The organism is Rhizobium laguerreae (assembly GCF_019778565.1).
Classification (GTDB): domain Bacteria; phylum Pseudomonadota; class Alphaproteobacteria; order Rhizobiales; family Rhizobiaceae; genus Rhizobium; species Rhizobium laguerreae.
In genome coordinates, this window is the sequence record NZ_JAAXQT010000001.1 from 565,319 (window position 1) to 675,718 (window position 110,400).

114 protein-coding genes, 1 tRNA gene, 1 other RNA gene and 1 pseudogene (2 of these 117 only partly in view) are annotated in these 110,400 nt (G+C 62.0%); 62 read left to right on the top strand and 55 right to left on the bottom strand.

All coding sequences use genetic code 11. From position 1 onward, the window contains the following. From HFO71_RS02720 to HFO71_RS02745, 6 genes are all read left to right on the top strand, one after another. Positions 1-326 carry the 3' portion of a type II toxin-antitoxin system VapC family toxin gene (locus HFO71_RS02720; protein WP_206987749.1) on the top strand. 88 nt of this gene lie to the left of the window's left edge, so 326 of the gene's 414 nt are visible here — the last part of the coding sequence; its start codon lies beyond the left edge, outside the window; its stop codon occupies positions 324-326. 180 nt (positions 327-506) lie between these two features. Continuing rightward, on the top strand, positions 507-1,433 hold the full coding sequence (locus HFO71_RS02725) for an adenylate/guanylate cyclase domain-containing protein (protein ID WP_168287717.1): 927 nt from the start codon (positions 507-509) through the stop codon (positions 1,431-1,433). A 267-nt stretch (positions 1,434-1,700) separates the two neighbouring features. After that, positions 1,701-2,909, top strand: a complete 1,209-nt coding sequence (locus tag HFO71_RS02730) for an efflux RND transporter periplasmic adaptor subunit (RefSeq protein ID WP_221968244.1) — start codon at positions 1,701-1,703, stop codon at positions 2,907-2,909. Continuing rightward, on the top strand, positions 2,906-6,061 hold the full coding sequence (locus tag HFO71_RS02735) for an efflux RND transporter permease subunit (RefSeq protein ID WP_206987753.1): 3,156 nt from the start codon (positions 2,906-2,908) through the stop codon (positions 6,059-6,061). Before HFO71_RS02730 ends, HFO71_RS02735 begins: the two co-directional genes overlap by 4 nt. A gap of 273 nt (positions 6,062-6,334) precedes the next feature. Beyond that, positions 6,335-7,333 carry a flagellin N-terminal helical domain-containing protein gene (locus HFO71_RS02740; protein WP_026265346.1) on the top strand — a complete coding sequence of 333 codons (999 nt, stop codon included), beginning with the start codon at positions 6,335-6,337 and terminating at the stop codon, positions 7,331-7,333. A 325-nt stretch (positions 7,334-7,658) separates the two neighbouring features. After that, on the top strand, positions 7,659-8,324 hold the full coding sequence (locus HFO71_RS02745; protein WP_003541337.1) for a YiaD family glycine zipper/OmpA-like lipoprotein: 666 nt from the start codon (positions 7,659-7,661) through the stop codon (positions 8,322-8,324). A gap of 51 nt (positions 8,325-8,375) precedes the next feature. On the opposite strand, the gene HFO71_RS02750 is transcribed toward HFO71_RS02745, so the two are convergent. After that, positions 8,376-8,783, bottom strand: a complete 408-nt coding sequence (locus tag HFO71_RS02750; protein ID WP_003560946.1) for a DUF2000 family protein — start codon at positions 8,781-8,783, stop codon at positions 8,376-8,378. A gap of 45 nt (positions 8,784-8,828) precedes the next feature. Here HFO71_RS02750 and HFO71_RS02755 point away from each other — a divergent pair, with 45 nt between their 5' ends. Then, on the top strand, positions 8,829-9,740 hold the full coding sequence (locus HFO71_RS02755) for an AraC family transcriptional regulator (RefSeq protein WP_221968242.1): 912 nt from the start codon (positions 8,829-8,831) through the stop codon (positions 9,738-9,740). On the opposite strand, the gene HFO71_RS02760 is transcribed toward HFO71_RS02755, so the two are convergent. Then, on the bottom strand, positions 9,700-10,794 hold the full coding sequence (locus HFO71_RS02760; protein WP_221968237.1) for an AbrB family transcriptional regulator: 1,095 nt from the start codon (positions 10,792-10,794) through the stop codon (positions 9,700-9,702). The two genes, HFO71_RS02755 and HFO71_RS02760, sit on opposite strands and share 41 nt — an antisense overlap. A gap of 326 nt (positions 10,795-11,120) precedes the next feature. Then, on the bottom strand, positions 11,121-12,023 hold the full coding sequence (locus tag HFO71_RS02765) for a LysR family transcriptional regulator (RefSeq protein WP_221939958.1): 903 nt from the start codon (positions 12,021-12,023) through the stop codon (positions 11,121-11,123). A gap of 92 nt (positions 12,024-12,115) precedes the next feature. Between HFO71_RS02765 and HFO71_RS02770 the strand changes: the two genes are divergently transcribed. The 3 genes from HFO71_RS02770 (at position 12,116) to HFO71_RS02780 (ending at position 18,755) form a co-directional block, all read left to right on the top strand. After that, positions 12,116-13,150: an aldo/keto reductase gene (locus HFO71_RS02770; RefSeq protein ID WP_221968235.1), complete on the top strand. Its 1,035-nt coding sequence runs from the start codon at positions 12,116-12,118 to the stop codon at positions 13,148-13,150. 266 nt (positions 13,151-13,416) lie between these two features. Further along, a complete protein-coding gene (locus tag HFO71_RS02775) occupies positions 13,417-14,829 on the top strand; it encodes an FAD-binding oxidoreductase (protein ID WP_077978760.1) in 1,413 nt (470 codons plus the stop codon). A 203-nt stretch (positions 14,830-15,032) separates the two neighbouring features. Further along, a complete protein-coding gene (locus tag HFO71_RS02780; RefSeq protein ID WP_221968233.1) occupies positions 15,033-18,755 on the top strand; it encodes an AsmA family protein in 3,723 nt (1,240 codons plus the stop codon). A 92-nt stretch (positions 18,756-18,847) separates the two neighbouring features. Here the strand turns inward: HFO71_RS02780 and HFO71_RS02785 are convergent, their stop codons facing one another. The 5 genes from HFO71_RS02785 to ssrA form a co-directional block, all read right to left on the bottom strand. Then, positions 18,848-19,072 (bottom strand): ribbon-helix-helix domain-containing protein, encoded by a 225-nt coding sequence (locus tag HFO71_RS02785; RefSeq protein WP_077978758.1) that lies wholly within the window; start codon positions 19,070-19,072, stop codon positions 18,848-18,850. Further along, positions 19,069-19,242, bottom strand: a complete 174-nt coding sequence (locus HFO71_RS02790) for a hypothetical protein (RefSeq protein WP_158081421.1) — start codon at positions 19,240-19,242, stop codon at positions 19,069-19,071. Before HFO71_RS02790 ends, HFO71_RS02785 begins: the two co-directional genes overlap by 4 nt. After that, the gene (locus tag HFO71_RS02795; protein WP_072637834.1) at positions 19,226-19,420 is read right to left on the bottom strand and encodes a DUF4169 family protein; all 195 of its coding nucleotides are present in this window, start codon (positions 19,418-19,420) and stop codon (positions 19,226-19,228) included. The genes HFO71_RS02790 and HFO71_RS02795 overlap by 17 nt, the downstream gene beginning before the upstream one ends. A gap of 49 nt (positions 19,421-19,469) precedes the next feature. Further along, complete coding sequence (locus HFO71_RS02800) at positions 19,470-19,985, bottom strand: SspB family protein (RefSeq protein ID WP_003541317.1); 516 nt, start codon at positions 19,983-19,985, stop codon at positions 19,470-19,472. A 128-nt stretch (positions 19,986-20,113) separates the two neighbouring features. Beyond that, positions 20,114-20,476: a transfer-messenger RNA gene (ssrA, locus tag HFO71_RS02805) on the bottom strand. A 111-nt stretch (positions 20,477-20,587) separates the two neighbouring features. On the opposite strand from ssrA, the gene HFO71_RS02810 reads away from it, so the two are divergent. The 5 genes from HFO71_RS02810 (at position 20,588) to HFO71_RS02830 (ending at position 26,043) form a co-directional block, all read left to right on the top strand. Next, positions 20,588-21,382, top strand: a complete 795-nt coding sequence (locus HFO71_RS02810) for a thymidylate synthase (protein ID WP_026158765.1) — start codon at positions 20,588-20,590, stop codon at positions 21,380-21,382. A gap of 13 nt (positions 21,383-21,395) precedes the next feature. Continuing rightward, positions 21,396-21,914 (top strand): dihydrofolate reductase, encoded by a 519-nt coding sequence (locus HFO71_RS02815; RefSeq protein WP_221968231.1) that lies wholly within the window; start codon positions 21,396-21,398, stop codon positions 21,912-21,914. A 148-nt stretch (positions 21,915-22,062) separates the two neighbouring features. Continuing rightward, positions 22,063-23,145 carry an FtsH protease activity modulator HflK gene (hflK, locus tag HFO71_RS02820; protein WP_027668568.1) on the top strand — a complete coding sequence of 361 codons (1,083 nt, stop codon included), beginning with the start codon at positions 22,063-22,065 and terminating at the stop codon, positions 23,143-23,145. Between the two features lie 3 nt (positions 23,146-23,148). After that, a complete protein-coding gene (gene hflC, locus HFO71_RS02825) occupies positions 23,149-24,111 on the top strand; it encodes a protease modulator HflC (RefSeq protein ID WP_168287723.1) in 963 nt (320 codons plus the stop codon). Between the two features lie 201 nt (positions 24,112-24,312). Then, positions 24,313-26,043 (top strand): Do family serine endopeptidase, encoded by a 1,731-nt coding sequence (locus tag HFO71_RS02830; protein ID WP_168287724.1) that lies wholly within the window; start codon positions 24,313-24,315, stop codon positions 26,041-26,043. A gap of 12 nt (positions 26,044-26,055) precedes the next feature. On the opposite strand, the gene HFO71_RS02835 is transcribed toward HFO71_RS02830, so the two are convergent. The 3 genes from HFO71_RS02835 to serB all read right to left on the bottom strand — a co-directional run bounded on the left by HFO71_RS02835 (position 26,056) and on the right by serB (position 27,553). Continuing rightward, on the bottom strand, positions 26,056-26,343 hold the full coding sequence (locus HFO71_RS02835) for a BrnA antitoxin family protein (RefSeq protein WP_206987760.1): 288 nt from the start codon (positions 26,341-26,343) through the stop codon (positions 26,056-26,058). Next, the gene (locus HFO71_RS02840; RefSeq protein WP_245006854.1) at positions 26,321-26,563 is read right to left on the bottom strand and encodes a BrnT family toxin; all 243 of its coding nucleotides are present in this window, start codon (positions 26,561-26,563) and stop codon (positions 26,321-26,323) included. The genes HFO71_RS02835 and HFO71_RS02840 overlap by 23 nt, the downstream gene beginning before the upstream one ends. Positions 26,564-26,662: 99 nt before the next feature. Next, complete coding sequence (gene serB / locus HFO71_RS02845) at positions 26,663-27,553, bottom strand: phosphoserine phosphatase SerB (RefSeq protein ID WP_168258930.1); 891 nt, start codon at positions 27,551-27,553, stop codon at positions 26,663-26,665. Between serB and miaA the strand changes: the two genes are divergently transcribed. Further along, on the top strand, positions 27,552-28,448 hold the full coding sequence (gene miaA, locus HFO71_RS02850; protein WP_168258931.1) for a tRNA (adenosine(37)-N6)-dimethylallyltransferase MiaA: 897 nt from the start codon (positions 27,552-27,554) through the stop codon (positions 28,446-28,448). The genes serB and miaA overlap by 2 nt on opposite strands. Positions 28,449-28,456: 8 nt before the next feature. On the opposite strand, the gene pdxR is transcribed toward miaA, so the two are convergent. After that, positions 28,457-29,953 (bottom strand): MocR-like pyridoxine biosynthesis transcription factor PdxR, encoded by a 1,497-nt coding sequence (gene pdxR, locus HFO71_RS02855; RefSeq protein ID WP_168258932.1) that lies wholly within the window; start codon positions 29,951-29,953, stop codon positions 28,457-28,459. 144 nt (positions 29,954-30,097) lie between these two features. Here pdxR and HFO71_RS02860 point away from each other — a divergent pair, with 144 nt between their 5' ends. Further along, entirely contained in the window at positions 30,098-30,733 is a 636-nt protein-coding gene (locus tag HFO71_RS02860; protein ID WP_168258933.1) for a LysE family translocator, read from the top strand. Between the two features lie 13 nt (positions 30,734-30,746). Further along, positions 30,747-31,673, top strand: a complete 927-nt coding sequence (locus tag HFO71_RS02865; RefSeq protein WP_168258934.1) for a dihydrodipicolinate synthase family protein — start codon at positions 30,747-30,749, stop codon at positions 31,671-31,673. On the opposite strand, the gene HFO71_RS02870 is transcribed toward HFO71_RS02865, so the two are convergent. Continuing rightward, positions 31,658-33,682, bottom strand: a complete 2,025-nt coding sequence (locus HFO71_RS02870; protein ID WP_077978748.1) for an ATP-binding protein — start codon at positions 33,680-33,682, stop codon at positions 31,658-31,660. The two genes, HFO71_RS02865 and HFO71_RS02870, sit on opposite strands and share 16 nt — an antisense overlap. Positions 33,683-34,005: 323 nt before the next feature. On the opposite strand from HFO71_RS02870, the gene HFO71_RS02875 reads away from it, so the two are divergent. Together HFO71_RS02875 and ilvN are read left to right on the top strand one after the other, a co-directional pair. Beyond that, positions 34,006-35,796, top strand: coding sequence for an acetolactate synthase 3 large subunit (locus tag HFO71_RS02875; protein WP_012758226.1), 1,791 nt, complete (start codon positions 34,006-34,008; stop codon positions 35,794-35,796). 20 nt (positions 35,797-35,816) lie between these two features. Beyond that, complete coding sequence (gene ilvN / locus HFO71_RS02880) at positions 35,817-36,389, top strand: acetolactate synthase small subunit (RefSeq protein ID WP_003560902.1); 573 nt, start codon at positions 35,817-35,819, stop codon at positions 36,387-36,389. A 79-nt stretch (positions 36,390-36,468) separates the two neighbouring features. Here the strand turns inward: ilvN and HFO71_RS02885 are convergent, their stop codons facing one another. After that, a complete protein-coding gene (locus HFO71_RS02885) occupies positions 36,469-37,317 on the bottom strand; it encodes an aldo/keto reductase (protein WP_131666384.1) in 849 nt (282 codons plus the stop codon). A gap of 149 nt (positions 37,318-37,466) precedes the next feature. On the opposite strand from HFO71_RS02885, the gene HFO71_RS02890 reads away from it, so the two are divergent. Next, the gene (locus HFO71_RS02890; protein ID WP_077978747.1) at positions 37,467-38,060 is read left to right on the top strand and encodes a LysE family translocator; all 594 of its coding nucleotides are present in this window, start codon (positions 37,467-37,469) and stop codon (positions 38,058-38,060) included. On the opposite strand, the gene HFO71_RS02895 is transcribed toward HFO71_RS02890, so the two are convergent. Both HFO71_RS02895 and HFO71_RS02900 read right to left on the bottom strand, forming a co-directional pair. Further along, entirely contained in the window at positions 38,052-38,528 is a 477-nt protein-coding gene (locus HFO71_RS02895; protein WP_077978746.1) for a DUF2269 family protein, read from the bottom strand. The two genes, HFO71_RS02890 and HFO71_RS02895, sit on opposite strands and share 9 nt — an antisense overlap. Continuing rightward, positions 38,528-39,802: an SDR family oxidoreductase gene (locus HFO71_RS02900; protein ID WP_168258935.1), complete on the bottom strand. Its 1,275-nt coding sequence runs from the start codon at positions 39,800-39,802 to the stop codon at positions 38,528-38,530. Before HFO71_RS02900 ends, HFO71_RS02895 begins: the two co-directional genes overlap by 1 nt. A 97-nt stretch (positions 39,803-39,899) precedes the next feature. Here HFO71_RS02900 and nthA point away from each other — a divergent pair, with 97 nt between their 5' ends. The 3 genes from nthA to HFO71_RS02915 are packed head-to-tail and all read left to right on the top strand — an operon-like array spanning position 39,900 to position 41,552. After that, complete coding sequence (nthA, locus tag HFO71_RS02905) at positions 39,900-40,541, top strand: nitrile hydratase subunit alpha (protein WP_077978745.1); 642 nt, start codon at positions 39,900-39,902, stop codon at positions 40,539-40,541. Further along, positions 40,538-41,197: a nitrile hydratase subunit beta gene (nthB, locus tag HFO71_RS02910; protein ID WP_077978744.1), complete on the top strand. Its 660-nt coding sequence runs from the start codon at positions 40,538-40,540 to the stop codon at positions 41,195-41,197. The genes nthA and nthB overlap by 4 nt, the downstream gene beginning before the upstream one ends. Further along, complete coding sequence (locus tag HFO71_RS02915) at positions 41,184-41,552, top strand: nitrile hydratase accessory protein (RefSeq protein ID WP_077978743.1); 369 nt, start codon at positions 41,184-41,186, stop codon at positions 41,550-41,552. Before nthB ends, HFO71_RS02915 begins: the two co-directional genes overlap by 14 nt. 106 nt (positions 41,553-41,658) lie before the next feature. Here the strand turns inward: HFO71_RS02915 and HFO71_RS02920 are convergent, their stop codons facing one another. The 5 genes from HFO71_RS02920 to HFO71_RS02940 form a co-directional block, all read right to left on the bottom strand. Beyond that, on the bottom strand, positions 41,659-42,441 hold the full coding sequence (locus HFO71_RS02920) for an anti-sigma factor family protein (protein WP_168258936.1): 783 nt from the start codon (positions 42,439-42,441) through the stop codon (positions 41,659-41,661). Further along, on the bottom strand, positions 42,438-42,953 hold the full coding sequence (locus HFO71_RS02925) for an RNA polymerase sigma factor (RefSeq protein WP_026158763.1): 516 nt from the start codon (positions 42,951-42,953) through the stop codon (positions 42,438-42,440). The genes HFO71_RS02920 and HFO71_RS02925 overlap by 4 nt, the downstream gene beginning before the upstream one ends. Positions 42,954-42,984: 31 nt before the next feature. Next, entirely contained in the window at positions 42,985-43,365 is a 381-nt protein-coding gene (locus HFO71_RS02930) for a COG4315 family predicted lipoprotein (protein WP_077978741.1), read from the bottom strand. A 156-nt stretch (positions 43,366-43,521) separates the two neighbouring features. Beyond that, positions 43,522-43,938, bottom strand: a complete 417-nt coding sequence (locus HFO71_RS02935) for a VOC family protein (protein ID WP_077978740.1) — start codon at positions 43,936-43,938, stop codon at positions 43,522-43,524. A 58-nt stretch (positions 43,939-43,996) separates the two neighbouring features. After that, a complete protein-coding gene (locus HFO71_RS02940) occupies positions 43,997-44,332 on the bottom strand; it encodes a cupin domain-containing protein (protein WP_077978739.1) in 336 nt (111 codons plus the stop codon). Between the two features lie 141 nt (positions 44,333-44,473). Here HFO71_RS02940 and HFO71_RS02945 point away from each other — a divergent pair, with 141 nt between their 5' ends. Both HFO71_RS02945 and HFO71_RS02950 read left to right on the top strand, forming a co-directional pair. After that, positions 44,474-45,055 (top strand): MarR family winged helix-turn-helix transcriptional regulator, encoded by a 582-nt coding sequence (locus tag HFO71_RS02945; protein ID WP_132610145.1) that lies wholly within the window; start codon positions 44,474-44,476, stop codon positions 45,053-45,055. A gap of 130 nt (positions 45,056-45,185) precedes the next feature. Further along, positions 45,186-45,674, top strand: coding sequence for an RrF2 family transcriptional regulator (locus HFO71_RS02950; RefSeq protein ID WP_077978737.1), 489 nt, complete (start codon positions 45,186-45,188; stop codon positions 45,672-45,674). Positions 45,675-45,689: 15 nt separating this feature from the next. Here the strand turns inward: HFO71_RS02950 and HFO71_RS02955 are convergent, their stop codons facing one another. From HFO71_RS02955 to HFO71_RS02970, 4 genes are all read right to left on the bottom strand, one after another. Continuing rightward, on the bottom strand, positions 45,690-47,171 hold the full coding sequence (locus HFO71_RS02955) for a cyclic nucleotide-binding domain-containing protein (protein WP_077978736.1): 1,482 nt from the start codon (positions 47,169-47,171) through the stop codon (positions 45,690-45,692). A 191-nt stretch (positions 47,172-47,362) separates the two neighbouring features. Continuing rightward, positions 47,363-47,779 (bottom strand): cupin domain-containing protein, encoded by a 417-nt coding sequence (locus tag HFO71_RS02960; protein ID WP_132610143.1) that lies wholly within the window; start codon positions 47,777-47,779, stop codon positions 47,363-47,365. A gap of 71 nt (positions 47,780-47,850) precedes the next feature. Beyond that, positions 47,851-48,606, bottom strand: a complete 756-nt coding sequence (locus tag HFO71_RS02965; RefSeq protein ID WP_221987517.1) for an SDR family oxidoreductase — start codon at positions 48,604-48,606, stop codon at positions 47,851-47,853. A gap of 68 nt (positions 48,607-48,674) precedes the next feature. Then, positions 48,675-49,154: a carboxymuconolactone decarboxylase family protein gene (locus HFO71_RS02970; RefSeq protein WP_132610141.1), complete on the bottom strand. Its 480-nt coding sequence runs from the start codon at positions 49,152-49,154 to the stop codon at positions 48,675-48,677. Positions 49,155-49,285: 131 nt separating this feature from the next. Between HFO71_RS02970 and HFO71_RS02975 the strand changes: the two genes are divergently transcribed. Together HFO71_RS02975 and HFO71_RS02980 are read left to right on the top strand one after the other, a co-directional pair. Next, positions 49,286-50,209, top strand: a complete 924-nt coding sequence (locus HFO71_RS02975; protein ID WP_151518735.1) for a LysR family transcriptional regulator — start codon at positions 49,286-49,288, stop codon at positions 50,207-50,209. A gap of 73 nt (positions 50,210-50,282) precedes the next feature. After that, on the top strand, positions 50,283-51,410 hold the full coding sequence (locus HFO71_RS02980; protein WP_003560862.1) for an ATP-dependent DNA helicase: 1,128 nt from the start codon (positions 50,283-50,285) through the stop codon (positions 51,408-51,410). 83 nt (positions 51,411-51,493) lie between these two features. Here HFO71_RS02980 and HFO71_RS02985 read toward each other — a convergent pair whose 3' ends face one another. After that, entirely contained in the window at positions 51,494-52,186 is a 693-nt protein-coding gene (locus tag HFO71_RS02985; protein WP_168258937.1) for a MerR family transcriptional regulator, read from the bottom strand. Positions 52,187-52,629: 443 nt separating this feature from the next. On the opposite strand from HFO71_RS02985, the gene HFO71_RS02990 reads away from it, so the two are divergent. After that, positions 52,630-53,382 (top strand): pyridoxine 5'-phosphate synthase, encoded by a 753-nt coding sequence (locus HFO71_RS02990; protein ID WP_221987518.1) that lies wholly within the window; start codon positions 52,630-52,632, stop codon positions 53,380-53,382. 62 nt (positions 53,383-53,444) lie between these two features. On the opposite strand, the gene HFO71_RS02995 is transcribed toward HFO71_RS02990, so the two are convergent. Continuing rightward, positions 53,445-54,332, bottom strand: a complete 888-nt coding sequence (locus HFO71_RS02995; protein WP_077978729.1) for an SDR family oxidoreductase — start codon at positions 54,330-54,332, stop codon at positions 53,445-53,447. A 123-nt stretch (positions 54,333-54,455) separates the two neighbouring features. Here HFO71_RS02995 and HFO71_RS03000 point away from each other — a divergent pair, with 123 nt between their 5' ends. Further along, on the top strand, positions 54,456-54,872 hold the full coding sequence (locus HFO71_RS03000; protein WP_077978728.1) for a winged helix-turn-helix transcriptional regulator: 417 nt from the start codon (positions 54,456-54,458) through the stop codon (positions 54,870-54,872). A gap of 21 nt (positions 54,873-54,893) precedes the next feature. On the opposite strand, the gene HFO71_RS03005 is transcribed toward HFO71_RS03000, so the two are convergent. The 5 genes from HFO71_RS03005 to HFO71_RS03025 form a co-directional block, all read right to left on the bottom strand. Next, on the bottom strand, positions 54,894-55,124 hold the full coding sequence (locus tag HFO71_RS03005; RefSeq protein WP_025395233.1) for a DUF6429 family protein: 231 nt from the start codon (positions 55,122-55,124) through the stop codon (positions 54,894-54,896). Between the two features lie 132 nt (positions 55,125-55,256). Continuing rightward, the gene (locus HFO71_RS03010) at positions 55,257-56,465 is read right to left on the bottom strand and encodes an MFS transporter (protein WP_077978726.1); all 1,209 of its coding nucleotides are present in this window, start codon (positions 56,463-56,465) and stop codon (positions 55,257-55,259) included. 110 nt (positions 56,466-56,575) lie between these two features. Continuing rightward, positions 56,576-57,199, bottom strand: coding sequence for a TetR/AcrR family transcriptional regulator (locus tag HFO71_RS03015; RefSeq protein ID WP_077978725.1), 624 nt, complete (start codon positions 57,197-57,199; stop codon positions 56,576-56,578). A gap of 60 nt (positions 57,200-57,259) precedes the next feature. Next, positions 57,260-58,177, bottom strand: a complete 918-nt coding sequence (locus HFO71_RS03020) for a bifunctional helix-turn-helix transcriptional regulator/GNAT family N-acetyltransferase (RefSeq protein ID WP_077978724.1) — start codon at positions 58,175-58,177, stop codon at positions 57,260-57,262. Positions 58,178-58,407: 230 nt separating this feature from the next. After that, on the bottom strand, positions 58,408-59,127 hold the full coding sequence (locus tag HFO71_RS03025) for an aspartate/glutamate racemase family protein (RefSeq protein WP_077978723.1): 720 nt from the start codon (positions 59,125-59,127) through the stop codon (positions 58,408-58,410). Positions 59,128-59,285: 158 nt separating this feature from the next. Between HFO71_RS03025 and HFO71_RS03030 the strand changes: the two genes are divergently transcribed. The 3 genes from HFO71_RS03030 (at position 59,286) to HFO71_RS03040 (ending at position 63,290) form a co-directional block, all read left to right on the top strand. After that, positions 59,286-59,750 (top strand): Lrp/AsnC family transcriptional regulator, encoded by a 465-nt coding sequence (locus HFO71_RS03030; RefSeq protein WP_003541227.1) that lies wholly within the window; start codon positions 59,286-59,288, stop codon positions 59,748-59,750. 109 nt (positions 59,751-59,859) lie between these two features. Beyond that, a complete protein-coding gene (locus HFO71_RS03035; RefSeq protein ID WP_168258938.1) occupies positions 59,860-61,125 on the top strand; it encodes an NAD(P)/FAD-dependent oxidoreductase in 1,266 nt (421 codons plus the stop codon). Positions 61,126-61,334: 209 nt separating this feature from the next. Next, a complete protein-coding gene (locus HFO71_RS03040; RefSeq protein ID WP_168258939.1) occupies positions 61,335-63,290 on the top strand; it encodes an elongation factor G in 1,956 nt (651 codons plus the stop codon). Positions 63,291-63,466: 176 nt separating this feature from the next. Here HFO71_RS03040 and HFO71_RS03045 read toward each other — a convergent pair whose 3' ends face one another. Then, positions 63,467-64,513, bottom strand: a complete 1,047-nt coding sequence (locus HFO71_RS03045; protein ID WP_168258940.1) for an NAD(P)-dependent alcohol dehydrogenase — start codon at positions 64,511-64,513, stop codon at positions 63,467-63,469. Positions 64,514-64,716: 203 nt separating this feature from the next. Here HFO71_RS03045 and HFO71_RS03050 point away from each other — a divergent pair, with 203 nt between their 5' ends. The 3 genes from HFO71_RS03050 (at position 64,717) to HFO71_RS03060 (ending at position 68,474) form a co-directional block, all read left to right on the top strand. Continuing rightward, positions 64,717-65,625 carry an AraC family transcriptional regulator gene (locus HFO71_RS03050; protein ID WP_221987519.1) on the top strand — a complete coding sequence of 303 codons (909 nt, stop codon included), beginning with the start codon at positions 64,717-64,719 and terminating at the stop codon, positions 65,623-65,625. 108 nt (positions 65,626-65,733) lie between these two features. Next, positions 65,734-66,792: a glycosyltransferase family 2 protein gene (locus HFO71_RS03055; protein ID WP_168257054.1), complete on the top strand. Its 1,059-nt coding sequence runs from the start codon at positions 65,734-65,736 to the stop codon at positions 66,790-66,792. Next, the gene (locus HFO71_RS03060) at positions 66,792-68,474 is read left to right on the top strand and encodes a hypothetical protein (RefSeq protein ID WP_168258941.1); all 1,683 of its coding nucleotides are present in this window, start codon (positions 66,792-66,794) and stop codon (positions 68,472-68,474) included. The genes HFO71_RS03055 and HFO71_RS03060 overlap by 1 nt, the downstream gene beginning before the upstream one ends. A gap of 83 nt (positions 68,475-68,557) precedes the next feature. Here the strand turns inward: HFO71_RS03060 and HFO71_RS03065 are convergent, their stop codons facing one another. Continuing rightward, positions 68,558-68,923 carry a DUF4087 domain-containing protein gene (locus HFO71_RS03065; RefSeq protein WP_077978716.1) on the bottom strand — a complete coding sequence of 122 codons (366 nt, stop codon included), beginning with the start codon at positions 68,921-68,923 and terminating at the stop codon, positions 68,558-68,560. A gap of 22 nt (positions 68,924-68,945) precedes the next feature. Then, positions 68,946-69,404 (bottom strand): annotated as a pseudogene (locus tag HFO71_RS03070) (hypothetical protein). A gap of 171 nt (positions 69,405-69,575) precedes the next feature. Here HFO71_RS03070 and HFO71_RS03075 point away from each other — a divergent pair. Both HFO71_RS03075 and ilvC read left to right on the top strand, forming a co-directional pair. Then, on the top strand, positions 69,576-70,241 hold the full coding sequence (locus HFO71_RS03075; RefSeq protein WP_017961202.1) for a TetR/AcrR family transcriptional regulator: 666 nt from the start codon (positions 69,576-69,578) through the stop codon (positions 70,239-70,241). 49 nt (positions 70,242-70,290) lie between these two features. Next, complete coding sequence (ilvC, locus tag HFO71_RS03080; RefSeq protein WP_003560822.1) at positions 70,291-71,310, top strand: ketol-acid reductoisomerase; 1,020 nt, start codon at positions 70,291-70,293, stop codon at positions 71,308-71,310. 115 nt (positions 71,311-71,425) lie between these two features. On the opposite strand, the gene HFO71_RS03085 is transcribed toward ilvC, so the two are convergent. Continuing rightward, positions 71,426-71,710 (bottom strand): hypothetical protein, encoded by a 285-nt coding sequence (locus HFO71_RS03085; protein ID WP_168257050.1) that lies wholly within the window; start codon positions 71,708-71,710, stop codon positions 71,426-71,428. 324 nt (positions 71,711-72,034) lie between these two features. Here HFO71_RS03085 and HFO71_RS03090 point away from each other — a divergent pair, with 324 nt between their 5' ends. Beyond that, positions 72,035-74,029, top strand: a complete 1,995-nt coding sequence (locus HFO71_RS03090) for a PhoX family protein (protein ID WP_168258943.1) — start codon at positions 72,035-72,037, stop codon at positions 74,027-74,029. 354 nt (positions 74,030-74,383) lie between these two features. Here the strand turns inward: HFO71_RS03090 and HFO71_RS03095 are convergent, their stop codons facing one another. The 6 genes from HFO71_RS03095 to HFO71_RS03120 form a co-directional block, all read right to left on the bottom strand. Beyond that, positions 74,384-74,968 carry a class I SAM-dependent methyltransferase gene (locus tag HFO71_RS03095; protein ID WP_077978712.1) on the bottom strand — a complete coding sequence of 195 codons (585 nt, stop codon included), beginning with the start codon at positions 74,966-74,968 and terminating at the stop codon, positions 74,384-74,386. Continuing rightward, on the bottom strand, positions 74,958-75,293 hold the full coding sequence (locus HFO71_RS03100; protein WP_011652706.1) for a type II toxin-antitoxin system RelE/ParE family toxin: 336 nt from the start codon (positions 75,291-75,293) through the stop codon (positions 74,958-74,960). Before HFO71_RS03100 ends, HFO71_RS03095 begins: the two co-directional genes overlap by 11 nt. Next, complete coding sequence (locus tag HFO71_RS03105) at positions 75,277-75,528, bottom strand: ribbon-helix-helix domain-containing protein (RefSeq protein WP_026158760.1); 252 nt, start codon at positions 75,526-75,528, stop codon at positions 75,277-75,279. The genes HFO71_RS03100 and HFO71_RS03105 overlap by 17 nt, the downstream gene beginning before the upstream one ends. Positions 75,529-75,646: 118 nt before the next feature. After that, complete coding sequence (locus HFO71_RS03110) at positions 75,647-76,024, bottom strand: type II toxin-antitoxin system VapC family toxin (protein WP_077978711.1); 378 nt, start codon at positions 76,022-76,024, stop codon at positions 75,647-75,649. Next, the gene (locus HFO71_RS03115) at positions 76,024-76,233 is read right to left on the bottom strand and encodes an AbrB/MazE/SpoVT family DNA-binding domain-containing protein (protein WP_017961195.1); all 210 of its coding nucleotides are present in this window, start codon (positions 76,231-76,233) and stop codon (positions 76,024-76,026) included. The genes HFO71_RS03110 and HFO71_RS03115 overlap by 1 nt, the downstream gene beginning before the upstream one ends. 346 nt (positions 76,234-76,579) lie before the next feature. Continuing rightward, on the bottom strand, positions 76,580-77,680 hold the full coding sequence (locus tag HFO71_RS03120) for a branched-chain amino acid aminotransferase (RefSeq protein ID WP_077978710.1): 1,101 nt from the start codon (positions 77,678-77,680) through the stop codon (positions 76,580-76,582). 205 nt (positions 77,681-77,885) lie between these two features. On the opposite strand from HFO71_RS03120, the gene HFO71_RS03125 reads away from it, so the two are divergent. Beyond that, the gene (locus HFO71_RS03125; protein WP_168258945.1) at positions 77,886-79,106 is read left to right on the top strand and encodes an aminotransferase-like domain-containing protein; all 1,221 of its coding nucleotides are present in this window, start codon (positions 77,886-77,888) and stop codon (positions 79,104-79,106) included. 290 nt (positions 79,107-79,396) lie between these two features. Here HFO71_RS03125 and HFO71_RS03130 read toward each other — a convergent pair whose 3' ends face one another. From HFO71_RS03130 to HFO71_RS03140, 3 genes are all read right to left on the bottom strand, one after another. Continuing rightward, the gene (locus HFO71_RS03130; protein ID WP_168258946.1) at positions 79,397-80,440 is read right to left on the bottom strand and encodes a DUF2278 family protein; all 1,044 of its coding nucleotides are present in this window, start codon (positions 80,438-80,440) and stop codon (positions 79,397-79,399) included. Between the two features lie 98 nt (positions 80,441-80,538). Beyond that, positions 80,539-81,597 carry an aldo/keto reductase gene (locus HFO71_RS03135; protein ID WP_131666349.1) on the bottom strand — a complete coding sequence of 353 codons (1,059 nt, stop codon included), beginning with the start codon at positions 81,595-81,597 and terminating at the stop codon, positions 80,539-80,541. Between the two features lie 215 nt (positions 81,598-81,812). Beyond that, positions 81,813-82,283 (bottom strand): MarR family winged helix-turn-helix transcriptional regulator, encoded by a 471-nt coding sequence (locus tag HFO71_RS03140; RefSeq protein WP_131666348.1) that lies wholly within the window; start codon positions 82,281-82,283, stop codon positions 81,813-81,815. A 230-nt stretch (positions 82,284-82,513) separates the two neighbouring features. On the opposite strand from HFO71_RS03140, the gene HFO71_RS03145 reads away from it, so the two are divergent. The 10 genes from HFO71_RS03145 to HFO71_RS03190 all read left to right on the top strand — a co-directional run bounded on the left by HFO71_RS03145 (position 82,514) and on the right by HFO71_RS03190 (position 91,658). Then, complete coding sequence (locus HFO71_RS03145) at positions 82,514-83,281, top strand: alpha/beta fold hydrolase (protein WP_168258947.1); 768 nt, start codon at positions 82,514-82,516, stop codon at positions 83,279-83,281. A gap of 192 nt (positions 83,282-83,473) precedes the next feature. Beyond that, positions 83,474-84,451: an ABC transporter substrate-binding protein gene (locus tag HFO71_RS03150; RefSeq protein ID WP_020050723.1), complete on the top strand. Its 978-nt coding sequence runs from the start codon at positions 83,474-83,476 to the stop codon at positions 84,449-84,451. A 7-nt stretch (positions 84,452-84,458) separates the two neighbouring features. Beyond that, complete coding sequence (locus tag HFO71_RS03155) at positions 84,459-86,153, top strand: ABC transporter permease (RefSeq protein WP_168258948.1); 1,695 nt, start codon at positions 84,459-84,461, stop codon at positions 86,151-86,153. Then, complete coding sequence (locus HFO71_RS03160) at positions 86,141-87,160, top strand: ABC transporter ATP-binding protein (RefSeq protein WP_168258949.1); 1,020 nt, start codon at positions 86,141-86,143, stop codon at positions 87,158-87,160. The genes HFO71_RS03155 and HFO71_RS03160 overlap by 13 nt, the downstream gene beginning before the upstream one ends. A gap of 179 nt (positions 87,161-87,339) precedes the next feature. Further along, entirely contained in the window at positions 87,340-88,449 is a 1,110-nt protein-coding gene (locus HFO71_RS03165) for an endonuclease/exonuclease/phosphatase family protein (RefSeq protein ID WP_221987520.1), read from the top strand. Further along, positions 88,446-89,219: an NUDIX hydrolase gene (locus tag HFO71_RS03170; protein WP_168258951.1), complete on the top strand. Its 774-nt coding sequence runs from the start codon at positions 88,446-88,448 to the stop codon at positions 89,217-89,219. The genes HFO71_RS03165 and HFO71_RS03170 overlap by 4 nt, the downstream gene beginning before the upstream one ends. A 165-nt stretch (positions 89,220-89,384) precedes the next feature. Beyond that, positions 89,385-90,296: a PhzF family phenazine biosynthesis protein gene (locus tag HFO71_RS03175; protein WP_077978699.1), complete on the top strand. Its 912-nt coding sequence runs from the start codon at positions 89,385-89,387 to the stop codon at positions 90,294-90,296. Between the two features lie 327 nt (positions 90,297-90,623). Continuing rightward, positions 90,624-90,699 (top strand) — tRNA-Lys (locus HFO71_RS03180). Between the two features lie 155 nt (positions 90,700-90,854). Further along, entirely contained in the window at positions 90,855-91,151 is a 297-nt protein-coding gene (locus tag HFO71_RS03185) for a hypothetical protein (RefSeq protein ID WP_020050710.1), read from the top strand. A 204-nt stretch (positions 91,152-91,355) separates the two neighbouring features. Continuing rightward, positions 91,356-91,658, top strand: a complete 303-nt coding sequence (locus tag HFO71_RS03190; RefSeq protein ID WP_168258952.1) for a hypothetical protein — start codon at positions 91,356-91,358, stop codon at positions 91,656-91,658. Positions 91,659-91,899: 241 nt separating this feature from the next. Here the strand turns inward: HFO71_RS03190 and HFO71_RS03195 are convergent, their stop codons facing one another. After that, positions 91,900-92,208 carry a hypothetical protein gene (locus HFO71_RS03195; protein ID WP_003541169.1) on the bottom strand — a complete coding sequence of 103 codons (309 nt, stop codon included), beginning with the start codon at positions 92,206-92,208 and terminating at the stop codon, positions 91,900-91,902. A gap of 383 nt (positions 92,209-92,591) precedes the next feature. Here HFO71_RS03195 and HFO71_RS03200 point away from each other — a divergent pair, with 383 nt between their 5' ends. Continuing rightward, the gene (locus HFO71_RS03200; protein WP_077978698.1) at positions 92,592-93,407 is read left to right on the top strand and encodes a chromate resistance protein ChrB domain-containing protein; all 816 of its coding nucleotides are present in this window, start codon (positions 92,592-92,594) and stop codon (positions 93,405-93,407) included. A 1-nt stretch (position 93,408) separates the two neighbouring features. Further along, entirely contained in the window at positions 93,409-94,830 is a 1,422-nt protein-coding gene (gene chrA / locus HFO71_RS03205; RefSeq protein ID WP_206987774.1) for a chromate efflux transporter, read from the top strand. Positions 94,831-94,843: 13 nt separating this feature from the next. Here the strand turns inward: chrA and HFO71_RS03210 are convergent, their stop codons facing one another. Continuing rightward, positions 94,844-96,175, bottom strand: coding sequence for a hemolysin family protein (locus HFO71_RS03210; RefSeq protein ID WP_077978696.1), 1,332 nt, complete (start codon positions 96,173-96,175; stop codon positions 94,844-94,846). A gap of 242 nt (positions 96,176-96,417) precedes the next feature. Continuing rightward, entirely contained in the window at positions 96,418-96,801 is a 384-nt protein-coding gene (locus HFO71_RS03215; RefSeq protein ID WP_012758163.1) for a VOC family protein, read from the bottom strand. A 476-nt stretch (positions 96,802-97,277) separates the two neighbouring features. Here HFO71_RS03215 and HFO71_RS03220 point away from each other — a divergent pair, with 476 nt between their 5' ends. Further along, positions 97,278-97,604, top strand: a complete 327-nt coding sequence (locus tag HFO71_RS03220; protein WP_077978695.1) for an RcnB family protein — start codon at positions 97,278-97,280, stop codon at positions 97,602-97,604. Positions 97,605-97,669: 65 nt separating this feature from the next. Here the strand turns inward: HFO71_RS03220 and HFO71_RS35700 are convergent, their stop codons facing one another. The 3 genes from HFO71_RS35700 to HFO71_RS03230 all read right to left on the bottom strand — a co-directional run bounded on the left by HFO71_RS35700 (position 97,670) and on the right by HFO71_RS03230 (position 100,245). Beyond that, positions 97,670-97,855, bottom strand: coding sequence for a hypothetical protein (locus tag HFO71_RS35700; protein WP_077978694.1), 186 nt, complete (start codon positions 97,853-97,855; stop codon positions 97,670-97,672). Next, positions 97,852-99,057, bottom strand: coding sequence for a zinc metallochaperone GTPase ZigA (gene zigA, locus HFO71_RS03225; RefSeq protein WP_168258954.1), 1,206 nt, complete (start codon positions 99,055-99,057; stop codon positions 97,852-97,854). The genes HFO71_RS35700 and zigA overlap by 4 nt, the downstream gene beginning before the upstream one ends. 144 nt (positions 99,058-99,201) lie before the next feature. Beyond that, complete coding sequence (locus HFO71_RS03230; protein WP_168258955.1) at positions 99,202-100,245, bottom strand: zinc ABC transporter substrate-binding protein; 1,044 nt, start codon at positions 100,243-100,245, stop codon at positions 99,202-99,204. 102 nt (positions 100,246-100,347) lie between these two features. Here HFO71_RS03230 and znuC point away from each other — a divergent pair, with 102 nt between their 5' ends. From znuC to HFO71_RS03260, 6 genes are all read left to right on the top strand, one after another. After that, positions 100,348-101,259, top strand: a complete 912-nt coding sequence (znuC, locus tag HFO71_RS03235) for an ATP-binding cassette domain-containing protein (RefSeq protein WP_221968221.1) — start codon at positions 100,348-100,350, stop codon at positions 101,257-101,259. Continuing rightward, on the top strand, positions 101,252-102,067 hold the full coding sequence (znuB, locus tag HFO71_RS03240) for a zinc ABC transporter permease subunit ZnuB (RefSeq protein ID WP_131642994.1): 816 nt from the start codon (positions 101,252-101,254) through the stop codon (positions 102,065-102,067). Before znuC ends, znuB begins: the two co-directional genes overlap by 8 nt. Continuing rightward, positions 102,064-102,462, top strand: a complete 399-nt coding sequence (locus HFO71_RS03245) for a Fur family transcriptional regulator (RefSeq protein ID WP_011652680.1) — start codon at positions 102,064-102,066, stop codon at positions 102,460-102,462. Before znuB ends, HFO71_RS03245 begins: the two co-directional genes overlap by 4 nt. A 334-nt stretch (positions 102,463-102,796) precedes the next feature. Beyond that, on the top strand, positions 102,797-103,645 hold the full coding sequence (locus tag HFO71_RS03250; protein WP_221987521.1) for a hypothetical protein: 849 nt from the start codon (positions 102,797-102,799) through the stop codon (positions 103,643-103,645). Between the two features lie 317 nt (positions 103,646-103,962). Continuing rightward, positions 103,963-104,538, top strand: a complete 576-nt coding sequence (locus HFO71_RS03255; protein ID WP_132610085.1) for a transglutaminase-like cysteine peptidase — start codon at positions 103,963-103,965, stop codon at positions 104,536-104,538. A gap of 89 nt (positions 104,539-104,627) precedes the next feature. Beyond that, a complete protein-coding gene (locus HFO71_RS03260) occupies positions 104,628-105,026 on the top strand; it encodes an ester cyclase (protein ID WP_168258957.1) in 399 nt (132 codons plus the stop codon). 29 nt (positions 105,027-105,055) lie between these two features. On the opposite strand, the gene HFO71_RS03265 is transcribed toward HFO71_RS03260, so the two are convergent. Beyond that, entirely contained in the window at positions 105,056-105,412 is a 357-nt protein-coding gene (locus HFO71_RS03265) for a hypothetical protein (protein ID WP_168258958.1), read from the bottom strand. Between the two features lie 442 nt (positions 105,413-105,854). On the opposite strand from HFO71_RS03265, the gene HFO71_RS03270 reads away from it, so the two are divergent. Then, a complete protein-coding gene (locus HFO71_RS03270; RefSeq protein ID WP_032992435.1) occupies positions 105,855-106,256 on the top strand; it encodes a hypothetical protein in 402 nt (133 codons plus the stop codon). Positions 106,257-106,345: 89 nt separating this feature from the next. After that, on the top strand, positions 106,346-107,053 hold the full coding sequence (locus HFO71_RS03275) for a methyltransferase family protein (RefSeq protein ID WP_206118344.1): 708 nt from the start codon (positions 106,346-106,348) through the stop codon (positions 107,051-107,053). A gap of 262 nt (positions 107,054-107,315) precedes the next feature. On the opposite strand, the gene HFO71_RS03280 is transcribed toward HFO71_RS03275, so the two are convergent. Together HFO71_RS03280 and HFO71_RS03285 are read right to left on the bottom strand one after the other, a co-directional pair. Further along, positions 107,316-107,846: a gamma carbonic anhydrase family protein gene (locus tag HFO71_RS03280; RefSeq protein ID WP_168259908.1), complete on the bottom strand. Its 531-nt coding sequence runs from the start codon at positions 107,844-107,846 to the stop codon at positions 107,316-107,318. A 10-nt stretch (positions 107,847-107,856) separates the two neighbouring features. Then, positions 107,857-108,552 (bottom strand): fumarylacetoacetate hydrolase family protein, encoded by a 696-nt coding sequence (locus tag HFO71_RS03285; protein WP_168259907.1) that lies wholly within the window; start codon positions 108,550-108,552, stop codon positions 107,857-107,859. Positions 108,553-108,841: 289 nt separating this feature from the next. On the opposite strand from HFO71_RS03285, the gene HFO71_RS03290 reads away from it, so the two are divergent. Next, positions 108,842-109,594, top strand: coding sequence for a nucleotidyltransferase domain-containing protein (locus tag HFO71_RS03290; RefSeq protein WP_168259906.1), 753 nt, complete (start codon positions 108,842-108,844; stop codon positions 109,592-109,594). A 31-nt stretch (positions 109,595-109,625) separates the two neighbouring features. Here the strand turns inward: HFO71_RS03290 and HFO71_RS03295 are convergent, their stop codons facing one another. After that, positions 109,626-110,400, bottom strand: the final stretch of a protein-coding gene (locus HFO71_RS03295; protein ID WP_221987523.1) for a CHASE2 domain-containing protein. It continues 1,196 nt past the right edge of the window; the window shows 775 of its 1,971 coding nt (coding positions 1,197-1,971); the start codon falls outside the window, past its right edge — the gene reads right to left on this strand; its stop codon occupies positions 109,626-109,628.

Consider the following 110,400-nt stretch of genomic DNA (forward strand, 5'->3'; position numbering starts at 1 on the left):
CGATGGAGGACATCGTCATCTCATCGATCACCGAAGGGGAGCTGTTCTACGGTCTTGCCAAGCGAGGCTACCCGAAAGCGCTGTCGGAGCGGATCCGCCAATTCCTGCTCCGGGTCGACGTTCTGCCTTGGGATCACGATGTCACGCGAACTTATGGCGACCTGCGCGCTGCCTGCGAAGCCAAAGGCGTGATCCTGGCGCCCCTCGATATGATGATTGCCGCTCATGCCGTTGCAACTGCCGCAACCCTCGTCACGCGCGACAAGGCTTTTGCTCGCGTTTCGGAGCCTTTGAAGGTCGATGACTGGGCGAGTGAAGGAAGCTGAATCGTCCACGCCGCCTCTCATGCCTGGGAAACGCGGGTCGACGATCAGCAATTATCGGTGGTAACGAACACAAAGGCTTAGTAATTTACCGCGGCTGCAATAGCCCATGATCTCCAATCGACCAGTTTCAGCCTTTGCAGCGATCTTTCCCGGCGGCGGATAGCGCGGAGACGAGAGACCATGAGTGAAACGCGGCGCAAGCTGACGACGATCTTCTGTGCTGACGTGCAGGACTATACGCGGCTGATGGGGGCCGACGAGGAGGGGACGCTTGCGAGCCTGAAGCGCTGCCGGGAAGCGATGGGGCGCCTGATCGAAAGCCATGGCGGCCGCGTCGTCAATACCTGGGGCGACGGGCTGATCGCCGATTTCCCGAGCGTGGTCGAGGCGGTGCGTGCGGCCGTCGACACCCAGAACGAACTCGCGGGTTTCAACGCCCGCCGCCCGGCCGACGGTCGCATGCTCTTCCGCATCGGCATCAATCTCGGCGACGTGATCGTCGAGGGCGACGACATCTATGGCGACGGCGTCAATATTGCGGCGCGGCTGCAGACGTCGGCTGCGGCCGGCGGCATCGTGATATCGAGCACCGTCTACGACCAGGTCCGCAACAAGGTGGCTGTCGGTTTCGAGTTTCTCGGACCGCTTATGGTGAAGAACGTCGATGAAGGCGTGCCGAGCTACGCGGTAAAGATCGGCGATACCAGGGACGAGACGCCCCCTGCAGAACGATCCGGCTCCGCGCGGCCGCAGCCGGCGCCGGCGCCGGTTATGGCGGCCGCTAAGGCCGAGACAACCCCAGCACCGGGCGGACGCAGGCTGTATGGCGTGCTCGGCGTCATCGCCGGCGCCCTGATCGGTATCAATCTGCTGTCGTGGCAGGGCGTCTTCTGGGCGCGTTTTCCGGTGCTGGCGCTTGCCGTCGTCGCGGCGCTCGCCTGGAACCGCGACCAGACCCGGTTCAATCGCAAGATCACGTTGCTGGCGATCCTGGCGCTCGGCCTTGCCGGCATCAACCTCTTCACCTGGACGGGGCAGTTCTGGGCGATTTGGCCGATACTGGGCATTGCGGCCGTGATGGGCCTGCGGTGGTCGATGCGCCGATAGGCATCCAACCCGCATCCTCAGGGATTTTGCACGGTATCTTGCCCGACATTTGGCGGGATCAAAGACACGGGCGAGTGTTCATTCAAGCAAAAGTGAGCGGCTGGGTTATTTCCATTCTTTGTTGATATTACAAATCGGTAATGCCGGCTGCTTATGCTTGCCGGTAAGCTGTAAACGCGCGATATTGTCGCATCAGACGGGAATCTCGATCCCGCAGCGCCTCTTTCGACCGACCCTGGTCCACCTCGAGTCCCTCCGGAGACGTGAATGGCCTTCTGGAAGCAGTTTGTACTTTCGCTCATCGTCATTATTGCCGGCTTTGCCGCGGGGGTTTTCTTCGTGCCCGGCGCTGGCGATACGATGCGCGATGCAGGTATTCCAGACAGCATCGTTTCCAAGATCGCGCCGAAGGCCGAGGAGACGGCCGATGCCGACGCTCCGGCCCGGGCGCAAGGGCAGCAGCGTGGTGAGGGGCAGGGACAGGGGAACCGCCGCAATGGCGGCGGGCGCAACAACACCATTCTCGTCGCGACGCAGGCGGTCGTCCAGGGTATCGTCAACGACCGGCTGAATGCCATCGGCACGGGTGATGCGATCCGTTCGGTCGCGGTCACGCCGCAGGCATCGGGCACGATCCGCGAAATCCTCATCAAGTCGGGCGACAGGGTGAAGGCCGGCCAGGTGCTCGCCAAGCTCGACAGCGAGGAGCAGGTGATCGCCCGCGGCCAGGCTGATGTGGCGGTCAAGGCCGCCGTCGAGAAGTCCAATCTCTATCACAACATCAAGTCCAGCGTGTCGCGCATGGACGTATTCGATTCGGAGATCGCCGAGCAGGGCGCGCGGCTGCAGCTGCAGGCTGCCGAGCTCAATCTCGCCCGGCGCAACATCACCGCGCCGATCGACGGCATCGTCGGCATCGTGCCGGTCAACATCGGCGACAACGTCACGACGAGCATCCCGATCGTCACGCTCGATGATCGTTCGGAAATCCTCGTCGACTACTGGGTCCCGGAGCGCTTCGCCAATACGGTGTCGGTCGGCCAGCCGGTCGAGGCGATGTCTGTGGCAAGGCCGGGGCAGGTGTTTTCAGGCGTGGTCGAAGCCGTCGACAACCGCATCGATGCGGCAAGCCGCACGCTTCGCCTGCGCGCCCGGATCGACAACAGTTCCGATGAGCTGCGTGCCGGCATGTCCTTCAGTGTCAGCATGAAATTTCCCGGCGACAAATATCCGGCTGTCGACCCCGTCTCCGTGCAGTGGGATTCGCGGGGCTCCTTCGTCTGGCAGGTCAATGACGACAAGTCGCATAAGGTGCGGGTCAGCATCGTGCAGCGCAACCCGGATTTCGTGCTGGTCAAAGCCGATCTCAAGGATGGCGACGTGATCGTCACACAGGGACTGCAGCGCGTGCGTGAGGGTGGGGCGGTGCGCGTGAGCGCCGATGTCGCCGCGACTGCGGAGGTCGCCACGCAATGAACGTGACCGAGATTCATCAAGACAGGGCGTCGGGCAAGCAGAGCTTCACTGCACTTTTCGTTCGCCGGCCGATCCTGGCGCTGGTGTTCAACACGCTGATGGTCGTTGCGGGCCTTGCCGCCTATGTCGGCGTCGAGGTGCGCGAACTGCCCGATGTCGACCGTCCCGTCGTCACCGTGCGCACCACCTTCGACGGCGCATCGCCGCAGACGATCGACCAGGAACTGACCAATGTGATCGAGGGGGCGGTCGCGCGCGTCAGCGGCCTGAAATCGATTTCGTCGACCTCTTCCTTCGGCCAGAGCCGGGTGACGCTGGAATTCTCGGATGCGATCGATCTCTCGGTCGCCGCCAACGACGTGCGTGACGCGATCGGCCGCATCACCCAGAACCTGCCGGATGAAGCGGATGCGCCGCAGATCGTCAAGGCGGACTCGGATTCCTCGGCGATCATGCGCCTTGCCGTCACCTCCACCAATCTCAACATGGACGATCTGACCCAGCTTGTCGAAAACGAGGTGATCGATCGCCTCGCCTCTGTCGACGGCGTTGCCGACGTCGAGGAATATGGCGACCAGGAGAAGGTCTTCCGCATCGATGTCGACCAGGGGGCGCTTGCCAGCCGCGGGCTGACCATCGGCGACCTGACGAAGGCACTCGATAATGCGGCACTCGACGTGCCGGCCGGCTCGCTGAAGAGCAATACACAGGATATCGTGGTGCGCGCCACCGCCAACCTGCAGACCCCGGCGGATTTTTCCAACGTCATCCTGCAGGACCGCGTCAGGCTCGGCGATGTCGCGACGGTGATGCTTGGACCACGCGACGGCGAAACGGCGTTGCGCTCCAACGGCAAGCCGGGCATCGGCCTCGGCATCATCCGCCAGGCGCAGTCGAATACGCTGAACATATCGACGGGCATCAAGGCGGCCGTCGACCAGCTGTCGAAGACCCTGCCCGAGGGCACGACGATCGCCATCACCAGCGACGACGCCGTCTTCATCCAGGGTGCGATCCACGAAGTGGTGCTGGCGCTGGTGCTTGCCGCCGTCATCGTCACCGCCGTCATCTACCTCTTCCTGCGCGACTGGCGGGCGACGCTGATCCCGGCGGTCAGCATGCCGGTGGCGCTGATCGGCACGCTGGCGGCGATCTACATGGTCGGCTTCTCGATCAACATCCTGACGCTGCTCGCGATCGTGCTGGCGACCGGCCTCGTCGTCGACGATGCGATCGTGGTGCTCGAAAATATCGTACGCCGGCGCTCCGAAGGCATGGGGCCGCGCGCTGCCGCCGTGCTCGGAACGCGCGAGGTGTTCTTCGCCGTCATCGCCACGACGGCGACGCTGGCCGCGGTGTTCATTCCGCTCTCCTTCCTGCCGGGACAGGTCGGTGGCCTCTTCCGCGAATTCGGCTTCGTGCTCGCCTTCTCGGTCGGTCTGTCGTCGATCGTGGCGCTGACGCTGTGTCCGATGCTCGCCTCGCGCATGCTGACCAAACCGATGATCGAGGACCACGGCGCGCTCGGCCGCTTCGGCTCAGCGCTTGCCGATCTCTACAAATGGGCGCTGCACGGCTGTCTCAACGCGCCCTTCGTCGTCATCCTGTTCTCGGTGATCTTTGCCGGTGCGGCACTCGTCGCTTTCTCGACGGTGAAGAGCGAGCTGACGCCCGAAGAGGACCGGTCGATGGTGATGATGCGGCTGACGACGCCGCAGGGATCGAGCCTCGAATATACCCGCGACAAGATGCAGCTCGTCGAGGAATATCTGCAGCCGCTGGTCGACAGCGGCGACATCCGCAATATCTTCTCGATCTCCGGGCAGGGCGGTTCGCTGAACAGCGGCTTCATGGTGCTGACGCTCGCCCCCTGGGGAGAGCGTGACAGGACGCAGACGGAGATCGTCGGCGATATCAACCAGGCAGCCTCCAGGGTGCCGGCCCTGCGCGGCAATGCAATTTCCTCGAACAGCCTTCGCATCCGCGGCGCCGGCAGTGGTCTGCAGATGGCGCTGATCGGCAATGATCAGGAGGCGCTGACGGCGGCGGCCGCCAAGCTGGTTCAGTCGCTCGAGGCTACCGGCCGGTATGATACGCCGCGCCTGACCAACGAGCCCAGCCAGGCGCAGGTGTCGGTGGCGATCGACCGCGAGCGCGCCTCGGATCTCGGCATCGACATAACCGGGCTTTCGACGGCAATCCAATCGCTGCTCGAAGGGCGCTCGGTGGTCGACGTCTTCGTCGACGGCGAATCCTATCCCGTGCTTCTGACCTCGACGACGCGGCCGATCGACGATCCGACCGACCTCGAGAACGTGTTCCTGAAGACCGGCGACGGCAAGATCGTGCCGATGTCGGTCATCGCCACGATGAAGGAAGGTTCGGTCGCGCCGCAGCTCAACCGCGAGCAGCAGCTCGCCTCCGTCGCGATCACCGCCGGCCTCAGGAACGGCATGTCGCTCGGCGATGCCGTCAGCCAAGTGACTGCGCTCGCCGAGCCGCTGCTGCCGCCAGGCTCCCGCCTGCTGCCACTGGCCGAGGCAGCGACGCTCGAAGAAAATTCGAGCGGCATGGCACTGACCTTCGGCTTCGCCATCGTCATCATTTTCCTGGTGCTGGCCGCGCAGTTCGAAAGCGTGCTGTCCTCGCTGATCATCATGTCGACGGTGCCGCTTGGTCTTGCCTGCGCCGTCTTCGCACTTGTTATCACCGGCTCCAGCCTCAACATCTACAGCCAGATCGGCCTGGTGCTGCTCGTCGGCGTCATGGCGAAGAACGGTATCCTGATCGTCGAATTCGCCAATCAGCTGCGCGACCGGGGCGAGGATGTGCGGTCCTCGATCGAGAAGGCCTGCGCGCTGCGTCTTCGGCCCGTGATGATGACGATGATCGCCACCATCCTCGGCGGCGTGCCGCTGGTCTTTGCCCATGGCGCCGGTGCCGAAGCACGCGTTGCGCTCGGCTGGGTGATCGTCGGCGGCCTCGGCTTCGCGACGCTTGTGACGCTGTTCATCACGCCGGTTGCCTATCTGCTGCTTGCCCGCTTCGCCAAGCCGCACGCCCACGAGGAAGCGCGCCTGCACGAGGAGATGTCGATCGCCACACGGCCGCGCGCCGCACCCGACGACGAGCAGCTGCAGGCCGCCGAATAAGGTTTTATCCGATTACGAAACGCCGCCGGCCAACCTCGTCCGGCGGCGTTTCTTATGGTGTCTGAAACCTTGCAAAATTAGCTAAATTACTTCTGAAGTTTAGCCGTTTGTTAAGCATAAACGGCAATGATTGTGACCAGTAACCGACTGGTCTTCTTCTTTTCTTGAAGGCTGCGATGCGCTGGAGTTTCAGCGACCCCGGACATGAATGTCCGTGCGGCACGGTTCATTTTTAGTTCAGTTTGCGTCTGTTGTGTTTTGGAGTTTAGTCCCGTGAGTATTTATCAGCGCGTCTCCGTGGATGCGGCGCTTTATGTGCTGCGCGATATCAATCGGAATATGACGGTCACGCAAAACCACATCACGACGGGTATGCGTGTCGCAAAAGCCAGCGACAACGCCGTCTACTGGTCGATCGCCACCACCGCGCGGACCGACAATAAAGCCGTTTCGGCCATCCAGGATGCGCTCGGCATGGCCGCAGCGACGATGGGAACGGCCTATACCGGCGTTCAGAGCGTCATCGACGTCGTCTCCGAAATCAAGGCGAAGCTGGTTGCCGCGACCGAAGACGGCATCGACAAGAACAAGATCAACGAAGAGATCAAGCAGCTGCAGGAGCAATTGCGCAGCGTTTCGGAATCGGCGACCTTCAACAGCGACAACTGGGTGGTCCTCACCAACGATGCGACGCCGACGCAGCCGCGCCAGATCCCGGCCTCGTTCATCCGCAACGCCGACGGCACGATCTCGATCGGCATGCTGAGCTACCATATCGACAACACGCCCGTCGGGGCGACGACCTCCAAGGACGCGCGCTACCTGATCGACGACCGCGCCACCGGTTCCGGCGAATACGGGGTGCTGACATCGGCCTATTTCGCCACCGAACTCGGTGCTGCGCAAAATTACGTGCTGATGACGAGCAAGAACGGCACCACCACCGGGCAGGTGGTGATTTCGGTGACATCAAGCACGACGCAGGGCCAGATCGGCCAGATGATCAGCGTCGTCGATGCCGCGCTGACGCAGCTGACGACGGTCGGTTCGGCCTTCGGCGCGCTGGAAAAGCGCATCAACCTGCAGAACGACTTCGCCACGAAACTGCACGACAACATCACCGCCGGCATCGGCCGGCTTGTCGATGCCGACATGGAGGAGGAGTCGAGCAGGCTGCGGGCTTTACAAACGCAGCAGCAGCTCGGCCTGCAGTCGCTGAACATCGCCAACGCGACTTATGACACGATGCGGCAGTTGTTCCAGAATTTCTAAGAGGGCGACTCCACTCTCCTCATTCCTGGACGAGCACAGGAATAAGGGAGGAGAAGTGGGCGCTCCAACACGCGCTATGGAGACGTCAGCCGATGACGGCAATCGTAATGAACGCCACCATCGGGCTGAAGGCCGCAATGGCAGGCACGCCTTATGCCTATGGAGGCGCAGGAGCGGTCATCCGCTAAAACTGGTGATATCAGCGCATTCCCGCAACATGGCTGTGTTTCGACGTCCGAATTTGCCCTATCAGGAGAACATCTTCATTTTCTTGCCGCAATCCTTGCCATTTGCTCGCATCAGTCGAACGGAGACCGTCCTGTCCATGATCAAAAAATTCATACTTCTCGCTATTGCCGCTAGCTATCTCAGCGCCTGCACGACGACCGATCCCTATACCGGTGAACAGAAGGTTTCCAATACGGCCGGCGGCGCGGCGCTTGGCGCGCTGGGCGGTGCTCTCGTCGGCGTGGCTGTCGGCGGCGGCGGCCACGGCAAGCGCAATGCGGCGTTGATCGGCGCGGGCGTCGGCGCTCTCGCCGGCGGCGCGATCGGCAATTACATGGACCAGCAGGAATCCGAGCTTCGCGCCCAGCTCGAAGGCACCGGCATTTCGGTGACCCGCAACGGCGACAACATCATCCTCAACATGCCGTCGAACATCACCTTCGACGTCGATCAGGACGCGGTGAAGCCGGGCTTCTATCCGACGCTGAATTCGGTGGCGATCGTGTTGCGCAAGTTCAACCGCACGCTGATCGACGTCAACGGCCATACGGATTCGACCGGCAGCCTGCAGCACAATCAGGACCTGTCGCAGCGCCGCGCACTTTCGGTTGCCGATTATCTCGGCGGCCAGGGCATCGACCAGCGCCGCGTCTCCGCCGTCGGCTTCGGCCCGTCGCAGCCCGTTGCCTCCAACGCGAGCGAGGCCGGCCGCGCGCAGAACCGCCGCGTCGAGATCCAGATCGCGCCGATCACGCAGGGCTGATTCTGGCTCATACCGTTTGCGGAAAGGCCGGGTCACGCCCGGCCTTTTTCGTCAATGCTGCATCGTCGCGCCCTTGGTGATCTTGTCGACGATCTTCTTTTCGGCGCGCAGGGCGATGCCGACCACCTTGGCGTCTTCGGGCGCAAATTCTGCGAAGACGGCGCGGTTGGCCGCGTCGTGGCCGGTCGCAAACATCTCCTCGATAAACAGCGAGCTGGTGATATCGCGCTCCAGCGCGCGGCGGTGAACGGCTGATATGGTAGCCTCGTCGGCGGAGAGCACGATGATCGGCTGGATCGATAAGGGATTGTAGAGATTGCCGGCGCGGTCCCTGTAGGCTTCACCGATGATCTCGGGATGCCGGCCGGCGATGCCCGTCATCAGGAAGGCGGTGACGTTCAGCTTCTGCCAGCCGGCAAGATTGTTTCGCAGGACGACGGCAATTTTGGTATCAAACATCGGACGGTCTTTCACCTATCTACGGGTTATGGAGTATCGGGCGCGTTGAACCAGGACTTACATCCGAAGGTCTTCGAAGGTCTTGAACGTTTGTGCGCGGGACCATCCGGCAACGCCATCCTCGCTGCGCCGGCCTTTCCCGGCATCGAGCGCATCGAGGCGCAGTTCTCAGGCAATGCTTTCGAGCCGCACCGGCACGACACTTATGCACTCGGCGTGACTCTGAAGGGGGTTCAGACCTTCCGCTATCGCGGCGAGCGGCGCTTCAGCCTGCCGGGACAGGTGATCGTGCTGCACCCCGATGAGGAGCACGATGGCGGGGCGGGGACGGAGGATGGGTTGCAGTACCGCATGCTCTATCTGGAACCGTCGCTGCTTCTCGAATGCCTGAAGGCGGATGGCGTCGGCCTGCCTTTTGTCGATGAACCCGTTATCGGCGATCCGGCGCTAGCAGGCGTGCTGCTGGCAGCACTCGGCGAACTCGACCGCGAACTGGATGAGCTTTTCGTCGACGATTTCGTATCGCGGGTGACGGGCGGGCTGTCACGGCATGCGCGCATGCCGCGCCGGCCGCTCGGCCTCGTCGCCTGGCGGCAGGCGCGGACGGCACGGGACTATCTCGAGGCACATGCGACCCGGGCAGTGAATTCCGGCGAGCTTGAGGCGGTGACGGGTCTCGATCGTTTCGCGCTGGCGCGGCATTTCCGGGCAGCCTTCGCCACCAGCCCGCATCGTTACCTCCTGATGCGGCGGCTGCAGCGGGCCCGGGCGATGATCGGCGTCGGCGAGGGAATTTCCGATGTGGCGGCGGCGACCGGCTTTGCCGACCAGAGCCATCTCAACCGCCATTTCAAGAAGGCCTATGGCATGACGCCCGGCCAATGGGCAGCACTCGCGCACAACCCCAAGCAGGGCACTAGACGGGGTTTTCCGCAAGGCCGGAACGGCGTGCGATGAAGCGGGCGAGCATCGGGCCGATCATCAGGATCACCAGGAAACGGCCAGTCTGCATCGCCATCACGAAGGGCACGTCGACATCGCTGGAGGCGGCGATGATGGCGACGGAATCGGCGCCGCCGGGGCTGGTAGCGAGATAGGCGGTCAGCGGATCGATGCCGGCCAAGACGTGAAGCGCCACCGCCATGCAGCCGCAGAGCGCCATCAGCAGCACGATGCAGGCCGATACCCTCGGCAGGGCGCGCGCCACGTGCTTGAGGATCGAGCGGGTGAAACGCAGGCCGATGCTCCAGCCGACCAGTGCATAGGCGATGGCGAGCAGCCACATCGGTAACTCAATTTTCAGGAGGCCCATGCCCTGCAGCAAGGCGCCGAGAAAGAGCGGCACGATGATCGTGCCCCCCTGGAGGCGCAGGCGCCGGACGCCATAGGCACAAAAGGCAGCAAAAGCCATCGTCGCTGCAAAGGCCGGCCAGTCGATCTCGGGAAAGAGGACGGGCGGCGGCGGCTCGGCGCCGTCGGCTGCCACCCACAGGCGCGAGACCACAGAGGCGCCGACGGCGACGAAGACGACGCGCAGATACTGCATGAAGGCGACGAGACGGGCATCGGCGCCATAGGCTTCCGACATGATGACCATGGCGGAGGCGCCGCCCGGCGAGGAACCCCAGACCGCAGTCGTCCCCGGCAGCACCTGCCAGCGCGTCAAAAGCCAGCCGAGGCCGGTGGCGATGGCGATGACCGAGAAGATGAACAGCAGAAAGAGCGGTGCGTCCTTCGCCATGGTGCCGAGAATGTCAGGGGTGATGGTGCGCGCCATCATCAGGCCGACCAGGACCTGGCCGAACTGCAGCGGCCAGAAGGGCACGCGAAGCTTTCCCTTGCCGACGGTCAGCGCCAGTGCGATTGCCGCGACCATCGGTCCGATCAGCAGCGAGGCCGGCAGCGCGAAGAGTTCGAGGAAGGCGACGAGAGTGGTCGAAAGTGCCAGCAGCAGCGCCCATTTCGGCAGGCCGGCATCCCGCAGCAGGCGGCTCGCGTCGCTGAATGACATGATCTCCGTATCTTTCCTAGAACAGGATGATTTTAGGCCGGGGCGGCCAAAATCTGAATCCTGCTCTAATTAAATAGTTAGAGCATGACCGGCGCGAACCCTTAAGGGCTGAAGATGGGAAGAGGCTCCGGCATGACGAAGAGAGGCCGGCTGCAAGGACCGGCTGACGCGGGTTCGGTATAGGCGGGCGCGAGGCGGGCGGTCAATTGCGAAATCTGGCTTCTCGGCGCGCTGGAATGCGAAACTGACTCATGCGACCGCTTCAAGTCGTTGTTTTTATGCATGTCATCATTCCAAAAGCGCTGAACTGTTTCGGGCTGGGTGCCTCAGAAGCGCACATGGCTGACGAGAAAATCGAGCAGCGCGCGTACACGCGCCGGCAGCGGGCCGCCCTGGCCCATGTAGACGGCGTAGAACTCCTCGAGATCGCCGGGATTGGCCTCTTCGAGTACCGGCACCAGGCGGCCGGCATCGATATCGGCGCGCAAGGTGAAGGCGGCGAGCCGGGCAAGGCCGGCGCCTGACAAAGCGAGGTGGCGCATGGCTTCGCCGTCTTCCACCTGCAGGCCCGGGGTGATCGGGATCATCACCGTTTCGCCGTCCTCGCGCAGAGGCCAGCCCTCGATGGCGCGGGCGTAAGAAAAGCCGATGCGGCAATGGCGGCGGAGATCGGCGATCGTGCGTGGTTTGCCATGACGCGAGAGATAATCCGGCGATGCGACGATGATCTTGCCGGTGGCGCCGACCTTGCGGGCGATCAGGCTGGAATTCTTCAAGGGGCCGGCGCGGATTGCGACATCGGCGCGCTCCTCCATCAGGTCGACTATCCTGTCGGTATGAGAAATATCCAGCGTCACGGCCGGATGAAGCGCCATGAAGGCCGGTACGAGCGGCGCCAGCACATGGTTGCCGAAAGAGCCGCTGGTGTTGATGCGGATGCGGCCTGAGGCCTGTTCACCTGTCGAGGCCTGACGTTCAGCCTCGGCGATATCGGCAAGGATGGCGACGCAGCGCTCATAGAAGGCACAGCCTTCCGGCGTCAGCTGCAGCCTGCGGGTCGAACGGTTGACGAGGCGGGCGCGGAGGCGCGTCTCCAGCCGGGCGAGGAGCTTGCTGACAGCCGACGGCGTCATGCGCCGTGCCGTGGCTGCCGCGGAAAAGCCGCCGCGCTCGACGACGCTGACGAAGACTTCCATTTCGCCGGAGCGGTTGATGTCCTGACGGCTCATGATGAATTCAAGTCACAGATGATTTGCTGATAGGCAATCTATATCATCGAATGCCCGAGGTCTATCTCATAGGAAATACAGGAGACAGATCCATGGACTATAGAAATCTTGGTGCCTCCGGCCTCAGAGTGCCGGTCTTGAGCTTCGGCGCGGGCACATTCGGCGGCAGCGGGCCGCTGTTCGGCGCCTGGGGCAATACCGATGCCGAGGAAGCGCGGCGGCTCGTCGACATCTGCCTGGAAGCCGGCGCCAATCTCTTCGACACGGCCGACGTCTATTCGGCCGGCGCGTCCGAGGAGGTGCTCGGCCAGGCCATCCGCGGCCGGCGCGACGCTGTGCTGATCTCAACGAAGACGGCGCTGCCGATGGGCGAGGGGCCGCAGGACTGGGGAACGTCGCGGGCGCGGTTGATCCGCGCGACCGAGGATGCGCTGCGCCGGCTCGGGACCGACTATATCGATCTGCTGCAGCTTCATGCTTTCGATGCCTCGACGCCGGTCGAGGAGGTGCTGTCGACGCTCGACGGGCTCGTTGCAGCAGGCAAGATCCGCTATGTCGGCGTTTCCAATTTTGCCGGCTGGGAACTGATGAAGTCGCTCGCCGCCGCCGAGCGCCACGGTTATCCGCGTTATGTCGCCCATCAGGTCTATTATTCGCTGGCAGGGCGCGATTACGAATGGGAGCTGATGCCGCTCGGCGCCGAACAGGGTGTGGGAGCTCTCGTCTGGAGCCCGCTTGCCTGGGGACGGCTGACCGGCAAGATCCGCCGCGGTCAGCCGCTGCCCAAGGCAAGCCGGCTGCACGAGACGGCGCAATACGGCCCGCCCGTCGACGACGAGAAGCTGTTCGACATCGTCGAGGTCCTGGACGCCATCGCAGGTGAGACCGGTCGGACGGTGCCGCAGATCGCCATCAACTGGCTGCTTAACCGGCCGACGGTATCGAGCGTCATCATCGGAGCCCGCAACGAGGAGCAGCTCAGGCAGAACCTCGGCGCGGTCGGCTGGAGCCTGTCGAGGGAGCAGATTGAAAGACTCGACGCGGTCAGCACCGTGACGGCGCCCTATCCCTATTTTCCCTATCGGCGGCAGGAGGGTTTTGCACGGCTCAATCCGCCGATTGTCTGAGGTGCGAGGGCGGCGGACTTGGCTATAGCAACCGCCCTATAACAAAAGGGGAATGAAATCTTCTGCCAATCTTAACTGGACAGCCGCTTTGACTTGCCGCATACCCAGCCTGCTGCATAATTCCTTAAATCGGAATCGATTTAAGGATGAAATTATGCAGCAATTCTAGAGTCCTACAGCGTCCTTTGCGCGGCTGAAAAGACGCGCGGCGCTGTAGCCTGCGGGACACGATATGGTTTCTGCGGAATGGCAGGGAGATCAAAGGGATGGCGCTGAAGGACGCGAAGGCGGGCACACGCAACGAGGCGGGGATTGCCGCGGTGCTCGGCATTCTCAAGCAGAGCTTTGGCGAGCGTTTCCAGACCGGCCAGTCCTTCCGCGAACAGCATGCCCATACGACCACCTATATTCCGCCGCAACTGCCCGACGGGGTGCTTTTCGCCGAGAGCGCTGAGGATGTGAAGGCGGCGGTCAATGCCTGTGCGACCCACAAGGTGCCGGTAATCGGTTTCGGCGTCGGCACCTCGCTGGAGGGGCAGGTCAATGCCGCCAATGGCGGTATTTCGATCGATTTCAGCCGCATGAACCGGGTGATCGAGGTCAATCCCGAAGATCTCGACTGCACCGTAGAACCGGGTGTGACACGCGAGGCGCTGAACATCCACCTGCGCGATACCGGCCTGTTCTTCCCGATCGATCCCGGCGCCAACGCCTCGATCGGCGGCATGGCCTCGACGCGGGCCTCCGGCACCAATGCCGTGCGCTATGGAACGATGAAGGACAATGTGCTTGCCGTCACCGCCGTCACTGCCAATGGCGAGGAGATCCGCACGGCCCGGCGCGCCCGCAAGTCCTCGGCGGGCTACGATCTGACGCGGCTCTTCGTCGGCGCCGAGGGCACGCTTGGCATTCTGACCTCGGTGACGCTGCGCCTGCAGGCGATCCCCCAGAAGATTGCCGGAGGGGCCTGTGCCTTTCCGAGCATCAAGGCCGCCTGCGATGCCGTCATCATGACGATCCAGATGGGCATTCCGGTGGCGCGTATCGAGTTGCTCGACACGGTACAGATGCGGGCCTGCAACGCCTATTCCAAGCTTTCCTATGCCGAAAGCCCGACGCTGTTCCTCGAATTCCACGGCACCGACGAGACGGTGCCGCTGCAATCGGCAGCCTTTGCCGAGATCGCGGCGGAATGCGGCGGCGGCGAATTCCTATGGACCGCCAATGCCGAGGAGCGGACGAAGCTCTGGAAAGCGCGCCACGACGCCTATTGGGCTGCAAGGGCGCTGGCGCCCGGGCTTGCCGCACTTTCGACCGATGTTTGTGTTCCGATATCGAAGCTTGCCGATTGTGTTTCCGAAACGCAGGCGGATATCGAGGAGCATGGGCTGCTGGGGCCGATCGTCGGCCATGCCGGCGACGGGAACTTCCATGTGCTGCTGTTGTTTGATGACAAGAGCACCGAAGGCGTCGCCGTGGCCGAGAGCTTCGTGCAGCGACTCAACCAGCGGGCGCTCGAAATGGACGGGACTTGCACCGGTGAACACGGGATCGGGCAAGGCAAGATGGCGTTTCTGGAACAGGAGCTCGGCGGCGCGGTGGATCTGATGCGACAGGTGAAACAGGCGCTCGATCCGGACGATATCTTCAATCCCGGCAAGATTTTCCACCATGGCTGAAAACGGAACATTCTCATGAAGTTGGGCCTTGCCCCCTGCATGAATAGCGCTAGAACAAGATGATGTTGGGGCCGGCTCGCCCTGAAATCTGAATCCTGTTCTCAAATAAAGAGTTAGAGCATGATGTCGTCCGAAAACCGCTCACACTTTGCGGCATCATGCTCTGGTGTCGGCAACAGAATCCCGAATGGAGACGCTTTGCATTGGTAGGCCGGTTCCTCGTCTTTCTGGGGGGAGTGATCGTCGTAGTGCTGTTTGTGGCGCTGCTTGCGCCGCTGTTCATCGACTGGACGGATTTCCGCAAGAATTTCGAGGATCAGGCAAGCCGCATCATCGGCAAGAAGGTCACCGTCTACGGCACGGTGGATGCACGCCTGCTGCCGTTCCCGTCGGTGACGCTGCATGACGTGCGCGTCGGCCAGGAAGCGGACGGCACGCCGATCGTCAAGGTCGAGCAGTTCTCCATGGATGCGGAGCTTGCACCTTTCCTGTCGGGTGAAGCGCTGATCTTCGACATGCGCGTCGTCAATCCGAAGGTGCGCTTGAGATTGCTCAAGGACGGCACGCTCGACTGGATGCGCGGCAGCCGCGCGGAAATACCGGCAAGGACGGTCGTTCTCGAAAACGTGCATGTCAGCGGCGGCGAGGTCGAGTTCATCGACGATCAGTCGGGTCGCTCGCGTCGCATCACCGGCCTCAACGCGGAAATGTCGGCAAAGTCGCTGGCTGGTCCGTGGCGCATCGAGGGCGACGCAGCGCTGGACGGCGAGCACGGCGGCTTCTCGATCTCGAGCAGTCAGCCGGACGAGAAGGGCGTGCTGCGCATGCGCACGAGGCTTTCGCCGGACAAACACCCTGTCAGCGTCGATCTCGATGGCGAACTGAAGCTCGTCGACAGCAAGCCGAACTATCAGGGCCAGCTTTCGGCTGCGATCGAGATCCGCAACAGCGCCAAGCCCGCCAACAAGAAAGAGCAGCCGCCGCGCGTCAAGGGCCGCTTCGAGCTCACCAATGAACGCATCCGCATTCCCGAATACCGGATGGAGATCGGCCCTACGGACGATCCCTATGTCATAACCGGCGAGGCGACGCTCGATACTGGCAATGCGCCGGAATTCCTGCTGACCGCCGTCGGGCAGCAGATCGACGTCAACCGCATCGGCAATCAGGGGTCAGCCGGCAAGACGACGCGGGATCCAGCTGTTTCGGCGCGCCAGCGGCTGAATTCGCTGATCGATATCGTCGCGCAGGTGCCGATCCCGCAGGTGCCGGGCAAGGCGAGCGTCAAGCTGCCGGCGATCGTCGCCGGCGATACGACGCTGCGCGACGTGCAGCTGGAGCTCGAACCGGCCGGCACCGGCTGGATGATCGACAGCGCCACCGGCACGCTGCCGGGGCGCACGCAGGTGGAGGGCAAGGGTAAGCTCCTGCTTCAGGGCGAACCTTCGTTCAACGGCCAGATCGTGGTGGCCTCCAGCCAGCCGACGGGGCTTGCCTCCTGGCTTGCCGGCTCGGTCGATCCGGCCCTCCGGCAATTGCGGCAGGCGGGCTTTTCCGCCAATGTCAGCCTGACGCATGAACTGCAGCGTTTTGAAAATCTCGAGATTGCCATGGGACCGGCGACGCTGAAGGGTCGGCTGGAGCGCCAGGCGATCTCCGGCCAGACGCCGACGCTGTCGGTGGCGCTGAACGGCGATACGCTCGATCTCGACGCGCTGCAGGCGCTGAGCGGGCTGATGACCGGCCAGGATGCCGGCGACAACGTGCTCGACCACAAGATCGCCGCCCAGCTCAAGGCCGACAAGTTTACCGCCTTTGGCGTCAGTGCCGAGAATGTCGAGACCACCTTTACGATCGCCGATGGCGCGCTTGCCGTCGACCGGCTGTCGATCAAGAATATCGCCGGCGCCGAACTGACGGCAACGGGCGGGGCGGAAGGCTCGCTGCTCGATTACAAGGGTGCGGGCGAAATCACCTTCAAATCGGCCGATCCCGGCGGCTTCTTCACCATGTTGCGCGAGCACCTGCCGCATCACCCGGTGCTCGACCGTCTGGTGCGCAACGCCGGCTGGTACGGCAATACGGCATTGCGCGGCGCGCTGACGCTCGGCGGCGACGAGGGCGACGCGTTAACGGTGACGCTTGCCGGTGTGGCGAACGGCAGCCGCGTCAATCTCGATTACCGCATGTCGGACCTCTTGGCGCTGACCGGCAACGGCACGACGAGCCTTGAGGCGACGCTCGAAAATGCCGTGCCATCAGTCCTGTTCGGCCAGGCCGGGCTGGACCCGCTGCCGGTCGATGTCGGGCCCAACGGCCGCCTGACGTTGAAGGTGAAGGCATCGGGCAGCGATCCCGCCGACGCGGCGCTGACCTTTGCGACCGACCGGACCTCGTTCATGGCCAACGGCAAGGTCGACGTCCGGCCGGAGACCTTCATGAACGGCCAGATCGCGCTTTCGCTCGACAGCGCCGATATCGACCCCTATCTCATCATGAACGGCATCGCCCTGCCGCAGACCGGAACCGGGCTGCCGTTCGGCCTGCAGGTCAATGCCGCCGTCGACGGCGACAAGATCGTCTTTTCGGATCTCAAGGGGCATGCGGCCGACAACGAATTTTCGGGTGCACTGACCTTCGACCGGAAGGCTGCGAAGACGACCGCGAGCGGCGGGCTGACACTCTCCAAGGCCGATGCCGGCTGGCTCGGCGAGGCGGTGTTCGGCCAGATCGTCGATCCCGCCAACGGTCAGCTGACCACGGCGCCGCTGGGGCTGCCCATCTTCAAGGATCTCGACGTCAACGTGAAGCTGGCGGCCAAGCAGTTCTGGCCCGGCCTGCCGGAAACGGCGGTGTCGGACTTCACCAGCAATGTCACCTACAAGGGCGACGAGCTGCAGCTCAACGACATGGCCGGGAACTGGGATGGCGGAAAGCTCTCCGGCAATCTGCTGTTCACCAATGCCAGCGGCACAGGTTTCCTGCAGACGAAGCTTGCGCTTGCCGATTCCGATCTTTCCGGCGTCGTCTGGCTGCGCGACGGCGCGCCGATCGCCAACGGGAAGTTCGGATTGTCGCTGTCGATGGAGGCCTCGGGCAAGACGATCGGCGAGATCGCCAGCTCGCTCAATGGTTCGGGCGAACTGAGGCTCGGCGATACCAGCATACGCGGGTTGAACCTTGCCATCTTGCCGCCGTTGCTTGCCGCGACCGATACGATGCAGGAGCAGATCAATGCCGGCAAGGTGCATCCGATCATCGAGACGCTGCTCAGCAACGGTGAGGCGAAGCTGCCACCACTCGGCATCCCCTTCAATATCGCCGACGGGACGCTGAGGGTGCAGAATGTCACCGTCGCCAACGATCTCGCCCGCATCACTGCCGATGCGCAGATCGCGCTGCCGGAAGAGCGGATCAGCGCGACACTAGGTGTCGGGTTCAATCCTGGCACGGAAGCGCTTTCCGGCGCCGAGCCGGCGCTTCGGCTGAATTTTTCCGGCATGCTGCCGTCGCCCGGCAAGACGATGGATGTGACTGATATCACCAGCTATCTGTCGCTGCGCGCCTTCGAACGCGAGCGCCGGCGTGTCGAGCGGCTGCAGGCAGTCGTGCTCGAAAAACAGCGGCTGCGCCGCGAGGTGGCGCTTTACCGGTTCAACGACGCCGAGCGCATCAAGGCGGCCGAGATCGAGCGGCAACGGCAGGCAGAGGAAGAGCGGCTGCGCGCGCTGGCGCGGAAAGCCGCCGCTGAGAAGGCTGCTGCCGAGGCGGAGGCCGCACGCGCGGCGGAAGCCAAAGCGAAGGCGGATGCGGATGCGGATGCGCAGGCGAGGGCGGCGGCCGAGGCGGAAGCAGCACGGCGCAGCGGGCAAGTGCAGCCCGGTCCGCTCAATTTCGACCAGTTGCCGGGCGTTCAGGCGCAGTGAAAGCGCATAGAATTTGATTCATGCAAGACGCTTCAGGCTTTTGTTTTCATTGATGTCATCCCAAATCGCTACGCGATTTTGAGCGGCGTACATCAAGCCTTGTGGCTGGCGGCGGCCTTCAGCCAGGAAAGCACATGCAAGCGCAGCGCCGAGGACAGGTTGCTGTCCGGCGGGCGGTGGTCGTCGATTTCGGAGATCAGGGCGGCGAGCGGTATCGAACGGGCTCCGGCAATCGTCTTCAGCTCGGCCCAGAACTCGTCCTCCAGCGAGAAACTGGTGCGATGGCCGTGCAATGTCGCCGAATGCTTGCGAATCATGGAGCCTTCACATCCCGGATAGAGCACAGCGCGTCCGAGACGACGCGCTCAAGACTCTCCATCAAATTAAGGGTGGGTTGGCAGATCGCTTCAAGGAAAGTGCGCAAGTGGCTGATCGCATCCATTCCGGCTTTCACGCGTTGCGTGAAACCGTCACGCGCCGTCGTCATCCGTCTCGATCCGGCCGTCGCGATGGGCTTTGTCGGCCTTGTCGTTCAGGCTGCGGGTCAGCTGTTTCTCGGCCTTGGTGCGGCCGAAGGTGACGCGGTTCTGTTCGGCCTGCTTCTCCTTTTCGGAGCGAGCCTGCTTCTTGCGGAACTGGCGCAGATTGACGATTTCGGCGCTCATGCGGTTGCCTGGACCCTCACGAAAAAGGGAGGCTTGGCCTCCCTTCAAATCACTGCTTCTTGCGGAAGGAGTCGAGCGAGACGACGGAGCCCGGTTTCTTCTCCTCGCCGTCGGCGGGTTTTGCGCCTGCGGCGTCATCGGGCTTTCCGGCCGCATCCACCGGATAGGCGGTGATTTCGCCGGACGGCAATTCCTCGCCATCGGCGAGCGGCACGTCGAATTCGAGCTCGAAGTTGACGGAGGGATCATAGAAGCCGCGGATCGCATTGAATGGAATGACCAGCTTTTCCGGAACGTCCGAGAAGGAAAGACCGATCTCGAAATGCGTCTCGGTGATCTTCATGTCCCAGAACTGGTGCTGGATGACGATGGTCATCTGCTCGGGGTATTTCGACTTCAGGTGCTGGGAGATGCGCACGCCGGTGGCGCCCGTGAGGAAGGTGATGAAGAAGTGATGATCACCGGGCAGACGGCCCGTCGCTGCGACTTCCGCCAAAACCTTGCGGATGACGCCGCGAAGTGCATCCTGTGCCAGAATGTCGTAGCGGATATGATCCTGCCCCATGCTTTTCCTGTCTTTCGTCGGTTCGGAAGTCTTTTCACAAGGTTATATGCCACGTCCGGGCGCCTTGGGAAAGACCGGAGCCGAGTCACGTTTTTAAGCAGCATACATGATTTCGGCGGCAGGGAGAAGGTGAAGGCTTCTGTTGCCAGGTGCCTTCGGACCCCGCCTAGAGGTGCGAACCACTAGGACTTTGATTGAAGTGTCACACCGCGATTAAGCAGCGAGACGAGCTTCCGCATAGTTGTCGTTTGCAACTACAATTTTAGCCCGATAACGGCGGTACAATGCCGAGCAAAAAGACGATCTTTACACCCTTGTCGATCCTGTTTCGCCCCCATCAAAAGCCGGCCTCTAAGGCCGCCGGTTTTTGGTGGAGGCGCCGGGTACCGCCCCCGGGTCCAATAGGTTTATTACACCGCTCATTTATCGCCATAGCCGACCCGAAAGCCGGCAAGGCTGATATAGTGGTTTCCTCAGCCCAAGGAAAGGGCAAACGTCATAAAAGCGTTATGCGACCCATCAGAAACATTGGGAAAATGCCCGCCGGTGATTGGTTTCCCGGTTCCGAAGGCTTAAATTGGCCGAAACGGAATCAGCGCGACATGAAGCAATATCTCGATCTCTTGAATCATGTGATGGAAAAGGGCTCCGACCGGGGCGACCGCACCGGCACCGGCACGCGCTCGGTCTTCGGCTACCAAATGCGCTTCGACCTCGAAGAAGGCTTTCCCGTCCTTACCACGAAGAAGCTGCATCTGCGCTCGATCATCCACGAGCTTCTCTGGTTCCTGAAGGGCGAGACGAACATCCGCTATCTCAAGGAGAATGGCGTTTCGATCTGGGACGAATGGGCCGATGAAAACGGCGATCTCGGGCCGGTCTACGGCGCCCAATGGCGCTCCTGGCCAGCGCCCGACGGCGGCCATATCGACCAGATCGCCAATCTGGTCAAAGGCATCGTCAACAACCCGAATTCGCGCCGCCACATCGTCTCGGCCTGGAATCCGGCCGAAGTGGACGAAATGGCGCTGCCGCCCTGCCATTGCCTGTTCCAGTTCTATGTGGCTGATGGCAAGCTTTCCTGCCAGCTCTACCAGCGCTCGGCCGATATCTTCCTCGGCGTGCCGTTCAACATCGCCTCCTATGCGCTGCTGACGATGATGGTGGCTCAGGTGACCGGGCTGAAGCCCGGCGATTTCGTCCACACACTCGGCGACGCCCATCTCTATCACAACCATTTCGACCAGGCGAAGCTGCAGCTGGCGCGCCGGCCGAAGCCGCTGCCCTTCATGCGCATCAATCCTGATGTGAAGGACATTTTCGGCTTCACCTTCGACGATTTCGAGCTGATCGGCTACGAGGCCGATGCCAGCATCAAGGCGCCGATCGCCGTCTGATCCGGGATATTTCATGGCCGACATTCGCAGGACCATTATCGCCGCGGTTGCCCGCAACGGCATTATCGGCCGCGACGGCGATATGCCGTGGCGGCTTTCGAGCGATCTGAAGCGCTTCAAGGCGCTGACACTGGGAAAGCCTGTCGTGATGGGCCGCAAGACTTACGATTCGATCGGCAAGCCACTGCCGGGACGGCCGAACGTCGTCATTTCGCGGCAAGCGGCGATCGACCATCCCGATGTCTCCATGGCGCATTCTCTGCCCGAGGCGATGACGGCGGCTGAAAGGCTGGCGCTCGAAACCGGCGTCGACGAGATCTGCATTCTCGGCGGCGGGCAGGTCTACGCGCAGGCGATCGGTCTTGCCGACCGGATGTGCATCACGCATGTCGAGGCCGATCTCGACGGAGACGCGTCGTTTCCCGCGATCGATCCCGACATCTGGCAGGCGGGGGAGGTGATCGCGGTGCCGGCTGGCGAAAAGGACAGTTATTCCACACGTTTCATCGTCTACGAACGCCGCCACGCCTGAAAATGAACTATTTTCCAATTAAATTGACCAAGTTTCTCACGCTGCGTTGAAAGCCGATGCGCTGATACCTATAACGGTCACCAACGCGTCCGCCGGCCAGCCCCCACGGTTTCGGATGCGTGGAGACTTAACGAACAACGAGGTTTTGATGCCCTGGAGCAATCAGAATGGCGGCGGCGGCCCTTGGGGCGGCGGCGGCGGTAATAATCAGGGACCATGGGGACAGGGGCCGAACCGGCCGCGCGGTGGCGGCGGCAAGGGCGGACCGCCTGATCTAGAAGATATTATCCGGCGCGGCCAGGACCAGCTGCGCAACATCATACCCGGCGGCTTCAACGGCGGCGTGGCAGTGATCGTCGCGGCGATCGTCGCGGTCTTCTGGCTGATCCAGTGCATTTATGTCGTGCAGCCGGACGAACGCGGCGTCGAGCTGCGGTTCGGCACGCCGAAGGACGAGATTTCCATGCCGGGCCTGCATTTCCACTTTTGGCCGATGGAAACAGTGGAGACGGTCAAGGTGACCGTACAGCAGCTGAACATCGGGGCGACTTCGGCATCGTCTTCGAACGGCCTGATGCTGTCTAGCGACAAAAGCGTCATCAACGTGCAGTTCGCGGTCTTCTATACCGTCAGCGATCCCAAGGCCTATCTCTTCAACGTCGAAAATCCGGCGGAGACGCTGCAGCAGGTATCCGACAGTGCCATGCGTGAGATCGTCGGCCGACGTCCGGCGCAGGACGCTTTCCGCAGCAATCGTCAGCCGATCGAAGTGGACGTGCTCAATATCCTGCAGGACACGATGAACCGCTATGGCGCGGGCGTGACCGTGACCGGCGTGACGATCCAAAACGTGGCGCCGCCGCGGGAAGTCGCCGATGCTTTCGAAGAAGTGCAGCGTGCCGGCCGTGACCGCGACAGCACGATCGAAGAGGCCAATCGCTACACGAACCAGAAGCTCGGCCAGGCGCGAGGCGATGCGGCCAGAATCCGTGAAGATGCAGCCGCTTACAAAGACCGCGTCGTGAAGGAGGCGGAAGGTGAAGCGCAGCGATTCACGGCGATCAACGACGAATATTCGAAGGCGCCCGACGTGACCCGCAAGCGGTTGTATCTCGAAACGATGGAGCAGGTGCTGAAGAATTCCCGGAAGGTCATTATCGACGAGAAGCAGGGCGTCCTGCCCTATCTGCCGCTCAATGAGCTCGGCAAGCCCGCGCAGCAGGGAGGTTGAGTCATGACATCGAACAGACTTCCCATCATTCTCATCATCCTCGCCATCGTGCTGGTCGGGCTTTATTCGTCCATCTTCGTGGTGAATGCACGCGAGCAGGCCATCGTCGTCCGTTTCGGCCAGATCCAGTCGGTCAAGACCGAGCCTGGCATTTATTTCAAGCTGCCCTTCGGCTTCATGGATGCCGACCGCGTTCAGCTGGTCGAAAAGCAGGCGCTGAGGCTCGATCTCGACAATATTCGCGTTCAGGTCCAGGATGGTCAGACCTTCGACGTCGATGCCTTCGTGATCTATAACATCTCGGATGTTCGCCGCTTCCGCGAAACGGTCTCGGGCGATCGCGAAGCCGCGGAAGCGCGGTTGAGAGCGCAGCTCGATTCATCGCTTCGTCGTGTCTACGGTCTGCGTGACTACAATGCCGCTCTCTCGGAAGAGCGTGTCGCGATGATGCTGGAGATTCGCGACGACCTGCGCACGGATGCCGAAAATCTCGGCCTGCATATAGACGACGTTCGCATCCGCCGCACCGACCTTTCGCCGGAGGTTGCGCCCAACACCTATAACGCCATGCGTTCGGAACGCCTTGCCGAGGCCGAGCGCATCCGTGCCGAGGGCAATGAGGAAGGCCAGCGGCGGCGCGCCATCGCCGACCGTCAGGTTGTCGAGTTCACCGCGGGCGCCCAGCGCGATGCGGAAATCCTTCGAGGCCAGGGCGATGCGGAACGAAACCGCGTCTTTGCCGAAGTCTTCAGCAAGGATCCAGCCTTCTTCGAGTTCTATCGCTCGATGGCGGCCTATTCCTCCGCTCTCTCGTCGCAGGACACGACGCTGGTGCTGTCGCCGAATTCGGAATTCTTCCGCTATTTCGACAATGCCGCCGGCACCTTGCAGCCGACAAATCCGGCCGCGCCAGTTCCGGCAGTTCCGGGCGCAGCTGCTCCCGCAGCACCGGTCCCGGCGAACTGACAGCCAGCGAAACGACCACCGACAATTTCGGAAGGGCCGGCCCGAGCGCCGGCCCTTTTTTCGTGGAATGATTGAGACGATCAGGCTTTTGCGAGGCCACGTCACATTGCACGGGGATTTCGCGAAAAGGTGATTTCACCCTCCATCATTCCGCCTTATGCTGATGCTCAATGTGCGCTTGCACCCTTATGAGGAAGCTTGATGGCCCCCACGATTCGCTCGCCCTTCAGACGAACGCTAGCGCTTATGGCCAGCGCCGCAATCCTGGCGCAAGCCGGCGTGAGCGGGATGGCCTATGCGCAAACCGCGCCTGAGACGACCGCACCCGGGGTTGTTGCACCCGCTCCAGCTAATCCGGAAACGGCTGCGCCCGCTCCTACGCCTCCCGCAGCCGTCGCACCGCAGCAGACCGCTCCGATCCAGGCCGCCGTGCCCAACACCGGTCCGGCTTCCGTCGCCGATCTTGCCGAAGGCCTGCTCGACGCCGTGGTCAACATCTCGACCTCGCAGAAGGTGAAGGACGATGAGGGCGCGGGTCCGGCGCCGCGCGCCCCCGACGGCTCGCCTTTCCAGGAGTTCTTCAACGACTTCTTCAACAAGCAGCAGGGCAACAAGGGCGGCAACCATAATGTCAGCTCGCTTGGCTCCGGCTTCGTCATCGATCCGACCGGTTATATCGTCACCAACAACCACGTGATCGAGGGCGCTGACGATATCGAGATCAATTTCGCCAATGGTTCGAAGCTCAAGGCGAAGCTGATCGGCACCGATACGAAGACCGATCTTTCGGTGCTGAAGGTCGAGCCGAAGACGCCGCTGAAATCCGTGAAATTCGGCGATTCCAGCACGATGCGCATCGGCGACTGGGTGATGGCGATCGGCAATCCGTTCGGCTTCGGCGGTTCGGTGACGGTGGGCATCATTTCCGGGCGTGGCCGCAACATCAATGCCGGTCCTTACGACAACTTCATCCAGACGGATGCGGCAATCAACAAGGGCAATTCCGGCGGCCCGCTCTTCAATATGAAGGGCGAAGTGATCGGCATCAACACGGCGATCATTTCGCCGAGCGGCGGCTCGATCGGTATCGGCTTCTCGGTGCCGTCGGAGCTTGCTTCCGGCGTCGTCGACCAGTTGCGCGAATATGGCGAGACGCGGCGCGGCTGGCTCGGCGTGCGCATCCAGCCGGTGACCGACGATATCGCCGACAGCCTCGGGCTCGACACTGCAAAGGGCGCGCTGGTCGCCGGCGTCATCAAGGGCGGCCCCGTCGACGACGGCTCGATCAAGGCGGGCGACGTCATTTTGAAATTTGACGGCAAGACCGTCAGCGAAATGCGCGACCTGCCGCGCGTCGTGGCGGAAAGCACTGTCGGCAAGGAAGTCGACGTGGTGGTGCTGCGCGACGGCAAGGAGCAGACCGTCAAGGTGAAGCTCGGCCGGCTCGAAGACAGCGACCAGGCGGCTGCATCCGACGATGCAGCACCCGATGGCTCGCAGGACGACGGCGTGATCATTCCGGATCCCGGCGAGAACAATGACATGGACCAACCGGATTCCGACGATCAGGCCAAGCCTGTACCTAATACACCCGACCAGCATAAGGGCCAGGTGTCGCCGGATGCGGCCACGCCGAAGAACGTGCTCGGGCTGTCGCTGTCGCTGTTGAGCGCTGAGACGCGCAAGGCTTTCGGCATCGCCGAGAGCGTCGATGGTGTCGTCGTGACGGAAGTGACGCCCGGCTCCGCCTCGGCTGAAAAGGGGCTGAAGCCCGGCGACGTCATCGTCGAGGTGGCGCAGGAGTTCATGAAGTCGCCGGATGCGGTCGCCGCCAAGGTGCAGGCGCTGAAACAGGAAGGCCGCCGCAATGCCCAGCTGATGATCGCAGGGGCGAATGGCGATCTGCGGTTCGTGGCGGTGCCGATGGAGTAAACGAAGGAGCGGTCAGCCGCTCCTCTTTTGATACCTAGCGACGTGGGTGCGCAACGCGGCATTGATGTCCGTCTGGTAGCCGCGGCCGCCCGCATGGCTCTTGAACCAGTCTAGGATATCGGCATCCAGGCGGATAGTCACTGATTGCTTCAGCGGCCGGTACAAATTGGCCTTGCGAGCTAGGCGCCACTGTTCATCGGTGATCTCAGGAATGTCGCCAGTGTCGATATCCTCTTCGGGAAGCTTCTCCAGTGCCCGAAGTTCGGCGAGCTGCGCGTCAGTTAAGGGTCGATTGCTCATATCGTCTTCTCTCGTGAGATGTCGCCTTTCGAGCGCTGATCACTCGGACGGTCTCTTCATCCTCGGCACCGAGGATGATATGGACGGCGACCAGTACAGTCACCAAACCCACGACGCCGATCGCCAGCCATCTTTGTTCGCCGTCATAGACCGCGTCCGGAATGAGAAGATACTGCGGATCATTCCAGATCAGACACGCTGTCTCGAAGGATAACGCCATGCTTGGCCTTGTTGGTCCGGTTCTTCTCGTCGTTCCATTGAAACCGCGGCAGTCTTATCCGACAAAATTGTACGTACAAATTTGTAAAATTTCAAGAGGCTATCGTGAAGCGAAATCCGTCTTGCGGTAACCCTGGATATAAAGCAGGGCGGTCAGGTCGCCGTGGTTGATTTGAATCTGCGCTTGAGCAGCGACGGTGGGCTTGGCGTGGAGGGCAACGCCGGAGCCGGCTAGCTGCAGCATGCCGAGATCGTTGGCGCCGTCGCCGACGGCGATCGCTTCTTCCGGCGAAATGCCGAGGCTTGCCGCAATTTCGTTCAGCGCATCGACCTTCGCCTGTTTTCCGAGGATCGGTTCGGCGACGAAGCCGGAGAGAATGCCGCCGTCTTCGAGCAGCGTGTTGGCACGGTTCTCGTCGAAGCCGAGGGTGGCGGCGATGCGGCTGGTGAAGACGGTGAAGCCGCCGGAGACAAGCGCGGTGTAATGGCCTTTCGACTTCATGGTGGCGATCAGTTCCAGGCCGCCCGGGGTGAGCGTGATGCGCTTGGCGATGACCTCGTCGACGACCGATATCGGCAGCCCCTTCAGCAGGGCGACACGCTCACGCAGGGCAGGCTCGAAAGCGATCTCGCCATTCATGGCGCGGGCGGTAATGGTCGCGACCTTCTCCTTCAGGCCGACTTCGGCGGCGAGTTCATCGATGCATTCCTGGCCGATCATCGTCGAATCCATGTCGGCGATCAGCAGCTTCTTGCGGCGGGTCTCCTGCTTCTGGATAACGAGGTCGATGGGCGCGCTTGATATGACGGCAAGGATATTGGCCTCTGCCGCTTGCGCATCGGTGCCGTCGCGTAGCGCGATGTCGCAGGCAACGCCATCGGCAAGCCAATAGAGACCGGAAGCGTTCACGGCCTCGGCCGCCCGTTCGGCGGTTTCCGGGGTCAGCACGGGATTTGACGGATTGGCAACAAGCGTGGCAACGAGGGCCATGATGGAAAACCTTCTGAGCACAGTGAACGCGATCCTGATAACCGGGCCGACCGCCAGCGGCAAGTCCGCGCTCGCCGTCGAATTGGCCAGGCGCCATGACGGCGCGGTCGTCAACGCCGACAGCATGCAGGTCTACGACACGCTGCGGGTGCTGACCGCGCGGCCGTCGGAAGAGGAAATGCAGGGCGTGCCGCATCATCTCTACGGTCATGTGCCGGCGGCTGCGGCCTATTCGACCGGCGCCTGGCTGCGGGATGTCTCGGCACTATTACCGGGGCTCAGGGACGCAGGACGGCTGCCGGTCTTCGTCGGCGGCACGGGACTTTATTTCAAGGCGCTGACCGGTGGTCTCTCCGATATGCCCGAGATACCGGAGGTGTTGCGGGAGAAACTCAGGACGCGGCTGCTGGAGGAGGGGCCGGACGGGCTCTATATCGAACTCGCCGAGGCCGACCCCGCCATGGCGGCAAGCCTGAACCGCCAGGACGGGCAGCGCATCGTCCGGGCGCTGGAGGTAGTAAAGGCGACGGGGCGGTCGATCGCCGATTTCCAAGGCCGGTCGGGACCGATGGTCATCGACGCGGCTGAGGCCCGCAAGATCGTCGTGCTGCCGGACAGAGCAGTGCTGCACCAGCGCATCAACGGGCGTTTCGAAAAGATGCTGCAGCAAGGCGCAGAAGACGAGGTACGGGCTCTGCTTGCGCTCGATCTGCCGGCCGAGACGCCGGTGATGAAGGCAATCGGCGTGTCGCAAATTGCGGCGATGCTGAGGGGTGAGATAACGCGCGGCGAGGTACTGGAGAAGGGTGCTGCGGCGACGCGGCAATATGCCAAGCGGCAAATGACATGGTTCCGCAACCAGATGGACGACAGCTGGGAGCGGCTGACGGTTTAGGCTTCAGCTTATTGCGGGCCTCCTGCTTGAGACATCTGCTGGCTCAGCAGTTTGACGAGTTCGCTAACCGCCGCCTGCAGCTGTTCCGGCAGAAATCCGCCGAAGCCCAGCATCAGGCCGGGGCGCGCCGGCCGCGTGGCATACATCGGGGAGATCGCCCGCACGGCGAGGCCGGCCGAGAGGGCGCGGGCTGCGAGTTGCACGTCGTCGACCTCCTCGGGCAGCCATAGAAGAATATGCATGCCCTGGTCGCTCTGCTGGACGCGGCAGCCCTCAGGCAAGGCCCGATCGAGCGCCGAAAGCAGAACAGCGCGGCGCTCGGCATAGAGGCCGCGGATGCGTCGGATGTGCGCTTCGAAATAGCCTTCCCGCATATAGGCCGCCAGAACGTGCTGTTCGGCGGTCGGCGAATGCCGGTCGAGAATGGCACGGGCGCCGGCAAAGGCTTCCGCGAGTGGCGAAGGGGCGATGACGTAGCCGAGGCGCAGGGAGGGAAAGAGCACCTTGCTGAAGGTGCCGAGATAGATGACGCGTGAGGGACGCAATCCCTGCATTGAGGGAAACGGGTGTCCGGCATAACGCAGCTCGCTGTCGTAGTCGTCTTCGACGATCCAGGCGCGATTTTGGTCGGCCCAGGTGATCAAGGAATTGCGCCGAGCCATGCTGAGCGGCATTCCGATCGGATATTGGTGCGACGGGGTCACGAATGCGGCGCGCGCCTGCGGGCATAGCTCGAGGCCGCGTTCCACGTTCATTCCCTGTGCATCGACCGGCAGGCGGTGCGTCTGGACGCCGAGATCATCGAGCACCGCCGTCAGGCCGGGGTAGGCCGGATCCTCGGCCCATACCGGATCGTCGCGCGAGAGAAGCACCCGGCCTGCCATATAGAGGCCTTGCTGGGTGCCTGACGTGACGATGACCTGTTCGGGCTCACAATGAACGGCCCGCGCGCGGCGGACGTGGTCGGCAATGGCAAACCTGAGTTCGAGCAAACCCATAGGATCGTGGTAACCCGAGGGGGCGGCCTGTCGCGACGCGCGCACGCGATTGCCGAGACGGCGCCAGTTGTCGTCCGGCGCAATACCGCAGGCCGGGACGGCGATGGCGAAGGGAACGGGCGGGTGAGGGGTGAGCGCACGGGCGATGGAAATCAGCCGGGCCGCCTGGGACGGCAGATCGACAGCATCCGCAGTAGACGGCACTGCCGGAGTGGGCGGGCGGGCCGGCGTCGCGTCCATCAGATCAGCGGCAACGCGGGTTCCGGCTCCGACCCGCGCTTCGAGATAGCCTTCTGCGGTCAACTGATCGAACACCTCGACGACAGTGCCGCGCGCGATTTTCAGCGAAGCCGCAAGGCTACGCGTCGAAGGAAGGCGTTCTCCCGACCTCAGCTCACTGCGGGCGATTGCGTTCCGCAGGGCCTGCGCAAGCTGGCGACCGACATTGGCCGTTCGATCGATCGCCTCGAGCGATGGTATTTCGATGGTGCTGCGCCGTTTGGACATCGCAAAATGGTCTATACAAATTCTTCAAAATGGCGCTTCATGATGAACCAATTTTGGAAGAAAAGGAAGCTTATTGGCGGTTCCCGACGGGGCATTCTTCGTCTTCGTGGGGCGTGCGGGCGCAAACTTCGGAAAAAAACGTAAATGCAGGATCTTCTCGTCGTCTACCAGGATCTTCTCGTCGTCTACATTGCCTACGCAATCGCTGCAGGCAGTCCCGGACCAAGCAATATGGCCATCATGAATGTGGCGATGCGGCAAGGGCGTCGACCGGCGCTCGCCCTTGCCGCTGGTGTTATAACGATGTCGACATGCTGGGGGCTGATCGCGGTCACCGGCATCTCGACACTCCTCGTCCGCTATGCCCATGCCCTGCTGTTCCTTAAGATCGCAGGCGGATTGTACCTTCTCTGGCTCGCCTGGAGAGCGGCCCGCTCGGCCGCCGCCCCGGATAGGCCGGCAAGCGAGGCCGTGCGGCCTGCCGCGCAACGCGGCGCGCTCTATCGTCGCGGCGTTCTGATGCATCTCGGCAATCCGAAGGCGGTTCTGGCCTGGGTGGCGATCATGTCGCTCGGCCTCAAGCCGGGCGCTTCGCCGGAGATGGCCGTCACCGCCTTCGGCGGCTGCGTGCTCTTGGGGATCTCGATTTTTGCCGGCTATGCCGTGCTCTTCTCCACGGCACCGATGGTGCGCGGCTACGCCCGTGCGCGGCGGTGGATCGAGGGCAGTCTTGCCGTCTTCTTCGCGGGCGCCGGATCGCGCCTTCTGTTCTCACATTGACCGGATTTTCATCATGTCTATCGCTTCTCCGTTTCATGGTCTTTCGGCCTTTCCGCCCACGCCCGCCGATAGAGATGGCCGGGTCGACACCGAAGCCCTCGGCCGCCTGCTGGAACGCCTGTGTGATGCAGGCGTCACGTCGATAGGCCTTCTCGGCAGCACCGGGATCTATGCCTTTCTCACACGCGAGGAACGACGGCGAGCCGTCGAGGCTGCGGTCGAGTGCGTTCGCGGTCGTATTCCCCTCGTCGTCGGCGTCGGTGCTCTGAGGACAGACCATGCTCGGAGCCTGGCAAGGGATGCCGAGGTCGCCGGTGCAGACGCCCTTCTGCTTGCGCCGGTGTCCTACACGCCGCTGACCCAGGACGAAGCGTACGAGCATTTCCTGGCGGTTACCGAGGCGGCGAAACTGCCGCTTTGTATCTACAACAATCCCGGCACGACCCACTTCACCTTCAGCCGGGATCTTCTGCAGCGCCTATCCGATATCGAGACGGTCAGCGCCGTGAAGATGCCTCTGCCTGCTGACGGCGATTTCGCAGGCGAGTTGGCGGCATTGCGAGAGAAGACCAGGCTTGCGATCGGCTACAGCGGCGACTGGGGCGCGGCCGAAGCGCTGCTTTCAGGTGCCGACGCCTGGTACAGCGTCATCGGCGGCGTGCTTCCGCGCGTCGCCCTTGCCCTGAGCAAGGCCGCGATTGCAGGCGAGGGCGGCGAGGCGCATCGGCTCGATGGTCTCCTCCAGCCGCTCTGGAAAACGTTCAAAGAGTTCGGAAGCCTTCGCGTGGTCTATACGCTGCTCGACCTTCTCTCACTCGCCAGGGCAGAGCTCCCACGCCCTCTGTTGCCGCTCGGGTCGATGGACCGGCAACGGGTGCTCGAGGCCGTCGAGCCTCTGATCGCATTGGAGAGCGAGCTGAAGCCTCAATCCTTGTTGTAGAGGCCGCTCAGCGGTTTTTTCAGGATGCTTTCGCGCAGCGACGTGCCTGGCTCCCGGCGGGAGACGGCGGGCTGATCCGCCGGCGGTATCGGCCGGGGAAAGACCGGCTCGTCGCGGCGCATCTCGCGGCGGAGCGCATCCAACCGGGGATCGATCGCGGGTGACGTGGCCGGGTCCAGCCGCGGTGTATGCGGCAGCAGTTCGCGGCGGTAGGATTCGAGTGGCGCGACGGAAGAGGTGGGCGGCGGGTAGGGCTTCGCGTCGATATCCTCGTCGGCTGCATCAGCCTCGTCGAAACCTGCCACCGACGCGGCATAGTTCTGCTGGAAATTCGAAATGTCGGGTCCGACGGTCACCGCCCGCATGCGGGTGACGATCTTGCGCAGATCGACCGTATCCGGATCTTCCTCGCTTTGCTTGCTGTTGGCGCTGCTCGCCTTTGGCAGGAGCTTTTCGTCGACGCGGGAAAAGCGCATGCGCATCGGCACACTGATCGCCTCGCCAAAGGCGATCGCTTCGCCATTGCCGATCGAGGAGATGAAGCTCGTCGTCGAGATCGACGAGTTCGGGATGGCCGAGCGGATGATTTCCTGGTCGCGGTCGTTGGCGAGGCGCATGGCAAAGAGTGTCGAACACTGCGACAGGATCGTTTGGTCGAGCTCGCCCGGCCGCTGGGTGATGATGCCGAGCGAGACGCCGTATTTGCGGCCTTCCTTGGCGATGCGGGCGATCGCCTGGCGCGTCGGCACGAAGCCGAGGCTCGGATCGGAGGGGATATAACGGTGAGCTTCCTCGCAGACGACGAGCATGTGGATGGCGCCGTCGCTCCACAGCGCCACCTCGAAGGCCATGCGGCAGAGTACGGAGGCGACCGAATTGACGACCTCCGAGGGGATGCCGGCAAGCTGGAAGGTGCAGATCGGCCGGTTCTCGCCGGGGATGCGGAAGATCTGCGCGATGGTTTCGGTGATCGTGTCGCTGATCGTGTTGTTGGAGAACATGAAGTGATAGCGCGGATCGTTGATCGCAGCGATGAGGCGCATCTTCAACGACCGCAGGAAGGGCTTTTCCGAGCGGCCTTCCAGGCGGCCGATGCGCTCGTCGATCAGCGCCAGCAGATCGGCCATGCGGTAGGGAACCGGCGTATCGGCGGTGATCGAACTCTTTTCCGTCGTGCGGCGGACCAGCGAATTGTCGCTGCCGCGGAAGGCGCGCTTGGCTTCCGGCAGGATATCGCGCAGCATGTCGAGCTCTTCGGGCACCGGCGGGCGGCCGCGAAAGACGACTTCGGCGAATTCCTCCAGCCGCATCAGCCAGAAGGGCAGATCAAGCGTATCGGTATCGATGGTGACGGCGTGCTGAGGAAATGCGGCGGCGAATTCGTTATGCGGATCGAGGATCAGGACGCGCAGCTTCGGGTCCGCCGCGATCGCCTTGTGCAGGAGCAGCGACACGGCCGTCGACTTGCCGACACCGGTGGAGCCGACGACGGCGAAATGCTTGGAGAGCATCGAGGGGATGTGGATCGCCGCATCGATGCTTTCGTCCTGCGTCAGCTTGCCGATGACGGCGGTCGTACCTTCGCCGGCATCGTAGATGCGCATCAGGTCGGCGGATCGGATGCGGTGGGCGATGGCGCCGAGATAGGGATAACGCGAGATGCCGGTCGAGAATTCCTCGCGTCCGTCCTCGTCGACACGGACTTCGCCGAGCAGCTCGGTCTCGATCTTGAAAATATTGTCTTCGCCTTCGCCCCAGGCATGGCTGCCGGTGTTCATCTGATAGACGAGCGCGACGACGCGGTTGCGGCCGACGCTGATCGAAATCAGCCGCCCCACGGACCAGAGTTCGGTCAGATCGGTGCCGCCCTGTTCGGCGACGGCGGCAATCGTCGCCCGCGACCCGCTGCATGCAACGACGCGGCCGAGAAAGCGATTTCCCGGCGCATGGCCATCGCGGCGATCATGCTCGCCTGCCTTGCCAGAGGTGCGCAAGTCGTTGTTGAGCAAAGGGGCTACTCCATGCGGTAGCGTAGAAGAATAAAGTCGATCCTTTAACAAATCCTTCATCCTATCGATTTTCGGGGATGCAGGCGTGGGGCAGTTTTTATTGCGGCATGCGTTGACGCTGCGAAATTTTCTGTCTATCACTTCCGACCATGAAAATCGCAACGGCTCTTATCGTGGTGGGAAAGCGCATGGGCAGGATGGTGTAACCATCCGGCGATAGCCACCCATGCGCTAGATGACAGGCTCCTCAGGGGCCTTTTTTTATGCCCGAAATTCGGGCTTCCGGCCACAAACGCAATCCCAGCATCAAACGGAACAGACAGATGAGCACGGACAATCAGGCGGCAGGCAATCGGATGACGGGAGCGGAGATCGTTCTCAAGGCGCTGAAGGACAACGGCGTCGAACATATTTTCGGCTATCCCGGCGGCGCCGTCCTGCCGATCTACGACGAGATCTTCCAGCAGGAGGATGTCAAGCACATCCTCGTCCGCCACGAGCAGGGGGCAGGCCATGCGGCCGAAGGTTACGCCCGCTCCACCGGCAAGGTCGGCGTCATGCTCGTGACCTCTGGCCCGGGCGCCACCAATGCCGTCACGCCGCTGCAGGATGCGCTGATGGATTCGATCCCGCTCGTCTGCCTGACCGGACAGGTTCCGACCCCACTGATCGGCTCCGACGCCTTCCAGGAATGCGATACGGTCGGCATCACCCGGCCCTGCACCAAGCACAACTGGCTGGTCAAGGATGTCAACCAGCTTGCCGCCGTCATTCACGAGGCCTTCCGCATCGCCCAGTCCGGTCGTCCAGGCCCTGTCGTCGTCGATATTCCGAAGGACGTGCAGTTTGCGACCGGCACCTACACGCCGCCGGCGGATTATGCGATCCAGAAGAGCTACCAGCCGAAGATCCAGGGCGACCTCAACCAGATCCATGCCGCGATCGAGCTGATGGCGAATGCGCGCCGTCCGATCATCTATTCCGGCGGCGGCGTCATCAATTCCGGCCCCGAGGCTTCCAAGCTGCTGCGCGAGCTGGTCGAGCTCACCGATTTCCCGATCACCTCAACGCTGATGGGCCTCGGCGCCTATCCTGCTTCAGGCAAGAACTGGCTGAAGATGCTCGGCATGCACGGCTCGTACGAAGCCAACATGGCGATGCACGATTGCGATGTCATGGTCTGCATCGGCGCCCGCTTCGACGATCGCATTACTGGCCGTCTCAATGCCTTTTCGCCGAACTCGAAGAAGATCCATATCGATATCGATCCATCCTCGATCAACAAGAACGTCCGGGTCGATATCGGCATCCGCGGCGATGTCGGCCATGTCCTCGAAGACATGGTCCGCCTGTGGAGGGCGCTGCCGAAGAAGCCGGAAAAGGGTCGGCTGGACGACTGGTGGACCGATATCGCCCGCTGGCGGGCACGCAACTCCTTCGCCTACACGAAGAGCAATGACGTTATCATGCCGCAATATGCGCTGGAGCGGCTCTTCGCCCACACCAAGGACCGCGATACCTACATCACCACCGAGGTCGGCCAGCACCAGATGTGGGCGGCACAGTTCTTCGGTTTCGAGCAGCCGAACCGCTGGATGACCTCGGGCGGTCTCGGCACGATGGGCTACGGCCTGCCTGCCGCGCTCGGCGTGCAGATCGCCCATCCCGACAGCCTCGTCATCGACATTGCCGGCGACGCCTCGATCCAGATGTGTATCCAGGAAATGTCGGCGGCGATCCAGCACGATGCGCCAATCAAGATCTTCATCATGAACAACCAGTATATGGGCATGGTGCGCCAGTGGCAGCAGCTGCTGCACGGCAACCGCCTTTCGAATTCCTATACGGAGGCGATGCCCGATTTCGTCAAGCTGGCGGAAGCCTATGGCGCCGTTGGCCTGCGCTGCGAAAAGCCGGATGCGCTTGATGACACCATTCTGGAGATGATCGAGGTCAGAAAGCCTGTCATCTTCGATTGCCGCGTCGCCAATCTCGCCAATTGCTTCCCGATGATCCCCTCGGGCAAGGCCCATAACGAAATGCTGTTGCCGGACGAAGCCACCGACGAAGCGGTCGCCAATGCGATCGACGCCAAGGGCCGCGCGCTCGTCTGATCAGGGAAGGAACTAAGAACATGAACGCACACCTACAGCCCACGGGCTCCGCCTATTTCATCTCGCCGGAAACGGCGGCGGTCGAAAGCCACACGCTTTCGGTTCTCGTCGACAACGAACCGGGCGTTCTTGCCCGGGTCATCGGCCTGTTTTCCGGCCGCGGCTACAATATTGAGAGCCTGACGGTCTCCGAGACCGAGCATCAGGCGCATCTTTCCCGCATCACCGTCGTCACACGCGGGACGCCGCAGGTGCTGGAGCAGATCAAGGCGCAGCTCGAGCGCATCGTGCCGGTGCACCGCGTCGTCGATCTGACGGTGCGCGCCCGCGAGCTTGGCCAGGATCGGCCGATCGAGCGCGAAGTGGCGCTGGTCAAGGTGATCGGCGAGGGCGAGATGCGCGCCGAGACCCTGCGCCTTGCCGATGCCTTCCATGCCAAGGTGGTGGATGCGACGGTCGGCCACTTCATTCTGGAGATCACCGGCAAATCATCGAAGATCGATCAGTTCGTGGCGATTATGAAGCCGCTCGGCCTCATCGAGGTGTGCCGTACCGGCATTGCGGCGATGAACCGCGGCGTGCAGGGCATGTAAAAATTACAGCCCGGGCATGTAAGGATTACAGCCCGGGAATCAAAGCCCGATGCTGCAATAATTGAGAAAACCGCTGAGATCAAAGCATCTCCAGCGGCTTTTTCTTTGTGGGCGGTGGAAAGGCGGCGTCGAGGGCATCCCAGTCGTCGTCGGTGATGTCGAGCGAGACGCAGTCGCGGTTTTCGGCTGCGCGCTCGGCATTCGAGGTCTTCGGAATGACGATGACGCCGCCGCGTTCCAGCAGGAAAGCGAGCGCCAGCTGGGCGGGCGTTGCCTGATAGGCCTTGGCGATGCGGATCAACTCGGGATGGTGCAGGATATTTCCCTGCTCGATCGGCGAATAGGCCATGATAGGAATGCCGCGGCTCTGGCACCAGGGCAGCAGATCGAACTCAATGCCGCGGCGGGAAAGGTTATAGAGCACCTGGTTGGCGGCGACCTTGGTGCCGTCGGGCACTCCGAGCAGTTCCTCCATGTCGTCGGTGTCGAAGTTGGAGACCCCCCAGGCGCCGATCTTGCCGGATGCCTTGAGTGTTTCAAAGGCGGCGACGGTCTCTGCGAGCGGATGGTCTCCGCGCCAGTGCAGCAGATAGAGATCGATGCGATCGGTGCCCAGCCGTTCGAGACTGCGCTCGCACGCCTCGATCGTGCCTGTCAGGCTGGCATTCCAGGGATAGACCTTGCTGACGATGAAAACCTCGTCGCGCCGGCCCCTGATCGCCTGGCCGACGATCTCTTCTGCGCCACCGTCGCCGTACATTTCGGCGGTGTCGATCAGCGTCATGCCGAGATCGATGCCGGCCCTCAGGCTTTCGATCTCCGCTTTGGCATGGCCGGCATCCTCGCCCATCGCCCAGGTTCCCTGGCCGAGCGCCGGCACTTCTACGCCGTTCGGGAAGGTGATTGTCGGAATCCGGCTGTCTTGCATGATCTTTTCCATTTTGCAGGAGATTGCGGCGATTTCTTATCTTTCAAGTAATCCTGTCACCATGACAATGATGTAATGGTATCGGCCACTTAGGACAGTTATGCTGACCTAAATAAACAGGCCGCAGAAAGCTGGCTTCGGGAGGTCGCATGCCGCTGGATACATTTCTCGCCCTCGTTCTCTTCGCCTTCACGACCTCGATCACGCCGGGGCCGAACAATATGATGCTCTTCGCATCGGGCGTGAATTTCGGCTTCCGCAGGACGATCCCGCATATGTTCGGCATCGGTGTCGGTTTCTTCTCGCTGCTGATCGGCGTCGGCCTTGGGCTCGGCGCGCTGCTGCACACGGTGCCTATGGTCTATACGGCGCTGAAATTTGCGGGCGGAGCCTATCTCCTCTGGATCGCCTGGAAGATCGCCTCGTCGCGCTCGCTCAGCGAAGGCGGGAGCGGCGTCGAGCCGATGTCCTTCTTCGCGGCGGCCGCCTTCCAGTGGGTCAACCCGAAAGCCTGGGTGATGGCGGTCACCGCGATGGCGACCTACACCAATCCGCAACTCTACCTGGTGAGCGTGCTGATCGTGGGTCTCGCTTTTGCGGCGGTCAATGTGCCCAGCGTCTCGACATGGGCCGGCTTCGGCTCGGCGCTGAGGGAATGGCTTTCCGATCCGGTGCGGCTGAAATGGTTCAATATCAGCATGGCGGTGCTGTTGGTGCTAAGCCTCTGGCCGATGCTAAAATAGAGTGAGTGCCGGCTTCATGAGCATCAGCCAGAGAATGCCGATGACGGCGAAGAAGGCCGGAAAACCGCAGGCAAACCAGATGCGGTAAAGGCTGAAATAGGCCGGCGGCAGGGCCTTTCGCGCTGTGGCTGCGGCACGGGCGAGATCGCGCAGCCGGATCTGGATCCAGACGACCGGCAGCCAAAACAGGCCGGTCACGACATAAAGCAGCAGCGACAGCGCAATCCATCCCTCCGACAGGTCCCAGCCGATCGACCGGGCCAGCAGATAGCCGGTCACCGGCTGGAAAATAGCTGCGGTGGCCGTGAAGAGGGTGTCGGCGATGACAACCGTGCTGGCGACATGGGCGATCAGACGGGGATCGCGTGTCCGGTGCGCCATCACCATGAAGAAGGCGATGCCGGCGCCGGTGCCTAAGAGCACGGTCGCGCCGATGACATGGGCAAGCAGCAGCCATTCCTCAAGCATCAGCGTTCATCCAGCGTGGAAAGTGCGGTGAGCGTCAGCAGGATCGATGGCAGCACCTTGACGAGGGGACCGAGCGGATCGAGCCAGAGGGCGGGTTCGAGCAGGCTGGCGCCGGCAAGATAGGCGAACGACACGGCCAGCATGCCGAGAAGGGCACGTTTCGCCAGCGGGCGAAGGAGGACGGCGGCGCCGAGAGCGATGTCGATCAGGCAGGTTGCAAGCGTCAGCGCCGTGGCTGCGGCCTGAGGCATGAACGGCAGGAAGTGAGCGGATGTCTTCTCCAGCGTCAGCAGCGGGATCAAACCTGAGAGCAGCCAGAAAGCGGATAGGCCCGATATGACGAGCGGCTTCAGAAGATAGAGCCTGGCAAACCAGAGATCCTGTACGCCGGACGGATTGGCCGAGAGCGTCGCTGCCGCGGGTGTTGTGGCAAGGCTGCTCCCTGTTTTCGAGCTCCGCACGCCTTCGGACATGACAGTCATCGCCGTCGAGCGCAGCGGCGAACGCCAGCCGAGGAGGCCTGCGATATCGGCCAGCCACGTCACCGGCCTGGCAAGCCAGGGGGCAAGGGAAAACACACGGGCTGGCTGCAGGCCGAGCCACTGGCGGTGAAGGCGGACGAGATCGGTGAGCGTCAGAACTTCGTCGGCGGCGAGATCGATATCGCCGGAGATGCCGCCGGAGACCGCCTGCGACACGGCTTTCGCCACATCGTCCACCGAAAGCGTTTCGACCAGACTTTCGGCATGGACCAGCGGCAGCACCAGGGGAAAGGCGCCAAGCGCCCGCAGCAGCGCCGAGCCGCCATGGGCATTGCGGCCGAGAACGAGGGCAGGGCGCAGGATGAGGTGAGGCAGACCGCTTGTCGCCAGCGCCTCGTCGGCCCGCCGCTTGGTAGCGAGGAAGGGCAGATCACCAGCGGCTCCCGTCGTCCTTGCCGATATCTGCACGATCAGCGGGCGCGACGAGCGTTTTGCGGCGGAATAGAGCGCCAGCATCGCCTCTGCCTGGGTGGCCGACAGATCATCCGAGAGGCCGTCCTGCAGAGCGCCGGCGCAATTGACGACAACATGCCGGTTCTTGAGGATCTCGTCCCAATCCGCCGGTTTCGTCATGCATGAAAGATCTGCGCGCCGCCAGTCGATCGCCGGCTGTTTCAGGCGCGCACGCGCGGGATTGCGGCCGAGGCCGGTCACGACGTGGCCGTCGGCGACGAGCCGGGCCGCGACGACGGATCCTATAAAACCGGTTGCGCCGAGAATCAGAATGTTCATGGCAGGAGATTAGCGGAAAAGCGCATGAGACATAGAAGGGCTTGGCGGGCCTGCGGCATCTGTTAGAAATAGCGGGCAGTTTCGGGAGGGCTTCGCCTTGCACGACCATGACGACGACCATGAGCACGCCCACGGGCATGATCACGACAACCATTATTCCGACATGCAGGCGCGCGTGAAGGCGCTGGAAACGCTGCTGACGGAGAAGGGGCTCATCGATCCGGCAGCGATCGACGCGATCGTCGAGACCTACGAGACGAAGGTGGGGCCGAGGAACGGCGCGCATGTCGTCGCCAAGGCCTGGAGCGATCCTGATTTCGCCGACTGGCTGAAGCGTGATGCGACGGCGGCCATTGCCAGCCTCGGCTATACCGGCCGACAGGGCGAGCATATGCGCGCCGTCTTCAATACGGCCGAGACCCATAATCTCGTCGTCTGCACGCTCTGCTCCTGTTATCCCTGGTCGGTGCTCGGCCTGCCGCCGGTCTGGTACAAGGCGCCGGCCTATCGTTCGCGCGCCGTCATCGATCCGCGCGGCGTGCTGGCCGAATTCGGGCTGACGCTGCCTGAGGATAAGAAGGTCCGCGTCTGGGATTCGACGGCGGAGCTGCGTTACCTCGTCATTCCCGAGCGGCCCGAAGGGACCGACGGAATGGACGAGCAGGCGCTCGCTGGCCTCGTCAGCCGCGATGCGATGATCGGTACGGCCGTTGCCGGCAAGCCGGAGAGCTTGACATGAACGGACCGCACGATCTCGGCGGGCAGATGGGGTTCGGACCTGTCGCGCCCGAAAAGGACGAGCCTTATTTCCATGCCGAATGGGAAAAGCGGGCGCTCGGCATCACGCTTTCCTGCGGCGCTTTCGGCGCCTGGACCATCGACGAAAGCCGGCACGCGCGCGAGAATATTCCGCCGGCCGCTTATCTCGCCGCCAGCTATTACGAGATCTGGATCCGCGGCATCGACAAGCTGCTCGAACGGCATGGCTTTGCGACTCGCGCGGAATTGCTGTCCGGTCATGCGCAGCAGCCAGGAGCCGTTCCGAAGCGGGTGCTGAAGGCGGACATGGTGCCCGGCGTTCTTGCGAAGGGCGGGCCTTGCGATCGTCCTGTTAAGACCGCGCCGCGCTTCGTGGCCGGCGAAGGGGTGAAGACAAAGAATTTCAATCCAGTAACACATACGCGCCTGCCGCGTTATGCCCGAGCCAAAACAGGCGTGGTCGAGGCAGTGCAGGGTGCTTTCGTCTTCCCTGACGACAATGCGCATGGCGAGGGCGAAAACCCGCAATGGCTCTATACGGTCGTTTTCGACGGCGCGGAGCTTTGGGGTGGAGATGCCGATCCCACGCTGACCGTGTCGATCGATGCTTGGGAGAGCTATCTTGAGCCGGCATGAAATGTCGCCGCTGACGCAATCGTCCGGGCTGCCGACGTCGCCGGAGGGCGAGCCGGTTTTTCCCGAGCCATGGGCGGCCGAAGCTTTCGCCATGACCGTGCACCTGCACGCAAAAGGCCTGTTCAGCTGGAGCGAATGGGCTGAAACGCTTTCCGCGCAATTGCACAAGCCTGGCCGGGCCGAAGATGGCAGCGACTATTTCGACTGCTGGGTGGGGGCACTCTGCGACCTTATCGTCGACAACGGCATTGCCGATGCGGAAACGATCCTGGCACTGCAACAGAGCTGGCAGCGGGCGGCGGAGGCGACGCCGCATGGACGGCCGATCGAGCTCGGCAACGATCCCTCACGCTGATCCTTAGAGCGGTTCAGCTGTTCACGGAAGCGCAGAACCGCTCTAAGTCTTTGTTTTCTACGTAATTCCGGACGGAAAACCGCTTCGCACTTTTCCTGGAATTACTCTACGACGGGAATTGCCGGTAGCACTCCTCGGCTACCTGACGCAGCGTCTCGCGGGAGATTTCGCCGGTCACGGCATAACCGAGTTCGCCGTCGATCCAATAGAAGGTTTCAAGATTGCCCGATGAGGCGAAGCGGAAGCTCGTCGTGCGGTTCTCCGTGTTGCGGCCGACCATGACGGTCAGGCGCTCGCCGGCCTGGTTTTCATACATGAACATCGCGCCCGGCCTGCCGTCGACCGGCAGCAGGCGGCCGCCGACTAGCTTGAAGCCGAGCGGCTGTAGGTTCGGAATCTTGAGGTTCTGGATTGCCAGGCGCTTGCCGAGCCAGCTGGCGAGGTGGACCTCCTCGTTTGCGAAGACCTCGACAGGGTGGCGAACCTCGGCGGCATAGACCGTAAACGCGGTCTGGGCCTGTTTTGGCAGGGTTTCGGAGCCGGCAAGCTGCAGTTCCGGCTTTTCCAGAAGTGCGGGGCCATAATGGCCGCTGACGGCGCCGAGCGTGAAGACGAGGAGGGCTGATGCGGTGATCGCCCAGCGTTTCGCTCCCGATGAAACGGCGCGCGGGGGGACGACGAGCAGAGGATCGGTGTCCTTCGCCTTCTCATAACGGGCAAACAGCGATCGGATGCCTGAATTCTGCGCCTGCCATTCGGCGACCATCGCCGCCTCGTCGGGATTGTCGGTCAGGAAGGCCTCGATGCGGGCGCGCACCGTTTCCGGCAGCTGGCCGTCGGCATAGGCGTGAAGGTCGGCTTCGGTGACGCTCGGATTGGTCTCGTTCATTTCGGTCTCCGAAGCGTAATGATGTTGTCGGCCTTCAATCGCTCGGCGACGCGCCGGCGGGCGCGCGACAGGCGGGACATGACGGTGCCGATCGGGATATCGAGCGCGGCTGCGACCTCGCCATAGGTGTATCCCTCGATGACCACGAGCATCAGCACAGCGCGGTGTTCCTCCGAAAGGCTGTTCAGCGCATCGTCCAGCCGAGCACGTTCCAGCGGATCGGCCGGCGGTTCGGGCACGGCCAGATTTTCTGCGGCATCGAGCTCGACAAGGCCATCGCGAGTCTTGCCGCGCCGGCCGTTGCGGTAGAGATTGGTCATGATGGTCAGGACCCAGCCGCGCAGGTTGAGGCCGCGCCATTGGCCGCGGCGCGTGAGAACCTTTTCGACGCAATCCTGGAGCAGATCCTCGCCATCGGCATCCGAACGAGTCAGGCTGCGCGAATAGCGCCTGAGCGAGGGCAGGAGGGCCAGGATCTGGCCCTCGAAGGTTTCGGGTGCGGGTATCTTCATGCCGGCTCTCTTGGCATCAGGGCCCCTGCAATCAAGGTTTGGCGAGATCCCAGTTGCCGCCGACGCCGTCGCCGGTGATGTCGCCCATCTTCGTGTCCTTGACCCAATAATAGAGCGGCATGCCGTCCTTGGCCCATTGTTTCGTGCCATCTTTGCGATCGATGATCGAATATGCACCATCGGCCTTGGCATCGGAAGCCGCCATCAGCGGCGGCCAGTTCTTGGCGCAATCGTCGTAGCAGTTGGACACGCCCTTGACGTCCTTCTTGAAGGTGTAGAGCGTCATGCCGTTTTCGCCGGCAAGCACCTTGCCCTTGGCGGAGTCGACTTCCTTGACGGGAGCAGCGGCGAAAGCAGCGGTCGCGGCAAGGGCGGCGGCGGCCACGACGGATAGGAATTTCACGGATTTCATGGTGTCTCTCCTCAGATTGGGCACGCAATCTTGCGCTACCTGAGATGAGACACGAGGCGCGGTGGTTTTATTCCAGGCGCAGCAAAAGTTTTCGCGGCGGGCGAGGTGGGCCGAAGCCCGTTTTCGCCCGCACATGTCGCGTCGAGCGGCTTGCCACTATTCTCCTGACGCGGAGGCTGCCGCCATGTCGACCCACACCGCTTCGAATACATGGCCATCGGGATCTTCGAAGGCACGGTTGTAGAGCCAACCCATGTCCGTCGGCGCGCGTGGATCGGCTTTGCCCCCGGCGGCTGCGGCTGCCTCGACGATAGCGTCCACCTCTTCGCGGCTGTCCATCGTCAGCGCGATCAGCACTTCGCTCGCCTTTTGCGCTTCGGCGACAGGCTTTGGCGTGAAGGTCGCGAAAAAATCGCGCGTCAGCAGATGGAAGAAAATGGCGTCGGTCCAAACCATGTTCGACGCCTGGTGATCGCTGAACTGTTCGTTCTTGCTGCAGCCGATGGCTTCATAGAAGCGGGTCGCAGCAGCAAGGTCTTTCACCGGCAGGTTCACGAAAATCATCTTCGACATTGCAGTTCTCTCCTCTTCCTTTGTCTCCAGGCTTTGTCTTCCAGGCGAGGGCTTTGCCTCACACAAATTCCTGCACGATGGTGTCGCTGGCATGAATGCAGACGATTTCGAGCCTTCCGGTGCCGACATTCTCAAAGCGGTGTGGAATGTTGGCGGCCACGACGACGATATCGCCGGGAAAGCCGCGGGTCTTGGCGTCGCCTACGGTGAATTCGGCTTCGCCTTTCCTGACTGCCCATGTCTCGGAATAGGGGTGGACATGCAGAGCGGGCCCTTGGCCGGGCTCGTTGTCGACCAGGAAAAGCGATATCTCGCCGCCATGGTCGCGGCCCTCGAAGCGGACAGTGCGGCTCTGATCGGGTCGCACTTCCTGGTGGCGAAGAATCCTGTACATCACGTGCCTCCCCTTGGTGCCGTCTAGAACGCAAAACTATCTTCGCGAGAAGATATATTTGCAAACTATCTTCCTGTCAAGATATCTTCCGAGACTCGGTTGGAAGGTGTATGTCTCTCTTGTGGTGATGTGAGGCAGAGAATGATGAATGGAACGAAAGGGGACGGTGGCCGCCCCGGGGACGAGGACTGCCCCAGGGAGGACCATGTCGACCGGCTGCGCCGGCAATGGGCGCTGGAACTGCCCGACCTCGACACCGAGCCGATGGCGATCCTGGGGCGGGCCTTTCGTCTATCCAACCTGGTGCGCCCCAGCATCGAAGCGACATTTGCCGATTTTGGCCTCGACCGCGGCGAATTCGATGTGATCGCAACGCTTCGCCGTTCCGGACCGCCTTACCTGATGACGCCGACGGAGATGTATTCGGCGCTGATGATCTCGTCCGGAGGCCTGACCCACAGGCTTGACCGGCTGGAGAAGGCGGGACTGATCCGCCGCGAGAAATCGCCGCGTGACGGGCGCAGCGTGCTGGTGGCTTTGACCGAGGCGGGTGCGGCACTCGCCGAACAGGCCTTCCGTACCGACATGGCGAGCGAATCCTCATTTCTGCAGGCTCTTGATGGAAAGGAGCGTGAGGCGCTTGCGGCGCTGCTGCGCAAGCTGATCGCAGGAATTGAAAGTGAGCAGGCGCGAAGTGGGGCAGAGGGCGAGAACGCCGGCTGAATGGTGATCGACGCCGTCACCGTTCAGGCAGCAACACGCTGCTTTTGCAGGTCATTTACATCACTGCTGCTTTCGGATATGATATATCCTTAATTCCATTGGCGGAACCAGCTATCACACGAGTTGCTGAATGATCCTGAAAAGCCAGGTCGAGTGGGCGCTGCACTGCTGCGCCATTCTCGCGGGCCTGCCAGAGGGCAGGTATCTTTCCACCAAGGCGCTCGCCGAGCTTCATGGTCTGCCGAAGGAATATCTCTCCAAAGCACTGCAGAGCCTTTCGCAGGCATCGCTGGTCGAGACCACGCTCGGTCCGAGTGGCGGCTACAGGCTTGCCAAGACCCCCTCGGATATCAACTTTCTCGAGATCGTCGAGGCGGTCGAGGGGAAGGCGCGCAGCTTCACCTGTACGAACATCCGGGAGAACAATCCCTGCCGGCCGGCCGGTTATTGCGACAGCAAGCCCTGCGCGGTTGCCCGCATCATGTGGGAAGCCGACGAGGCCTGGCGCGATACGCTGAGGCGCGTCCGGCTTTCCGATCTGGTCGGCACCTTGTCCGAGGAAGTGCCGGCCGACATTTGGCGAAGCACGTTCGAATGGGTGCTCAAGCGCGCCGGCTGAGCGGCGTGCCGGTCTCTATGCCTTGAAGATGGTCCTGATGGTCTTCAGGATGGCATGGGCGCTGCGGGCATGTTCCGGGGGCAAGGAGGCGCCATTGCGGAAACGCTCGGCGCGGCTGGCGAGGTGGTCGGCGATTTCTTCCGCCAGCGCCGGGCGTTCGCTTAGCAGCGGCGCGAAGGCCTCCTGGTCGATTTCATAGGCGGTCACGGGGGTCAGAGCCTCCAGGGTGCACACTTCCTGCATGCCGGCGAGCAGTCCGGTCTCGCCAAAAAAGTCGCCCGGCGCGAGCCGTCCGCGTTCCTCGCCTGCGTTCCTCGCCGCGATGATGCCGGCGCGCACCATCATCAGTGAGGGGAGCATTTCGTCCTCCCGCACGATCACATCGCCCTTGCGGAACTCCCGGACAGTCGCGGTTTCGGCGAGCCTGCGCTTTTCATCGGACGTTAGTGTCGTAAAGACCGGAATGGCCTCGATCAGGGCAAGCGGCGTTACGCTCGGCGGCTTTGCGCTTTCTTCCGTCGGCAGATCGGCGGTCAGCACCGTCGCCGAGGGCGGGATGGCCAGCAGCAGGCCGGCGGATTTGCAATGGCGATAGACGAGATCGAGCACCTCGTTCCGCGCCGGCACCCGCTGGCTCGGGCTCGTCACCCGAAACTGCAGCTCGACCTCAAGTGCGGTGGCATCCAGTCCCTTCAGCGCGACGACCGGCGGCGGTTCGCGCACGATCGAATTACAACTCGCAAGTGCCGTTGCCATGACGTGCCGGACCGATGCCGGCATCCGCGTCGGGGCGATGCGGATGGTGAGGATCAGGAGATGGCTCTCGTCAGGCCGGCTGACATTCGTCAGGCCGAGCTTTGCCAGAAAACTGTTCGGCAGTACGACGACATTGTTGGCGCTGGTCAGGATGTGTGTCGCGCGCCAATTGCTTTCGACGACGCGTCCCTCGGTGCCGTCGCTGAGAAGGATCCAGTCGCCGATGATGTATGGCCGGCCGAGTGTCAGGGCGATGCCGGAGAAGAGGTCCGCGAGTGTGTTCTGCAGCGCCAGGCCGAGAATGATGGCGACCACGCCCGAGGTCGCGACGAGGGTTCCGATCGGTACGCCGAAGACGAAGGCCAGAACCGACAGGGCCATGCCGATATAGACGACGCCGATGACCAGATCCTGTAGCAGGCGAGCCTCTCGCGGACTGCCCTCCAGCACCAGATAGAGCCTGATGAAACCGATGACGGCCCATGCCAGATGGATCCACCAGAGCGTTTTTGCGACGATGACGAGCAGGGCCCGCGGATCCTCGGACTCATATCCTTGAAACCGGTGGGGTTCGATGCCGCTGCCGACGAGGATCAGCGTCATCACTGCAAAGAAGAGGATCTGCACCACCAGCCGCGTCGTCGGCCGATGACGGGAGAGCAGATGCCAGACGACGATACCGGCAAATCCTACTGTTATCAGGGATATCAGAGGTTTGCCGAAGAGGGCGTCGTCAATCATCTCTCTGTCTCCGGGGTGCAGGCCGCACATGATTCAGCATCTCGGCCGCCTGCGCAAGCATCAGGCCTGCGCAGGCGGTATTGTATCGGCCCGAAAATCGGAACCGACTTTCGGAAAGCACGATGCGTAGATGCAAAGTGTTGCAGCGTCCTTTGCGCGTCTGAAAGACGCGCGGCGCTGTAATGCGATCGTCACTTCTTGAGCGGATAGGTCAGCTCTTTCTGGTTGGTGTCGACGACGAAGACGGCGAGCAGGCGGGCGGGCTTAGTCTCGCTGCCGTTGGCGCTGACGCCATGACGGTCGCCCGGCATTTCGGAGAAGCTCTCTCCGGCCTGATAGACCTTGACCGGGCCGTCATTGACCTGGCTGCGGATCGACCCTTCGAGCACGGTGGCGTAGATGAAGGCGGTGTCGGGATGAGTGTGGCCTTCGGAGAAGCCGCCCGGGCCGTATTCGACCAGCACGCCCTTGATGCTCTTACCCGGCACGTTCGGAAGCTCGTGCTCATAGACGAGTGTCACCTTCGCAGACTCGCTGCTGTCATGGGCGCTGACGCCGGTGGCAGCCGGAAAGGCGAGGGTGGCGGCGAGGAAAAATGTTCTGATCATCGGAATCTCCGTGGTTGCTGGGTGGTCGGGGGAAGACGCGCCCGAGCGGTCGCGTCTTGAGGGCACGTCAATCATGTCGGCTGGGTGGAGTTTGCGAACCACTGCTCGAAGGTGATCGAACCAAGCCGCGGATTGTCGTCGGAAACGAGCGACTGGTCGTTCAGTCTGGCGCCGAAATATCTCGCCTCGACGTCAGCCTCGGTGGTGCGCGGGTCTTTCATGGCCTTCAGATAGCGGGCGACGAGCTCGCTGAGGCGCACCCGTTCCGGACCAGCGATCTCGAGCGTCGCGTTGGCCGGAGCAGAGAGGGCCACGTCCGCCATGGCGTCCGCCACGTCGTCGGAAGCAATCGGCTGCACATAGGCCGGAGACAGGTGGACCGTCTGGCCGACCGTTCCCGATTGGGCGATGCCGCCGAGGAATTCCATGAACTGCGTCGAATGGACGATGGTGTAGGGAATTCCCGATGCCTTGATCAGTTTTTCCTGGGCAAGCTTGCCGCGGAAATAGCCGCTTTCCTGCAGACGTTCAGTGCCGACGACGGAGAGGGCGATATGGTGCTTGACGCCGGCAGCTTTTTCGGCGGCGAGAAGATTGCGGCCCGAGGTCTCGAAAAATTCGAGCACGGCCTTATCCTCGAAGGACGGCGAGTTAGCGAGGTCGAGCACGACTTCGGCGCCCGAGAGCGCCTCTGCCAGTCCTTCTCCCGTGATCGTGTTGACGCCGGAGTTCGGCGAGGCGGCGATCACGTCATGGCCGCGTTTGCGCAGGCGTTCGACAGTCTTTGAACCGATGAGGCCGGTTCCGCCGATGACAACGATTTTCATAATGGATCTCCGTTCGCTGTCGTGGTGCGGCAGCGTCAAAGGTGAATCTTCTCAATGAATTGCGCGGTTTAGTTCAGGCCAGCCTTATCGAGGCCGTAGGCCTTGTCGGCCGTGCCGGGCACGGTCTTGAAGCCGACATTGACGCGGTTCCAGGCGTTGATCGCCATGACGACGAAAGTCAGATCCGAGATTTCCTTCTCGGAAAGCTGGCCGCGCACCCGTTCGTAAATCTCGTCGGGAACGCCGCCTTCGGAAAGCTCGGTCAGTGCTTCGGTCCAGGCAAGGGCTGCGCGCTCGCGGGGGATGAACAGGTTCGATTCCCGCCAGATGGCGACGTGGTAGAGCCGCAGTTCCGTCTCGCCGTAGATCTTGGCCTGCTTCACATGCATGTCGAGGCAAAAGCCGCATCCATTGATCTGTGAGGCGCGGATCTCGACGAGGGCCTGCAGCTTCTCGTCGATCACGCTGCTCTTCAGCGCCATGCTGAATTCCATGAATTTCTTGAAAAGCTCGGGGGACTGTTGGGCGTAGTTCAGTCGCTGAGTCATGTGTCTCTCCTTTAATTAAGGATATTGAATATCCTTATGGATAGAAGATATCCTTAATTGCTGGACTGTAAAGCCATTCTCGTTTAGTCTGGCTGCATAAAGCCTATGCGCAAAAGTATGAGGGTACGGGGATGGATATCGTTTCGGCATTGCGGACCTTTCAGCGCGTCGTGGAGACGGGTTCGTTTTCGGCGGCGGCGCACGATCTCGACGTGACGCAGCCCGCCGTCTCGCGACAGGTCGCAGCCCTCGAGGGCCATTTCAACACCCGCCTCCTGCATCGCACGACGAGTGGCCTGTCGCTGACGGCAGAGGGGGAGCGGATGCTGCCGATGGCGCTGCGGATTCTCGAAGCGGTTGAGGAGCTTGGCGATGCGGCCGGATCGGACGGAACCATGGCCTCGGGAAAGGTCAGGCTCAGCGTTCCAGCACCACTCGGCCTCTATCTCAGCGAGCGGCTCGGCGATCTTCTTGCCGCCCATCCGAAGCTCTCGGTCGAACTCATCTTCAGGGAGCAGGGCTCTGATATGATCGAGGAGCGCCTGGATCTCGAAGTGCGCTTGGGCCAGGTCGCCGACAGCAGCCTCGTCTGCCGGCGGATCGGCTGGACGACGGCCTTCCTCGTCGCCTCGCCCGCCTATCTCGCGCGCAGGGCTGCCCCCCGCACACCGAAGGAGATCAAGGACCATGAATGCCTGTGTTACAACAGGGCGGGCGAGGCCAATACTTGGTCCTTCTCGAACGGTTCGGAAGACATATCGGTCCGGATCTCGCCGCGACTGACCGCCTGCAATGCGGTCGCCATCCACCGGGCAGCCCTTGCTGGAGCGGGTCTTGCGGTGCTTTCGCATATCATCGCGATGCCCGATATCGCCGCCGGCCGGCTGGTCCCCGTGATGAGGGATTTCCAGCCGAGCCGGCTGCCGGTTACCGTCGTCTATCCCTCGCGGCGCAACATGCCGTTGCGCGTCAAGACGGTTCTCGATTTTCTCACCGACGCTATGGGGCAGGACCCGTCGATGTGTGCCAGTGGCGCGGACCGGCAGTGGAACTGATGATTGTCCGGCCGGGCGATTTGCCGTTTTCCGCCTTGCCTAAAGCCCGCGAATCCTGCCAAGTCCTGCGATCATGCAATTTGCGCCGCAACAAGACGAAGCCCTGAAGGCTGTTTCGAAATGGCTGAAGGAAGGGCGCTCGCCGCTCTTTCGCCTGTTCGGCTATGCCGGAACGGGGAAGACGACGCTTGCCAAGCATTTCGCCGAGAATGTCGATGGCGACGTGCTGTTTGCCGCCTTTACCGGCAAGGCGGCGCAGGTGCTGCGCTCGCGCGGCGCCTCCAACGCCCGGACGATCCATTCGCTGATCTACCGGCCGCGCGGCGAGGAGGCGGTGGAAGACGAGGAAACAGGCAAGACCTCGATCGCGCCGATGTTTTCGATCAACCGGCAAAGCCCGGTCGCCAAGGCGGCGCTGATCATCGTCGACGAATGCTCGATGGTGGACGAGGCGCTCGGCAAGGATCTGATGAGCTTCGGCACGCCGATCCTGGTGCTCGGCGATCCCGGCCAGCTGCCGCCGGTGACCGGTGGCGGCTACTTCACCAATCAGGATCCGGACTACCTGCTCACCGATATCCACCGGCAGGCGCGCGACAATCCGATCATCAAGCTCGCCATGCAGGTGCGCGAAGGCAATGAGGTGATGTACGGCGATTACGGCACGGCCAAGGTGATCTCGAAGAACGAGGTGACGCAGCAGCTGGTGCTCGATGCCGACCAGGTGCTCGTCGGCACCAACCGTACGCGGCGGCGCTACAATCAGCGCCTGCGTGAGCTGAAAGGCTTCAATGCCGATTATCCGCAGACCGGCGACAAGCTCGTCTGCCTCAGGAACGATCCGGCCAAGGGCCTGCTCAACGGTTCGCTCTGGCAGGTAATGACCTCATCTAAGGAAACGACGAAGCCGGGCATCAATCTGCTCGTTCGCCCCGAAGACGACGACATGGACCGCGGGGCTGCCAAGATCAAACTGCTGAAGCAGGCCTTCGAGGATGTCGAGGGCGAGATTCCCTGGAACACCCGCAAACGCTACGACGAGTTCGACTTTGGCTATGCGCTGACGGTGCATAAGGCGCAGGGTTCGCAATGGAACGATGTCGTGCTCTTCGACGAGAGCTGGGCGTTTCGCGATACCCGGGAACGCTGGCTCTATACCGCGATCACGCGCGCGGCGGAGACGCTGACGATCGTCCGCTAATCCCAGTCGCACTCGCGAGCAGCTCGCTTCTGCTGATCGGACAAAAGAAAGAGGAGACGGTGGCGGCCGTCAGGGGGCGTGATTCAGGCCTGCACGATTCCGAGCAGAACTGCCTTGGCGATGGCCTGGAAACGGTTGTTGGCGCGGAATTTCAGGATAATTCCGGCCTCCAGGTCACGGGTCTCGTCATGTTTCAGGTCGAGCGCCCGGGCGATTCGCTGGGTCGAATAACCCTCGGCCATCAGTTCCAGGCAACGCCGCTCCTGTGCGGTCAGGCTTGCACTGTCCTGATTGTCGTTTAGCGGCGGCGACTCGACGCTGCCGTCGAAATCCAGGAGATCGCCGACCTGCTGGAGCTGTCGGTGCAGCGTCGACATCTCGGCCGTCAGTTCGCGCTTGCGCACCTGCAGGGCCTCGCGGAACATCGCCTCGGCCGTTTCCTGCGAATCGGCGTTGCGGAGTTCGTCCATCAGTTCCTGGATGACGGCGATCGGCATGCCGGTTTCGCGGCAGACTGTAATGACGGCCATGCGCATCACGTCGTCCTGGCCGTAGACCCGCATCAGGCCGATGCGGTTGGCTGAAATCAACCCTTTCTCTTCATAGAAATGCAGTGTCCTGTGCGTGACGCCGAATGCGTTTGCCATGTCGGCAATAGGCACCGGACCAACCGGTAGATCCGGCGGTAGCGCGGCCGAAGGCAGGAACCGGTATTTCGACCGGGCCTCCGAAGCGATACCGGCGGTGGCAAACAGGCGTTTGGAACCGTCTGGCATGAACCCTCCTGGGGCATGTTGTTGCACCTCATGCGGTTTTGCCAGTTGCTTCCCATGCGCGGCGAGTGGGGTTTCCTCTAGGCGTTCTTCTCATTGGGAAAGAAGCAGTACGCGGCGTACACTACGCGATACGATCTCCACGTTATGCGTGAACGATCTTTTTTATAAGTGCTAAAAATAATCTCTTTTAAATGGGATAGCAACGTGACGGCATGATTTCGGGTGTGCTGCAGCAAGTCATCTGTTGCACCGCCGCATCGGTCGGTCGTCTTCAACGGCGACGGGAAATACTGTTTGCGGTGCGCACCCGGTCAATGCCGAGCCGAAATACCGGGGTTTCATCAGCGATCCGCATCGCATCCATCTGCGAATCTCGTTGGCCATCGCATGGCCCTTGGCTTAAAAGCAGGGCCTCCCGTTTCCGTGACCGATGGATATCAGCCATGCCCGCCAAGCTCTCCGTGAACCTCAATGCCATCGCCATGCTGCGCAACCGGCGCGACCTGCCCTGGCCGAGCGTCGAAGCGCTCGGGCGGATCGCGCTTGCCTCCGGCGCCAGCGGCCTGACGGTGCATCCGCGCCCCGATCAGCGGCACATTCGTTTCTCCGACCTGCCGGTCATCCGCAATCTGATCGACGATGAATTCCCGAAGGCCGAGTTCAATATCGAGGGTTATCCCACAGAGGAATTTTTCGAAGTCTGCGCCGGGGCAGCACCCGAGCAGGTGACGCTGGTGCCTGACGATCCCGCGCAGGCGACCTCCGATCACGGCTGGGATTTCCGCAAGCACCAGGCGTTCCTGACCGAAGCCGTCGCGCGGCTGAAGACGATGGGATGCCGGGTGTCGCTGTTTGCCGACGGCGATGGGGATGCAGAAGCGGTTGAGATCGCCAAGGCGGTCGGCGCCGATCGAATCGAACTCTATACCGGCCCCTATGGCGGCTGCTTCGAAGCGCCGGAGCGGGCGGCCCCGATCCTCGAAGCGCTCGGACGGACGGCGGATGCGGCCCTTGCGATCGGGCTCGCCGTTAATGCCGGCCACGATCTGACGGTCGAAAACCTGCCGGATCTGGTGAAGCGCATTCCCCAGCTTGCCGAGGTCTCGATCGGCCACGGCCTGACCGCCGATGCACTGGAATACGGCATGGCGGAAACGGTCCGGCGTTTTTGCAGGGCGTGTGGGCAGGCGGTTTGATCATTGAAGAAAGCCCGCCTCGTGATGTGCGAGGCGAGCTTTCCAGACGACCTTATGCTGCGTTAGGCGGTCAGGGCAGCCTTGTGCTCCACGAAGAAATCCTTCAACGGCTGCGGCTGTTTGCCGGTCAGCTTGGAGAAGTCTTCGGTGACGATGTCGAACTTGCCGGCGCGGGTGTTGGCGTCGGCAGAAACCAGCATGTCGGCGACGAAACCGGGAAGACCGGCGCCGCGCATGCCCTGGCCGAGCTGTTCGTCGGTGACGTCGATCACTTCGAGCGGCTTGCCGGCGACGTCGGAAACGATGGCGGCAATCTGCCGGCTGTTCAGCGACTGGGTGCCGGTTACGGTATAGGTGGCGCTCTCGGATGTGCCGGAGGCAAGGGCTGCGGCGATCGCCAGGGCGCAGTCGTCACGCGAGATGGTCGAGATCTTGCCGCCGCCCGTGGCGCTGTACCATTTGCCGCCCTGCAGATTGTGCGGCATGCCGTGCAGATAGTTGTCGTGATACCAGGCGTCGCGGATGATCGTATGGGCGATGCCGCTTGCCTTGATGGCGTTTTCGCTGCCGAGATGATCGGGCGCGAAGGTGACGACCGAATTATCAGGCGCCGGCATCGAGGTGTAGGCGATGTGCTTTACGCCTGATTTGACTGCCGCCGCAACGGCGCCCTGGTGCTGGGCGAGGCGCTTGCCGGGAGTATCCAGTGCGTCAGTGCTGATGATCAGCAACCGGTCGACGCCGGCGAAAGCCTTTTCCAGGCCAGCCGCGTCATCGAAATCGGCCTTGCGGGTGACCACACCCTTCTTTTCGAGTTCGGAGAGCTTTTCGGGGCTGCGCGTTGCCGCGACAATGTTGCCGGGGGCGACCTTGTAGGTCTCGATGAGGTGATGGATGACTCGCTGGCCGAGCTGCCCGGCAGCGCCGGTGACCAGGATGGTTTCGCTCATAAGTCGTTTCCTTCTATGTTTCAGCGGTGGTCTCAAAAAGAGAGTAACACTAGAATAGGAATTGACTTGGCGGTGTAAAGGAGGCAGTTTTTCGGCTGTACGTTACCAAAAGGGAACCAGCAGATGAGCGGTGCAGTCCTCAGTTTGAAGAACAGGATGCCGGGGACGCGGCGCGAGATCGATCTTGCCGGCCTCGATTTCGGCAATTGCCCGGTCAGGGACATGATGCAGCAGATCGGCGGCAAATGGTCGACGCTGCTCCTCGATGTGCTGGCGGATCGGCCCTATCGGTTCGGCGAGCTGCGGCGGATGATCCCCGATATTTCGCAGCGCATGCTGACGCAGACGCTGCGCGACCTGCAGAGGGACGGTTATATCCACCGCGAGGTGTTCCCAACCAAGCCGCCGAGTGTGGAATATTCGATGACCGAACTCGGCCGCTCGCTCTATCAGACGCTGGCGCAACTGTTGAACTGGGCGGAAGCGAACCATGATGCGGTTCGCGCCGCCCGTTCGCAATTCGATTCCGCCAACGGCTAGTGCCACTGATAAATCGGACTATCAGGTCGATCGCATAAACAGAGCGCGGAACAATTCCTCCGATCGTCGCAAACCTTCGTCACTCAGAACCACAGACTTGGCCTTGCCCGCGGGATTTGCAATCAGATCTTTCTGATGCAAACGGTCCATCACGCCCCAGTCAAAACCCTTCCAGGCACGGTCTCCGTCATGCAGGGTCAGCCATAACAATGCGAGAACGGCATCGTCGATTTTCTCTTCGTCTATCTCCATGCCGGAATCCCATGCAAAAAGGCGAAAATTCTGCAGATCTCAAACGGATGAATACGCTGCCTCCTGGAGGTGGGCATCCAAAAGTTGGCTCTGTCAAGGTTTAGGTGTTCGATCCTGGATTCTAATGGCGCCTTACTTGCCGCGTCCTTCCGTCAGGAACAGCAGGAAAGCCAGCGCCGGGAAGCAGAAGCCGATCCAGGCCGTCATCGTCCAGCCGCCGGTCGCATAGGCCCAGCCGCCGAGTGCTGAGCCCAGTGCGCCGCCGGCAAAGAAGGTCGCCATGAACAGGCCGTTGAGCCGGCTGCGGTGTTCCGGGTTGAGCGCATAGATGGCGCGCTGGCCGCAGACGAGATTGGTTGTCACGCCGAAATCGAGAAGGATCGCCGCTGCCGTCAAGAGCAGCAAAGCGCCAAGCGAGCCGTCGCCGGCGAAATGGCCAATCAGGAAGGCAGCCATGCCGAGCAGCATGGCAAGCGTCGAGGCGATCTTCGTCATACCGCGATCGGCAAGCCGGCCGGCAATCGGCGAGGCGATCGCGCCGGCAGCACCTGCGAGGGCGAAGAGGGCGATGCCGTTCTGTGTCAGGCCGAAGGCGGGACTTGCGAGCAGCAGCGGCGTCGTCGTCCAGAACAGGCTGAAGGCGCCGAACATGCCGGCCTGATAGAGCGCCCGGCGCTGCAACACCCGCGACGTCAGCGCCAGATGGCCCATGGAGGCGAGCAATTCGCCGTAGCGTAGCCTGGTCGTCGGCCGGCGAACCGGCAGGTTGGCGCGGAGCACGACGGCGAGCACGAGCATGAGCGCTGCAGTGACGTAGTAGACCACATGCCAGGAAGAGGCCTCGGCGACGAAGCTTGCGAAGGGGCGGGCGAGCATAATGCCGCAGAGCAGGCCGCTCATGACGTTGCCGACGACCTGGCCGCGCGTTGCATCAGGCGCCATGTTGGCGGCAAAGGGAACCAGGACCTGAACTGCGACCGATGAAAGACCGATAGAGAGCGAGGCGACGAGGAAGGTTGTGGGCGTCGAAGACAGCGCCGCGCCGATGAGCGCAACGGCAGAGACGGCGATCAGCATCAATACCAGACGGCGGTTTTCAGTGAGGTCGCCGAGCGGCACGATCAGCAGCAGACCGAGACCATAGCCGATCTGCGTCAGCGTGACGATCAGGCCAGTGGCGGCAGGCGTGAAGCCGAGATCGGCGCTGATCGGACCGGCGAGCGGCTGGCCGTAATAGAGATTGGCGGCCACCAGCCCGCAGGCGGCGGCGAAAAGGAAGGTGAGCCAGGGGGATAACTCTCGGGGAATGGCCTCATCCGGCGTGGTGGCTGAAACGCTCATCAGAAACTCCGGTATTCAAAGATTGTAGGGATTGAATGCAAAAATGCTGGCTGCGGCCACCCGATCCTTGACCGAATGCCGGTATTTCTCTCGTCCACGGTGCGGACTGTTCAGGTCACGAGCTTCATCGCGGCCTCGGCCGCAGACATCATCTCTTCCCTGCTGCGTCCTGTTTTGCCGATGACGCGCAGGCCCTTGGTAAAGCAGAGGAAGGCGAGGGCGGCGGCATCCGGGTCCACCGTCTTCGGAATGCTGCCGTCTGCCTGGCCGATGCGGATGAGATCGGCCATCAGCTTTTCGTCTGCGGCAAAGGCAGTCACGACGTGGGCAGCCGCTTCCTCGTCTAGCAGGGCGAAGTCGTTGGCGCCGCCAACGACGAGACAGCCTTTACGGCCGGCCTCGCCATAGGAGAGCTCGGTATAATACATCACCATCTGGAAGACTTTGTCGCGGCCTGTTTCCGCCGACGCAATCATCGCTTCGAGACGCCACCGGCCGAGTTGGCGATAACGACCAAAAGCGGCGAGGAAGACGCCGCGCTTGTCCTTGAACGCCTTGTAGATACTGCCAGAGGCGAGGTCCATTGCCTCGGTCAGATCGCTGATCGAGGTGGCGTGGTAGCCGCGTTCGGAAAAGACCCGTAAGGCCGAATCCAATGCGGCGTCCATATCGAACTCGCGCGGACGGCCACGGCTGCGGGTCTTTGCTTCTGATGTGAGAGTGGCAACGGTCATGGCGCCTAATTAGGGAATGAACGTTTCCAAATCAAGTGAAATTTCTGCGACGCAGCAAATTCAAAGGTCGAGCACCCAGGTCTGCCCGTTGGCCTCAGGGCCGAACATGCGATGTCTCTCCTCGGAGACAAGGCGGAAGCCCGCCTTGACGTAGATGGCGCGGGCGGTCTCCAGCATGTCGTTGGTCCAGAGCGAGAGTTCGCGGTAGCCTTTCTGCCTGGAGAAGCGGATGCATTCGTCGACCAGCAGTTTGCCGAGCCCGAGGCCGCGGGCTGATTTGTCGACATAGAGCAGGCGGAGCTTGGCGATGCCGTCGCCGCTATTGGTGACGAGGACGGAGCCGATATTGACGCCGCCGCGTTCGGCGATCCAGCAATATTCCTTGGCCGGATCGAAATTGGCGAGGAATTTTCCGGCGACGTCGGCCACCAGCGCCTCGAAGCGCAGGTCCCAGCCATATTCCTCGGCATAGAAACGGCCCTGGCTCTGAACGATCCAGCCGATATCGCCGGCGCGGTGGGCGCGGATGATGGCCGGTGCGGGCTTTGCCGCCGGGTCGAGCAGCGTGCGGATCGTGTGCATGGCGGAGACCGCGGCCTCCGGCTCGCCGCTGGCGAGATTGTCGAAACGGGCGGCGATCTGCGCATTGGCGCGCCGGCCGAGTTCTTTAAACTGCTCTCGTCCCCGGTCGGTGACAATGATGACCTGGCTGCGCAGGTCGGCCGGATCGGGGCTGGTCTCGATCAACCCCTCGGCGCGGAAACGCTTGAGGATGCGGCTGAGATAAGCGGCGTCGAGATGCAAGTCGCGGACAAGTGCGGCGGCGCTGACGCCGTCATGCGAGCCGACCTCGAAGAGGATGCGGGCATCCGTCAGCGTGAAGGGCGTGTCGAGATAGGCCTTGTTCAGCAGGCCGAGGAAGTTCGTATAGAAGCGGTTGAAATCGCGAGCGGTTTCGATGAGGGCAATATCGGACATGGCAAAAATCTCCAGATGGAGATCGTTGCCAGTTTGTTGACAAACCTCGCTCTTTGCTCGGCGTCATCCTCGGCCTTGTGCCGAGGATCTGCTGCACCGGTTGCAGATGCTCGGTACAAGCCCGAGCATGACGAAAGAGGAGTTGGCCGACTTTGTCAGCAGTCCGACAAGATCTCCAGTTGGAGATCTTGTCCTGTATTTAGTGGACTGAGTCAACTAACATGGCAATATCAAGCTGCTTCCTCTTCTGCCGCTTCGTCTGCGCCGAGCGCAAAATCGACCGCCGCCCTCGCATGGATCGCGGTGGTGTCAAAGCCCGGCAGCGGCAAATGGTCGGGATCGAGGATCATGCAGATCTCGGTGCAGCCGAGGATGATGCTGTCGGCGCCGTTGTCGATGGCGCGTGCAATCACTGCCATGAGCTTGTCGCGAGAGCTGTCGAGCACCTTGCCGGCGCAGAGTTCGTTGAAGATGATGTCGTGCACGGTCGTGCGGTCGCTAGCATCTGGCACCATGATATCAACATCAAGGCTCTTCATGCGGTCGCTATAGAAGCCGTGCTCCATCGTATAGCGGGTAGCAAGCAGCAGCGGGCGCTTGCGGCCGGCCGCATGCAGCGATCTCGCGGTCTCGTCGATGATGTGGATCAGCGGTACGGAGATCTTCTCTGCGACCTTGTCGGCGATCAGATGCATGGTGTTGGTGCAGATGAGGATGCAGCCGGCGCCGGCGATCTGCAGGCGCAGCGCCACGTCGGCGAGGCGACGGGCGGCCATATCCCAGTCGCCCGCCTTCTGAAGCGCGACGATCTCCTCGAAATTGACAGAATGCAGGATGAGTTCGGCCGAGGCGAGGCCACCCTTGCGGTCACGCACCATCTCGTTGACGACACGGTAATAGACCGCCGAACTTTCGAAACTCATGCCGCCGATAAGGCCGATCGTTTCCATCTCTTCATGCTCTCCATGCTTCTGAACTTTCGAAAATGATGCCGCAATCCCGGCGCGATGTGTTTGCTTTGTTTGTCTGTCGCGTCATATATGTGACAGGATTTTGCGTCATTTTATGAAATCCTGCAAAAAAGACGCGAGAGGTATATGTTCGACACATGCTTGATGATCGCGACAGACGCATTCTGGACATGCTGCAAAAGGATGCGGGCATATCCGTGACCGATCTTGCCGAGCGCGTGGCACTTTCGATATCGGCCTGCTCGCGGCGCATCCAACGGCTGGAGGAGAGCGGCCATATCGCCCGGCGCATCGTCGTGCTCGACCGGGAAAAGATGGGCGTGCCGACGACGGTCTTCGCGCTGGTCAAGACGGCGCACCATTCCGACGAATGGACGGAGACCTTCCGCCGGATCATCAGCGACATTCCCGAGATCGTCGAAGCGCACCGGCTGACTGGCAATCACGACTACATCCTGAAGATCGTGCTGCCGCGCGTCGAGCACTACGATGTGATCTACAAGCAGATCGTGCGCAAGATCGAGCTCTTCGACGTCTCGGCCTCAATCTCAATGGAGCTTCTGAAGGGCGGCACGGCGATCCCCGTGGGGTATGCCGATTGAGCCGGCTCCACCGGCCGGGATGCAGGGGAGCTATGCCGAAACGGCAGTTGCAACCAGCGCGGCGAAGGCCACATTGGCTTTGAGCGAAATGGCGCAAAAGGGGTAGGTCATGAGCGATCATCATGTCGTCGTCGTTGGCGGCGGTTTCGGCGGGCTGCAGCTCGTCAACGGCTTGAAGGGGGTGGGTGTGAAGATCACCCTCGTCGACCGGCGCAACCATCATCTCTTCCAGCCGCTGCTCTATCAGGTGGCGACCACTATTCTCTCCACCTCGGAGATCGCCTGGCCGATCCGCCGCCTTTATGCCGACCGGCCTGACGTGACGGTGCTTCTCGCCGAGGTCACGGGCGTCGACAGTGGCGCGAAGACTGTTTCCTTACGCAACGGCATGACTCTTGGTTACGATACGCTGGTGCTGGCGACCGGGGCGACACATGCCTATTTCGGCCACGACGAGTGGGAGCCGGTGGCGCCCGGCTTGAAGACCCTTGAGGATGCGACGACGATCCGCCGGCGCGTGCTGCTTGCCTTCGAGAAGGCGGAGATGGAGGCCGATCCGGCCGTGCGCGATGCGCTTTTGACCTTCACCATCGTCGGGGCCGGACCAACCGGCGTCGAGCTGGCCGGCATCATTGCCGAGCTTGCGCATTTCACGCTGCCCAAGGAATTCCGCAACATCGACACGCGCAAGACCCGCGTCGTTCTGGTCGAAGCCGGCCCGCGGGTGCTGCCGACCTTCGCCGAGGAGCTTTCGGCCTATGCTCAGAAGGCGCTGGAGAAACTCGGGGTCGAGATCCATCTCGGCAAGCCGGTGACCGAATGCAACGCCGACGGCGTGAAGATCGGCGAGACCTTCGTTGCCAGCCGGACGATCGTCTGGGCCGCCGGGGTCACCGCGTCGCCGGCAGCGCAATGGCTCGGCGTGCCGGCCGACCGGGCAGGGCGCGTCATCGTCGAAAAGGATCTGAGCGCGCCCGGCCTGCCCGACGTTTTCGTCGTCGGCGATACCGCCTCCGTCATGCGCGAGGATGGCAGGCCGGTGCCGGGCATTGCGCCTGCCGCCAAGCAGCAGGGCGGGTACGTCGCCAAGGTCATTCGCGCGCGCCTGTCGGGCAGGCCGGCGCCGGCGCCCTTCCGCTATTGGCATCAGGGCAGCCTGGCGACGATCGGCAAGAGTGCGGCGATCATCGATTTCGGCCGGATCAAGCTGAAAGGCTGGCTCGCCTGGTGGATCTGGGGCCTTGCCCATATCTACTTCCTGATCGGCACCCGCTCGCGCTTCTCCGTCGCCTGGAGTTGGCTGTGGATCTATCTGAGCGGCCAGCACAGCGCCCGGCTGATCACCCAGCGGGAGACGATGCGGGAGGAGGAGTAACTCTTCTCCCGTCCTCCAGAGGCCAAGCCTTGAAGCAGCGATGTAGCCAAGCTTGACATATCTTCGGATCCGCCCTTAGGTTTGCGCCGTGTCTTCCGGATACCACCGGGGGTTACGCATCCAGCCGTAGCTACAGCGAGTAGAGGTTCCAATGCGCAGACTCACTTCTCACGAAAATCACATCCGAATTTCTGAGAAATTGGTGGTTCATGCGCGCTTTAAATCTGGGCATCCTCGCCCATGTGGATGCAGGCAAGACTAGCCTTACCGAAAGACTGCTTTTTGACGCCGGCGTCATCGACAAGCTCGGCAGCGTCGATACCGGCAACACACAGACGGACACTCTCGAGCTCGAACGGCAACGCGGCATCACGATCAGGGCCGCGGTGGTGTCGTATGCGATCGGCGATAAGGTCGTCAATCTGATCGATACGCCCGGCCACCCCGATTTCATCGCCGAGGTCGAGCGGGTGCTTGGATTGCTCGACGCGGCCGTCGTCGTCGTTTCGGCGGTCGAAGGCGTGCAGGCGCAGACGCGCGTGCTGGTTCGGGCGCTCCGGCGGCTTGGCGTTCCCTTCGTCTTCTTCGTCAACAAGGTCGACCGCCTCGGCGCCCGTTATCGGGAGGTGCTGGAGGCACTTGCCGCGCAGCTCTCGGTCCGGCCGATCGCCATGTCCGCGGTTATCGATGCCGGCAGCAAACTTGCCCGGGTGGAGGCGCTCGCTCCGGGACGCGAGCCGCTTTTTTCGGCGCTCTGCGAGGCGCTCGGCGAAAACGACGAAGCACTGCTCGAGGATTATGTGCTCGCTCCCGAGCGCCTGACGGAGGAAAGGCTTGGCCGCTCTCTAGCCGGTCAGGTGGCGCGCGGCCTCGTGCATCCCGTCTTTGCAGGCGCCGCGATGACCGGTGTCGGCATAGCCGCGCTGGCAACGGCCATTGCGACGATCTTGCCGGAGCGGCGCCCCGATCCAGATGGTCCGGTTGCCGGCAAGATATTCAAGATCGAGCGCGGCTGGGGCGGGGAAAAGCTGTGCTATCTCTCGCTGACCTCAGGCACGGTGCGGCTCCGGCAATATCTGGATCTGCCGAAAGGCCCGGAAAGAGTAACCGCGATCCAGCTCTTCGAGCAAGGCCGCAGCCATGGCGTCGACAGCGTCCGCGCCGGGCAGATCGCGCGTGTCGGCGGCCTAACCGGTGCCCGGATCGGCGATGCGGTGGGCGGCGATCCGCTCTCCGACGGACGGGCTTACTTCGCGCCGCCGACGCTGGAAACCCGAGTTCTTGCCCGGCGGCCTTCCGAGAAGGCGGCGCTGTGGCTTGCGCTGAACCAGATGGCCGAACAGGATCCGCTGATCAATCTGCGCCGGAACGAGGAAACGGACGAGGTCTTCGTATCGCTCTATGGCGAGGTGCAGAAGGAGGTTATCAAGTCGACCCTGCTGACGGATTTCGGCCTCGACGCCAGCTTCGAGGAAAGTACGGTCATTCTGGTCGAGAGGCCTGTAGGAACTGGGACCGGCTTGCAGATCCTCTTCAAGGAACCCAATCCCTTCCTGGCGACGGTAGGCCTGCGGGTCGAGCCGCGGCCTGCCGGCGCGGGCAACAGCTTCGCGCTGGAAGTGGATGTCGGCCAGATGCCGGCAGCTTTTTACCGGGCGGTCGAGGAAACCGTGTTCGAGACGCTGAAGCAGGGTGTTTTCGGCTGGCAAGTCATCGATTGCCACGTGGCAATGACGGCGGCCCGGCATAGTTCGCCCGCTAGCACCGCCGCAGATTTCCGGCAGTTGACTCCATGGGTGCTGGCAACTGCGCTATCGACGGCGCAGACTATCCTCTGCGAGCCGGTCGACCGTTTCCATCTCGAAGCGCCGGCGGAGAGCTTGAGCGGCGTGCTCACCCTGCTCGCGAAATCGGCGGCGATGACGACGGATTCCGTGATTGCCGATAGGGTCGCCCGACTCGAAGGCACTCTGGCGTCTCAGATGGTCCAGAGCGTCCATCAGCAATTGCCGTGTCTAACGAGCGGGGTGGGGACGATGGAAACCGGCTTCGATCACTACGCCCCGATGGCCGGGCCGCCGCGCCTGCGCCGGCGTTCGGGGCCTGATCCGTTCAATCCAGTCGAATATTTGCTGCGGCTGCAGTCCACGAGATCCTCATGCTGAGGTGCGCAGGCCAGAGGCCCGAACATCGAGCACGAGCGGGGCGCTCCGATGCGGCGGGCAGAAGCGGCGTTGACCGGCGATGCTTCGAGGCGACCCTTTGGATCGCACCTCAGCATAAGGACGGATGGAGGATGCCTTTATCAAAAAGGCGGCTCTCGCGAGCCGCCTCTCATTCCTCAGGCCGCCAGCGAGGCGATGTCGATGACGAAGCGGTAGCGGACGTCGCTTTTCAGGACGCGTTCATAGGCTTCGTTGACCTGCTGGATGTTGATCTTCTCGATCTCGGAGACGATGTTGTGCTCGCCGCAGAAGTCGAGCATTTCCTGGGTTTCCTTGATCGAGCCGATCATCGAGCCGGAAATGCTCTTGCGGCCGGGGATGACCGAGAAGGCATGCACGGGGATCGGTTTTTCCGGCGCGCCGACCACCACGAAGGAACCATCCACCTTCAGGAGCCCGAGATAGGCATTCCAGTCGATCTCGGCGCTGACGGTGCAGATGATCAAGTCGAACGTGCCGGCGAGCTTCGTGAAGGTTTCCGGGTCGTTGGTAGCGTAATATTCCTTGGCGCCGAGCTTCAACCCATCTTCCTTCTTGGAAAGGCTCTGGGAGAGAACGGTGATATCGGCGCCCATGGCGGCGCCGAGCTTGACGCCCATATGGCCGAGACCGCCCATGCCGACGATCGCGACCTTCTTGCCGGGGCCGGCATTCCAGTGGCGCAGCGGCGAGTAGAGCGTGATGCCGGCGCAGAGCAGCGGCGCGGAGGCATCGAGCGGCAGATTGTCCGGAATGGACATGACATAGCCCTCCCGAACGACGATCGAGTCGGAATAACCGCCCTGGGTCCGTGTCTTGCGGTCAGCTTCGAAGTCATTGTAGGTGCCGGCGAGCCCCGGCATATACTGTTCCCGATCGAGGTCGCGCTCGGCGCAGCCGATGCAGGAATCGACGAAGCAGCCGACGCCGACGCGGTCGCCGACCTTAAACTTGGTCACGGCGGAGCCGACGGCCGAGACGATGCCGGCAATCTCATGGCCCGGCACGATCGGATAGACGGCGTTCTTCCATTCGTTGCGGACAGTGTGGATGTCCGAATGGCAGATGCCAGCAAACTTGATGTCGATGACGACGTCATCGGGGTTCGGGTTGCGGCGTTCGAAGGTGAAAGGGGTCAGCGGCTTGGAAGCGTCGGTCGCGGCGTAGCCTCTTGCAATAGGCATGGGAACCTTCCTTTTCGATTGTGGAGGGGTTGAACGGGATGGTGGACTATTGCCCGGAACTGCGTGAGACGGTTAGAGCGATCCTCTCAGCTTTTTGCACGATCCTGCAAAAGTGAGACGCCTGCCTGTTTGCGAAATGGCGAAGACACTCTAGATAGGGGCGGTATAGCCGGCGTCAGACAGTTGACAGAAAGAGTTGCCCCATGACTTTGCCTTTCAGCCCCTATCGGGAGATCGTCGACATCGCGATGCGCTTCGCGCCTGGTGACGGCGAGTTCTCGACTGATATCGGCAATCTTCATGTCAGCCGCCGGTCCAGGCCCAGCGATCCGCTGCACAGCAGCTATCGGCCCTGTTTCGCCTTTGTACTGCAGGGGGCCAAGAGCCTGCGCCTCGGCACGGAACTTATCAGCTACGGGACCGGCGACTATCTGCTGACCTCGCTCGACCTGCCGGTCGCCTGGCGCGTCACGGAGGCAAGCCCCGAGGTTCCGCATCTCTGCCTGGGGCTGGCAATCGATTCCGAAAAGCTGCTGGAATTAGTTAGCCGCATCGATATTCCGCGTCCGGCCGCCCATACCGACGGGCAGCGCGGGATGGCGGTCAATGTCGCTCCGCCAGAGCTCCTGGATGCTGCCGTCCGGCTGCTGCGTTTGCTCGATCGTCCGGGCGACATTCCCGCCATGGCGCCGCTGATCGAGCAGGAAATCCTCTATCGCGTGCTGACCGGGCCGGATGGCGCGCGGCTGATCAACATTGCCACATCAGATAGCCACAGCAACAGGATTGCGCGCGCCGTTGCATGGCTGAAGGAGAATTTCGCGCGGCCGCTGCGCATCGAAGACCTTGCCGACCGCGTCAGCATGAGCGTGTCGTCGTTCCATCACCACTTCAAGTCGGTCACGGCGATGACGCCGGTGCAGTATCAGAAGCAGCTTCGCCTGCACGAGGCGCGTCGTCTGATGCTCGTGGAGCGACTCGACGCGGGCACTGCCGGTCACCGCGTCGGCTATCAGAGCCCGTCGCAGTTCAGCCGCGAATACAGCCGCCTCTACGGCGCTTCACCGGCCCGCGATGTCGATGGCGCCCGCGATGTCATGGCGGCGGAATAGAGTACCGCGCCCAGCAAGAACGTGCCAAAGTGCGGTGGGATCATTAAAGGATTGTTTGACGTTTCCGACTAGTCTTGCGGCAGATATCAAGCAGGCCCAGATGTCCGCATGACGCAAGCACCGTTTCTCTCCATCGTCGCTCCTTGTCACAACGAGGAAGAGGGCTTGCGCGAATTCTGCCGCCGCGCCGCTGCTGCCGCGCATAGTGTTGCCGGCGATGGCTTCGAGCTCATTCTCGTCGATGACGGCTCGTCCGACCGCACGTGGGAGATCATTTCGGATCTGGCGGCCGATGTGCCGCAGCTGCTCGGTGTTCGTCTTCTGCGCAATCACGGCCACCAGTTGGCATCGACGGCGGGTCTTTCCGCGTCGCGCGGCGAGCGCGTGCTTTTGATCGATGCCGATCTTCAGGATCCCCCAGAGCTGCTTTTGATGATGATGCCGATCATGGAGCGCGGCGCCGACGTCGTTTACGGCCAGCGCACGCGCCGTCAGGGCGAAAGCTGGTTCAAACTGGCCTCCGCTTCGCTTTTCTATCGCGCTTTGTCCAAGCTCGCTTCCGTGACCATTCCGCGCGATACCGGTGATTTCCGGCTGATGCGCCGGCGTGTCGTCGATATCCTGCTGGCGATGCCGGAGCGCGATCGGTTCATCCGCGGCATGGTCAGTTGGATCGGCGGCAGGCAGGTGGCGCTGCCTTACGAGCGTGACGCCCGTTTTGCCGGCACGACGAAATATCCTCTGCGAAAGATGATCAATTTCGCTCTCGATGCGATCACCAGCTTTTCAACGACGCCGCTGCGCATCAGCACTTGGCTTGGCATGATGAGCGCGGGCGTCGCGATCGCGTTGCTCATCTACACCTTCGTTCGCTGGCTGCAGGGCGAGACGGTGACCGGCTGGTCGTCGATCATGGCCGCGGTCAGCGCCTTCAGCGCTATCCAGCTGATCTGCATCGGCATCATCGGTGAGTATCTCGGCCGTCTCGTACAAGAGAGCAAGAAGCGGCCGATGTTCATGGTCGAGACGATCGTGCGCGGCAGTGAACAAGCAGAATTGTCGATCGCTTTCTCGGAGATGAGCGCCAGCGACAAGCGCGCCGCGCTGGATGCGGCCTTTGCATCCGAAGAGCCGCCGCGCTCGCAAAAGAACAGCCGGATCGGATAATGGACCGGATTGCCGCGCCTGCTGTGGCCGCAGCCGGGCCTGAGGAATCGATCGCCAGGCAGGATTCCACCGTTGCGATTGCCGCTTTCGTCGGATTTGCCGCGGCTCTGGTTCTCCTGTTTCCCTTTCCGCCGGTTCTCGATTACGCCAATCACTACGCCCGTATCTGGCTCCTTACTGGCGGGATCGGCGAGCAGCCGTTTCCTGAAATCTATGCCGTCGACTGGAACCGCACCTTCACCAATGTCGGGATCGACGTTCTGGCCACCAGGCTGGGGCCGCTTGTCGGCGCAGACAGGCTTGCGCGGGCTTTGCTTTTCCTGGCGATCGTGCTGCCGCCGCTCGGGGCAATCGGCCTGCATCGCGCGCTTTTCGGCGGCCGACACCATTGGCAGACCGCCATGCTGTCGCTCGGCTGGTGCGCCACCATGATCGGCGGCTTCATCAACTTCCAGATCGGCCTCGGCATGGCGTTGTTCTTTGCCTGCGTTGATCTGCGGCTGCAGCGCAGAAATCCCGCCCTGGTTTTTGCCTGGCGGCTCGCCGCCGCGCTGCTGCTGACGGTGATGCATCTCTTCGCGCTTGGCTTCTATATGGCGATCGTCTGTGGCCTCGAATTTTCCTGGCGCATCGAAATAGTGCGATCGAAGGCGGCTCTGATGAGGCTCGCCGGCCGGTTGGCGCTGGCGCTCGGCGCCTGCGTCCTGCCGCCGCTCGCGCTCTATCTCCATACGGCGGCTTTGCCCAACGCCGGCGGCAACGGCCTCGGCCTTGCCTGGAACGACGGCATCGTCCTGATCCTTCTGAACCTGCTCTCCGCCATCACCACCTATGTCCCGGTGGTGGATGTCGTTTTGGTTCTGCCGCTGATCCTCATCTGCACGCGTGCCATCCGCGGGAGCGATATCCGCATCCATGCGGGGCTTGCCGTCACCGCCTGCGGATTGCTGTTGCTGTCCTGCATTGCACCTCGCCACATGCTAGGAACCGGCTGGATCAGCTGGCGCTTTCCGATCATGACGGCGCTCGTGGCCATGGCGATGGTGTGCCCTTTCGCCAATCTGACGCGCCGGCAAGCGCTGTTGCTGGCGCTCATCATCAATCTCGCAGTCTTCGGTCGCAGCGGCTGGGTCGGCTGGAACTGGTGGCTGGCACAGAAGGATGTTGCCGCCGTCGAGACGGTGCTTAAAAAAGTGCCGGCCGGTGCGGCCGTGTTGCCTCTGGGACATGAACCCGAGACGGTGAGCAGTCTTGCCCACTCCAACCGGCATTTTGCCTGGGGGCTGGATACCTTCCGGCACTTGCCGACGCTCGCCGTGCCCTTGTCTCATGCTTTCGTGCCGACGCTCTTCACGGCAAAAGGCAAGCAGCCGCTCTCCGTTCTGCCGCCATGGTCTGAGATCGCGGTTCCCGAGGGTAATCTGCTGTCGATCGGCGTGCTTTCATGCCCGGCAATGATGCAGGAATATGGAAACTTTACGCCTTATCTGTCGGATTGGCGCAGGCGTTTCGATTTCGTTCTCGTCGCCAATGCCGATATCCCCGACCGCTATGTCGGCACCTTGATGCCGGCGGGCCTGACGCTGGTCGAAGATGCGGGTTTCGCAAAGCTTTACGCAATCGACAAGACGATGCCGGCAGAGCCTCTCTCGATCCCCACCGGCTGCGCCAGGGCGTCATAGGTCGGGGCTCTTGGTGGACCGATTGTTTCTGGACGATGGGGTCATGATTGCGGCCGCCATCCGTTTTTCGGGTGAGGCGATAGTCAGCCGGGAAATTTCAGCGCCTTGTCAGCACGGCATTTGGCGAGCTTTAACTGACGGAAGGAGAGGATGCGGGTGATGCGATCCTTGCCATCCGTTTCCACACTCATGCAGGCGCAGGCATAGCCATAATTGCCGTTGGTTTTGACATAATCATGTTCGGAGATGTCGGAGATCAGCTCCATGCCTTCGACCTCGCCGGCATCGTCGCCCTGGGTCATGATTGTCCAGGTGTTCTCCGCGTCCTCCAGCCACCAGTTGGCGGGCGTCGGATTCTCGATCCAGCCGCAGCGCGTTTCGGCGGCCTGTGCGTTTGCTGCGATGGCGAGAGCTGTGGTCATGACCGCGGCGGCTATCCAGTATCTCATTGCCTTTTCCCCACGACAAGTGTCAGTTGTTGATCGCGATGATCGCCCAATGGCTCGCCTCGCAGGCGTTGTCCCCGCAAACCGCGCCCATCCAGACGGCGCCGCCGGCCAGCATGACGCCGTCGCTGTTGACGAAAAGATCCTCCTATTGCTGGCGTCCGACGGCACGGCGGGTCTCTGATGTCACCAGATCGTCGAAATTGTCGATGAAATCCTCGGCGTTCTCGACGTCGTAGGTCTCGCCGTTGGCCTTGACCGTCAGCGGGTATTCGGCAAGGCCAGCGATTGTCTCGGCGTCTCCCGAGCGCATCGCCCGAACGAGTCGGCGCAGCGGCCGATCGAAGCTCGCGGCATCGCCGTGCAGTTCCTCGATGCGGTTATAGACCTCGTTTTCCGACTGGGGGAAGGCGCCGGTGCTCGGAAGCGCAGTTCCCAGAAGCATCGTTCCGGCGAGGAGAAGGGCTGCAGGCAGGCGCGGCATGGAAGGCTCCGGCAAATGGCGTGGTGCGGCATTATGCGGTCCCTGATGTAGTGCGCCTATCCAATTCTGGTGTCTTATCCAGCTTTCCCGTATAAAAAATCTGTCGCGGCTTCTTGACGACCTGATCGGTTTGTCGCATAAATCTCACGAACCGTACCGTACGGTACGTATATGGGAGCCATGACCGTGTCCGTCGATACCGCAGAGCCGAGCGAATTTTCGCCGCGCCAGAACGCCGTTCTGGAGCAGGCGCTGCAGTTGCTCGTCGATGGCGGCGAGAAGGCGCTGACGACCTCGGGCGTGGCGCGAGCCGCCAATTGCTCGAAGGAAAGCCTCTACAAGTGGTTCGGCGATCGCGATGGGCTGCTGTCGGCGATGATCGCCTATCAGGCCAGCAAGGTGCGCACCTTCGAGCGCAACGGCGAGCGGCTGACGGCGGCGAGCCTGCACGACCATGTCGTCATTTTTGCGCGTGACCTGTTGGAGGTGCTTGCCGGCGACGTCTCGCTGGCGCTCAACCGGCTGGCGATCGGCCAGTCGAACCGCGACGGCTCGAAACTCGGCAAACTGCTGCTCGAGCGCGGCCGTCGCCAGATCGACCGGCGCGCCATGGCGCTGATCGATGCCGGCAAAAGGGCAGGGCTCCTGCGTTTTGCCGATGCCGACGAGGCTTATCACACGCTTTACGGCCTTGTTGTCTCCGACCTGCATGTGCGCATGCTGCTCGGCGAACCAGGCCTCAAGGATACCGCACGCCAGGCGGAGAGGGCGGTCACCGCCTTCCTCAGGCTTTATGGCACGGACAAGGTTCTGGCGGAGATGCCGGTTCTCGGCTGATTCCGCTTTAATGACAGTCAACAAGACAAGCAAAGGGAAGGAACTTCAAATGCGCGTCTATTACGATCGTGATGCCGATCTTAACCTCATCAAGGCCAAGAAGGTCGCCGTCATCGGCTATGGTTCGCAGGGGCGTGCCCATGCGCTGAACCTCAAGGACAGCGGCGCACAGAACGTCGTCATCGCACTCAAGGCCGGTTCGCCGACCGTCAAGAAGGCCGAAGCCGATGGCTTCAAGGTCATGACGGTTGCCGAAGCTGCCGCCTGGGCGGACCTGATGATGATGGCGACCCCGGACGAACTGCAGGCCGACATCTACAAGGCCGACATCGCCGGCAACATCCGCGATGGCGCAGCCATCGCCTTCGCTCACGGCCTCAACGTTCACTTCGGCCTCATCGAGCCGAAGGCTTCGGTCGACGTCGTCATGATCGCACCGAAGGGCCCGGGCCACACGGTTCGCGGCGAATACCAGAAGGGCGGCGGCGTTCCCTGCCTCGTTGCTGTTCACCAGAACGCTTCGGGCAATGCGCTTGAACTCGCTCTCTCCTACGCCTGTGGCGTCGGCGGCGGCCGTTCGGGCATTATCGAAACCAACTTCCGCGAAGAGTGCGAAACCGACCTCTTCGGCGAACAGGTCGTTCTCTGCGGCGGTCTCGTCGAGCTCATCCGCGCCGGTTTCGAAACGCTCACCGAAGCCGGTTACGCGCCCGAGATGGCCTATTTCGAGTGCCTGCACGAAGTGAAGCTCATCGTCGACCTGATCTATGAAGGTGGCATCGCCAACATGAACTACTCGATCTCCAACACGGCCGAGTGGGGCGAATATGTCTCCGGTCCGCGCATCATCACTGCCGAGACCAAGGCCGAGATGAAGCGCGTCCTCAAGGACATCCAGACCGGCAAGTTCACGTCCGATTGGATGCAGGAATACCGCGCCGGCGGCTCGCGCTTCAAGGGCATCCGCCGCCTGAACGACAGCCACCCGATCGAAGAAGTCGGCGCCAAGCTGCGCGGCATGATGCCCTGGATCGGCAAGAACAAGCTGGTCGATAAGTCGGTCAACTAAGCGATTTTCCGCGCCGCATCGAACCTGGTTCATGCGGCGCGCTTTGCGGTTATCCTCCGTGCATATCGTCCTGCCAAGCCGTTGCCATCGGTAGCGGCTTTCCGCTTGTGTCGGACTAACCGGACAAGAGCACGCAATAGTCGAAGCTTCGGGCTGCAACGTCAGCGGCCGGAGCCATGATGACGAGATCGCTGGCGTCCCAAAAGACGCGACCCGTTGCCGAGCCGGCGCGCGGCCCCGCGAGAACAATCCAGCCGCCCGGGTCGTCCAGCTCGCCAAAGCCTTGCGAGGCGGCGAGGCTTGATGCTTCTCCGCTACAGGGGAGGCCTCCCTGGATCGTGGCATGGCCACGCATCTGGTGGACCTGAGGCGTCGCAAACCCGGCATAGGGACCGGTCAAGGCGCGCTCGAAAGCCTCATTCGTGTCGGAGAGCTCGTCGCGCGGTCCATTGTCTCATCTTCATGACGCAGGAATCATAGAGCGGAAGCAACGTGCCGACCACGGCAATGCCCGGTCTTGGCCTTCATTGAGCCGTGTCGCTTCCGCCTGAGAGAGAGAGAGAGAGAGAGAGAGAGAGAGAGAGAGAGAGAGAGAGAGAGAGAGAGAGAGAGAACAGCATCCCGAAGACGTTCCTGTCGCAAAACCGTAATATCGTGCCTCTAGGTTTAGAACGGATCTAAAACAAGACAATTTGACACCAGTTTTTAACCGTGGAGGCATTGGATGAACGAGCATCTTTCCCAGAGGATTTTCCCGACGACTCAGCTCGAAGACGCGGATGGTGACGGCCACAACACCAGCGCCAATCCGACGATGGGTGAAATCATCGGCAAGCGTTTTTCACGCCGCAATTTTCTGCAGGGCTCGCTTGCCGTTTCCGCCATTGCAGCCACGGTAAGCCCGATCGCGCTGATGAGCGCGGACGAGGCGCGCGCTGCAGACAATAAAGGGTCTGCCTTCAACTTCTCCGAAGTGGAGGCCGGCGTCGATGACAAGCATCATATCGCTGAAGGGTATGATGCCGAAATTCTGCTGCGCTGGGGCGATGCCGTGCTGCCGGGTGCCCCGCAATTCGATCCGGCGAAGCAGACGGCCGATGCACAGAACAAGCAGTTCGGCTACAACAATGATTATGTCGGCTTCATTCCGCTCGAAGGATCCAGCGAGCACGGCCTGCTCGTCGTCAATCATGAATACACGAACCCGCATCTGATGTTCCCCGGCCTCGTCCAGGTGGTCGACGGCAAGATCAAGCAGGGCGCGCTCAGCAAGGAGCAGGTGGATGTCGAGATGGCGGCCCACGGCGGCACCATCGTGGAGATCCGCAAGACGGGTGGCAAGTGGCAGGTCATCGCCGACGGCAAGTACAATCGCCGCATCACCGCCAACACGCCGATGGAAATTACCGGCCCCGCCGCCGGAAACGACCGCCTGAAGACTAGTGCCGACGGGACCGGCACCCGCGCCATCGGCACGATCAACAACTGCGCCGGCGGCGTCACGCCCTGGGGCACCTACATCATGGCCGAAGAGAACTTCCACGGCTATTTCTCCGGCGCGCTGCCGGAAGGTCACAAGGAAGCCCCGAACTATAAGCGTTATGGCGTTCCGGAAGGCGCCTACGAGTGGGCCAATTTCTACGACCGCTTCGATCTTTCCAAGGAGCCGAACGAGCCGAACCGTTTCGGCTGGATCGTCGAGGTCGACGCCATGGACCCGACGTCGGCGCCGAAGAAGCGCACGGCGCTCGGCCGCACCAAGCATGAGGGCGCCGAGTCGATCGTCGCCAAGAACGGCAAAGTCGTCTTCTATCTCGGCGACGACGAGCGTTTCGACTATGTCTACAAGTTCGTGACCGACGGGACATTCAACCCGAACGACCGCGCCGCCAACATGAACCTGCTCGACAGCGGCACGCTCCATGTCGCCAAGTTCAACGAGGACGGCACCATGCAGTGGCTGCCGATGGTCTTCGGCCAGGGTCCGCTGACGGCGGAAAACGGCTTCACCAGCCAGGCCGATGTGCTGATCGAATGTCGTCGCTCCGGTGACGCGCTCGGCGCCACCAAGATGGACCGCCCGGAAGACGTCCAGCCGAACAGCGTCAACGGCAAGGTCTATGTCATGCTGACCAACAACACCCGCCGCAAGGCCGACCAGGTGGATGCCGCAAATCCGCGCGCGGAAAACGCCTTCGGCCACATCATCGAGATCTCTGAAAACGACGGCGATTTCACTGCCACATCGGGCAAGTGGGAAGTGCTCCTGAAGTGCGGCGATCCCTCGGTTGCGGCCGTCGGTGCGACCTTCTCCACCGAAACGACCAAGAACGGCTGGTTCGGCATGCCCGACAACTGCGCCGTCGATGCTGCCGGCCGCCTCTGGGTTTCGACCGACGGCAACAACAACAAGGCCACCGGCCGCACCGACGGTCTGTGGGCCGTCGATACGGAAGGGGCGGCGCGCGCCACTTCGAAGCTGTTCTTCCGCGTGCCGGTCGGCGCCGAAATGTGCGGCCCGCTTTTCACGCCGGACGACGAGACCGCCTTCGTCGCCGTGCAGCATCCCGCCGATGGCGGCGAGGACTGGCCGGGCCATGGCCGCCCGTCCTATTACGAGGACCTTTCGACCCGCTGGCCGGACTTCAAGCCCGGCATGCCAGTGCGGCCTGCGGTCGTCGCCATCACCAAGATTGGCGGTGGCAAGATTGCCGTCTGACGGTTGAACACGGAGGCTGCCACCTCGCTGTAAATGCCCTCTGGCGGCCGTGGATGAGCCCATCTTCCGGCCGCCTGTCGCCGCGCCCGTATGTGCGTTATGTAGCTCTCATTTTGAGCACGGGCGTGGCCGTCGTATCGGTGGGAAACTCAAGGCCATCCCGACCCATTGAGAAGTAGCCTGCTATGGATGCAGGGTTTCTTGAAGCACGGTTTGGATTTCAGATAGCAGCCGCAAAAATTGACGGGGCAAAGCGAGACATAGACCTCCGTCAACTGCAGAGAAATCCGCCTCTACGAATAAGATCATGATCTCAACCGGGAATGGACGCTCAGCCCGGAAAGCAAGCAGCCCCTACCGATGCGCCATCACCGTGATCCACCGTGTCGGCTCACCGTCATAACCGCCGCCGTCGTTTTCCTCGATGGTGATGTCACGCCAGCCGCCTTTTGTCAGAAGCGCCAACAGTCCGTCGGCAGAGGGATAGTTGTAATAGCGGCCGAAGCCGTCATGGCCCTCCGCTTCCCCTGCCTTGAAGGTCGCGTGAATGATGCCGCCCGTCCTCAGCGCGCGCCGGATGCGGGCGAAGACGTCGGGCAGCTCAGATCTTGGAACATGGAGAAGGCTTGCATGCGCCCAGACGCCGTCGAAGGCGCTGTCGGCGTCGAGCTCCTGGAACAGCATGACCCTCACCGGCCTGCCGATCAGCGCCTCCGCTTGTCTTGCAAGCTCGGTCGAGCCATCCGTCGGCGTCACGTCGAAACCGTGCGCTAGCATGTAGGCGCTGTCCTGCCCGCCGCCGCAGCCGAGCTCGAGGATTGCCGCACCCGGCGCAAGCCCGGCGAGGAAGCCATCGAGCTGCTTCGGCAGGCTGCGCACCCGCTTGGCGTATGTCTCGGCATTTTCCTCATAGAAGGCGGAGGTGCGGTCAAGAGGCATGCTGTTCGGCCGATCGCGGGCGTCGGTTGGATTGGAGATGTCTTTCAGGAAGCCGGTCGGCGTCGATGATGTCAATGACGACAATCCCTTCCGACGTCACCCGGTAGAAAGCGACGTGGCGCATGTGGAGGAGGCGGCGAAGGCCAGCGCCGAGTTCGTCGCACTCTTCTCCCATGGAGGGAGCATGCGAAAGAAGCACGAAAATCCTGTCCCAGTCGAGAAGATAGGCGTCTGCCTGCGCCTCGCCGAAATTGAGGCAAGCATATTCGTCGATGCCCGATAGCACGGAGTACGCGGTTCGGGTCAGCCTATAGGTGGTTGTCACGCAGCTTTGCCTTCGTTTCCGACAGGATGTCGGGAATGCGTCGCTCGCTCGGGCCGCTTTCCTCAGCCTGTCTCAGAATGTTGCGCAGTTCTTCATCGTCAAGCTTATGATGGAGCTGATCCTTCAGAACAAGCTCCGCCAGGAATGCGTCGGCACTGCTGTATCTACCGCTTGCGACACGGTTTTCGACGTATTCCGCCAGATTATCCGGAAGCGAGATCGTCATTTTCGCCATTGGATTCGGTGCCGCCTGCACATGCCGGTTATCAGCCATTCCAGATGCCAGATTATCATTTCCCAATTTGTGATAGAAGCGTTGTGCCGCGCCGTCGAGGGCTTGGGTCACATGCGGATCAGTCTTTTTTATCGATATAGATGACGCGTTCGAGACCCTTGAAATGGGCGTCGCAGGTCAGGATATCGGCATCGTGGCACTCCGCGGTCGCATAAATGATCGCATCGGCGGTGGCGAGTTTGTGGGTTGCCGATACTTCGGCGGCACGGCGGGCAAGCGTCGTGTCGAGCGCAACAACCATGCATGTCGCGGTATAGGCGATGAAGCTGTCGACGGCTTCCTCGTCCTTTTCTCGTGCCAGCCATTTGGAAAGCTCGAGCTGCACGATCGTCGGAACGATACATTGATCGCGTTCCGGGATTTCGGCCTGCAGCCGGGTTCCGGCAGCACTTTTCGTCAGCCATTCTATCCATGCGGAGCTGTCGACCACGCGCATCAGAAACGGTCGTTCCGGTCGCGGTAATTTTTCTTGTCTGCGCCTTCGGCAATGCCGCGAAGATCAGCAAGCGTCGGGACCGGCATCAGCAATACGCCTTTGCCTTTGGGTATGAACACGAATTCCTGTCCCGCTGACCAGTGCTGTTGTTCGCGCACTTCCTTGGGAATGGAGATCTGGAATTTTGTAGAGAGGGTTGCTGTTGCCATTCTTACCTTTCCTCTATCGATTAGTGGATAGTAAGAATTCACTTGGCGTCGGTCAATGGCGAATCGTTTTTGGCGTTGCTGCTATTTCGGTCGCCAAATGGGAAGTTGACGACGGTTTTTCCCCGCTGACTCGGCCAAAAAAACCGGGCGGCGCTCGGTTTCGAAAGAGGTCCGCGGATTGCTCAATGGCTGTCGGCTCGAAGAACATATATAGAGTATCGTGCAGGTCGAAACGAACTTGGACGCGGGCGGAATAGATCGCCAGCCCGGCGGCTTTGCGAGTGAGGCGGAGAGCGGCGCCCACCAAGTCGGTGTTGACGCCGCCGTTGCGTGACGCGTCCGGAGTTCAAGCCGGGATAAGGCGCGTCCAGCCGCGCTCATCGTTGGTTACGCCCTTCTGCAGACTGACGAGTTGCTGGCGCAGTTCGCTGGTCAACTTACCGGTCTGTCCGTCTCCGACCAGAAACTCGCCGCCGGCATGTCGAACCAGGCCGATGCCCGCCAGGACCGCGGCAGTGCCGCAAGCGAAGGCTTCGACGAGCTTGCCGCTGGTTGCGTCCTGCCGCCATTCTTCGAAGGAGTACGGACGCTGCTCGACGCGCAAGCCCTTTTCTTCGGCGAGCACGATCACCGAGGCCCGGGTGATACCCGGCAGGATCGTGCCGCCAAGAGGCGGGGTGACCACCGATCCGTCATTCATGACGAAGAAGACGTTCATGCCGCCGAGTTCCTCGACCCAGCGATGCTCGGCTGCATCAAGGAAGACGACCTGATCGCAATCCTTCTTCGCGGCTTCCGCTTGCGCCACGAGGCTGGCTGCGTAGTTTCCGCCGCATTTTGCAGCACCGGTGCCACCGGCGGCAGCACGGGTGTATTCGGTCTCGACCCATAGGGAGACCGCCTTCGCTCCGCCTTTGAAGTAGGCGCCGACCGGAGAGGCGATGATGCAGAAGACATATTCCTGAGCCGGACGAACGCCCAGGAACGCCTCGTTGGCGAACATGAAGGGGCGAAGGTAGAGGCTGGCGTCGCCGGATGGAATCCAGGCCTTGTCAACGCGGACCAGTTCTTCGACTGCCTTCAGAAAGAGTTCTTCGGGCACAGGAGGCATAGCCATGCGGATCGCCGATTGCGCGAAGCGGCGGGCGTTCTCTTCTGGTCGAAAGAGTAGAATCCGGCCATCGTCTGCCTTGTAGGCTTTCATGCCTTCGAAAATTTCCTGAGCATAGTGCAGCACGGCGCTCGCAGGATCGAGCTCCAGAGGACGCCTCGGCGTAACCTTCGCATCGTGCCAACCCTTGTCGGCAGTCCATCGTGCCAGGACCATATGATCCGTGAAGACCTTGCCGAAGCCGGGCGTCTCCAGTGCCTGGATGCGATCGGCGTCCGAGACGGGAGACTTGTGGAGTTCGATTTTGATTTCAGGAGAGGTCGTCGTCGCGGTCATTGCTGGCACCTTGATAGTACATTGAATAGTGGCGGCGACACTACCGCCGCCGGGCTGGTCTTGGAAAGGCCTGAATCAGCCGGTTTCGGCATCGATCAGAGGAATCATCGCTTTCTTGTCACCATGACAAGAAAATAGGTCAGTATTATTGACATAATTCCGGCGGCATGGTTTGTCGGCGGTATAGAAAATATGAGGAAACTCCATGCTGAACTGGGACACCATGTTTGCGTCGCGCTCGTCGCGCATGCGCGCATCCGAGATCCGTGAGCTCTTGAAGCTTCTCGACCGGCCGGACATCATCTCATTTGCCGGCGGCATTCCGGATCCGGCGCTCTTTCCCGATCAGGAATTCAAGCAGGCCTATGCCGATATCTTCGACGGCGCCGCCGTCAACTCGGCGCTGCAATATTCGGTCAGCGAAGGCTACAAGCCGCTGCGCGAATGGCTGGTCGGGCAGATGGCGGCTCTCGCCATCCCCTGCGAACTCGACAACGTTTTCATCGTGTCCGGTTCGCAGCAGGGCCTCGACTATCTCGGCAAACTCTTCCTGTCGCCTGATGACACCGCACTCGTGACATGGCCGACCTATCTCGGCGCGCTGCAGGCCTTCAATGCCTATGAACCGTTCTACGACCAGCTGACGCCGAACGGCAACCGGACGCCCGAGTCCTACCGTGCGTCCGCTTCCGCTGCCGGCGGCAAGGTAAAGTTCGCCTATCTCTCCACTGACTTCTCCAATCCGACCGGCGAGACCGTCGATCTTGACGGCCGCAAGAAGGTCCTGGCGCTGGCGGAAGATCTCGACATCGCCGTCATCGAGGATGCGGCCTACCAGTCGCTGCGTTACGACGGCGATCCGATCCCGCCGATCCTGGCGCTGGAGATCGCCGAGAAGGGCCATATCAACGATACGCGCACGATCTATTGCGGCAGCTTCTCGAAGACGCTGGCGCCCGGCCTTCGCGTCGGCTTCATCGTCGCCAATGCGCCCGTCATCCGCAAGCTGGTGCTGATGAAGCAGGCGGCCGACCTGCATTCTTCGACGATCAACCAGATGGCGATATCAGATGTCGCCGAGCGCGGCTTCGATGCGCAGGTCGCCAAGATCAAGGGCGCCTATAGCCAACGCCGCGACTGCATGCTGACCGCACTTGAGAAATACATGCCGGAAGGCACCAGCTGGACGAAGCCGGAGGGCGGCATGTTCATCTGGATCACGCTGCCGGAGGGCATGGACGGCGCCAAGTTGCTGGCGAAATCGCTCGAAACCGCCAAGGTCGCGTTCGTGCCCGGCAAGGCGTTCTTCGCCGATGGTTCCGGCGCCAACACCTTCCGCCTCAGCTTCTCCTGCGCCAACGAGCAGATGATCGAAGACGGCATAGGCCGCCTGAGCGCGCTGATCTCGGCCGAGATCGGTAGCTGAGCGTGAGAGGTTGAGGAGAGGGCGTGCCGTGCGGCCCTTCATCCGACCCTTCAGGCCACCTTCTCCCCGCTGGGGAGAAGAAGAAGCAAGCCGTAAGCTCTCGCTTCCATAACGAACGCTTTCGAGGAGGCGAGGCGTCGCCACAAATCTCTTCTCCCCAGCGGGGAGAAGGTTGAGGGGGTGAGCGGCAGAGCCGCGAATGCACGGAGCGCAAGCGAAGGGCAACATGTGGGATATGCCATGCAGCTCCCTGGACTTCCCGTTTTGCAAAACAGCAGGCAGGGCGCCGATCAGAAGATCGTCGTCCAGCCTTCGTTCGCCGTCTCGCTCTTGCCGTAACCGACCCGATCGGCGACGGCGCCGTCGGCATTGCGCAGGATGATGTCGCCGCCCCGGTTGGCAAGCTGCGGGCCGCCGGCTGCGGCATCGAGCGCTATGGTGCGCAGCTCGCCTGCGCTAAGCGATCCCGACAGCGTCTGGGTTCTGCCGTTTTCGTCCTCCAGCTTCCAGCCTTCGAGCGATGCCTCCATGTCGGAGCGGTTGATGATCGTCACCGTTTCGGCCTCGGTGCCGCCTTCGCCGTTGACCGGGTTGATCAGCGCGGCGACGATGCGCAGCGACGAGGCGACGATCGGCTGCGGCCGGCGTGTGCCTTCGCCGCGGCCCTGGCCGCCGCGGTTCTCCGAAACGGGATGGCCGGTCGCCGCATCGGTGTTCCAGTTCTGGGACTGGAAGCAGAGGAAGATCGCCGCCCATTCGTCGGTATCGTTGAAATGGACGAGCAGCGCGCCGTCCTGGTTCGGCCCATTGGTGGCCTTGAAGCTGCCGCCGTCGCCCTGGTTCATGTGGATGTCGTGGATGCCGTTGCCAGGCTCGAAATCGAAATATTGGTCGTGCTTGTTATGCTCGGGGCCCCAGGCCTCGCCGAAGGCATAGAAATGGATGTCGGGATCGGCAATGCCTTCCTCGACGATCGGTTCGATGAATTCCCTGAGATCGTTCTTCGGGCCGGAAAGCTGGAAGGGCGCGACATTCATGTCCTCGCGCTCGATCAGCCCGCCGCGGACGTAGTCGATCGCAAGCTCCGGACGGTCCTTGCGGATGTCGGTCAGGCCCATCGGCAGGGCTTCGAGCGCGTCCGTCAGTGCCGGATGCTTGAAATCGACGATATTGGCGTAGAGGAGGTCGTGCGGTGACATCTTCGAGCGGACGTTCAGCGCGATGCGGTAGCTGACGCCGTCCGCCTCGATGCGGATCTCGATATGGGGATCGTTGTCGTCATCAAGGGCGAGTGCGCTCGCCGTACCCTTCAGGACCTTGTAGTTCTTCAGCATGGAAACCCTCGCTGCGGTGGCGGGATCTCATGGTAGCACGGTGAAAGTGCATCTTTTGTGACGCATATCTTTCACCGTGCAAGGGAGGAGCGCCGACGCTATTGCTGAAGATGCGGTCCGAAAAGCTCGAGATCGGCTTCACCAAGCCTGTCGCTCACCGTGTTCAGCTGGTGCCAGTAGGGATAGATCACCGGCGGCAGGCTGACCGCGTCGAGGCGCTTGCGCTCCTCGTCCGTGAGCTTCAGCTCGGCGGCTGCGATGTTGTCGCGGAACTGGGCTTCGGTGCGGCCGCCGATGATGACCGACGTCACCGCCTTGCGGCCGATCAGCCAGGCGAGCGCAACTTGAGCGGCGGAAACGCCGCGTTCCTCACCGATCGCGACCAGCGTCTCGACGATATTCCAGAGGCGGTTCTCGTCGCGGATCGGCGGTTCGGTCCAGCCGGCGAACTGGCGCGTACCTTCGGGCGCTGCCTGGTTGCGGCGATGCTTGCCGGAGAGCAGGCCGCCGGCGAGCGGGCTCCAGACCAGCACGCCGAGGCCCTGGTCGATCGAGATTGGCAGCAGCTCGTATTCGGCGTCGCGGGCTTCCAGCGTATAGTGGATTTGCTGGCTCACGAAGCGCTGGTACCTGTGCTCGTTGGCGATGCCGAGCGCCTTCATGATGTGCCAGCCGGAATAATTCGAGCAGCCGACATAACGCACCTTGCCCTGTCTGATCAGGGTGTCGAGCGCTTCCATCGTCTCTTCGAGCGGCGTCTGGCCGTCCCATTCATGCACTTGGTACAGGTCGATGACATCGGTCTTCAGGCGCTTGAGGCTCGCCTCGCATTCGCGGATCAGGTGGTAGCGCGACAGACCCTGGTCGTTCGGGCCGTCGCCCATGCTGAAGCGGGCCTTGGTGGCGAGCAACACGCCTTGCGGCCGCTTACCGGAGAGCACGTCACCGATGATGTTTTCGCATTCGCCTGATGAATAGGCGTTGGCGGTGTCGATCAGGTTGATGCCGGCATCGATGCACATATCGATCATCTTTTTCGCCTCGGAGGTGCCGAGATCGCCGACCATCTTCGCCCAACCGACGCCGCCGAAGGTCATAGTGCCCATGGTCAATGTGGAAATCTTCAGGCCCGAACGGCCAAGCAAACGATATTCCATTGGAACTCCTCCTTTAAACGAGACTGACGTACCTCAACGCTCCGAGATGGCAATGGCGGCGTGTTCGCGAGGCTTAGGTAAAGATTCCTGAGCGCCGGCATCTTCCGGTCATGTGGCGGCTATGGCCGATCACGAGCCGGGCGGCAGATCGTACAATATGTCATCGGCTTGTCGACGGAAATCGTCTTGGCGCAGTCGACGCGCTGGAGGCCGCATCAGCTCTCGTGCTTGTCCTTGTTGTGAATATTGTCGCGAAGCGAAGCAATCGTGTCCCGAATCTTGTTGACAGTCTCGGCGTCGAGACCGACGGCCTTGCCGATGCAGTCGAACACATGAGTGGCACGGCTCTTGAGAGCCAGTCCCTTCTTCGTCAGGCGCAAGAGCACCTGGCGCTCATCAGCGGGATTTCGGTTGCGTGTGACGAGCCCAACATTTTCCAGCCGCTTCAGCAGCGGCGTGAGGGTGCTGGAGTCGAGAAAAAGCGTCCCGCCGAGATCCTTCACCGTGCGTTCGTCGCGCGCCCACAAAGCCGTCATGACAAGGAATTGCGGATAGGTGAGTTCCAGCTCGTCGAGCAGGGGACGGTAAAGCTGGTTAAAGACGTGGCTTGCCGAATAGATCGAAAAGCAAAGCATTTCATCGATCTTGGGCACGTCAGCGAGATCATTTGATCTGGTTTCTTTCATCACGCTCTCCTTTGATCTCAATATAATTTGTGCGCGATCTATTTGCAAGCTATTGACTCGGCAAGTGAGGCGGCCTAATTAGATAGCGTACAAAGAAATCGCTGACAAAGTATACGCCAAACACGGAAAGCTGCAGAGGTTTGCTGCGTCAACGGATGCGCAAGCACATGAATCCCTTGTGGCTCCCGATTCGGTTCCTTTGAAACTCAACCGACGAAAGGAAATGACCAATGTTCAAGTTTGCTGCTGCCGTCGCCCTGGCAGGCGCTCTTCTTTCCGGTGCTGCTGTTGCCCAGCCGGCCAAGCCGACCGTTGTCCTCGTCCATGGCGCCTTTGCCGATTCATCCAGTTGGAACGGCGTCGTTGAAATCCTGCGCAAGGATGGCTTTTCTGTCGTGGCAGCGGCCAATCCGCTGCGTAGCGTTGCGAATGACGCTGCCTATGTCTCCGACGTGGTCGGCAGCATCGCCGGCCCCGTGGTCCTCGTCGCCCATTCCTATGGCGGCCAGGTCATTTCGACCGCGGCCAACGGCCACGACAACGTCAAGTCGCTGGTCTATGTCGCGGCCTTCGCCCCTGATGCAGGGGAATCGGTTGCCGATCTTGCCGGCAAGTTTCCGGGCGGCACGCTGAGCGGAGCGCTGGCGGCCCCGGTAAAGCTCAGCACCGGCGGTGTCGATCTCTATATCGACCAGGCGAAGTTCCATGATCAGTTCGCCAGCGACGTGCCGGCCGAGCAGGCGGCCCTGATGGCGGCTGCCCAACGTCCAGTCACCGAGGCCGCCCTGACCGACAAATCCGGCGAACCCGCCTGGAAGAAGCTGCCGTCGTGGTTTGTCTACGGCACCGGCGACAAGAACATCCCGGCCGCAGCCCTAGGCTTCATGGCCGAGCGGGCAGGCTCCAAGCGGACCGTGGTGGTCGATGGCGCCTCCCACGTCGTGATGGTGTCGCATCCCGAGAAGGTGGCTGAACTGATCGAAGAAGCTGCAAAGTAGTATTCGATCCGAGGGGCCACGGCGTGTGAGCGCCGTGGTCGGCCGCTGCGGAGGTTTTGTCCGCGCATGGCGAGGTCACGACCGGTCGATGGGAAAGCTGTGGCGCAGGGCGTGGACCAACCGCGGCGCCCTGTCACATCTCTGTCAACGACCCCTAATAAGGGAGGGGTATCGAAATCGAGGACCCCTCCCATGAAAACGATCGTCTCCGCCGCAGCACTTGTCGCCGCGAGCCTCTTTGCCATTCCGGCTTCGGCCGCAAACCTGGTTCTCTACACCAGCCAGCCGAACGAAGACGCGCAGGCGACGGTCGATGGCTTCATGGCCGCCAATCCCGATATCAAGGTCGACTGGGTACGCGACGGCACGCCGAAGATCATGGCGAAACTCCAGGCCGAGATCCAGGCCGGCAACCCGGTCGCCGACATTCTCCTCATTGCCGACATGGTGACGCTGGAGCGCCTCAAGGAAGACGGCAAGCTCCTGGCCTACAAGTCGCCGGAAGCCGCAGGGTACGACGCCGCCCTTTATGACGCCGACGGCTATTACTACTCCACCAAGCTGATCACCACCGGCATCATGTACAATACCTCGGCCGCGATGAAACCTGCGAGCTGGAAGGACCTGACGAAGCCGGAAGCCAAGGGCCTCGTCACCATGCCGAGCCCGCTTGCCTCGGGTGCGGCCCTCATCCACGCCCAGACGCTTGCCGCCGTTCCGGGACTCGGCTGGGACTTCTACAAGTCGCTTGCGGAAAACGGCGCGATTGCAGCCGGTGGCAACGGCGCCGTGCTGAAGTCGGTCGCCTCGGGCGAAAAGGCCTATGGCATGGTCGTTGACTACATGCCGATCCGCGAGAAGGCCAAGGGCGCGCCCGTCGAGTTCGTATTCCCGAGCGAAGGCGTTTCGGCCGTCACCGAGCCTGTCGGCATCCTCGCCAGCACCAAAAATGCCGATGCCGCCAGGAAATTCGTCGATTACGTGCTCTCCGAAACAGGCCAGGAAGGCTTCCTGAAGCTCGGCTACATCCCGGCCCGTAACGGCATGAAGCTGCCGGAAGGCTTTCCGGCGCGCGACACCATCAAGGTCCTGCCGATCAAGGCGGCCGAAGCATTGAAGAATACCGACCAGGATCTCAAGACCTTCTCGGGCATCTACGGCTCGAACTGATCCTTTGATGTACGGATACATCAAAACCGGAAACAGCCAGCCCGCCTGGCTGTTTCCTTTTGTCGTCATCATCGTCCTGATCCTCAGCGTGCTGCCGCTCGCCCGCCTCGCCTTGGTCGGAATGGCGGCCTTCGCCGATGGCGGCGTGATTGATGTTTTGAGCGAGGCGTCGCTGTGGTCGGCGACCTATTACACCGTCGTCACCGCCATCCTGGGCACGATCATCTCGCTCGTCATCGGCTGCCTCTTTGCCTTCCTGCTGACGCTGACCGATATCCGCGCCAAGGGGCTGCTCAGCTTCTTCTTCGTGCTGCCGATGATGATTCCGCCGCAAGTGACGGCGCTTGCCTGGGTGCAGATGTCCGGCCCCTCCAGCCCGTTGCTGAAGGCGCTGCACATCGCCCCGCCACTCGGTTCGCCGCAGCCGCTCTATTCGGTGGGTGGCATCGCGCTGCTCTATGGCGTGCAGCATGCGCCGCTGGTCTATCTGGCGCTCCGAGCCGGGCTGATGACGCTGCCGCGCGATGGCGTCGAAGCCGCACGGCTTTCCGGCGCTTCCAGCTTGCAGGTGTTCCGCGATATCATCTTGCCGCTGTCGCTGCCCGGCATCATTGCGGGTGCGACGATCTCCTTCGTCTCCTGCACCGGCAATTTCGGCATTCCCGCCATTCTCGGCATTCCGGCCTCGATTTTCACGCTGCCGACGTTGATCTTCACCAAGTTCTCCGCCTTCACCAGCCGCACCTTCGGTGATGTCGCCGTGCTCTCGGCGATCATCGCCATCATCTCGGTCGTCGGGCTGATAATCCAGGACCGGGCGTTGCGCGGCCGCGACTACCGCGTCATCGGGTTATCCGGGGCGAGTGCCGCCTTCGAACTCGGCACCTGGCGCCTGGTCTTCACACCGCTCGTCTGGGCGATCCTGTTCTTCATGCTGGCAGCACCCTTCTTCGCGCTTGTCGCCGGCGCGCTGGTGCCGGCCTATGGCGTGCCGCTCACTTTCCAGACGATGTCGCTGCATGCCTTTGAGGATATCCTGTTCCGGCAGGCGGTGACGCGTACCGCCTTTATCAATTCGCTGTCGCTCGCCGGCGCCACCGCGCTTGGTCTCCTGGTGGTGACGGTGCTTGCGGCCTATGCGCTGACGCGGCGCAAGGATGCGGCGTCGCGGATCGTCGCCAGCCTGATCGAGATACCATATTCGCTGCCCGGCATCGTCATGGCGGTCTGCTTCATCCTGGTGTTCGCAGCACCGATCCCGATCCTCCACGTCTCGCTCTACGGCACGATCTGGATCATCCTGATCGCCTATTTCTCCTCGTTCTTCGCCGTCAGCCTAAAACCCGTGGTCAGCGCCTTCCACCAGCTCGATCCGGCGCTGGAAGAGGCGGCGCGGCTTTCCGGCGCCGGCTTCTTCCGCAGGCTTGCCGATATCATCGTGCCGCTGATTGCGCCGGCCGCCGGCGCCTCCGTTATTCTTGTCTTTCTGATTGCCTGCAACGAGCTGACAATCTCGGCGCTGCTCTGGTCTGCCGGCACACAGACGCTCGGCGTCGCCATCTACAATCTCGATGATAGCGGCAGCTCGGACCTTGCTTCGGCGCTCTCGGTGCTCGTCGTGCTCATGGTCGTCGTGCTGATGCTGCTGCTCGAACTTCTGGCGAAACGACTGCCGAAAGGAGTGGTCCCATGGCGAGGTTGATCCTCAACCAGCTCGGCAAGGTTTTCGGCACCGGTCGCGCCGCCGTCAGCGGCTTTTCGCTCGATGTGCGCGAGGGCGGCTTCCTGGCGTTGCTCGGGCCTTCCGGTTGCGGCAAGACGACAGTGCTGCGGATGATCGCCGGTTTCGAGACGCCGAGCGACGGCTCGATCCATCTCGGCGAGAGATTGCTTGCCGATGCCGCACAGTCGCTGCCGCCGGAAAAGCGCAACATGGCGATGGTGTTTCAGTCCTACGCGCTGTGGCCGCATATGAGTGTTGCCGACAATGTCGGCTATCCTCTCAAAGTGCGCGGCATCTCGGGCGAAGCCTACCAGGCGAAGGTGCGCGATGCGCTCGGCACCGTCAGGCTCGCCGACTACGCCGAACGGCGCCCGGCCGAGCTTTCCGGCGGCCAGCGACAGCGCGTGGCGCTTGCCCGCTGCCTGGTGACATCGCCTGACGTCGTGCTGCTTGACGAGCCGCTTGCCAATCTCGACCGGCACCTGAAACAGGAGATGGAGGAGACTTTTCGCGAGTTCCACCAGCGCTCGGGCGCGACGATGATCTACGTCACCCACGACCAGAGCGAGGCGATGGCACTCGCGACCGACGTCGCCGTCATGTCGGAAGGGCGGCTGCTGCAGGTGGCGGCGCCCGCCGAGATCTACGCGCGGCCTGAAGGGCGCATCGTCGGCGGCTTGATCGGGCGCGGCGCGATCCTGACACTGTCGGTAATGGGCGGCGAACGCCAGCTGGAATGGGATGAACTGCAGGATGCGCTCCAGGCCACCAATATCGATGGCACCGATATCCTCGTGCGGCCGGAGGATGTGATCATCGGCGGCGAGGGGGCTCCGGCAACCGTCGAATCCGCGCTTTTCGAGGGCGAGCGTTATGCTGCGAAACTGACGCTCGGCAACGGCCAGACGCTGCGCGCCTTCAGCCGCGTCCCTGTCGTACCCGGTGAAGTCGTACACATCGTCATCCGCGCCGGGTGGCGGCTTTGAGAGGTCTAAAGCATGTCGCGCAAAAGTGGCCGCGGCTGCGGGAAAATGTCAGCGGCCTAAGTCACAGGCAATCACGTCCGAGGCTTCGAAAGCCACGGCCATTCGCACTTTTCTTGCGGCATCCATCTTTTCCTCCTGCTTCTACTGGTTAAGGTACTGCCCGCAACCGGACTCATTCCATGTCGTTTCGCCTCGCCACCTTCAATGTCGAAAACCTGCTTACTCGTTTCGATTTCACCGGCTTCCGCAACCAGCTGCGCCAAGACCGCGTCATCAAGCTTTTCGAAGTGTCGAGCGAGGGCGTCTACCAGCAGCTCGAGCAGGCGCGGATAGTCGCCGCGACCGACGACACAAGGCAGATGACGGCGCTGGCTATCGCCGATGCGGATGCCGATATCCTCTGCCTGCAGGAAATCGACAACATGGCCGCCCTTCAGGCCTTCGAATACGGCTACCTCTTCCGCATGGTTGGAAACGGCTACCGGCAGAAATTCCTGGTCGAGGGCAATGACGGCCGCGGCATCGATGTTGCCGTCGTCATGCGCGAGGAAACGCGCGACGGCCAGAAGATCGAGCTGCGGGATATCAGAAGCCATGCGATGACGACCTATCGCGATCTCGATCTCTTCAATGAGGAGCTGATGCTCACCAACCGCATCGACGACAAGATCTTCAAGCGCGACTGCCTGGAGCTTGACCTTCTGATCGGCGGCCGGCCGTTTTCGCTCTACGTCGTGCATTTCAAGTCGATGGGCAATCCGCGCGACGGGCTGGACGGGCGGCAATCGACCATGCCGATCCGCCGCGCCGAGGCGCGCGCCGTGCGCCGCATCATCGAGGATCGCTTCAGTGCGGAGCAAGCCGGTACGAACAGCTTCGCCATCTGCGGAGACATGAACGATTATCAGGAGCGTGTCGATGTCATCGGCCGCCGGGGCACCGGCTATCGCTTCGAATATCAGAACGAGACCGAAAGCGCGCTCGACGTTTTCAGTCGCGACGGCTTTGCCGAAAATGTCGTGCGCCGCCGCGACCCCCTCGACCGCTGGACGCTTTATCACGCGCGCGGGCCACAGGAGCAGTGGCTTTGCCAACTCGACTATCTCTGGCTTTCGCCAGCACTTGCCGCCCATAATGCCGGCCGCCTGCCCGAAATCATCCGCAGCGGCCAGCCCTACCGCACCGTCTTCCCGCCGGGGCAGGAGGTGGAGCGTTATCCGCGCACCGGCTGGGACAGGCCGAAGGCGTCCGATCACTGCCCCGTCGTCATGACACTGGATCTCCCATGAATGCAAATTTGAACGCGAATTTCACCAACATCAATTTTTCCGATGATTTCGCCGGCTGGCCGCCGGAGGCGACGATCTTTCCGATTGCCGGCGTGGATCTGCGCATTCTGCCCGGTCCCCATCCCCTCGTCGCCGCCGAAGAAGCGGCGATCCGGGAGAACTGGGTCAGGGAGACCGCTGCCAATCCGGCGCTGTTCGACGGGCGCATGGTGTTCCAGCGGTTGGTATCGCTCGGTGAAGACGGGATTGCCGGCGAGGGCCACGTCATTCCCTTTTCCGCTTTCATGTGGTGGCGCCGGCAGCCGCAGCGCCAGGGCGGCATTCACATCTTCGCCTATCCGGTGCTCGAGACCTCCGACGGCGCACTGGTGGCGATCCGCATGGGCGCCCATACCGCCAATCCCGGCCAGGTCTATTTCGCCGCCGGCTCGCTGGAGCCGGAGGATATCGTCGAGGGGCGCTGCGACATCGAGGCGAACATGCGCCGCGAAGTCCACGAGGAGACCGGGCTCGATCTTGCCGAATCCGTCGCGGGTGAGGGGCTGTTCGCCACCCATAACAAGCGCACGGTGACGCTGCTGCGGCTATTCCGCTTCGACATGACGGCGGACGAGATGATCGAGCGGATCGAGCGGCATATGCTCGTCGCCGAGGATCAGGAGATCGCGGGTGCGGTGGCGATCCGCTCGGCCGATCCCTCCGCCCATGCCTATAACATCGCCATGTTGCCCGTGATCGACTGGTATTTCGGTAAGGCCGAGCGGAGTTGATGTATGCCGCCCAAAGCCATGTAGCGTTTCGGGATAACGACACGCATCACGTAAAGATCGAAAGCGCGTTGTGTGAATCCGGTTGACGTGACGCGTTTTAGCGCCTTGCACTCGCTCGCGTGGTCGGGCAGGTTGGCGGCGCGATGACGATTCAAGGAGGCCGATGTGGCGCGAAGCTACAGCGTCTATGACGTGTTCACCGATCGAAAGCTTGCGGGCAATCCGCTGGCGGTGATCTTCGACGGAGACGATCTCAGCGACGAGGCGATGCAGGCGATCACCCGGGAGATCAATCTCTCCGAAACGGTCTTCGTGCAGCCTTCGACCAATCCCGCCTATGCGGCGAAGCTCAGGATCTTCACGCCGGGGCGCGAACTGCCCTTTGCCGGCCATCCGACGGTCGGTACGGCGGTGGCGCTGGCCGAACGGGCGCATGGTGCTGCTACGCGCGATCTTGTCTCGGTGCTCGAGGAAAATGTCGGGCCGGTGCGCTGCGCGGTGCGGCTGAGAGAGGGGGAGGCGAGTTTTGCCGAATTCGACCTGCCGCGCAAATCGCAGCCGGCCATCATGCCGCTCGACAAGCTCGGCATCGCCGATGCGCTATCGCTGAAGGTGACCGAGATCGGCTTCGAAAATCATGTGCCCTCCGTCTGGAGCGCCGGCGTTCCCTTCCTGCTCATTCCGGTGCACGATGTCGGAGCCACGCAGCGGGTGGAATTCGATCCGCAACTCTGGGAAAAAATCGTGCCCTTCGTCGATGGCGCGCTTGCCTCGGCCTATGTCTATTGCCGCGGCGGCGTCAACCACGTGGCGAAGTTCCATGCGCGCATGTTCGCAAGCGGCATGGGCATCGCCGAAGATCCGGCCACCGGCTCGGCGGCGGCCGCACTCTCCGGTGCGATCCACCATTTCGACCGGCTGACGGACGGGCATCACCCGATCATGATCGAGCAGGGCGTCGAGATGGGCCGGCCGTCCTTCATCCACCTGCATATCGATGTCGACGGCGGGACAATCTCTAACGCGCGGATCGGCGGCCAGGCAGTGCGGCTGGCCAGCGGCACGCTCGACCTTTGATTTCGTTAAAGCGCGTCGCGTCAATCCGGATTCATGCGACGCGCTTTAAGTCTTTGTTTTATGCAAGTCGTTATCCCAAAACCGCTGCGCACTTTTGGGCGACATGTATTGGAGCGCCGCGCCCAAGGACGCGCTAAGCGACGCTCTATCACTTTGAATCTGCGCATAATCCTTTCCGAAAATCGATTCCGATTTTCGGGGTAATGGGCTGCATTTCAGCCAAACCGAAAAATCTTCGCGATTAACCAAAGAAATTTCGGCTATGCGCTGGACAAGGCTGCCGATCCTGTTTATACGCCCCGTCACACCGCGCAGCCAAGCGCGAACGGGTGATTAGCTCAGTTGGTAGAGCAGCTGACTCTTAATCAGCGGGTCGTAGGTTCGAGCCCTACATCACCCACCAAATTTCTTGAAAACATTGATATATTCGAATTCAGGCCGGATTTTCCGGCCTGCCGGAAACTGTTCTCGAAGCGAGCGGCATGGTTCGCGCTCTCCGCGGGACTGGCCGCGTCGGTCCGTGCGCCCTATCTCCCTCTCGCGTATCGGGAGGGGGCTATGAGAAGCGTTATTTTTGCCGTCGCATTGTCTCTGCCGTTGCCTGCCTTTGCCGCAGGCGTCATGAACGTCAAAGCGAGCGAGCATAGCTGCAGTGAGCTTACGCAGATCATCCGCCAGAACAAAAAGGTCTTTGTCCGCGTCGGTTTCGGCGGCCGCAGTTTCCGCTATCCGCCCGCCCAATGCAGCATGGGCGATAAGCGCACCACGACCAGTTTGCGCGATGCGCTGGGAAAGCAGTGCATCCTTGACTATTCCTGCGTCTTCGACCCTGCGTCGCCCTATAACTTTCCCTAGCGCATCGCGCTTTCCGAAAATCGTTCTTTGTGTGTCCCTCAATCGCCGCCGCTCAGTTTCATGCCTGCGAGCCAGAGGCCTGCGACGATGAAAAACGAGAGGTAAAAAGGCAGAGCTGTGCTCAGTGTATAATTGCGGCGGTTCCCGCACTGGCGGCACGCGGTGCGATGCCCTACCTTCGCTCTCTCTCATTCAGGAGTTTCCGTGAAAAGCGTTGTTCTGGCCGTCGCACTGTTGTTTCCGTCCGTCGCTCTTGCCGCGGAGGCGGTGGAGGTCAATGCCAGGGATCACAATTGCGAAGAGCTTGCGCAGATCATCCGCAAGGACAAGGCGGTTTTTGTGCGCATGGGCTTTGGCGGCCGCAGCTTCCGTTATCCGCCGGCCAGATGCAATCTCGGCGACAAGTACGACACCGCGAGGGTGAGGGATGCCAATGGCAAGCTTTGCCTCCTCGCCTACGAGTGCGTGTACGATCCGCAGTCCTTCTATAATAGGATTCCCAAATAATATCCTGATCCAGGCGTTGCCAGTAGCCTGTTCGGTATGGATGACGAGGTCAAGAAAAAAGGCCGGGCGAAACTCGCACCGACCTTCCTCGATCAGTCTCGATAACGGCTGCCAGTACGTCCGTGGTCAGCCGTCAGAGACAGATTTAGTATCCCTTAAATAGGGTTTGCTTAAAAATCCTCAAGAGCTCGCAGCCGAGAGGAAGCCGGCACTGGGTCGGCTTCTTCTGACCGGGCAGCGATTACTGCTGTGCAGGGGCAGCCGGCGGGGTGGCCGGTGCTGGTGCCGGTGCAGGCGTTGCGCTGTTGTCGGTCGGAGCGATCGGCTTGGCCGGCGCCGGCTCTGATTGGGTCGTGGAGGCTGTCGTGTCCGGGGATGTGCCGGGGGTGCTCCACTGCGAATAGGCGAATGCAGCGACAGCGATCACGGCCAATGCAGCGACCCAGACAACCCACGTATTACTGCTGCGCGCGCTCGGCGTGGTGCGCAGATCCAGATTTGGGTTCAGCGGGCGGTTCGGGTCGTTGGCATTATTGGGGTCGTACGTCATGGTACTTTCTCCTCTTTCGGTGACAGAAGAATGCCGAAGTGGGCATTTTGTTCCGTTCTGGGCCGAAGCGCTTGTGCTGATTGGGTTTTCGTACTCATTATTCTCGCTTTACTGGCGCTCCGCGCATTCGCGGGCTTTGTCGCTCACACCCCTTGCTCATCTGCTTGGGGACGACCAGCAGGGACCCGGCAGTAGAGCTGCCGGCTGATCGGGTGCGTTGGTGGATGGCAGCCCGCCGGTGCGGACGGCAGCCGCCTGGGCGCAATGCGCTTGACACCACGGGGTCTGTTTGCGAATGATTTCTGCATGGGGTCGCGATCACCCCACGAGGCGTCATGCTGAAGAATCGCGTCCAGTAAAACCGATCAACGGAGGGACGCGTCATGCCGTCATTTCTAGAAATCTCACCTGAAAAGCTCAGCCGTCTCATCGGGACACCTGGGGCTCCCATGATTATCGACGTGCGCACGGAGGAGGACTTCGCGCTCGATCCGCGCCTGGTGCCGGGCTCGATCCGGCGCGCCCATGCCGGCGTCGCGTCTTGGGTTGGCAGTGTCGATGCCGAAGCCGTGGTCGTAGTATGCCAGAGAGGCGGCAAGCTCAGTCATGGTGTTGCCGCCTATCTCCGCCATGCCGGGCTCGACGCGGAAAGCCTCGAAGGTGGCTTCGAGGCGTGGATCGCGGGCGGACCGGCCGTGCCCGATGCAAAGCTGCCGCAACGCGACGCTGAAGAGCGCACCGTCTGGGTGACGCGCGCACGGCCGAAGATCGATCGTATCGCTTGTCCTTGGTTGATCCGGCGCTTCGTCGATCCGAACGCCGTGTTCCTGTTCGTGCCGGCGCCTGACGTTTTAGCCGTCAGCGAGCGCTTCGCGGCGACGCCCTTCGATATCGAAGACGTGTTCTGGAGCCATCGCGGCGAATTATGCACTTTCGACGTCATGATCGAAGAGTTCGGGCTAGCGTCGGAACCGCTTCTGCGCCTGGCGCGGATCGTCAGGGCGGCGGATACCGCAAGGCTCGATCTTGCCCCCGAGGCGGCGGGCCTGCTTGCGGCGTCGCTCGGCCTCTCCAGAATGTATTCCGACGATCTGGAGCAACTCGAGGCGGGGATGCTTCTCTACGACGCTTTTTTCCGCTGGTGCCGCGACGCAACCGAGGAAACCCACAACTGGCCCGCTCCAAAGAAGAGGGCATGAGATGGTCGAGATGACAGGAAATGCGTCCGCCGGCGAGATGGTGGAAAAAGACACAGGCAAGGAACATAATCACGGCGTCGCGTTTGGCGAGGCTTTCCGGGTCTGGCTGCGGATCGCTGCATTGAGTTTCGGCGGCCCGGCCGGCCAGATTGCCGTCATGCACCGCATCATCGTCGACGAGAAGCGATGGATCGGTGAGCATCGTTTCCTGCACGCGCTGAACTATTGCATGCTGCTTCCCGGCCCCGAGGCGCAGCAGCTCGCCATCTATATCGGCTGGTTGATGCACCGGACTGTGGGTGGTCTCGTTGCCGGCATTCTGTTCGTGCTGCCGGGATTTCTGTCGATTCTCGGTCTCAGCTACATCTATGCCGCCTTTGGCAACGTCGCCATCGTCGCCGGCCTATTCTTCGGGCTGAAGGCGGCGGTGCTCGCTGTCGTCGTGCAGGCCGTCATTCGCATCGGCAGCCGCGCGCTCAAGAATCGCGTCATGGTCAGTATCGCGGCCGCGGCCTTCATCGCCATCTTCTTTCTCCATGTCCCGTTCCCGCTGATCGTACTTGCCGCCGGCATTATCGGTTTTTTCGGCGGCCGGGCCGGGATCGCCGCCTTCAGGACTGGTGGCGGACACAAGGCGGGCAGCGGGGCGGTGTTGTCGGATGCCGATTCAGTGCTGGGCGAGGACATACCGGCGCATGCTCGTCCAAACCTCGCTTGGTCGTTGCGCATGTCGAGCGTGTTGCTTGCCCTCTGGCTCGTCCCGGTCGCCGGGCTCTATGCATTCGTCGGGCCGGACAGCGTCTTTGCCGAAATCGGTCTGTTCTTCAGCAAGATGGCCGTCGTCACCTTCGGCGGGGCCTATGCCGTGCTTGCCTATGTCGCACAGGAGGCCGTGCAGCATTTCGGCTGGCTGAAACCCGGCGAGATGCTAGATGGTCTCGGCATGGCCGAGACGACGCCGGGACCGCTGATCATGGTCGTGCAGTTCGTCGGCTTCATGGGCGCCTACCGCGATCCCGGATCGCTGGATCCCATGTTAGCCGCCACGCTGGCGGCGATGCTGACGACGTGGGTCACCTTCGTGCCCTGTTTTCTCTGGATCTTCCTCGGTGCGCCGTTCATCGAAAAACTGCGCGGCAACATCGCGCTCGCCGGCGCGATGTCGGCCATAACAGCGGCGGTGGTTGGGGTCATCCTCAACCTCGCGATCTGGTTTGCCCTGCACACGCTGTTTGCCGAGGTTGCGACCGTCCAGCTTGGCGGCTTGCGGCTCGATATTCCCGTGCTGCAATCGGCCGTGCCGGCGGCAATGGCGCTGTCTGCCGCCGCGGCGATAGCGATCTTCCGCTTCAAGGCTTCCGTCATCGCGACGCTGCTAGCCTGCGCAGCCGCGGGAATGCTCTGGACGCTGGCGGTGAACTAGAGCATTTCCGGCTTTAGGCCTCCGCCCCATCCATGGAAATGCGCGTCGCGAGCATCTTGTCGATGCGCATGCCGTCCATGTCGAGCACCTCGAAGCGCCAGTTGTCGAAGACAAAGGTTTCGCCAGCTTCGGGGATGTGCTGAAGTTGATGCAGCGCGAAGCCCGCCAGCGTATGGAAATCGGCATCCGGACGATCGCGCAGGCCTAGCCGTTCGAAGGCGTCGAAGGCCGGCATCATCGCATCGATCAACAGCGACCCGTCTTCCCTGACGACGATATCGGGCTCTTCGTTGGACCCCGGCAGATCGCCGGCGATGGCTTCGAGCAGGTCTGTCTGGGTGACGATGCCTTCGAGACTGCCATATTCGTCGATGACGATCGCGAGGCGAACGGGTGAGGCCTTGAAACTGTCGAGCACGCGGACGACCGAGGTGCCCTCATGCAGCACCAGCGGCTGCTTGATCACCTCCATCGGCCGGACCTTGCCGCCGTCGAGAACCTGATCGAGAAGGTCCTTCTTCAACACCATGCCGATTGGCTCGTCGATCGAGCCCCTGGCGACCAGCAATTGTTCGTGGCTGCATTCGCGGATGGTCTTCAGGATTTCAGCCTCGCTGTCGTCGGCGTCGAACCATTCGATATCGAGACGCGGCGTCATGATGTCGGAGATCGGCCTGTCGCCGATGTTGAAAACCCGCTCGACGAGCTGCTGCTGCACCTGGTTGAGAAGGCCCGCCTCCTGGCTCTCGGCAACGAGCAGCTTGAGCTCCTGCGGCGAATGGAACGACGATTCCCCGGTTCCGGCGCGAAGACCGACGCCTCGCAGCACCATGTTGCCCATGCCGTTCAGGACAAAGATCGCCGGCTTGAACAGCACCAGGAACAGACCGAGCGGGCGCACCACGGCAAGCGAAGTGGCCTCGCTGCGCTGAAGTGCCAGGCTCTTCGGCGCGAGCTCGCCGAGCACGATATGCAGCGCCGTGATGATGACGAAGGCGATGACGACGGCAACAGTATGCGCGCCCGCCGTCGCCCATTGCCCGGGCAGCCAGGACAGCAGCGGCTCGATCAGGTGGGCAAGCGCCGGTTCTCCAACCCAGCCGAGGGCGAGCGACGAGATGGTGATGCCGAGCTGGGTGGCTGCAAGGTTGGAGTCGAGATTGTCGACGGCGCGCTGAAGTGCCGAGGCGTTCATGCGGCCTGCCGCAGCGAGTTCGGCGACGCGGCTACGCCTGACCGACACCAGGGCGAATTCGGCGGCAACGAAGAAGCCATTGGCGGCGACAAGAAGAAACACGGCTAGTATCCCAACATAGTCGGAGAGCCCGCCGGCGGAATCGGACATGTTTTCCCTGCCTTCGAATTGATGGGAATCCGAAACTACACGCTCGCACACCGGTGGCAAGGCGTTCCGGCTAGTCCTGGGGCGAGAGATGCCGAAGCCGGGCTGCGTAATCGGAAATACTGCGTCGGTTTGCTATGCTGGCCGCAAAATGCGTGGCAAACCGCATGACCTGGATCATACGTGCGGTTCATCGATGCGAAGCGTAAAACGCGTGGTGAACCGCATTACCGACGTCGCCTCGTTCACCTCTTGGGCGCTTCGAAGAGTTCGATCGGGTTTCCGGCCGGATCATCGAGCAGGATCTGCTTGCCGCCGATGCCCTGCACGATCTCGTTGCGGAAGCGCGCACCGGCTTGGCGCAGTGCGGTGACTTTCGCCTCCAGATCTCCGACCTCGATCTGGATACGATTCCATCCGCCAGGCTCCGGTTTTCGCCCGTCGGGCATTGCTTGAGATGCTCCGCCCGGTCCCGTCATACCGCTGACGAACAGACGAAACCCGTCCCTGGTCAGGATGGCGAAACTCGGTGCGGGACGAAGCGCGACGGAGAAGCCGAGATGTCTCGTGTAGAATTCCACCGCGGCGTCGACGTCGTCGACGATATAGCGCATGCTGATACCGGGCATGTTTTCCTCCATTGTTGTCTTGGTCTGATCGTCCCCTCACCAGATATGCAGAATTCCTCCTGTGCCCAAGATACGTCGCTTCGAAACTCGATTATGCGCCCGTTTCAAGTTTTTTTTAGCATCTCGTTATGCCAAATCGCTGAGCACCTGCCGCCGCCAGCAGCAGGACATCCCTCCACGACGGCGCCTTCCAGGCGATGAGCACTGGCGGCGTCGCCCAACCTCATCCTCAGATGCTCCGCAAATATCTTTTCTTCCGTCATGCTTTGAGGTGCTGCCAAAGGACGAAACTGGCCGGCGGCGCCGATGCCTCGTCTATGGCGACGAAATATTCGTCACAGTGCATAAGTTTAATCTAAAATATAAACGTCTTCCCCTAGCTATTGGATTTCATTACAAAAGTTTAATTTTTATTTCAGTTTCGGTTCATCTTTTCGGCCCTAGTTTGGTCTCGTGCCCAACATGAGGAACCCCACATGAAAAAGATTTTTGCAGCTCTTCTTTCCGCTTCCTTCCTTCTTGCCCCGATGGTTGTTTCCCAGGCCAGCGCCGACGATTATCGCCGTCCGCCTGTCGTCGTGCAGAAGAAGGTGGTCGTCAAGAAGACGGTCGTCCGGTCGCATTGGAAAAAGGGATACCGCGTCAATGCCAGCGAGCGTCGCCGGTTCTCCGATGTCAACGACTACCGCCGCTACCGTCTCGCGCCTCCGCCGCGCGGGTATCGCTGGGTGCGGGCCGATAACGATTACCTGCTGATCGGCGTCACCAGCGGCGTCATCTCCAGCATTATTGCCGGTCGCTGATCGGCGGATGGATGAGAAGAGGGCGGCTTCGGCCGCCCTCTTCGTTTGCCGGCAGGCGAATCTCGTCAGGAGGGCGTCCTGAATGGAACTATGCGTTCGGCGAGGCTTCGGAACAGGCCGCCGGATCGTCGTTGCCGATCGGACCGTTCGCCTGTTGCCTCGACGGTTTCGGGATGAAGCCCTTCGATCGGCGGCAGCGGTTCGCATTCGGTACAGACGCAAAGAGTGCGTTTGATTGCCTTCGCCGTCATGCCGCCTGCCTGTTCCAGCTGGCAAAAGGATCGGGCAGGTTGCGCCAGCGCTCCGGAGCAAACACCGTGCTGTCGACCAGACAGGCGTCGAGTTCCTTCCTGATCCAGGCTTCGTCCATCGGATCGGCGCCGATGAAGACGATTTCCTGGCGCCGGTCGCCCCAGACGGGGTCGAGATAGGGGCCGATGGCGCGCATGAAGGCCGGCTCCTCAGGCCATTGTTCGCGGGGTAGGGCCGCCCACCAGAGACCCATCTTGCCGGTGCGCACGATCGCGCCCGCCTGGCTGATCTCGCCGACATGGTGCGGGCGCGTCGCCAGCCAGAAGAAGCCCTTGGCGCGCACCACGCCTGGCCAAGTCCGATCGAGGAAGGCCTGCAGCTTTGCCGGATGGAAGGGCCGCTTCTCGCGATAGACGAAGGAGCGAATGCCATATTCCTCGGTCTCCGGCACGTGATCGCGGAAACCGTGCAGTTCCTTGTACCAGAGCGGATGGGTTTCGGCCTTGTCGATATCGAAGCGGCCAGTGCCGAGCACGTCTTTCAGGACGATCTTGCCGAAATCCGCCTCGATCAGCTTCGCATCCGGGTTGAGGCCGGTGATGATCTTGCGCGCGGCGTCGCGCTCTTCCTTGGTTGCCGTGCCGATCTTGTTCAGCACCACGACGTCGGCGAATTCGATCTGTTCGACCAGCAGGTCGACGATGGTTCTGTTGTCGCCGTCGCCGGCCGTTTCTCCGCGGTCGGCGAGGAAATCGGCCGAGGCATAATCGGCAAGAAGATTGGCGGCGTCGACGACGGTTACCATGGTGTCGAGCCTTGCGACGTCGGAAAGGCTTTGGCCATTCTCGTCGCGAAATTCGAAGGTGGTGGCAACGGGCAGGGGCTCAGCGATGCCGGTCGATTCGATCAAGAGGTAGTCGAAGCGGCCCTGATCGGCGAGCTGGCGCACCTCCTTCAGCAGATCGTCGCGCAGCGTGCAGCAGATGCAGCCATTGGTCATCTCGACGAGCAGTTCCTCGGTGCGGGAGAGATTGGCGCCGCCGTCGCGCACCAGGGCGGCATCGATATTCACCTCGCTCATGTCGTTGACGATAACCGCGACGCGTAAGCCTTCGCGATTGGTCAGCACATGGTTGAGCAGCGTCGTCTTGCCGGCGCCGAGGAAGCCTGAAAGCACCGTAACGGGAAGTCTGTTGTTCATGGGAACCTCATCAGAGTCTTATTAATGTTATATCATTACATCTGAGGGGCCGAAAAAAGGCGGAACGGGGTTGTCCGCCTTTCCGCCTCAGCTCTCCGTGGAGCGTCGCGTGTCCGGCAGGACGCGCGGAGCGGCGCATGAGAGTCATGCGCCGGAGAGGCAGTCCTTCATGTTGTTGGCGATGCCGCGCATGAGGTTGAAGTAGAGATCGGGACCGGCCTTCAGTGTTGCCGCTTCGGGATCAAGCACGCCTGACTTGGCGCGCGTGCCTTCGATGACGACATTGACGAGGCGCGGCTCGAACTGCGGTTCGGCAAAGACGCAGGTGGCGCCGAGTTCGCCGACCTTGCGGTGGATTTCCGAGACGCGCTCGGCGCCGGGAATGGTTTCCGGGCTGACGGTGATCGAGCCGGAGACGCGGATGCCGTAGCGGTGCTCGAAATACTGGTAGGCGTCGTGGAAGACGATGAAGGGCTTGTCCTTGACGGGAGCGACCATGCCCTTGATCTCGGTATCGAGCGCATCCAGCTTGTCGTCCAGCGCCTTGGCGTTGCCCTGATAGGTCAGAGCATTGGCGGGATCGGCGGCGACCAACGTCGTGGTGATCATGGTCGCCATGGCCTTGGCATTCATCGGGTCGAGCCAGAGATGGGTGTCGAATGCGCCGTGGTCGTGATCGTCGTGCCCGTGGTCATGATCAGCTTCAGCGCCATGCGCGGCTTCGGCCTCATGATGACCGGAAGCACTATCGTGCTCGGGGGCATCATCATGCGCTTCGAAGGCGCCGCCTTCTCGGAAGGGCAGCTTGACCAGGCCGGGGGCGTCGTCGAGCGCGGCGATGCTGGCATCCGAACCCAGCGCCTGCAGCGGCTTTTCGAGAAAGGCCTCGAGGCCGGGGCCGACCCAGAAGATCACCTTGGCATCCTGCAGGGCGCGGGCATTGGAGGGCTTCAGATTGTAGGTATGCGGGGAGGCGGCGCCATCGACGATCAATTCAGGTTCGCCGACACCCTGCATGATCGCCGAAACCAGCGAATGGATCGGCTTGATCGAGGTGACGACGACGGGTGCATCGGCTGCTCGCATGGTGCCGGAAAAGAGCAGGGTGGGGATCGCCAGGACCGGGATTGCGAGGGCCGGCATTCTGAGGGCCGAGATTTTGAGGGCAGGCCCCAAGGCGCGTTTCATCAATATGCTCCGCTTGAATTGCGATTGTTATGTTATTACATCAATTGCGTTATGCTATAACGTGTGCAATAGCAGGACGCAACAGCACTTTCGGAAAATTTGATGCTCTCTCCCGCAAAGACCCCCGCTGGTATCAGGGCCGAACCGCTGGTTTCCCTTGAAGATGTCGGCATTCTGCGCAACGGCCGCTGGCTGGTGCGCGGTGTCGATTTTTCCGTCTCGCGCGGCGAGATCGTCACGCTGATCGGGCCGAACGGCTCGGGCAAGTCGACCAGCGCCAAGGCGGCGATCGGTGTGTTGAAGCCTGATGAGGGCAGGGTGGAGCGCAAAGCCGGCCTCAAGGTCGGCTATGTCCCGCAGAAGCTGTCGATCGACTGGACACTGCCGCTTTCGGTACGCCGGCTGATGACGCTGACAGGACCGCTGCCTGAGTGCGATATGCTCTCGGCGCTCGAATCAGCCGGCATCGCCCATATGCTCGATGCCGAGGTCCAGCACCTCTCCGGCGGCGAATTCCAGCGGGCGCTGATGGCCCGGGCGATTGCCCGCAAGCCCGATCTGCTGGTCCTCGACGAGCCGGTGCAGGGGGTCGATTTTTCCGGCGAGATCGCCCTCTACGACCTCATCAAGTCGATCCGCAATGCGACGGGCTGCGGCATCCTGCTGATCTCGCACGACCTGCATGTCGTCATGGCCGAAACCGACACGGTCATTTGCCTCAACGGACATGTCTGCTGCCGTGGCACGCCTGAATCCGTCAGCCGCAGCCCGGAATATGTGCGCCTGTTCGGCAGCCGGGCGGCGCAGACGCTGGCCGTCTACAGCCATCACCATGATCATACGCACTTGCCGGACGGCCGGGTGCAACATGCCGACGGCTCCGTCACCGATCATTGCCACCCCGACGACGGCCATCACGCGGATGAGCATGGGCATGCCGGTCATGAACATGATCACGATCATCCTGACCATGCCCATCCGCACGCGCATGAAGCGGGAGAGCGCCATGCTTGACGATTTCTTCGTGCGCGCCATCCTTGCCGGCGTCGGCCTGGCGCTGACGACGGGGCCGCTCGGCTGCTTCATCATCTGGCGGCGCATGGCCTATTTCGGCGATACGATCGCCCATTCGGCGCTGCTCGGCGTCGCACTGTCACTGCTTTTCGAACTCAACCTGACACTGGCTGTCTTTGCCGTTGCCGCCCTCGTGTCGGTGCTGCTGCTCTTCCTGCAGAAGCGCCAGGCGCTGTCGGCCGATGCGCTGCTCGGCATCCTCTCGCATGCGACACTGGCGATCGGCCTCGTCATGGTCGCCTTCATGAGCTGGGTGCGGATCGATCTCATCGCCTTCCTGTTCGGCGATATTCTTGCCGTTTCCACCACCGACATCGCACTGATCTGGGGCGGCGGGCTGTTCGTGCTCGTGGCAATGGCCTGGCTCTGGCGACCGCTCTTGGCTGCGACCGTCAATGCCGAGCTCGCCGAGGCCGAGGGGCTGAAGCCGGAGCGGGCGCGGCTGTTCTTCATGCTGCTGATGGCCGTCGTCATTGCCATTGCCATGAAGATCGTCGGCATCATGCTGATCACCTCGCTGCTGATCATACCGGCGGCTGCGGCGCGGCGCTTCTCGCCGACGCCGGAGATCATGGCAGTGCTCGCCTCGCTGATCGGGGCGGCGGCCGTCGTTGGCGGTCTGTTCGGCTCGCTCACCTACGATACGCCCTCCGGCCCCTCGATCGTGGTCGCGGCGCTGATCCTCTTCATGCTCAGCCTGCTTCCCGTCAGGCGACACCGCGCGGTCATGCAAGGACAAGGCTCATGACGACACCGCAATTGACCAAGAACCAGTCGCTGGTCTTCGATGTGCTCGAAAAGGCCGAAGGGCCGCTCAGCGCCTATACCATTCTCGACAAGCTGCGCGACCACGGTTTTCGCGCGCCCCTGCAGGTCTACCGGGCGCTGGAGAAGCTGCTCGAATATGGCGTGGTGCACCGGCTCGAAAGCATCAACTCCTTCGTCGCCTGCGCCCATCCGGGCGACGACTGCCACAGTCACGGCATCGTCGCCTTCGCCATTTGCGAAAGCTGCGGCCAGGTGACGGAGTTCCACGACCACGAGGTCGACCACCGACTGATGGAATGGGTGCGCGGGCAGAAGTTCAAGCCTGAAAAGACGACGATCGAGATCCGCGGATTATGCGAGGCCTGCGCGGCGTAAGCTTCTTCGCATTCGCTAGACGATCGCCTCGCGCTCACTAAAGGGGTCGTCGTCATCAAAGTCGCGGGCGCGGATTTGGTCGTTCCCCCTTTTCGCCGGCTTCTTTGCATTCTTACGGTATCGTATTCCGTTTTCACGGATGCCGCTCGGCGTCGACGGCCATATCTGTTGGGACATGAGCTGCCAAGGTGCTCGCTGGAAGCGATGCTATAGCCCACATGGGCGACCGCGATGGCTGAGCCCGCAGGGGTCCCGGACTGTATTAGACGCCCATTGATACACAAAGCGGCGATCAAAAAGGTGAGGCCGGTTACCCGGCCTCACGTCCATTTTCATGTCGCCGATCAAGTTAGTTCGGTTTAGATTCCGACCCGCCCTTGCCCGAACCGTTATTGCCACCGTTGTCGCCGCCGCCGCCATTGTCGCCGCCATGGCCGCCACCGTTGCCGCCGCCATTGTCGCCACCATTGCCGCCGCCGTTGCCGCCACCGTTGCCGCCGCCGTTGCCGCCACCATGGCCGCCGCCGTTGCCGCCACCATTGCCGCCGCCGTTGCCGCCACCGTTGCCGCCGCCGTTGCCGCCACCATGGCCGCCGCCGTTGCCGCCGCCGTTGCCGCCACCATTGCCGCCGCCGTTGCCGCCACCGTTGCCGCCGCCGTTGCCGCCACCGTTGCCGCCGCCATTGCCACCGCCGTTGCCGCCACCATGGCCGCCATTGCCGCCACCATGGCCGCCGCCGTTGCCGCCACCATGGCCGCCGCCGTTGCCGCCACCATGGCCGCCGCCGTTGCCGCCACCATGGCCGCCGCCGTTGCCGCCACCATGGCCGCCGCCATTGCCGCCACCATGGCCGCCACCATTGCCGCCACCGTTGCCGCCACCATGGCCGCCGCCGTTGCCGCCACTATGGCCGCCGCCGTTGCCGCCGCCATTGCCGCCACCGTTGCCGCCGCCGTTGTCGCCACCGTTGCCGCCGCCGTTGCCGCCGCCGTTGCCGCCGCCGTTGTCGCCGCCGTTGTCGCCACCGTTGCCGCCACCGTTGCCGCCGCCGCTATTCCCGTTGCTGGCGACGGAGGCGGTGCTGGACGTCTTCTGGCTGCCGCCAATGTCTCGGCTGCCGCGATCCTTATCGTTCGGACTAAACTTGCTATCGGCACGAATTGCTTTGGTCGGCATGCATAGTCTGTATTCGAGTGTGCCGCGAACTGCGGCCTTGCAATTAACGACTGCCGGGGCTGCCGTTGCCAAGCTGCTGCTTGCCAGAAGGGAAGCAACGGCGATGCTGAATTTCGCGGCTCTGCTGATCATTTCAATCGTCTCCCAAGGTTAACTAAATGTTAACTGGGAGAACTCTTACACTAACGATCAATTAACATGAAGAATAGATAATGGTTAATCTGTCTCATTCATCAAATAGAGTTAAAATCGCAAGTATAAAATTTTACTAAATTTTTATTAAGCCTATGTTATCGTCTCGCAACAACTAAAGGGAATCGGCTATGAAGCGCGTCTTTTCGCTCGCTGCCTTTTTATTCATTCTTCTGCAATTTCAAGCTGTTGCGGGATCATCACTTCCTGTGACGCGAAGCATCGGCGCACCCGTGGGATTCGCCGCAGCCTGCGCCAAGTACAAGTGGCTGTGCGGCAGGATGGCGGCGCAACAGCTGAATGATCAGACAGGAATAGCGCTTCTTCAAAAGGTCAATCGCGCCGTAAATGGACGTATCATTCCCGCGGAAGATCGCCCGTCTTCCCGAAATAAGGATATTTGGTCTCTGCCGGTTGCCGGCCGTGGCGACTGTGAGGACTACGCTCTTCAGAAGATGAAGGACCTGATCGAAGCTGGTTTTCCATCGAACAGGTTGGCGCTTTCCGTGGTGATTGGACCGCAGGATCAAAACCACGTCGTTCTCATTGCCCGGACGGACGGCGGCGATTATGTGCTCGATAATCTGACCAGCGCGGTGAGGCTCTGGCGCACCACAGGCTATACGTTTCTGGCCACCCAAGATTTCCAATCGCGAACGGGCTGGCGCGTGACGCTTGCTGGTCCCCGTGCAGGCGAGTTCTCTTGAACTGAAACTCTCGAGGCGGCGCGTTCGCTGCTGGCAAGTGCTGATCCCGGCGCTATCTTTGCCTGAGAAACCAAGCCGGGGGCGATCGCGTGACGAAAACCGAACTCGCGGAGATATACCGCGGCTACATCGCCTGCCTGAACAGGCAGGACTGGCACAATCTCGGGCAGTTCGTCGGCGACGATGCGGTTCATAACGGCCGGCGGCTCGGGCTGCCGGGTTATGTCGGCATGCTCGAGCAGGACTTCGATGAGATTCCCGATCTCCATTTCAAGGTGCTGATGCTGCTTTGCGATCCGCCATACATCGCCTGCCGGCTCGGCTTCGATTGCAGGCCAAAGGCAAAATTCCTCGGCCTCGATGTGAACGGCAGGCGCCTTTCCTTCACCGAGAACGTCATCTACGAATTTCGCGGCGGCAAGATCGTCGAGGTCTGGTCGGTCATCGATAAGTCGGCGATCGAAGCCCGGCTTGCGGGCTCGAATTGACGGCGCGGACGGTTTCCGGACTGCGTCGATCAGATGATGGCGACGCGCTCGCCGAAGGGCGTATCGTCGTCGAAATTCCGGGTGCCGATCCGATCGCTTTCACCTGACAAGACCGGCTGTTCCGCCTGTTCGCCGGCCTCTTCCCCGTCGTCCGATGCCGCATGCCCGTGCCGCTTTTGCGGATGCTCCTCGTTTTCGACGATCAGATCCGCGTGCGGGACGAGACCTTTTGCGGCCTCCTTCGCTGCCAGCTGATCGGCCGTGATCTGCGACTGGCGAGCGGCGACCCAGGCATTGTCTGGTTCGGAGCCGATCGAGGTGCTGGTGCCGACCTTGGTGGGTTCGGACGCGGCGGTGGCGGAGATGGGGTTGATCGCGTCGACCATGATGCTCTCCTGCTGGAACAGGATCATTTTAGGTCCGGTCGACCTAAAGCCTGAATCCTGTTCTAAATTAAAGAGTTAGAGCATGATGTCATCCGAAAACCGCTTACACTTTTCGGCATCATGCTCATGGAGAACCGGCGAACCAGCCGCCCGCTTCCCGGGATGAAAACGGCGCGGTCTTCGGGCCGATCAGGGAGACATATCGAGCCCGCGCCGAAAAACACAAGGGGACATTGACGTGACTGCCACTTCGGACAATGACGAAATCGGTAGCAGGTTGCGCGAAATTCGACGAAGAATTGTGTGCACAAGGGGGTGCTCGGCGCGTGCTTAATGTAAGAATCGGAAACACTTTGTGACTAAGTGTCTCCAAAAGCTGCGTTTTTTGACTTGCTGCGCGCGAAGACATGACGGATATTGTTTAAACGTTGAGGAAGCCGTCATGATTAGAATGATTGAAAACCCTGCCGAACTGGCTGGCGAAGATATCACCGGCAAATATATTCTCCGGAGGCTGAACTATCACTGGTTCGCCTACGGCAAGGCGGCTATCGTGACTGCCTGCAAGGGAACGATCCTGCAGCTTGAGCGGGAAGAGACGGTCTATTCCGAGCGTTGGGGACGTCGCGCCTATACGGGCACCGGCAGACGCTATCCCGGCGGCATCTGTCCGATTTCTGCGGTCGCCTGCGTTTGCGATACGCCCGACGACGTCAACGCTGTCATTCAGCTAGATGTCGAAGCGCAGGACGAATTCTATCAGCTGATCGCCAAGGCGGAAGCCAGGGTTCAGGCTCTTGCCTCATCTTCACGAAACAGCCAGTTTCTCGAAGCCGCCGAGTAAGGCGATTTTTTCAATGAAATCCGCCATGTGCAGCGTCTTTCTGCGCGTCTAAGAGGACGCGCTGCGCTGTCATGGAACGGAGAGCGATCATGACGCAGCGGGACACTCGGCCCGGTCACTCATTCGCGGCGGCGCCATCGCTCGGATCGCTCGCCATCACCATTGCCGTCATGTTTGCGGCGCTGTTTTGGCCGGCCGGCACGCTCGACTGGCCGCGCGGCTGGATCTTTCTCGGCCTGTTCCTTGTGCTGACTGTTGTCGCAATCATCTGGATCTGGCGGACGAATCCGGAGCTGTTTGCGGCGCGCAGCCGATACCAGAAGGGTACCAAATCCTGGGACGCCGTGGTGGCGACGCTGACGATCATTCTCTTTGCCGCCATTCTTCCGGTCGGCGCATTCGACGACGGACGTTTCCACTGGGCGCCGCAGCCCGATTGGGTCGTCTTTATCGGCTATCTCCTGATGACATCAGGTTATCTCGGCCTGACCTGGGCGCAATCGGTCAACCGGCATTTCGAGCCGACGGTGCGCATTCAGACCGACCGCGACCACAAGGTGATCGACACCGGACCCTACGCCGTAATCCGCCATCCCGGATACGCAACCGCCATCGTGCTCAGCGCCGGCATGGCGCTGTCGCTTGGATCGCTCTACGCGCTGATCCCCGCCGGCCTGCTCGTCGTCGTCCTGTTCGGCCGCACGCTCGGCGAGGAAGCCGAACTGCGCAAGGGCCTCGAAGGTTATGCGGAGTACATGGAGCGTGTGCGATGGCGGTGGATTCCGGGCGTGTGGTGAGCGGCGGGGGCGGGCGGAGAGGGCGCCTGACCACCCCCGCCCCCTCCTTCGAGGCTCCGGCCTTTGGCCTGCGCACCTCAGGATGAGGGCTGATCGCTATGCCGTGTGGTTGGGAGGCTGATGGGTGTCTGGCAGGCTGATGAATTCGCGAGCGTCATCCGTCGCCCTTCTCTCACCCGCGGCCCTCTCTCCAGCCTCATCCAGAGGTGCCCCGCAGGGGCCTCGAAGGACAGGGCTGGCCACCTGCCGCCGAGGTACCCAATCACCCGATCTGTTTGAGATCGCGGGCGAAGCGTTGCCAGTTGGTGACGTAGTTTTCTGCCGAGCGACGGATGGCCTCGATTGCCGCCTCGTCGAGCACGCGCACCGCGCGGGCAGGTGCGCCGACGATCAGGGAGTTGTCGGGGAATTCCTTGCCTTCGGTCACCAGCGCATTGGCGCCAACGAGGCAGTTATTGCCGATCTTCGCACCATTCAGGATGGTGGCGCCCATGCCGATCAGCGTGTTGTTGCCGATGGTGCAACCGTGAAGGATGGCGTGATGGCCGATGGTGCAGCCGTTTCCGATCGTCAGCGGGAAGCCCATGTCCGTATGGGCCATCACGCCTTCCTGGATGTTGGTGCCTTCGCCGACGGTGATCGGCTCGTTGTCACCGCGTAGCACGGCGCCGAACCAGATGCCGACATTCTCGCCGAGTTCGATCTGGCCGATGATGTTGGCATCCGGTGCAATCCAATAGAGGCCGGCGGCGGGCAGTTTCGGCGTCGATCCGCCAAGCGCGTAGACGGGCATGGCTCTCTCCTCAGACGACCTCGACCGATAGGGTGGCGACGCCGTCGATGCCGCAAGTGATGCGATCGCCCCTAGCCACCGCGCCGACGCCGGCGGGCGTGCCGGTCATGATGATATCGCCGGCTGCGAGAGTGAAGAGCTTCGACAATTCGGCGATGATCTCCGGCACCTTCCAGATCATCTGGTTGAGATCGCCGTCCTGCACGCGCTTGCCGTTCTGTTCCAGCCAGATCTTGCCTTGAGCGGCGTGGCCGAGGCGGCTTGCCGGAACGATTGGGGAGATAGGGGCGGAATGTTCGAAGGCCTTGCCGACCTCCCAGGGACGCCCAAGCTTCTTTGCCTCGCCCTGGAGGTCGCGGCGGGTAAAATCGATGCCGACGGCATAGCCATAGACGCAGTCGAGCGCGTCCGCGGCCTCGATGTTTGCGCCGCCTGATTTCAGCGCCAGCACGCATTCGACCTCGTAATGCACGTCGTTCGACAGCGACGGATAGGGAAAGGCCTTTCCCGCAGGCAGCAGGTTGTCGGCATTCTTCTGGAAGAAGAAGGGCGGCTCACGGCTGGGATCATGGCCCATCTCGATCGCATGGTCGGCATAGTTGCGGCCGACGCAATAGACGCGGCGCACCGGAAAACGTTCGGCGCTGCTTTCGACCGGCAACAACACCGGTTGCGGAAGCGGGATGACGGTGGCGGGATCGGACATTGGCGGGCTCTTCCTGTTTCGAGTCTTGCTTTGTGGTCATCTTAGACGGAAATCGGCGCGCCGGGGAAGCGTCCTTGGCCGGCGCCTGGTGCATTGACGCTATCACTATCCAGCGGTATCGTTACCGCCATGAGCAGGACTTTTACAGTTTCGACGACGTCTACGACCACCGCGCCGCGGTGGGTGGTAGACGCGTGAACTGAATCCCGTTCATTGCTGCTGAAACCAACCCGCCGGATACGAGCGGGTTTTTTGTTGCCGCTCGTCTCCCATATTCGAGGACGAGATCGTGGACGATATCCAGAAACATGTTCTTGCGGAGCGGGCGCTGGCCGTCGCCCGCTGCTGCATCGCCCGCCGCTATGCCGGGGCAGCATTCGCCTATGTCGCCGGCTCCATCATGCGCGGCGAAGGCACCGCCTTTTCAGATATCGATCTCGTCGTGGTGTTCCCGTCGCTCCAAAGAGCCTGGCGGGAGTCGTTCAGCGCGGATGGGTTTCCGGTGGAAGCCTTTGTCCACGATCCGCAGACGCTGGCGCATTACCTCCATCGGGACGCAGACAGCGGCTATCCCATCATGGCCCACATGGTCGCGACGGGCTGTATAGTGGGATCGGATATCGACAGCGCGCACGTCATCCAGGCAAAGGCGGAAAGTATGCTGGCGGCAGGACCGAAACCTCTTGCCGGGGCAGACTACGACATGGTGCGCTACCAGGTCACCGATTTGGCCGATGATCTGCGCGGTACCCGCCCGCCCGAAGAGGTCGCCGCTATTGCCGCGCTGCTCTACCAGAAGCTCGCCGACCTGATCCTGCTCGGGCGCGGCGCATGGGCCGGCCGCGGCAAGTGGGCGCCGCGCCTGATGCGGAAGCTCGATGCACAATTGGCAACGGAATTCGACGCGGCGTTCAAAGTGGCGGCAGCGGGCGACGGCGCCCGATTTCTGACTTTGGCCGATCGGGAGCTTGCCCTGCATGGCGGCCGCTATTTCGAGGGGTTCAGACAGGACGCGCCGCTGGAAGCGCGCCGCCTGGAATAGTATCGATTTACGTTGCCTGCATTCTGCTCGGTCATTCCTCGCCGGACTCGGCCAGCGCCTCGCGGACGATCGCGTAATAGGGGGCGAGCTCGGGGATATCGGCGGCCAGCCTGTCGAAGGTGGGGTCGGATGGCGCAAGCGTGCCTGCGTATTTCGCCGCGATGAAGGCCTGGTGGGCGGCAAGGGCTTCGGCTTCCGCCTTGTGCACGACGGTATAGACCGGCGAAGGCACGGTGCGACCTTTGACGATGATGCGATCGAGCTCGACGACCGTATAGGTGCCGGCGACCAGCCTTGCGGTCTCCTCGCCGAGCAGCAGCGTCACGCCATAATTCTTCGAGGCGCCCTCGAGGCGGGAGGCGAGGTTGACGCTGTCGCCGAGGCAGGAATAGTCGAAGCGGCGGGTCGAGCCCATGTTGCCGACGATGCATTCGCCGGTGTTGATGCCGACGCCCATCTTCAAGACGTGGGGCTTGCCGCCGCGCATCGCTGCCTCTCGCTCCAGCTCGTGGTTCAGGCTCGATATCGCCGCCTGCATGGCGAGCGAGGCTTTGACGGCGTGCAGGGCATGATCGGGATCGTCAAGCGGCGCGTTCCAGAAGGCCATGATGCAATCGCCCATATATTTGTCGATCGTCCCGCCATGGTCCATAACCACGTCGGAGAGCGGCGTTAGCAGCCGGTTGATCAGGCCGGTCAGCTGCTCCGGATCATCCTTCAAGGCCTCGGCGATGGTGGTGAACCCACGCACATCGGAAAACAACACCGACAGCGTGCGCCGCTCGCCGCCGAGCTTCAGCTGTGAG

What these genes read in the sequence shown, in the direction of transcription:
- HFO71_RS03115 (WP_017961195.1), bottom strand. Translation starts at nt 76,233, where the DNA reads ATGGCAACAGCAACCCTCTCTACAAAATTCCAGATCTCCATTCCCAAG.
- HFO71_RS02875 (WP_012758226.1), top strand. Translation starts at nt 34,006, where the DNA reads ATGAGCACGGACAATCAGGCGGCAGGCAATCGGATGACGGGAGCGGAG.
- HFO71_RS03280 (WP_168259908.1), bottom strand. Translation starts at nt 107,846, where the DNA reads ATGCCCGTCTACGCGCTTGGCGGATCGACGCCGAAACTGCCCGCCGCC.
- HFO71_RS03265 (WP_168258958.1), bottom strand. Translation starts at nt 105,412, where the DNA reads ATGGTCGACGCGATCAACCCCATCTCCGCCACCGCCGCGTCCGAACCC.
- HFO71_RS02840 (WP_245006854.1), bottom strand. Translation starts at nt 26,563, where the DNA reads ATGGCGTTATCCTTCGAGACAGCGTGTCTGATCTGGAATGATCCGCAG.
- HFO71_RS02765 (WP_221939958.1), bottom strand. Translation starts at nt 12,023, where the DNA reads ATGAGCCGTCAGGACATCAACCGCTCCGGCGAAATGGAAGTCTTCGTC.
- HFO71_RS02925 (WP_026158763.1), bottom strand. Translation starts at nt 42,953, where the DNA reads ATGAAGATACCCGCACCCGAAACCTTCGAGGGCCAGATCCTGGCCCTC.
- HFO71_RS02795 (WP_072637834.1), bottom strand. Translation starts at nt 19,420, where the DNA reads ATGAGCGCCGAAATCGTCAATCTGCGCCAGTTCCGCAAGAAGCAGGCT.
- HFO71_RS02985 (WP_168258937.1), bottom strand. Translation starts at nt 52,186, where the DNA reads ATGCCAGACGGTTCCAAACGCCTGTTTGCCACCGCCGGTATCGCTTCG.
- HFO71_RS03245 (WP_011652680.1), top strand. Translation starts at nt 102,064, where the DNA reads ATGACGACACCGCAATTGACCAAGAACCAGTCGCTGGTCTTCGATGTG.
- HFO71_RS02920 (WP_168258936.1), bottom strand. Translation starts at nt 42,441, where the DNA reads ATGAACGAGACCAATCCGAGCGTCACCGAAGCCGACCTTCACGCCTAT.
- HFO71_RS02775 (WP_077978760.1), top strand. Translation starts at nt 13,417, where the DNA reads ATGGCGCTGAAGGACGCGAAGGCGGGCACACGCAACGAGGCGGGGATT.
- HFO71_RS02995 (WP_077978729.1), bottom strand. Translation starts at nt 54,332, where the DNA reads ATGAGCGAAACCATCCTGGTCACCGGCGCTGCCGGGCAGCTCGGCCAG.
- HFO71_RS02965 (WP_221987517.1), bottom strand. Translation starts at nt 48,606, where the DNA reads ATGAAAATCGTTGTCATCGGCGGAACCGGCCTCATCGGTTCAAAGACT.
- HFO71_RS02970 (WP_132610141.1), bottom strand. Translation starts at nt 49,154, where the DNA reads ATGACTCAGCGACTGAACTACGCCCAACAGTCCCCCGAGCTTTTCAAG.
- HFO71_RS02735 (WP_206987753.1), top strand. Translation starts at nt 2,906, where the DNA reads ATGAACGTGACCGAGATTCATCAAGACAGGGCGTCGGGCAAGCAGAGC.
- chrA (WP_206987774.1), top strand. Translation starts at nt 93,409, where the DNA reads ATGGTCGAGATGACAGGAAATGCGTCCGCCGGCGAGATGGTGGAAAAA.
- HFO71_RS03275 (WP_206118344.1), top strand. Translation starts at nt 106,346, where the DNA reads ATGACGCAGCGGGACACTCGGCCCGGTCACTCATTCGCGGCGGCGCCA.
- HFO71_RS03270 (WP_032992435.1), top strand. Translation starts at nt 105,855, where the DNA reads ATGATTAGAATGATTGAAAACCCTGCCGAACTGGCTGGCGAAGATATC.
- HFO71_RS35700 (WP_077978694.1), bottom strand. Translation starts at nt 97,855, where the DNA reads ATGACGGCGAAGGCAATCAAACGCACTCTTTGCGTCTGTACCGAATGC.
- znuC (WP_221968221.1), top strand. Translation starts at nt 100,348, where the DNA reads ATGCTCTCTCCCGCAAAGACCCCCGCTGGTATCAGGGCCGAACCGCTG.
- pdxR (WP_168258932.1), bottom strand. Translation starts at nt 29,953, where the DNA reads ATGTCCAAACGGCGCAGCACCATCGAAATACCATCGCTCGAGGCGATC.
- miaA (WP_168258931.1), top strand. Translation starts at nt 27,552, where the DNA reads ATGATGGAAAACCTTCTGAGCACAGTGAACGCGATCCTGATAACCGGG.
- HFO71_RS02830 (WP_168287724.1), top strand. Translation starts at nt 24,313, where the DNA reads ATGGCCCCCACGATTCGCTCGCCCTTCAGACGAACGCTAGCGCTTATG.
- HFO71_RS02975 (WP_151518735.1), top strand. Translation starts at nt 49,286, where the DNA reads ATGGATATCGTTTCGGCATTGCGGACCTTTCAGCGCGTCGTGGAGACG.
- HFO71_RS03155 (WP_168258948.1), top strand. Translation starts at nt 84,459, where the DNA reads ATGTACGGATACATCAAAACCGGAAACAGCCAGCCCGCCTGGCTGTTT.
- HFO71_RS03230 (WP_168258955.1), bottom strand. Translation starts at nt 100,245, where the DNA reads ATGAAACGCGCCTTGGGGCCTGCCCTCAAAATCTCGGCCCTCAGAATG.
- HFO71_RS03165 (WP_221987520.1), top strand. Translation starts at nt 87,340, where the DNA reads ATGTCGTTTCGCCTCGCCACCTTCAATGTCGAAAACCTGCTTACTCGT.
- znuB (WP_131642994.1), top strand. Translation starts at nt 101,252, where the DNA reads ATGCTTGACGATTTCTTCGTGCGCGCCATCCTTGCCGGCGTCGGCCTG.
- HFO71_RS02960 (WP_132610143.1), bottom strand. Translation starts at nt 47,779, where the DNA reads ATGATCAGAACATTTTTCCTCGCCGCCACCCTCGCCTTTCCGGCTGCC.
- HFO71_RS02750 (WP_003560946.1), bottom strand. Translation starts at nt 8,783, where the DNA reads ATGTTTGATACCAAAATTGCCGTCGTCCTGCGAAACAATCTTGCCGGC.
- ilvC (WP_003560822.1), top strand. Translation starts at nt 70,291, where the DNA reads ATGCGCGTCTATTACGATCGTGATGCCGATCTTAACCTCATCAAGGCC.
- HFO71_RS03170 (WP_168258951.1), top strand. Translation starts at nt 88,446, where the DNA reads ATGAATGCAAATTTGAACGCGAATTTCACCAACATCAATTTTTCCGAT.
- HFO71_RS02835 (WP_206987760.1), bottom strand. Translation starts at nt 26,343, where the DNA reads ATGAGCAATCGACCCTTAACTGACGCGCAGCTCGCCGAACTTCGGGCA.
- HFO71_RS03145 (WP_168258947.1), top strand. Translation starts at nt 82,514, where the DNA reads ATGTTCAAGTTTGCTGCTGCCGTCGCCCTGGCAGGCGCTCTTCTTTCC.
- HFO71_RS02815 (WP_221968231.1), top strand. Translation starts at nt 21,396, where the DNA reads ATGGCCGACATTCGCAGGACCATTATCGCCGCGGTTGCCCGCAACGGC.
- HFO71_RS02990 (WP_221987518.1), top strand. Translation starts at nt 52,630, where the DNA reads ATGCCCGCCAAGCTCTCCGTGAACCTCAATGCCATCGCCATGCTGCGC.
- HFO71_RS03255 (WP_132610085.1), top strand. Translation starts at nt 103,963, where the DNA reads ATGAAGCGCGTCTTTTCGCTCGCTGCCTTTTTATTCATTCTTCTGCAA.
- zigA (WP_168258954.1), bottom strand. Translation starts at nt 99,057, where the DNA reads ATGAACAACAGACTTCCCGTTACGGTGCTTTCAGGCTTCCTCGGCGCC.
- HFO71_RS02945 (WP_132610145.1), top strand. Translation starts at nt 44,474, where the DNA reads ATGATGAATGGAACGAAAGGGGACGGTGGCCGCCCCGGGGACGAGGAC.
- HFO71_RS02890 (WP_077978747.1), top strand. Translation starts at nt 37,467, where the DNA reads ATGCCGCTGGATACATTTCTCGCCCTCGTTCTCTTCGCCTTCACGACC.
- HFO71_RS03105 (WP_026158760.1), bottom strand. Translation starts at nt 75,528, where the DNA reads ATGGCGAAAATGACGATCTCGCTTCCGGATAATCTGGCGGAATACGTC.
- HFO71_RS03250 (WP_221987521.1), top strand. Translation starts at nt 102,797, where the DNA reads ATGTCGCCGATCAAGTTAGTTCGGTTTAGATTCCGACCCGCCCTTGCC.
- HFO71_RS03210 (WP_077978696.1), bottom strand. Translation starts at nt 96,175, where the DNA reads ATGTCCGATTCCGCCGGCGGGCTCTCCGACTATGTTGGGATACTAGCC.
- HFO71_RS03285 (WP_168259907.1), bottom strand. Translation starts at nt 108,552, where the DNA reads ATGTCCGATCCCGCCACCGTCATCCCGCTTCCGCAACCGGTGTTGTTG.
- HFO71_RS03055 (WP_168257054.1), top strand. Translation starts at nt 65,734, where the DNA reads ATGACGCAAGCACCGTTTCTCTCCATCGTCGCTCCTTGTCACAACGAG.
- HFO71_RS02800 (WP_003541317.1), bottom strand. Translation starts at nt 19,985, where the DNA reads ATGGGGCAGGATCATATCCGCTACGACATTCTGGCACAGGATGCACTT.
- HFO71_RS03140 (WP_131666348.1), bottom strand. Translation starts at nt 82,283, where the DNA reads ATGAAAGAAACCAGATCAAATGATCTCGCTGACGTGCCCAAGATCGAT.
- HFO71_RS02940 (WP_077978739.1), bottom strand. Translation starts at nt 44,332, where the DNA reads ATGTACAGGATTCTTCGCCACCAGGAAGTGCGACCCGATCAGAGCCGC.
- HFO71_RS02760 (WP_221968237.1), bottom strand. Translation starts at nt 10,794, where the DNA reads ATGTCATTCAGCGACGCGAGCCGCCTGCTGCGGGATGCCGGCCTGCCG.
- HFO71_RS03020 (WP_077978724.1), bottom strand. Translation starts at nt 58,177, where the DNA reads ATGTCCGATATTGCCCTCATCGAAACCGCTCGCGATTTCAACCGCTTC.
- hflC (WP_168287723.1), top strand. Translation starts at nt 23,149, where the DNA reads ATGACATCGAACAGACTTCCCATCATTCTCATCATCCTCGCCATCGTG.
- HFO71_RS03015 (WP_077978725.1), bottom strand. Translation starts at nt 57,199, where the DNA reads ATGACCGTTGCCACTCTCACATCAGAAGCAAAGACCCGCAGCCGTGGC.
- HFO71_RS03035 (WP_168258938.1), top strand. Translation starts at nt 59,860, where the DNA reads ATGAGCGATCATCATGTCGTCGTCGTTGGCGGCGGTTTCGGCGGGCTG.
- HFO71_RS03130 (WP_168258946.1), bottom strand. Translation starts at nt 80,440, where the DNA reads ATGCTGAAGAACTACAAGGTCCTGAAGGGTACGGCGAGCGCACTCGCC.
- HFO71_RS03075 (WP_017961202.1), top strand. Translation starts at nt 69,576, where the DNA reads ATGGGAGCCATGACCGTGTCCGTCGATACCGCAGAGCCGAGCGAATTT.
- HFO71_RS02895 (WP_077978746.1), bottom strand. Translation starts at nt 38,528, where the DNA reads ATGCTTGAGGAATGGCTGCTGCTTGCCCATGTCATCGGCGCGACCGTG.
- HFO71_RS02770 (WP_221968235.1), top strand. Translation starts at nt 12,116, where the DNA reads ATGGACTATAGAAATCTTGGTGCCTCCGGCCTCAGAGTGCCGGTCTTG.
- HFO71_RS02900 (WP_168258935.1), bottom strand. Translation starts at nt 39,802, where the DNA reads ATGAACATTCTGATTCTCGGCGCAACCGGTTTTATAGGATCCGTCGTC.
- HFO71_RS03000 (WP_077978728.1), top strand. Translation starts at nt 54,456, where the DNA reads ATGAGCGGTGCAGTCCTCAGTTTGAAGAACAGGATGCCGGGGACGCGG.
- HFO71_RS02865 (WP_168258934.1), top strand. Translation starts at nt 30,747, where the DNA reads ATGTCTATCGCTTCTCCGTTTCATGGTCTTTCGGCCTTTCCGCCCACG.
- HFO71_RS02810 (WP_026158765.1), top strand. Translation starts at nt 20,588, where the DNA reads ATGAAGCAATATCTCGATCTCTTGAATCATGTGATGGAAAAGGGCTCC.
- HFO71_RS03215 (WP_012758163.1), bottom strand. Translation starts at nt 96,801, where the DNA reads ATGCCCGGTATCAGCATGCGCTATATCGTCGACGACGTCGACGCCGCG.
- HFO71_RS02930 (WP_077978741.1), bottom strand. Translation starts at nt 43,365, where the DNA reads ATGAAATCCGTGAAATTCCTATCCGTCGTGGCCGCCGCCGCCCTTGCC.
- HFO71_RS02860 (WP_168258933.1), top strand. Translation starts at nt 30,098, where the DNA reads ATGCAGGATCTTCTCGTCGTCTACCAGGATCTTCTCGTCGTCTACATT.
- HFO71_RS03050 (WP_221987519.1), top strand. Translation starts at nt 64,717, where the DNA reads ATGACTTTGCCTTTCAGCCCCTATCGGGAGATCGTCGACATCGCGATG.
- HFO71_RS02935 (WP_077978740.1), bottom strand. Translation starts at nt 43,938, where the DNA reads ATGTCGAAGATGATTTTCGTGAACCTGCCGGTGAAAGACCTTGCTGCT.
- HFO71_RS02950 (WP_077978737.1), top strand. Translation starts at nt 45,186, where the DNA reads ATGATCCTGAAAAGCCAGGTCGAGTGGGCGCTGCACTGCTGCGCCATT.
- HFO71_RS03200 (WP_077978698.1), top strand. Translation starts at nt 92,592, where the DNA reads ATGCCGTCATTTCTAGAAATCTCACCTGAAAAGCTCAGCCGTCTCATC.
- HFO71_RS03185 (WP_020050710.1), top strand. Translation starts at nt 90,855, where the DNA reads ATGAGAAGCGTTATTTTTGCCGTCGCATTGTCTCTGCCGTTGCCTGCC.
- HFO71_RS02955 (WP_077978736.1), bottom strand. Translation starts at nt 47,171, where the DNA reads ATGATTGACGACGCCCTCTTCGGCAAACCTCTGATATCCCTGATAACA.
- HFO71_RS03090 (WP_168258943.1), top strand. Translation starts at nt 72,035, where the DNA reads ATGAACGAGCATCTTTCCCAGAGGATTTTCCCGACGACTCAGCTCGAA.
- HFO71_RS03110 (WP_077978711.1), bottom strand. Translation starts at nt 76,024, where the DNA reads ATGCGCGTGGTCGACAGCTCCGCATGGATAGAATGGCTGACGAAAAGT.
- HFO71_RS03120 (WP_077978710.1), bottom strand. Translation starts at nt 77,680, where the DNA reads ATGACCGCGACGACGACCTCTCCTGAAATCAAAATCGAACTCCACAAG.
- HFO71_RS02725 (WP_168287717.1), top strand. Translation starts at nt 507, where the DNA reads ATGAGTGAAACGCGGCGCAAGCTGACGACGATCTTCTGTGCTGACGTG.
- hflK (WP_027668568.1), top strand. Translation starts at nt 22,063, where the DNA reads ATGCCCTGGAGCAATCAGAATGGCGGCGGCGGCCCTTGGGGCGGCGGC.
- HFO71_RS03220 (WP_077978695.1), top strand. Translation starts at nt 97,278, where the DNA reads ATGAAAAAGATTTTTGCAGCTCTTCTTTCCGCTTCCTTCCTTCTTGCC.
- ilvN (WP_003560902.1), top strand. Translation starts at nt 35,817, where the DNA reads ATGAACGCACACCTACAGCCCACGGGCTCCGCCTATTTCATCTCGCCG.
- HFO71_RS03150 (WP_020050723.1), top strand. Translation starts at nt 83,474, where the DNA reads ATGAAAACGATCGTCTCCGCCGCAGCACTTGTCGCCGCGAGCCTCTTT.
- HFO71_RS03195 (WP_003541169.1), bottom strand. Translation starts at nt 92,208, where the DNA reads ATGACGTACGACCCCAATAATGCCAACGACCCGAACCGCCCGCTGAAC.
- HFO71_RS03040 (WP_168258939.1), top strand. Translation starts at nt 61,335, where the DNA reads ATGCGCGCTTTAAATCTGGGCATCCTCGCCCATGTGGATGCAGGCAAG.
- HFO71_RS03160 (WP_168258949.1), top strand. Translation starts at nt 86,141, where the DNA reads ATGGCGAGGTTGATCCTCAACCAGCTCGGCAAGGTTTTCGGCACCGGT.
- HFO71_RS02790 (WP_158081421.1), bottom strand. Translation starts at nt 19,242, where the DNA reads ATGACGACGGCGCGTGACGGTTTCACGCAACGCGTGAAAGCCGGAATG.
- HFO71_RS03045 (WP_168258940.1), bottom strand. Translation starts at nt 64,513, where the DNA reads ATGCCTATTGCAAGAGGCTACGCCGCGACCGACGCTTCCAAGCCGCTG.
- HFO71_RS02730 (WP_221968244.1), top strand. Translation starts at nt 1,701, where the DNA reads ATGGCCTTCTGGAAGCAGTTTGTACTTTCGCTCATCGTCATTATTGCC.
- HFO71_RS03060 (WP_168258941.1), top strand. Translation starts at nt 66,792, where the DNA reads ATGGACCGGATTGCCGCGCCTGCTGTGGCCGCAGCCGGGCCTGAGGAA.
- HFO71_RS03125 (WP_168258945.1), top strand. Translation starts at nt 77,886, where the DNA reads ATGCTGAACTGGGACACCATGTTTGCGTCGCGCTCGTCGCGCATGCGC.
- HFO71_RS03135 (WP_131666349.1), bottom strand. Translation starts at nt 81,597, where the DNA reads ATGGAATATCGTTTGCTTGGCCGTTCGGGCCTGAAGATTTCCACATTG.
- HFO71_RS02980 (WP_003560862.1), top strand. Translation starts at nt 50,283, where the DNA reads ATGCAATTTGCGCCGCAACAAGACGAAGCCCTGAAGGCTGTTTCGAAA.
- HFO71_RS02885 (WP_131666384.1), bottom strand. Translation starts at nt 37,317, where the DNA reads ATGCAAGACAGCCGGATTCCGACAATCACCTTCCCGAACGGCGTAGAA.
- HFO71_RS03095 (WP_077978712.1), bottom strand. Translation starts at nt 74,968, where the DNA reads ATGCCTCTTGACCGCACCTCCGCCTTCTATGAGGAAAATGCCGAGACA.
- HFO71_RS03025 (WP_077978723.1), bottom strand. Translation starts at nt 59,127, where the DNA reads ATGGAAACGATCGGCCTTATCGGCGGCATGAGTTTCGAAAGTTCGGCG.
- HFO71_RS03030 (WP_003541227.1), top strand. Translation starts at nt 59,286, where the DNA reads ATGCTTGATGATCGCGACAGACGCATTCTGGACATGCTGCAAAAGGAT.
- nthB (WP_077978744.1), top strand. Translation starts at nt 40,538, where the DNA reads ATGAACGGACCGCACGATCTCGGCGGGCAGATGGGGTTCGGACCTGTC.
- HFO71_RS03010 (WP_077978726.1), bottom strand. Translation starts at nt 56,465, where the DNA reads ATGAGCGTTTCAGCCACCACGCCGGATGAGGCCATTCCCCGAGAGTTA.
- HFO71_RS03005 (WP_025395233.1), bottom strand. Translation starts at nt 55,124, where the DNA reads ATGGAGATAGACGAAGAGAAAATCGACGATGCCGTTCTCGCATTGTTA.
- HFO71_RS02745 (WP_003541337.1), top strand. Translation starts at nt 7,659, where the DNA reads ATGATCAAAAAATTCATACTTCTCGCTATTGCCGCTAGCTATCTCAGC.
- HFO71_RS03065 (WP_077978716.1), bottom strand. Translation starts at nt 68,923, where the DNA reads ATGAGATACTGGATAGCCGCCGCGGTCATGACCACAGCTCTCGCCATC.
- serB (WP_168258930.1), bottom strand. Translation starts at nt 27,553, where the DNA reads ATGGCCCTCGTTGCCACGCTTGTTGCCAATCCGTCAAATCCCGTGCTG.
- HFO71_RS02785 (WP_077978758.1), bottom strand. Translation starts at nt 19,072, where the DNA reads ATGATTCGCAAGCATTCGGCGACATTGCACGGCCATCGCACCAGTTTC.